At 65.2% G+C, this 109,893-nt stretch carries 116 protein-coding genes and 1 tRNA gene (2 of these 117 only partly in view); 58 read left to right on the forward strand and 59 right to left on the reverse strand.

Annotated features, from left to right (window positions below; genetic code table 11):
- The 5 genes from ACSS7Z_RS00280 to ectA all read right to left on the reverse strand — a co-directional run.
- A protein-coding gene (locus ACSS7Z_RS00280) for a 3-deoxy-7-phosphoheptulonate synthase (protein ID WP_438252413.1) crosses the window boundary here: on the reverse strand, window positions 1-358 show its beginning. The gene continues 719 nt to the left of window position 1, outside the view; the window shows 358 of its 1,077 coding nt (coding positions 1-358); the start codon lies at window positions 356-358; its stop codon lies beyond the left edge, outside the window.
- 295 nt (window positions 359-653) lie between these two features.
- Window positions 654-1,550 (reverse strand): ectoine hydroxylase, encoded by an 897-nt coding sequence (thpD, locus tag ACSS7Z_RS00285; RefSeq protein ID WP_438252414.1) that lies wholly within the window; start codon window positions 1,548-1,550, stop codon window positions 654-656.
- 132 nt (window positions 1,551-1,682) lie between these two features.
- Window positions 1,683-2,075 (reverse strand): ectoine synthase, encoded by a 393-nt coding sequence (locus ACSS7Z_RS00290; protein WP_438252415.1) that lies wholly within the window; start codon window positions 2,073-2,075, stop codon window positions 1,683-1,685.
- Window positions 2,072-3,388, reverse strand: coding sequence for a diaminobutyrate--2-oxoglutarate transaminase (gene ectB, locus ACSS7Z_RS00295; protein ID WP_438252416.1), 1,317 nt, complete (start codon window positions 3,386-3,388; stop codon window positions 2,072-2,074). Before ectB ends, ACSS7Z_RS00290 begins: the two co-directional genes overlap by 4 nt.
- A 74-nt stretch (window positions 3,389-3,462) precedes the next feature.
- The gene (gene ectA / locus ACSS7Z_RS00300; protein WP_438252417.1) at window positions 3,463-3,963 is read right to left on the reverse strand and encodes a diaminobutyrate acetyltransferase; all 501 of its coding nucleotides are present in this window, start codon (window positions 3,961-3,963) and stop codon (window positions 3,463-3,465) included.
- A 256-nt stretch (window positions 3,964-4,219) separates the two neighbouring features.
- Between ectA and ACSS7Z_RS00305 the strand changes: the two genes are divergently transcribed.
- From ACSS7Z_RS00305 to ACSS7Z_RS00350, 10 genes are all read left to right on the forward strand, one after another.
- Window positions 4,220-5,356, forward strand: a complete 1,137-nt coding sequence (locus tag ACSS7Z_RS00305; protein ID WP_438252418.1) for an aminotransferase class V-fold PLP-dependent enzyme — start codon at window positions 4,220-4,222, stop codon at window positions 5,354-5,356.
- 168 nt (window positions 5,357-5,524) lie between these two features.
- Entirely contained in the window at window positions 5,525-6,283 is a 759-nt protein-coding gene (locus ACSS7Z_RS00310; protein WP_438252419.1) for an SDR family oxidoreductase, read from the forward strand.
- Window positions 6,284-6,328: 45 nt separating this feature from the next.
- On the forward strand, window positions 6,329-6,922 hold the full coding sequence (locus ACSS7Z_RS00315; RefSeq protein ID WP_438252420.1) for a TetR/AcrR family transcriptional regulator: 594 nt from the start codon (window positions 6,329-6,331) through the stop codon (window positions 6,920-6,922).
- On the forward strand, window positions 6,906-7,913 hold the full coding sequence (locus ACSS7Z_RS00320) for an NADPH:quinone oxidoreductase family protein (protein ID WP_438252421.1): 1,008 nt from the start codon (window positions 6,906-6,908) through the stop codon (window positions 7,911-7,913). The genes ACSS7Z_RS00315 and ACSS7Z_RS00320 overlap by 17 nt, the downstream gene beginning before the upstream one ends.
- A complete protein-coding gene (locus ACSS7Z_RS00325; RefSeq protein WP_438252422.1) occupies window positions 7,910-8,644 on the forward strand; it encodes a glucose 1-dehydrogenase in 735 nt (244 codons plus the stop codon). The genes ACSS7Z_RS00320 and ACSS7Z_RS00325 overlap by 4 nt, the downstream gene beginning before the upstream one ends.
- Before the next feature lie 102 nt (window positions 8,645-8,746).
- On the forward strand, window positions 8,747-9,508 hold the full coding sequence (locus tag ACSS7Z_RS00330) for an ABC transporter ATP-binding protein (protein WP_438252423.1): 762 nt from the start codon (window positions 8,747-8,749) through the stop codon (window positions 9,506-9,508).
- Window positions 9,505-10,224, forward strand: a complete 720-nt coding sequence (locus ACSS7Z_RS00335) for an ABC transporter ATP-binding protein (protein ID WP_438252424.1) — start codon at window positions 9,505-9,507, stop codon at window positions 10,222-10,224. The genes ACSS7Z_RS00330 and ACSS7Z_RS00335 overlap by 4 nt, the downstream gene beginning before the upstream one ends.
- Complete coding sequence (locus ACSS7Z_RS00340; protein WP_438252425.1) at window positions 10,224-11,102, forward strand: branched-chain amino acid ABC transporter permease; 879 nt, start codon at window positions 10,224-10,226, stop codon at window positions 11,100-11,102. The genes ACSS7Z_RS00335 and ACSS7Z_RS00340 overlap by 1 nt, the downstream gene beginning before the upstream one ends.
- Window positions 11,099-12,136: a branched-chain amino acid ABC transporter permease gene (locus tag ACSS7Z_RS00345; RefSeq protein ID WP_438252426.1), complete on the forward strand. Its 1,038-nt coding sequence runs from the start codon at window positions 11,099-11,101 to the stop codon at window positions 12,134-12,136. The genes ACSS7Z_RS00340 and ACSS7Z_RS00345 overlap by 4 nt, the downstream gene beginning before the upstream one ends.
- Window positions 12,137-12,143: 7 nt before the next feature.
- Window positions 12,144-13,430, forward strand: coding sequence for an ABC transporter substrate-binding protein (locus ACSS7Z_RS00350; RefSeq protein WP_438252427.1), 1,287 nt, complete (start codon window positions 12,144-12,146; stop codon window positions 13,428-13,430).
- Window positions 13,431-13,504: 74 nt separating this feature from the next.
- Here the strand turns inward: ACSS7Z_RS00350 and ACSS7Z_RS00355 are convergent, their stop codons facing one another.
- Entirely contained in the window at window positions 13,505-14,485 is a 981-nt protein-coding gene (locus ACSS7Z_RS00355; protein WP_438252428.1) for an SMP-30/gluconolactonase/LRE family protein, read from the reverse strand.
- A 151-nt stretch (window positions 14,486-14,636) separates the two neighbouring features.
- Here ACSS7Z_RS00355 and ACSS7Z_RS00360 point away from each other — a divergent pair, with 151 nt between their 5' ends.
- Window positions 14,637-15,545 (forward strand): helix-turn-helix transcriptional regulator, encoded by a 909-nt coding sequence (locus tag ACSS7Z_RS00360; protein ID WP_438252429.1) that lies wholly within the window; start codon window positions 14,637-14,639, stop codon window positions 15,543-15,545.
- Here the strand turns inward: ACSS7Z_RS00360 and ACSS7Z_RS00365 are convergent.
- The 5 genes from ACSS7Z_RS00365 to ACSS7Z_RS00385 form a co-directional block, all read right to left on the reverse strand.
- Window positions 15,511-17,085: an AMP-binding protein gene (locus tag ACSS7Z_RS00365; protein ID WP_438252430.1), complete on the reverse strand. Its 1,575-nt coding sequence runs from the start codon at window positions 17,083-17,085 to the stop codon at window positions 15,511-15,513. The two genes, ACSS7Z_RS00360 and ACSS7Z_RS00365, sit on opposite strands and share 35 nt — an antisense overlap.
- A gap of 40 nt (window positions 17,086-17,125) precedes the next feature.
- Window positions 17,126-18,340: an acyl-CoA dehydrogenase family protein gene (locus ACSS7Z_RS00370; RefSeq protein WP_438252431.1), complete on the reverse strand. Its 1,215-nt coding sequence runs from the start codon at window positions 18,338-18,340 to the stop codon at window positions 17,126-17,128.
- Window positions 18,340-19,374: a phosphotransferase family protein gene (locus ACSS7Z_RS00375; protein ID WP_438252432.1), complete on the reverse strand. Its 1,035-nt coding sequence runs from the start codon at window positions 19,372-19,374 to the stop codon at window positions 18,340-18,342. Before ACSS7Z_RS00375 ends, ACSS7Z_RS00370 begins: the two co-directional genes overlap by 1 nt.
- Before the next feature lie 97 nt (window positions 19,375-19,471).
- Window positions 19,472-19,873, reverse strand: coding sequence for an acyl-CoA thioesterase (locus tag ACSS7Z_RS00380; RefSeq protein WP_438252433.1), 402 nt, complete (start codon window positions 19,871-19,873; stop codon window positions 19,472-19,474).
- A 45-nt stretch (window positions 19,874-19,918) separates the two neighbouring features.
- Window positions 19,919-20,587, reverse strand: a complete 669-nt coding sequence (locus ACSS7Z_RS00385) for a QsdR family transcriptional regulator (RefSeq protein WP_438252434.1) — start codon at window positions 20,585-20,587, stop codon at window positions 19,919-19,921.
- Window positions 20,588-20,699: 112 nt separating this feature from the next.
- Between ACSS7Z_RS00385 and ACSS7Z_RS00390 the strand changes: the two genes are divergently transcribed.
- Entirely contained in the window at window positions 20,700-21,926 is a 1,227-nt protein-coding gene (locus ACSS7Z_RS00390; protein WP_438252435.1) for an acyl-CoA dehydrogenase family protein, read from the forward strand.
- A 25-nt stretch (window positions 21,927-21,951) separates the two neighbouring features.
- The gene (locus ACSS7Z_RS00395; RefSeq protein WP_438252436.1) at window positions 21,952-23,175 is read left to right on the forward strand and encodes an acetyl-CoA C-acetyltransferase; all 1,224 of its coding nucleotides are present in this window, start codon (window positions 21,952-21,954) and stop codon (window positions 23,173-23,175) included.
- A gap of 71 nt (window positions 23,176-23,246) precedes the next feature.
- Here the strand turns inward: ACSS7Z_RS00395 and ACSS7Z_RS00400 are convergent, their stop codons facing one another.
- Genes ACSS7Z_RS00400 through ACSS7Z_RS00410 form a run of 3 tightly spaced genes read right to left on the reverse strand, consistent with a single transcriptional unit; the run spans window position 23,247 to window position 25,578 of the window.
- Window positions 23,247-23,702 carry a MaoC family dehydratase gene (locus tag ACSS7Z_RS00400; protein WP_438252437.1) on the reverse strand — a complete coding sequence of 152 codons (456 nt, stop codon included), beginning with the start codon at window positions 23,700-23,702 and terminating at the stop codon, window positions 23,247-23,249.
- Window positions 23,699-24,448 carry an SDR family oxidoreductase gene (locus ACSS7Z_RS00405; RefSeq protein WP_438252438.1) on the reverse strand — a complete coding sequence of 250 codons (750 nt, stop codon included), beginning with the start codon at window positions 24,446-24,448 and terminating at the stop codon, window positions 23,699-23,701. The genes ACSS7Z_RS00400 and ACSS7Z_RS00405 overlap by 4 nt, the downstream gene beginning before the upstream one ends.
- A gap of 23 nt (window positions 24,449-24,471) precedes the next feature.
- Window positions 24,472-25,578 carry a zinc-binding dehydrogenase gene (locus ACSS7Z_RS00410; protein WP_438252439.1) on the reverse strand — a complete coding sequence of 369 codons (1,107 nt, stop codon included), beginning with the start codon at window positions 25,576-25,578 and terminating at the stop codon, window positions 24,472-24,474.
- 111 nt (window positions 25,579-25,689) lie between these two features.
- On the opposite strand from ACSS7Z_RS00410, the gene ACSS7Z_RS00415 reads away from it, so the two are divergent.
- Window positions 25,690-26,112, forward strand: coding sequence for an NUDIX hydrolase (locus ACSS7Z_RS00415; RefSeq protein ID WP_438252440.1), 423 nt, complete (start codon window positions 25,690-25,692; stop codon window positions 26,110-26,112).
- 25 nt (window positions 26,113-26,137) lie between these two features.
- Here the strand turns inward: ACSS7Z_RS00415 and ACSS7Z_RS00420 are convergent, their stop codons facing one another.
- Window positions 26,138-26,599 (reverse strand): aminoacyl-tRNA deacylase, encoded by a 462-nt coding sequence (locus ACSS7Z_RS00420; protein ID WP_438253052.1) that lies wholly within the window; start codon window positions 26,597-26,599, stop codon window positions 26,138-26,140.
- A 29-nt stretch (window positions 26,600-26,628) separates the two neighbouring features.
- Window positions 26,629-27,123 carry a DNA helicase gene (locus ACSS7Z_RS00425; RefSeq protein WP_438252441.1) on the reverse strand — a complete coding sequence of 165 codons (495 nt, stop codon included), beginning with the start codon at window positions 27,121-27,123 and terminating at the stop codon, window positions 26,629-26,631.
- A 156-nt stretch (window positions 27,124-27,279) separates the two neighbouring features.
- Here ACSS7Z_RS00425 and ACSS7Z_RS00430 point away from each other — a divergent pair, with 156 nt between their 5' ends.
- Both ACSS7Z_RS00430 and ACSS7Z_RS00435 read left to right on the forward strand, forming a co-directional pair.
- A complete protein-coding gene (locus tag ACSS7Z_RS00430) occupies window positions 27,280-27,837 on the forward strand; it encodes a peptidylprolyl isomerase (protein WP_438252442.1) in 558 nt (185 codons plus the stop codon).
- Between the two features lie 25 nt (window positions 27,838-27,862).
- Window positions 27,863-28,750, forward strand: coding sequence for a rhomboid family intramembrane serine protease (locus ACSS7Z_RS00435; RefSeq protein ID WP_438252443.1), 888 nt, complete (start codon window positions 27,863-27,865; stop codon window positions 28,748-28,750).
- Between the two features lie 156 nt (window positions 28,751-28,906).
- Here the strand turns inward: ACSS7Z_RS00435 and ACSS7Z_RS00440 are convergent, their stop codons facing one another.
- The gene (locus tag ACSS7Z_RS00440; RefSeq protein ID WP_438252444.1) at window positions 28,907-29,146 is read right to left on the reverse strand and encodes a cell division protein CrgA; all 240 of its coding nucleotides are present in this window, start codon (window positions 29,144-29,146) and stop codon (window positions 28,907-28,909) included.
- A gap of 78 nt (window positions 29,147-29,224) precedes the next feature.
- Here ACSS7Z_RS00440 and ACSS7Z_RS00445 point away from each other — a divergent pair, with 78 nt between their 5' ends.
- The 3 genes from ACSS7Z_RS00445 to ACSS7Z_RS00455 are packed head-to-tail and all read left to right on the forward strand — an operon-like array spanning window position 29,225 to window position 30,847.
- Window positions 29,225-30,022, forward strand: a complete 798-nt coding sequence (locus ACSS7Z_RS00445; protein ID WP_438252445.1) for a class E sortase — start codon at window positions 29,225-29,227, stop codon at window positions 30,020-30,022.
- Between the two features lie 10 nt (window positions 30,023-30,032).
- Complete coding sequence (locus ACSS7Z_RS00450; protein WP_438252446.1) at window positions 30,033-30,188, forward strand: hypothetical protein; 156 nt, start codon at window positions 30,033-30,035, stop codon at window positions 30,186-30,188.
- Complete coding sequence (locus tag ACSS7Z_RS00455) at window positions 30,185-30,847, forward strand: anthranilate synthase component II (RefSeq protein WP_438252447.1); 663 nt, start codon at window positions 30,185-30,187, stop codon at window positions 30,845-30,847. Before ACSS7Z_RS00450 ends, ACSS7Z_RS00455 begins: the two co-directional genes overlap by 4 nt.
- On the opposite strand, the gene pknB is transcribed toward ACSS7Z_RS00455, so the two are convergent.
- Genes pknB through ACSS7Z_RS00490 form a run of 7 tightly spaced genes read right to left on the reverse strand, consistent with a single transcriptional unit; the run spans window position 30,835 to window position 39,763 of the window.
- Complete coding sequence (pknB, locus tag ACSS7Z_RS00460) at window positions 30,835-32,547, reverse strand: Stk1 family PASTA domain-containing Ser/Thr kinase (protein ID WP_438252448.1); 1,713 nt, start codon at window positions 32,545-32,547, stop codon at window positions 30,835-30,837. The genes ACSS7Z_RS00455 and pknB overlap by 13 nt on opposite strands.
- Before the next feature lie 46 nt (window positions 32,548-32,593).
- Window positions 32,594-34,381, reverse strand: coding sequence for a protein kinase domain-containing protein (locus tag ACSS7Z_RS00465; protein ID WP_438252449.1), 1,788 nt, complete (start codon window positions 34,379-34,381; stop codon window positions 32,594-32,596).
- On the reverse strand, window positions 34,378-35,832 hold the full coding sequence (locus ACSS7Z_RS00470; RefSeq protein WP_438252450.1) for a peptidoglycan D,D-transpeptidase FtsI family protein: 1,455 nt from the start codon (window positions 35,830-35,832) through the stop codon (window positions 34,378-34,380). Before ACSS7Z_RS00470 ends, ACSS7Z_RS00465 begins: the two co-directional genes overlap by 4 nt.
- Window positions 35,832-37,217: an FtsW/RodA/SpoVE family cell cycle protein gene (locus ACSS7Z_RS00475; protein WP_438252451.1), complete on the reverse strand. Its 1,386-nt coding sequence runs from the start codon at window positions 37,215-37,217 to the stop codon at window positions 35,832-35,834. Before ACSS7Z_RS00475 ends, ACSS7Z_RS00470 begins: the two co-directional genes overlap by 1 nt.
- Window positions 37,214-38,539, reverse strand: coding sequence for a PP2C family protein-serine/threonine phosphatase (locus tag ACSS7Z_RS00480; protein WP_438252453.1), 1,326 nt, complete (start codon window positions 38,537-38,539; stop codon window positions 37,214-37,216). The genes ACSS7Z_RS00475 and ACSS7Z_RS00480 overlap by 4 nt, the downstream gene beginning before the upstream one ends.
- Before the next feature lie 7 nt (window positions 38,540-38,546).
- Window positions 38,547-39,065, reverse strand: a complete 519-nt coding sequence (locus ACSS7Z_RS00485; RefSeq protein ID WP_438253053.1) for an FHA domain-containing protein FhaB/FipA — start codon at window positions 39,063-39,065, stop codon at window positions 38,547-38,549.
- Window positions 39,066-39,070: 5 nt separating this feature from the next.
- Window positions 39,071-39,763, reverse strand: a complete 693-nt coding sequence (locus tag ACSS7Z_RS00490) for an FHA domain-containing protein (protein WP_438252454.1) — start codon at window positions 39,761-39,763, stop codon at window positions 39,071-39,073.
- Between the two features lie 258 nt (window positions 39,764-40,021).
- On the opposite strand from ACSS7Z_RS00490, the gene ACSS7Z_RS00495 reads away from it, so the two are divergent.
- Window positions 40,022-40,104: transfer RNA gene (locus ACSS7Z_RS00495), tRNA-Leu, on the forward strand.
- A 101-nt stretch (window positions 40,105-40,205) separates the two neighbouring features.
- On the opposite strand, the gene ACSS7Z_RS00500 is transcribed toward ACSS7Z_RS00495, so the two are convergent.
- The 3 genes from ACSS7Z_RS00500 to ACSS7Z_RS00510 all read right to left on the reverse strand — a co-directional run bounded on the left by ACSS7Z_RS00500 (window position 40,206) and on the right by ACSS7Z_RS00510 (window position 42,262).
- The gene (locus ACSS7Z_RS00500) at window positions 40,206-40,931 is read right to left on the reverse strand and encodes a DUF1345 domain-containing protein (RefSeq protein ID WP_438252455.1); all 726 of its coding nucleotides are present in this window, start codon (window positions 40,929-40,931) and stop codon (window positions 40,206-40,208) included.
- A gap of 126 nt (window positions 40,932-41,057) precedes the next feature.
- Window positions 41,058-42,020, reverse strand: a complete 963-nt coding sequence (locus ACSS7Z_RS00505; protein WP_438252456.1) for an SRPBCC family protein — start codon at window positions 42,018-42,020, stop codon at window positions 41,058-41,060.
- On the reverse strand, window positions 42,017-42,262 hold the full coding sequence (locus ACSS7Z_RS00510; protein WP_438252457.1) for a hypothetical protein: 246 nt from the start codon (window positions 42,260-42,262) through the stop codon (window positions 42,017-42,019). The genes ACSS7Z_RS00505 and ACSS7Z_RS00510 overlap by 4 nt, the downstream gene beginning before the upstream one ends.
- 144 nt (window positions 42,263-42,406) lie before the next feature.
- On the opposite strand from ACSS7Z_RS00510, the gene rarD reads away from it, so the two are divergent.
- Window positions 42,407-43,288 carry an EamA family transporter RarD gene (rarD, locus tag ACSS7Z_RS00515; RefSeq protein WP_438252458.1) on the forward strand — a complete coding sequence of 294 codons (882 nt, stop codon included), beginning with the start codon at window positions 42,407-42,409 and terminating at the stop codon, window positions 43,286-43,288.
- Window positions 43,289-43,295: 7 nt separating this feature from the next.
- Here rarD and ACSS7Z_RS00520 read toward each other — a convergent pair whose 3' ends face one another.
- The 3 genes from ACSS7Z_RS00520 to ACSS7Z_RS00530 are packed head-to-tail and all read right to left on the reverse strand — an operon-like array spanning window position 43,296 to window position 45,836.
- The gene (locus ACSS7Z_RS00520; RefSeq protein ID WP_438252459.1) at window positions 43,296-43,988 is read right to left on the reverse strand and encodes an aspartate/glutamate racemase family protein; all 693 of its coding nucleotides are present in this window, start codon (window positions 43,986-43,988) and stop codon (window positions 43,296-43,298) included.
- A 16-nt stretch (window positions 43,989-44,004) separates the two neighbouring features.
- Window positions 44,005-44,610 carry a response regulator gene (locus tag ACSS7Z_RS00525; RefSeq protein WP_438252460.1) on the reverse strand — a complete coding sequence of 202 codons (606 nt, stop codon included), beginning with the start codon at window positions 44,608-44,610 and terminating at the stop codon, window positions 44,005-44,007.
- Entirely contained in the window at window positions 44,607-45,836 is a 1,230-nt protein-coding gene (locus ACSS7Z_RS00530; protein ID WP_438252461.1) for a sensor histidine kinase, read from the reverse strand. Before ACSS7Z_RS00530 ends, ACSS7Z_RS00525 begins: the two co-directional genes overlap by 4 nt.
- A gap of 145 nt (window positions 45,837-45,981) precedes the next feature.
- Between ACSS7Z_RS00530 and ACSS7Z_RS00535 the strand changes: the two genes are divergently transcribed.
- A complete protein-coding gene (locus tag ACSS7Z_RS00535; RefSeq protein ID WP_438252462.1) occupies window positions 45,982-46,536 on the forward strand; it encodes a small multidrug efflux protein in 555 nt (184 codons plus the stop codon).
- Here the strand turns inward: ACSS7Z_RS00535 and ACSS7Z_RS00540 are convergent.
- The 3 genes from ACSS7Z_RS00540 to ACSS7Z_RS00550 form a co-directional block, all read right to left on the reverse strand.
- A complete protein-coding gene (locus ACSS7Z_RS00540) occupies window positions 46,533-47,000 on the reverse strand; it encodes a glutamate-cysteine ligase family protein (RefSeq protein ID WP_438252463.1) in 468 nt (155 codons plus the stop codon). The two genes, ACSS7Z_RS00535 and ACSS7Z_RS00540, sit on opposite strands and share 4 nt — an antisense overlap.
- Window positions 47,001-47,192: 192 nt before the next feature.
- Window positions 47,193-47,366, reverse strand: coding sequence for a CsbD family protein (locus ACSS7Z_RS00545; RefSeq protein WP_438252464.1), 174 nt, complete (start codon window positions 47,364-47,366; stop codon window positions 47,193-47,195).
- A 134-nt stretch (window positions 47,367-47,500) separates the two neighbouring features.
- Window positions 47,501-48,139, reverse strand: coding sequence for an HD domain-containing protein (locus tag ACSS7Z_RS00550; protein ID WP_438252465.1), 639 nt, complete (start codon window positions 48,137-48,139; stop codon window positions 47,501-47,503).
- 112 nt (window positions 48,140-48,251) lie between these two features.
- Between ACSS7Z_RS00550 and ACSS7Z_RS00555 the strand changes: the two genes are divergently transcribed.
- Together ACSS7Z_RS00555 and ACSS7Z_RS00560 are read left to right on the forward strand one after the other, a co-directional pair.
- Window positions 48,252-49,211, forward strand: a complete 960-nt coding sequence (locus tag ACSS7Z_RS00555) for a GlxA family transcriptional regulator (protein WP_438252466.1) — start codon at window positions 48,252-48,254, stop codon at window positions 49,209-49,211.
- 667 nt (window positions 49,212-49,878) lie between these two features.
- A complete protein-coding gene (locus ACSS7Z_RS00560; RefSeq protein WP_033105552.1) occupies window positions 49,879-50,085 on the forward strand; it encodes a cold-shock protein in 207 nt (68 codons plus the stop codon).
- A 75-nt stretch (window positions 50,086-50,160) separates the two neighbouring features.
- On the opposite strand, the gene ACSS7Z_RS00565 is transcribed toward ACSS7Z_RS00560, so the two are convergent.
- The 3 genes from ACSS7Z_RS00565 to ACSS7Z_RS00575 all read right to left on the reverse strand — a co-directional run bounded on the left by ACSS7Z_RS00565 (window position 50,161) and on the right by ACSS7Z_RS00575 (window position 52,954).
- On the reverse strand, window positions 50,161-50,838 hold the full coding sequence (locus ACSS7Z_RS00565; RefSeq protein WP_438252467.1) for an HAD hydrolase-like protein: 678 nt from the start codon (window positions 50,836-50,838) through the stop codon (window positions 50,161-50,163).
- Window positions 50,839-50,998: 160 nt separating this feature from the next.
- The gene (gene nucS / locus ACSS7Z_RS00570; protein WP_438252468.1) at window positions 50,999-51,694 is read right to left on the reverse strand and encodes an endonuclease NucS; all 696 of its coding nucleotides are present in this window, start codon (window positions 51,692-51,694) and stop codon (window positions 50,999-51,001) included.
- 9 nt (window positions 51,695-51,703) lie between these two features.
- Window positions 51,704-52,954, reverse strand: a complete 1,251-nt coding sequence (locus tag ACSS7Z_RS00575; RefSeq protein WP_438252469.1) for an MFS transporter — start codon at window positions 52,952-52,954, stop codon at window positions 51,704-51,706.
- A 58-nt stretch (window positions 52,955-53,012) separates the two neighbouring features.
- Between ACSS7Z_RS00575 and ACSS7Z_RS00580 the strand changes: the two genes are divergently transcribed.
- The 16 genes from ACSS7Z_RS00580 to ACSS7Z_RS00655 all read left to right on the forward strand — a co-directional run bounded on the left by ACSS7Z_RS00580 (window position 53,013) and on the right by ACSS7Z_RS00655 (window position 70,169).
- Entirely contained in the window at window positions 53,013-54,083 is a 1,071-nt protein-coding gene (locus ACSS7Z_RS00580; protein ID WP_438252470.1) for a LacI family DNA-binding transcriptional regulator, read from the forward strand.
- Between the two features lie 189 nt (window positions 54,084-54,272).
- A complete protein-coding gene (locus ACSS7Z_RS00585; RefSeq protein ID WP_438252471.1) occupies window positions 54,273-55,292 on the forward strand; it encodes an ABC transporter ATP-binding protein in 1,020 nt (339 codons plus the stop codon).
- Between the two features lie 79 nt (window positions 55,293-55,371).
- A complete protein-coding gene (locus ACSS7Z_RS00590; RefSeq protein ID WP_438252472.1) occupies window positions 55,372-56,235 on the forward strand; it encodes a carbohydrate ABC transporter permease in 864 nt (287 codons plus the stop codon).
- Complete coding sequence (locus tag ACSS7Z_RS00595) at window positions 56,232-57,137, forward strand: carbohydrate ABC transporter permease (protein WP_438252473.1); 906 nt, start codon at window positions 56,232-56,234, stop codon at window positions 57,135-57,137. The genes ACSS7Z_RS00590 and ACSS7Z_RS00595 overlap by 4 nt, the downstream gene beginning before the upstream one ends.
- 78 nt (window positions 57,138-57,215) lie before the next feature.
- On the forward strand, window positions 57,216-58,502 hold the full coding sequence (locus ACSS7Z_RS00600; RefSeq protein ID WP_438252474.1) for an ABC transporter substrate-binding protein: 1,287 nt from the start codon (window positions 57,216-57,218) through the stop codon (window positions 58,500-58,502).
- A 67-nt stretch (window positions 58,503-58,569) separates the two neighbouring features.
- On the forward strand, window positions 58,570-59,310 hold the full coding sequence (locus ACSS7Z_RS00605) for a glycerophosphodiester phosphodiesterase (RefSeq protein WP_438252475.1): 741 nt from the start codon (window positions 58,570-58,572) through the stop codon (window positions 59,308-59,310).
- Window positions 59,307-60,395, forward strand: coding sequence for a galactitol-1-phosphate 5-dehydrogenase (locus tag ACSS7Z_RS00610; protein ID WP_438252476.1), 1,089 nt, complete (start codon window positions 59,307-59,309; stop codon window positions 60,393-60,395). Before ACSS7Z_RS00605 ends, ACSS7Z_RS00610 begins: the two co-directional genes overlap by 4 nt.
- 4 nt (window positions 60,396-60,399) lie before the next feature.
- Window positions 60,400-61,185, forward strand: a complete 786-nt coding sequence (locus tag ACSS7Z_RS00615) for a DeoR/GlpR family DNA-binding transcription regulator (RefSeq protein WP_438252477.1) — start codon at window positions 60,400-60,402, stop codon at window positions 61,183-61,185.
- A gap of 166 nt (window positions 61,186-61,351) precedes the next feature.
- On the forward strand, window positions 61,352-64,297 hold the full coding sequence (locus tag ACSS7Z_RS00620; RefSeq protein ID WP_438252478.1) for a Na+/H+ antiporter subunit A: 2,946 nt from the start codon (window positions 61,352-61,354) through the stop codon (window positions 64,295-64,297).
- Entirely contained in the window at window positions 64,297-64,860 is a 564-nt protein-coding gene (locus ACSS7Z_RS00625) for a Na(+)/H(+) antiporter subunit C (RefSeq protein WP_438252480.1), read from the forward strand. The genes ACSS7Z_RS00620 and ACSS7Z_RS00625 overlap by 1 nt, the downstream gene beginning before the upstream one ends.
- Window positions 64,857-66,416: a Na+/H+ antiporter subunit D gene (locus ACSS7Z_RS00630; protein WP_438252481.1), complete on the forward strand. Its 1,560-nt coding sequence runs from the start codon at window positions 64,857-64,859 to the stop codon at window positions 66,414-66,416. Before ACSS7Z_RS00625 ends, ACSS7Z_RS00630 begins: the two co-directional genes overlap by 4 nt.
- Window positions 66,413-66,985, forward strand: a complete 573-nt coding sequence (locus ACSS7Z_RS00635; protein ID WP_438252482.1) for a Na+/H+ antiporter subunit E — start codon at window positions 66,413-66,415, stop codon at window positions 66,983-66,985. The genes ACSS7Z_RS00630 and ACSS7Z_RS00635 overlap by 4 nt, the downstream gene beginning before the upstream one ends.
- Window positions 66,982-67,251: an MrpF/PhaF family protein gene (locus ACSS7Z_RS00640; protein WP_438252483.1), complete on the forward strand. Its 270-nt coding sequence runs from the start codon at window positions 66,982-66,984 to the stop codon at window positions 67,249-67,251. Before ACSS7Z_RS00635 ends, ACSS7Z_RS00640 begins: the two co-directional genes overlap by 4 nt.
- A complete protein-coding gene (mnhG, locus tag ACSS7Z_RS00645; protein WP_438252484.1) occupies window positions 67,248-67,637 on the forward strand; it encodes a monovalent cation/H(+) antiporter subunit G in 390 nt (129 codons plus the stop codon). The genes ACSS7Z_RS00640 and mnhG overlap by 4 nt, the downstream gene beginning before the upstream one ends.
- A gap of 233 nt (window positions 67,638-67,870) precedes the next feature.
- Entirely contained in the window at window positions 67,871-68,740 is an 870-nt protein-coding gene (locus ACSS7Z_RS00650; RefSeq protein WP_438252485.1) for a putative endonuclease domain-containing protein, read from the forward strand.
- Between the two features lie 106 nt (window positions 68,741-68,846).
- Window positions 68,847-70,169, forward strand: a complete 1,323-nt coding sequence (locus tag ACSS7Z_RS00655; protein ID WP_438252486.1) for an MFS transporter — start codon at window positions 68,847-68,849, stop codon at window positions 70,167-70,169.
- Between the two features lie 125 nt (window positions 70,170-70,294).
- Here the strand turns inward: ACSS7Z_RS00655 and ACSS7Z_RS00660 are convergent, their stop codons facing one another.
- From ACSS7Z_RS00660 to ACSS7Z_RS00680, 5 genes are read right to left on the reverse strand one after another with little or no spacing between them, the layout of a single operon-like run.
- Entirely contained in the window at window positions 70,295-71,059 is a 765-nt protein-coding gene (locus ACSS7Z_RS00660) for an alpha/beta fold hydrolase (RefSeq protein ID WP_438252488.1), read from the reverse strand.
- A 17-nt stretch (window positions 71,060-71,076) separates the two neighbouring features.
- The gene (gene ehuA / locus ACSS7Z_RS00665; protein WP_438253054.1) at window positions 71,077-71,859 is read right to left on the reverse strand and encodes an ectoine/hydroxyectoine ABC transporter ATP-binding protein EhuA; all 783 of its coding nucleotides are present in this window, start codon (window positions 71,857-71,859) and stop codon (window positions 71,077-71,079) included.
- 16 nt (window positions 71,860-71,875) lie between these two features.
- Window positions 71,876-72,532 (reverse strand): ectoine/hydroxyectoine ABC transporter permease subunit EhuD, encoded by a 657-nt coding sequence (gene ehuD / locus ACSS7Z_RS00670; RefSeq protein WP_438252489.1) that lies wholly within the window; start codon window positions 72,530-72,532, stop codon window positions 71,876-71,878.
- Window positions 72,529-73,263 (reverse strand): ectoine/hydroxyectoine ABC transporter permease subunit EhuC, encoded by a 735-nt coding sequence (gene ehuC, locus ACSS7Z_RS00675; protein WP_438252490.1) that lies wholly within the window; start codon window positions 73,261-73,263, stop codon window positions 72,529-72,531. The genes ehuD and ehuC overlap by 4 nt, the downstream gene beginning before the upstream one ends.
- Window positions 73,264-73,282: 19 nt before the next feature.
- Complete coding sequence (locus tag ACSS7Z_RS00680) at window positions 73,283-74,191, reverse strand: transporter substrate-binding domain-containing protein (protein WP_438252491.1); 909 nt, start codon at window positions 74,189-74,191, stop codon at window positions 73,283-73,285.
- Between the two features lie 237 nt (window positions 74,192-74,428).
- On the opposite strand from ACSS7Z_RS00680, the gene ACSS7Z_RS00685 reads away from it, so the two are divergent.
- Window positions 74,429-75,190, forward strand: a complete 762-nt coding sequence (locus ACSS7Z_RS00685; protein ID WP_438252492.1) for a GntR family transcriptional regulator — start codon at window positions 74,429-74,431, stop codon at window positions 75,188-75,190.
- Between the two features lie 3 nt (window positions 75,191-75,193).
- Here ACSS7Z_RS00685 and ACSS7Z_RS00690 read toward each other — a convergent pair whose 3' ends face one another.
- The 3 genes from ACSS7Z_RS00690 to ACSS7Z_RS00700 form a co-directional block, all read right to left on the reverse strand.
- On the reverse strand, window positions 75,194-77,839 hold the full coding sequence (locus ACSS7Z_RS00690) for a penicillin acylase family protein (RefSeq protein ID WP_438252493.1): 2,646 nt from the start codon (window positions 77,837-77,839) through the stop codon (window positions 75,194-75,196).
- Window positions 77,840-78,079: 240 nt separating this feature from the next.
- Window positions 78,080-79,510: an argininosuccinate synthase gene (gene argG, locus ACSS7Z_RS00695; protein WP_438252494.1), complete on the reverse strand. Its 1,431-nt coding sequence runs from the start codon at window positions 79,508-79,510 to the stop codon at window positions 78,080-78,082.
- Window positions 79,511-79,705: 195 nt separating this feature from the next.
- Window positions 79,706-79,870 carry a PIN domain-containing protein gene (locus tag ACSS7Z_RS00700; RefSeq protein WP_438252495.1) on the reverse strand — a complete coding sequence of 55 codons (165 nt, stop codon included), beginning with the start codon at window positions 79,868-79,870 and terminating at the stop codon, window positions 79,706-79,708.
- Between the two features lie 176 nt (window positions 79,871-80,046).
- On the opposite strand from ACSS7Z_RS00700, the gene ACSS7Z_RS00705 reads away from it, so the two are divergent.
- Window positions 80,047-80,259 (forward strand): hypothetical protein, encoded by a 213-nt coding sequence (locus ACSS7Z_RS00705; RefSeq protein ID WP_438252496.1) that lies wholly within the window; start codon window positions 80,047-80,049, stop codon window positions 80,257-80,259.
- A 113-nt stretch (window positions 80,260-80,372) separates the two neighbouring features.
- Here ACSS7Z_RS00705 and ACSS7Z_RS00710 read toward each other — a convergent pair whose 3' ends face one another.
- On the reverse strand, window positions 80,373-81,986 hold the full coding sequence (locus ACSS7Z_RS00710) for a monocarboxylic acid transporter (protein ID WP_438252497.1): 1,614 nt from the start codon (window positions 81,984-81,986) through the stop codon (window positions 80,373-80,375).
- Window positions 81,986-82,360, reverse strand: a complete 375-nt coding sequence (locus ACSS7Z_RS00715; protein ID WP_438252498.1) for a DUF485 domain-containing protein — start codon at window positions 82,358-82,360, stop codon at window positions 81,986-81,988. Before ACSS7Z_RS00715 ends, ACSS7Z_RS00710 begins: the two co-directional genes overlap by 1 nt.
- Before the next feature lie 202 nt (window positions 82,361-82,562).
- On the opposite strand from ACSS7Z_RS00715, the gene ACSS7Z_RS00720 reads away from it, so the two are divergent.
- Genes ACSS7Z_RS00720 through ACSS7Z_RS00735 form a run of 4 tightly spaced genes read left to right on the forward strand, consistent with a single transcriptional unit; the run spans window position 82,563 to window position 86,426 of the window.
- Window positions 82,563-83,774 (forward strand): sensor histidine kinase, encoded by a 1,212-nt coding sequence (locus ACSS7Z_RS00720; protein ID WP_438252499.1) that lies wholly within the window; start codon window positions 82,563-82,565, stop codon window positions 83,772-83,774.
- On the forward strand, window positions 83,771-84,517 hold the full coding sequence (locus ACSS7Z_RS00725; RefSeq protein ID WP_438252500.1) for a LytR/AlgR family response regulator transcription factor: 747 nt from the start codon (window positions 83,771-83,773) through the stop codon (window positions 84,515-84,517). The genes ACSS7Z_RS00720 and ACSS7Z_RS00725 overlap by 4 nt, the downstream gene beginning before the upstream one ends.
- Window positions 84,514-84,963 (forward strand): DUF485 domain-containing protein, encoded by a 450-nt coding sequence (locus ACSS7Z_RS00730; RefSeq protein WP_438252501.1) that lies wholly within the window; start codon window positions 84,514-84,516, stop codon window positions 84,961-84,963. Before ACSS7Z_RS00725 ends, ACSS7Z_RS00730 begins: the two co-directional genes overlap by 4 nt.
- Complete coding sequence (locus ACSS7Z_RS00735) at window positions 84,960-86,426, forward strand: sodium/solute symporter (RefSeq protein WP_438252502.1); 1,467 nt, start codon at window positions 84,960-84,962, stop codon at window positions 86,424-86,426. The genes ACSS7Z_RS00730 and ACSS7Z_RS00735 overlap by 4 nt, the downstream gene beginning before the upstream one ends.
- 31 nt (window positions 86,427-86,457) lie before the next feature.
- Here ACSS7Z_RS00735 and ACSS7Z_RS00740 read toward each other — a convergent pair whose 3' ends face one another.
- From ACSS7Z_RS00740 to ACSS7Z_RS00775, 8 genes are all read right to left on the reverse strand, one after another.
- Window positions 86,458-87,561 (reverse strand): hypothetical protein, encoded by a 1,104-nt coding sequence (locus ACSS7Z_RS00740; protein WP_438252503.1) that lies wholly within the window; start codon window positions 87,559-87,561, stop codon window positions 86,458-86,460.
- Entirely contained in the window at window positions 87,555-88,310 is a 756-nt protein-coding gene (locus ACSS7Z_RS00745) for a hypothetical protein (RefSeq protein WP_438252504.1), read from the reverse strand. Before ACSS7Z_RS00745 ends, ACSS7Z_RS00740 begins: the two co-directional genes overlap by 7 nt.
- On the reverse strand, window positions 88,307-89,308 hold the full coding sequence (locus ACSS7Z_RS00750; protein ID WP_438252505.1) for a vWA domain-containing protein: 1,002 nt from the start codon (window positions 89,306-89,308) through the stop codon (window positions 88,307-88,309). The genes ACSS7Z_RS00745 and ACSS7Z_RS00750 overlap by 4 nt, the downstream gene beginning before the upstream one ends.
- Window positions 89,305-90,291, reverse strand: coding sequence for a vWA domain-containing protein (locus tag ACSS7Z_RS00755; protein ID WP_438252506.1), 987 nt, complete (start codon window positions 90,289-90,291; stop codon window positions 89,305-89,307). The genes ACSS7Z_RS00750 and ACSS7Z_RS00755 overlap by 4 nt, the downstream gene beginning before the upstream one ends.
- Window positions 90,282-90,773: a hypothetical protein gene (locus ACSS7Z_RS00760; RefSeq protein WP_438252507.1), complete on the reverse strand. Its 492-nt coding sequence runs from the start codon at window positions 90,771-90,773 to the stop codon at window positions 90,282-90,284. Before ACSS7Z_RS00760 ends, ACSS7Z_RS00755 begins: the two co-directional genes overlap by 10 nt.
- The gene (locus ACSS7Z_RS00765; RefSeq protein ID WP_438252508.1) at window positions 90,760-91,677 is read right to left on the reverse strand and encodes a DUF58 domain-containing protein; all 918 of its coding nucleotides are present in this window, start codon (window positions 91,675-91,677) and stop codon (window positions 90,760-90,762) included. Before ACSS7Z_RS00765 ends, ACSS7Z_RS00760 begins: the two co-directional genes overlap by 14 nt.
- 6 nt (window positions 91,678-91,683) lie before the next feature.
- A complete protein-coding gene (locus ACSS7Z_RS00770) occupies window positions 91,684-92,649 on the reverse strand; it encodes an AAA family ATPase (RefSeq protein WP_438253055.1) in 966 nt (321 codons plus the stop codon).
- 293 nt (window positions 92,650-92,942) lie between these two features.
- Window positions 92,943-93,668, reverse strand: a complete 726-nt coding sequence (locus tag ACSS7Z_RS00775) for a Pr6Pr family membrane protein (RefSeq protein ID WP_438252509.1) — start codon at window positions 93,666-93,668, stop codon at window positions 92,943-92,945.
- A 244-nt stretch (window positions 93,669-93,912) separates the two neighbouring features.
- Here ACSS7Z_RS00775 and ACSS7Z_RS00780 point away from each other — a divergent pair, with 244 nt between their 5' ends.
- The 8 genes from ACSS7Z_RS00780 (at window position 93,913) to ACSS7Z_RS00815 (ending at window position 102,126) form a co-directional block, all read left to right on the forward strand.
- Window positions 93,913-95,199, forward strand: a complete 1,287-nt coding sequence (locus ACSS7Z_RS00780; protein WP_438252510.1) for an adenylosuccinate synthase — start codon at window positions 93,913-93,915, stop codon at window positions 95,197-95,199.
- Between the two features lie 218 nt (window positions 95,200-95,417).
- Window positions 95,418-96,701 carry a lactonase family protein gene (locus ACSS7Z_RS00785; RefSeq protein ID WP_438252511.1) on the forward strand — a complete coding sequence of 428 codons (1,284 nt, stop codon included), beginning with the start codon at window positions 95,418-95,420 and terminating at the stop codon, window positions 96,699-96,701.
- 221 nt (window positions 96,702-96,922) lie between these two features.
- Window positions 96,923-98,347, forward strand: coding sequence for a dihydrolipoyl dehydrogenase family protein (locus ACSS7Z_RS00790; RefSeq protein WP_438252512.1), 1,425 nt, complete (start codon window positions 96,923-96,925; stop codon window positions 98,345-98,347).
- 147 nt (window positions 98,348-98,494) lie between these two features.
- Window positions 98,495-99,334, forward strand: a complete 840-nt coding sequence (locus tag ACSS7Z_RS00795) for an ABC transporter ATP-binding protein (protein ID WP_438252513.1) — start codon at window positions 98,495-98,497, stop codon at window positions 99,332-99,334.
- 1 nt (window position 99,335) lies between these two features.
- Window positions 99,336-100,019: an ABC transporter permease gene (locus ACSS7Z_RS00800; protein ID WP_438253056.1), complete on the forward strand. Its 684-nt coding sequence runs from the start codon at window positions 99,336-99,338 to the stop codon at window positions 100,017-100,019.
- Entirely contained in the window at window positions 100,016-100,741 is a 726-nt protein-coding gene (locus tag ACSS7Z_RS00805; RefSeq protein ID WP_438252514.1) for an ABC transporter permease, read from the forward strand. Before ACSS7Z_RS00800 ends, ACSS7Z_RS00805 begins: the two co-directional genes overlap by 4 nt.
- Before the next feature lie 32 nt (window positions 100,742-100,773).
- Window positions 100,774-101,700, forward strand: coding sequence for an ABC transporter substrate-binding protein (locus ACSS7Z_RS00810; protein WP_438252516.1), 927 nt, complete (start codon window positions 100,774-100,776; stop codon window positions 101,698-101,700).
- 42 nt (window positions 101,701-101,742) lie between these two features.
- The gene (locus tag ACSS7Z_RS00815) at window positions 101,743-102,126 is read left to right on the forward strand and encodes a DUF5997 family protein (protein WP_438252517.1); all 384 of its coding nucleotides are present in this window, start codon (window positions 101,743-101,745) and stop codon (window positions 102,124-102,126) included.
- Window positions 102,127-102,132: 6 nt separating this feature from the next.
- On the opposite strand, the gene ACSS7Z_RS00820 is transcribed toward ACSS7Z_RS00815, so the two are convergent.
- Window positions 102,133-103,413 carry an AI-2E family transporter gene (locus ACSS7Z_RS00820; protein WP_438252518.1) on the reverse strand — a complete coding sequence of 427 codons (1,281 nt, stop codon included), beginning with the start codon at window positions 103,411-103,413 and terminating at the stop codon, window positions 102,133-102,135.
- Window positions 103,414-103,473: 60 nt separating this feature from the next.
- Here ACSS7Z_RS00820 and ACSS7Z_RS00825 point away from each other — a divergent pair, with 60 nt between their 5' ends.
- Window positions 103,474-103,773 (forward strand): chorismate mutase, encoded by a 300-nt coding sequence (locus tag ACSS7Z_RS00825; RefSeq protein WP_438252519.1) that lies wholly within the window; start codon window positions 103,474-103,476, stop codon window positions 103,771-103,773.
- 35 nt (window positions 103,774-103,808) lie between these two features.
- Here ACSS7Z_RS00825 and ACSS7Z_RS00830 read toward each other — a convergent pair whose 3' ends face one another.
- Genes ACSS7Z_RS00830 through ACSS7Z_RS00845 form a run of 4 tightly spaced genes read right to left on the reverse strand, consistent with a single transcriptional unit; the run spans window position 103,809 to window position 107,631 of the window.
- A complete protein-coding gene (locus tag ACSS7Z_RS00830) occupies window positions 103,809-104,402 on the reverse strand; it encodes a short chain dehydrogenase (protein ID WP_438252520.1) in 594 nt (197 codons plus the stop codon).
- Window positions 104,403-104,447: 45 nt separating this feature from the next.
- Window positions 104,448-105,368 carry a carbohydrate ABC transporter permease gene (locus ACSS7Z_RS00835; protein ID WP_438252521.1) on the reverse strand — a complete coding sequence of 307 codons (921 nt, stop codon included), beginning with the start codon at window positions 105,366-105,368 and terminating at the stop codon, window positions 104,448-104,450.
- Between the two features lie 2 nt (window positions 105,369-105,370).
- Complete coding sequence (locus tag ACSS7Z_RS00840) at window positions 105,371-106,345, reverse strand: carbohydrate ABC transporter permease (RefSeq protein WP_438252522.1); 975 nt, start codon at window positions 106,343-106,345, stop codon at window positions 105,371-105,373.
- A 32-nt stretch (window positions 106,346-106,377) separates the two neighbouring features.
- The gene (locus ACSS7Z_RS00845; protein ID WP_438252523.1) at window positions 106,378-107,631 is read right to left on the reverse strand and encodes an extracellular solute-binding protein; all 1,254 of its coding nucleotides are present in this window, start codon (window positions 107,629-107,631) and stop codon (window positions 106,378-106,380) included.
- A gap of 253 nt (window positions 107,632-107,884) precedes the next feature.
- On the opposite strand from ACSS7Z_RS00845, the gene ACSS7Z_RS00850 reads away from it, so the two are divergent.
- The 3 genes in view from ACSS7Z_RS00850 to ACSS7Z_RS00860 are tightly spaced (each overlapping or abutting the next) and all read left to right on the forward strand, a layout consistent with a single transcriptional unit that may run on beyond the window.
- Window positions 107,885-108,793: an SIS domain-containing protein gene (locus tag ACSS7Z_RS00850; RefSeq protein ID WP_438252524.1), complete on the forward strand. Its 909-nt coding sequence runs from the start codon at window positions 107,885-107,887 to the stop codon at window positions 108,791-108,793.
- Window positions 108,790-109,740 carry an ROK family protein gene (locus ACSS7Z_RS00855; protein WP_438252525.1) on the forward strand — a complete coding sequence of 317 codons (951 nt, stop codon included), beginning with the start codon at window positions 108,790-108,792 and terminating at the stop codon, window positions 109,738-109,740. The genes ACSS7Z_RS00850 and ACSS7Z_RS00855 overlap by 4 nt, the downstream gene beginning before the upstream one ends.
- A protein-coding gene (locus ACSS7Z_RS00860; protein WP_438252526.1) for a 1-phosphofructokinase family hexose kinase crosses the window boundary here: on the forward strand, window positions 109,737-109,893 show its 5' portion. 776 nt of this gene lie beyond the right edge of the window; only the first 157 of its 933 coding nucleotides appear in the window; it begins with the start codon at window positions 109,737-109,739; its stop codon lies beyond the right edge, outside the window. Before ACSS7Z_RS00855 ends, ACSS7Z_RS00860 begins: the two co-directional genes overlap by 4 nt.

A 109,893-nucleotide genomic window follows, 5' to 3' on the forward strand; every position in this document is an offset into this window, starting at 1 on the left:
CGTCGAGGTGCGGATCATTGATGAGGCCCTTCCACCCGACCGTGGTGCGGGGCTTCTCGAAGTACGTCCGCATGATGATCAGCAGGTCATCGCGGTGCTGCTCGGCCTCGCGCAGCAGTCGACCGGCGTACTCGAGTCCGGCTGCGGGATCGTGGATCGAGCACGGCCCGACCACGACGATCAGACGGTCATCCTCGCCCGCCATGATCGCGCGCACTTCGTCGCGGGTGCGAGCGACGAGCGATGCGCGCTCATCGCCCACCGGCAGTTCGGCGGCGATGTCACCGGGCGTCGGCAGCGTGGTGAACTGCGCGACATGCAGATCGGCGGTGGTGTCGGTGGTGACGGTGGCGTTCATGTTCCTGGGTCCTATCCTGTGTAGGCGGACCCGGATGCAGAGCCCGCCGAAACGGCGAAAGCCAGAGCAAATGCTCTGGCTTGTCGGCTCTGAAGGTGTCGGTGCGCGCTAGATCGGCGCCGGCCCCTCCAGAGCCGACTCGAAATACGCATACCAACGGGTTGTCATGCCCACGACCTTACCCCATCCCGGAGAGTTCCCGGACCGGATCCCAGACGTTCCGGGCATCCACGGCGTGTCATTCGGTCAACACGCCGAGCGGATGCCCGACCGTCTGGGATCCGGCACACCAGGCTCAGCGCAGCGGTGTGAAGTCGCGGTTGGCGATGTGCTCGGGGCGCGGCGACTTCGCAGCGTACGGCTCGACCAGCGCGTTGTCGACGCTGTTGAACACCATGAACACGTTCGATCGCGGATACGGGGTGATGTTGTTCCCCGACCCGTGCATGATGTTCGAGTCGAACCACAGGGCAGATCCTGCGGCGCCGGTGAACTGATCGATGCCGTACTTCTCGGCCATCGCGGTGATCGCCGCATGGCTGGGCACGCCTGCCTCCTGCGCCTGCAGCGACTGCTCGTGGTTGTTGTCCGGGGTCTCGCCCACCGCCGGCACGAATGTGCGGTGCGAGCCCGGCATCACCATGAGCCCGCCGTTGTACGGGTAGTTGTCGGTCAGTGCGATCGACAGGCTCACCGATCGCGGAACCGGCATGCCATCCTCGGCGTGCCAGGTCTCGAAGTCGGAGTGCCAATAGAACCCGGTGCCAGTGAAGCTCGGCATGTAGTTGATCCGCGTTTGGTGCAGATACACCTCAGATCCCACGATCTGCCGGGCACGGTCCAGCACCTGCGGATTGCGCGCGAGGTCGTCGAGGACCGAACTGAGCTTCTCGACCTCGAACACCGAGCGCACAGTACCCGTGGTCCGCTCCGTGATCTTCCGCGGATCATTCTGCAGCGCCGGGTCCGCCGCGAGGCGATCGAGCTCGCTCGAGTACAGGGCGACGTCATCAGCCGTGATGAAGTCGTCGAGAATGGTGAATCCGCGCTTCTCGTGCGCTTCCAGCTCTGCTGCCGAGAAGGGGCCGTCGTTGACCGAGCCCCACACTGCGGGCTGGGTCCTTTCGATGAAGTCACTGGGGGATGTCAACCGAGTCGGGAACAGATCCTCAGCGGTCGTCGGGGCTGTCATGCGTCGTTCTCCTGTCTCTTCTATGGATGTGGGACGGGCCGAATCCCAGACGGTCGGACAGCCCTGCGGCGTGTCGATCGGATGACACGCCGCAGAGCGCCGGGGGCGTCTGGGATTCGGCCCGCACCCGGGTCACACCTCTTCGGTGACCAGTGGGTACACGCCGTTCTCGTCGTGGGTCTCGCGACCGGTGATCGGCGGGTTGAACACACACACGGTGCGCATCTGCGTGCGCGGACGCACCTCGTGCTTGTCGTGGTTGTTCAGCAGATACAGCGACCCCGGCGCGAGCTGGTGCGTCTCACCGGTGGCGAGGTCGGTGATCTCTCCCTCGCCCTCCACGATGAACACCGCCTCGATGTGGTTCGCGTACCAGAACTGGTTTACGGTTCCGGCGTAAAGCGTGGTCTCGTGCACCGAGAAGCCCACGCCCTCTTTCGCCAGAACGATGCGCTTGCTGCGCCAGTTCTCGCTCTTGATGTCGGCGTCGGTGTCGGTGATCTCGTCGATGGTTCGGACGATCATGCGTGTGTGTGCTCCTTGCTCTGGACATTCAGGTCGGTCTCGGTCGCGGCATCCGGATCGGGCTCGCCCAGTACGACACGGATGCACTCATCGATGATGTCGAGGCCCCGGTCGAGCTCGGCGTCCGTGATCGTCAACGCCGGGAGGATCTTCATGACCTCGCCCTCGGGACCAGAGGTCTCCATGAGCAGGCCCCGCGCGAACGCCTCCTGGCACACGGCATCCGCCAGTTCGCCCGAGGGGAACTGCAGCCCGCGAGCAAGCCCCCGCCCCTTGGCAACGAGTTCGTGCTGCGGGTACTGCGCGACGAACATGTTGAAGCGACCCTCGACGCGCACGCCCTTGGTCACGGTCGAATCGCGCAGCGTGTTGTCTGACCAGTAGCGGCGAATCGCCTCCGCACCGGTGATGAACGCCGGGCTGATCCCACGGAAGGTGCCGTTGTGCTCGCCGGGCGCCCAGACGTCGAGCTCCGGCTTGATCAGGGTCAGCGCCATCGGGATGCCGTATCCGGAGATCGACTTCGACAGGCACACGATGTCGGGCACGATGCCGGCCTCTTCGAAGCTGAAGAACTCGCCGGTACGGCCGCAGCCCATCTGGATGTCGTCGACGATGAGCAGGATTTCGTGCTGCTTGCACAGCGCCGCGAGCTGACGAAGCCAATCGGCACGCGCGGCGTTGATGCCACCCTCGCCCTGAACGGTCTCGACGATCACGGCGGCGGGGGTGTTCAGCCCACTGCCGGAGTCTTCGAGCAGGCGCTCGAAGTAGAAGAAGTCCGGGTAGTCGCCGTCGAAGTAGTCGTCGTACGGCATGGGGGTCGCGTGCACGAGCGGTACACCGGCGCCGCCGCGCTTGAGCGAGTTTCCGGTGACCGAGAGGGCACCGAGCGTCATGCCATGGAAGGCATTGGTGAAGTTCACGACCGATTCGCGGCCGGTCACCTTGCGGGCGAGTTTCAGGGCGGCTTCGACAGCGTTCGCGCCGCCGGGGCCAGGGAAGACGACCTTGTAGTCGAGCTCACGCGGCTTCAGGATGACGTCGTTGAAGGCTTCGAGGAAGTCACGGCGTGCGCTCGTGAACATGTCGAGTGAGTGCACGACGCGGTCATCGGCCAGGTAGTCGATGAGGACCTTCTTCAACTCCGGGTTGTTGTGACCGTAGTTCAGCGCGCCAGCGCCCGAGAAGAAGTCCAGGTATTCCGTGCCGGACTCGTCGTACATCGTGCTGCCAACGGCGCGGTCGAACACGACGGGCCATGAGCGCGAGTAGCTGCGGACTTCGGATTCCAGCTGGGTAAAAATATTCATTTTGTGGTTGTTCTCCTCCTGGTTGTTGTCGTGCGGGGAGTGCACGCCGCCCGGGGTCGGGCGGATGGCGACGACTACACCGGCGGACCGAGTTCGTATAGCCGTTCAGGTTCATGGTGCGCAGCATCCGGTTCATCGACGCTCAGATGCGCGCTTTCGAAAAGCGGGGTGACGACGACCGGAGCATCTCCCCAGCGACGAGCGAGACTGCGGAATGTCTGCTGGGATGCGACATTGTCATCGGTGATCGTGGTCTGCAGTGTGCGCACGCGCGGATGCACACTGTCGTCGTGCAGGAGGTCATCGAGCATCCGCCCGGCTAGGCCCAGACCGCGGAAGTTCTCGTCGACGGCGACCTGCCAGATGAACAGGCAGGAGGGGTCAGCGGGACGGCGGTAGCCGATGACGAACCCGGCCGGATGCCCGTCGACCAGCGCGATACGGCAGGTGGCCGCGAAGTCTCTGGCGTACAGGACGTAGGCGTAGGACGAGTTCAGATCGAGCGTCTGCGAGTCGCGGGCGATGCGCCAGAGGTCGATTCCCTCATCGATGCGCGGTGGACGAATCAGGCTCACCCCACTCGACCTCGCATCGTTATGCGCGGCCGGTGCTGACGTGCTCGGCTCGGGGGAGCCGGGGGAAGTCAGAGCGTGTCACCATCCCAAATCGGGGCGTGCATCGCGTGAGAATTCATATCCATAGGGGGTTGTGATCGGTGCTGCGAACAGCGTCGGTCTGTCTTCCACAGTGTCATGCTCATCCGCTGACCTCAAATCGTTTCTCCGGATCGGGGATCTGCCGCGCGGCCTCCGCCTGTGGAATGCTGGGCGCATGACCTCGCATCTGCCGCACGAAGATATCGACCCGGATGGCCTGCTCGAGTACTCGGTGGTGTTCACCGATCGCTCGCTCAATCACATGTCGGCGCGGTTCGTCGACGTGATGCAGCAGACCCTGCAGATCTTGCAGCAGGCGTACAACGCGCACACTGCGGCGATCGTCCCGGGCGGAGGGACCTACGCGATGGAGGCGGTGGCGCGCCAGCTCGCCACGGGGCGACGCACCCTGGTCGTCCGCAATGGGCTGTTCTCGTTCCGTTGGTCGCAGATTCTGGATGCTGGTGGCATCAGCGACGACGTCACCGTGCTGTCCGCGCGTCCGGATTCGGACGACGTGCAGGCCGCCTGGGCGCCGGCGCCAATCGATGAGGTCGTCGCGGCGATCCGTTCGCGCCAGCCCGAGGTGGTTTTCGCCCCGCACGTCGAGACGGCAGCGGGCATGATCCTTCCCGATGAGTACGTGCGCGCTCTGGCCGATGCCACCCATGAGGTCGGCGGCCTGCTGGTGCTCGATTGCATCGCATCGGGTGCGATGTGGGTCGACATGCAGGCGCTCGGTGTCGACGTGCTGCTCAGCGCGCCGCAGAAGGGGTGGAGCGGTTCGCCGTGCGCGGGCTTCGTCATGCTCAGTGAGGCTGGTCGGGATGCTGTGACCAGCCGTCCCTCGACCAGCTTCGCGATCGATCTCGCCAAGTGGCTGTTCATCGCCGACGAGTATCGTGCCGGACGTGCGGCGTACCACGCGACCATGCCGACGGACCCGCTCACCCATAACCTCGCCGCCATGCTCGAGACCCGTGAACGCGGATTCGAGACACTGCGTGCGGCGCAGATCGAGCTGGGCGCGCGGGTGCGTGCGCTGCTGGCCGAGCGCGGATTCCCCTCGGTGGCGGCATCCGGTTTCGATGCCCCCGGTGTCGTCGTCGTGCACACCGCTGACCCCGCGCTGAAGTCCGGCGCCGTGTTCCGTGAGCAGGGCTTGCAGATCGCTGCCGGGGTGCCGTTGCACTGCGAGGAACCGGCCGGATTCTCCACCTTCCGCCTCGGCCTGTTCGGCCTGGACAAGCTCTCCGACGTCGACGGGACTGTCGCTCGTCTGCAGGCGGCACTGGACCGGATCGGCGGCTGAGCGTCTCCGCGGGCTGAGCGCGCGCCGCGCCGGGCGGGTGTCGCATATGGTCGCTTCGCGCCGGTCGAAGCGGCCATATGCGACACCTCGGGACGCGGGTCGCACGAGCACACATGCTACAGTTGCTCAAACCGACTGGACGGTATGTAGATTGCGCAAGGAGGCGCCATGTCCGCAGCACAGTTCGACGCCCGCGCACGCTTCAACAACACCGTGTCGCTCATCACCGGAGCCAGCCGGGGCATCGGCTTCGCAATTGCTCAGCGCATCGTCGCCGAGGGCGGCTCAGTCGTCATCACCGGCCGTAAGCAGGAGGCGCTGGGCGCTGCCGTCGCAGAGCTCGGACCCGCGGCATCCGCTGTCGCCGGTCGCGCCGACGATGCTGATCACCGTGCCGCGGTATTCGCGCACATCGCAGCCCAGCATGGCCGACTCGACCATCTCGTGAACAACACCGGCATCAATCCCGTCTACGGGCCTATCGTCGACGTCGATGCAGACGCCGCACGCAAGATCCTCGAGGTCAACGTGGTCGCTGCACTCGACTGGACGCGTGCCGCGCTCGCCGCCGGCCTCAGCCGCAGCATCGTGAACGTGGCCTCGGTGGCGGGCCTGAGCGCGAGCCCGGGCATCGCCTTCTACGGCATCTCCAAGGCGGCGCTCATCAACCTCACGACGCAGCTTGCGTACGAGCTTGCCCCGGGCATCCGCGTCAATGCGGTCGCCCCGGGCGTGATCAAGACGGCGTTCGCGCGGGCTCTGTATGAAGGACGCGAGGGCGAGGTCGCCGCCGGCTACCCGCTCGCACGACTGGGTGAGCCGGATGATGTGGCGGGCCCCGTCGCCTTCCTGCTCTCTGATGATGCCGCGTGGATGACCGGACAGACCGTGTCGATCGATGGCGGGGCAAGCATCCGCCCGCTGTGACGCGCGAATGCGACGGCCGATCATGATTCACGGAAAGATGAGGGTATGAAGGATTCACACGTCGCAGAGAATGTCACGCGCGCTGCCGTCGAGTTGTTCGCCACTCGCGGGTACGCGAACACGAGCGTTCAGCAGATCGTCGAGGCCGCGGGCGTCACCAAGGGTGCGATGTACCACTACTTCGAATCGAAGGATGATCTGCTCTTCGGTATCTACGATGCGCTGCTGACGCTGCAGAGGGCGCACCTCGATGAGATCATCGCGCGCGGTGGGGCCACAGACGAGGTCCTGCGGGCAGCGTGCGTCGACGTGCTGGAGACCTCGATCGATCACATCGCCGAGGGGGCTGTGTTCTTCCGCAGCATGAACATGCTCTCGGCGCCCAGACAGCAGGATGTCACGCGCCGACGCCGCGGATACCACGACGAGTTCGCCGCTCTCATCGGGAGCGGACAGCGTGAGGGCATCTTCCGTGACGACATTCCGGTCGCCTTGCTCGTCGCGCACTTCTTCAGCGACGTGCACTATCTGTCGCATTGGTATTCACCCGAGGGACCGGAAGGCAAGACGCTCATTGCCGAGCAGCTCACCGACCTGTTTCTCACCAGCCTGAGGAGAACGGATGCTGTCCCCCACTGAAGTTCCGCAGTCCATGCGCGCCTGGCAGGTCACCAGTCTCGGTGAACCCGCAGAAGCGCTGACACAGCAGAGTGTGCCAACACCCGTGCCCGCCGAAGGCGAGGTGCTCATCCGGGTCGCGGCAGTCGCAGCGAACTTCCCGGATGTGCTGCTTGCTCGCGGTGAGTACCAGGTGAAGCCGGAGCTGCCCTTCATTCCCGGGGTGGAGTGCAGCGGGACAGTGATTGGCGTGGGCACTGGCGTCTCCACGCACGCGGTGGGCGACAGGGTCGTCGCGGGGAAGATCGGCGTTCTCGCCGAATACGCGGCAGTGGATGCGGCATCCGTGCACGCTATTCCGGAGAGCTTTGACTTCAACGCCGCGTCGGGTCTGAACATCGCCTATCAAACGGCATGGTTCGCACTGCACCGGCGGGCGAAGCTGCAAGCGGGCGAGTGGCTGCTTGTGCATGCCGCGGCGGGTGGAGTCGGGGCTGCCACCGTGCAGCTCGGCGTAGCGGCGGGTGCCAGAGTCATCGGCGTCGTCGGCTCCGAGGCGAAAGCCGAAGTCGCGCGGGCGGCGGGCGCAGAGCACGTCATCCTGCGCGGCGACGACATCGTCGCCGAAGTGAAGCGCATCACCGGCGGGCACGGCGCCGACGTCGTGTTCGATCCGGTGGGTGGTGCCGCGTTCACCGCATCCACCCGTGCCGTCGCCTTCGAGGGCCGGATCGTCGTGATCGGGTTCGCGAGTGGCGAGATTCCCCAGCTCACCGTGAGTCACGCCCTGGTGAAGAACTACGCCGTGCTCGGGCTGTACTGGGGTCTGTATCAGGAGCGTCTGCCGCATCTGGTCGACGAGGCGCATGACGAGCTGATCCGGCTGTTCGAGGCGGGGAAGATCGCGCCGGTGATCGACAGTGTGGTGGCGTTCGACGAAGCGCCGGCGGCGATCACCAAGCTCGCGACCGGCACGACCGTGGGCCGCGTGGTCATTCAGATCGCATCATGAACGAGCTCGATGGCCGGGTGGCGCTGGTCACCGGTGGTGCGCGCGGCATCGGAGAGGCGTACGTCCGTGCGCTGCACGCCGCGGGCGGTCGGGTCGTGATCGCGGACATCCTCGAGGATGCCGGACGGGCTCTTGCCGCCGAGTTGGGTGATCGCGCGTTGTTCGTCTCCTTGGATGTCACCGATGAGGTGCAATGGACGGCCGCGGTGGATGCTGCGGTGCAGGCCTTCGGCGCCGTCGACGTTCTGGTGAACAACGCGGGCATCGCGAACGCTGCGCCGATTGAGCACCTCAGCACCGAGAAATGGAACGCCGTGATCGCGGTCAACCTCACCGGTACTTTCTTCGGCTGCCGCGCGGTGGTGCCAGCCATGAAGAAGCAGGGCAAAGGATCGATCATCAACATCTCCTCGGTCGAGGGGATGCGCGGCAGTGCAGGTTTACATGGCTACACGGCGGCGAAGTTCGGGGTGCGCGGGCTCGCGGCATCTCTCGCGGTCGAGTTGGGGCCGTTCGGGATCCGGGTCAACTCGGTGCATCCGGGGTTCATCATCACGTCGATGACGACCAGGATCGACCCGGCGCATCTCGACATCCCGCTCGGGCGCCCCGGCGAGCCGGAAGACCTGGCGGGCACCATCGTGTTCCTCGCGAGCGATGCGTCGTCGTTCACCAGCGGCGCGGAGTTCGTCGTCGACGGCGGCATGATCGCCGGCATCCCGCACCGCTGAACCCGTCGCAAAACCCGTCGCTAAACCCTTCTGCAACATTCACATACCGCCCGGTCGGTTTCTAAGGTACAGTGGTCGAACCAGCGACACGAAGAGGTGCCGATGAATACCCATACCCTGCAGTCCAAGCAGGAACCCGCCCGACTCGAGGTGAGCCATCTCACCGTGACGTTCGGCGGCCTGACCGCCGTCGACGATGTCTCGTTTGACGTGCGCCCCGGCGAGATCGTTGCGCTGATCGGCCCGAACGGCGCCGGAAAGACAACGGTGTTCAACGCGATCTGCGCACTGGTCAGCACTCGCGGCGAAGTCACCATCGATGGTCGCCCCGCCCCTCGCCGGACCGCACGCCTGACGGCACGGGGGCTCGCGCGCACCCTGCAGGGCCTCGGTCTGTTCGGCAGCCTGACCGTGCGCGAGAACATTCGCATCCCGGTGGTGGGGGAGCGGGATGCCGAGACCGCTGTCACAGCGCAACTCGAAGCTCACAACCTCACTGCCCTGGCTGATCGCCCGGTCGCCGCCCTCGCATACCCCGACCGTAAGCGGGTCGCGCTCGCCAGAGCACTCGTGGCCTCCCCCTCGCTGCTGCTGCTCGACGAACCGGCCGGCGGTCTCGGAGTCGAAGACATCGATGCTCTCGCCCAGGTGATCCGCGGCGTCGCAGATACCGGGTGCGCTGTTTTGCTGGTCGAGCATCATGTCGACTTCGTAATGGGCATCGCCGACCGCATCGTGGTGCTGGACTTCGGGCGCGTGATCGCCCAGGGTGCCCCCGATCAGGTACGCAACGATCCCCGGGTCGAAGAGGCCTATCTCGGCGTCAAAGCGGAAGACGCTTCGCCCGAGGAGCTGTCGGCATGACTGGCGCCGCTCTCACCATCACCGACCTCACCGTCGGATACGGCGGTGCCCCGGTGCTGCACGAGGTCAGCATCGACCTCCGCCCCGGTGAGGTTGTCGCGCTCCTCGGCGCCAACGGCGCCGGCAAGACGACGCTGCTGCGCACACTCGCAGGCCTCGTGCCTGCAGCATCCGGTTCTATCGCACTCGACGGCACCGATCTCGGCAGGCTCCGCACCGAAGACCGCGCCCGGCGCGGCCTCGCCCTCGTTCCGGAAGGCCAGAGCGTGGTCGCCGAGCTGACCGTCGAGGAGAATCTGCGCCTGGGCGCTCTGTGGCGCCACCGCCCAGCCGCGCGCGAGCGCGCTATCGCCGGCATCCTCGAACTGTTCGAGCCGCTTGCCCGCCGGCGCAGCGCCGACGGCCATCAGCTCTCCGGAGGGGAGCGGCAGATGCTCGCCCTGGGCCGTGCGCTCATCTCCGAGCCGCGCGTGCTCGTCCTCGACGAGCCGTCGCTGGGACTGGCGCCACTGGTCGTCGCTCAGCTGATGGCCACCCTCCGCGACGCGGCAGAGCAGCGCGGAATCACCGTGCTCCTCGCCGAACAGAACGTCACCAGCGCCCTGTCGATCGCCGACCGTGGCGTGGTTCTTGATCTCGGTCGCCTGGTGGCCGATGCTCCGGCATCCGAGCTTGCCGGCGACGCCGCCGTACGACACGCCTACCTGGGGTTCTGATGGATCGTCTCGCCTTCCTGCTTGCCACCGGCCTCGCCCGCGGCGCGATCTTCGCGCTGTTTGCGCTGTCGCTCGTGCTGATCTGGCGCGCCGCGCGCATCATCAACTTCGCGCAGGGTGCGATGGCCCTGGTCGCGGCCTACGTCGCCTTCGCGGTCAGCGGCCTCACCGGCAACTACTTCGCTGGTCTCGGCGCAGGACTCATCGCCGGAGCGGTGGTGGGTCTGGTGGTGGAACGCGGGGTCATGCGCTTCGCGCCGCACGCCAATCCCCTCACCGGCGTCATCATCGCGATCGGCCTCGTCATGGTGCTGCAATCGCTGCTCGGCATCCTGTTCGGCCCGCAGTATCGGCCGATGACCGCGCCGTTCGACGATGCACCGATCATTGTCGGCGGCGTGCCCCTGCTCTCTCCGAACGACATCTTCATTCTTGTCGTCGCGTTCGCGGTGATGGCTGCTCTCGCCCTCCTGTTCACCCGCACATCACTCGGCCTGCAGTTGCGCGCCGCGGCATTCTCCCCCGAGGTGTCGCGCGTGCTGGGTGTGCGAGTGAACAGGATGGTGACGATCGGATGGATGCTCTCCAGCGCTGTCGCAGCGCTGGCCGCCATCCTGCTGGTGCCCACCGAACTCGGCCTCAACCCGCACTCCACCGACATGCTCTTCGTCTACGCGTTCGCCGTCGCCGTGGTGGGTGGTCTGGACTCCCCCGTCGGCGCAATGCTCGGCGGACTGATCGTCGGTGTTCTGATGACACTCGTCACCGGATACCTCGGCGCCACCGTCGCACCGATCGGCGTGCTCCTGCTGCTCGTCGTGGTGCTCCTGCTCAAGCCCGGCGGAGTGTTCTCCCTACGAGAGGCGCGCAGCGCATGAACCGCATCCTGCCCGCACTGCGCGGTACACGTCGCACGATCGTATTCGGTGTGATCCTCACCATCCTCGCGATCGGCGCCACTTTCCTGCTCGATCCCTATCGCAACTTCCAGCTCGCTACCATCGCGGCATCGTTCTGCACGGTCGCCGGCCTCACGCTGCTGGTCGGGCAGAGCGGCCAGCTCTCGCTCGGACACGCGGCCCTGATGGCCACCGGCGGCTATGGGTATGCCCTCACGGCGAATGCGCTGACGGAAGCCGGCATCGATGGCGTGGTGCGTTTTCTGGTGTCGTTCCTCGTCGCGATTGTGGCGGCAGGGATCCTCGGCCTGCTGCTCGGGCTTGCTGCCGCACGTCTGCGCGGACCGTATCTTGCCGGAGTGACGCTCGCGCTCGTGATCGCGGTCCCCGCCGTCACCGCCGTGTTCTCTGGAGTCTTCCGAGGAGATCAGGGACTGCAGATCGCCTATGACGGCGTTCCCGAGGCGCTGCGCACGATCATCGCGCTCGAACAGTGGCAGGCCTGGGTTGCCATCATCGTGGCAGGAATCGTGGTGACCGTGCTGGCCGTGCTGCGCGGCGGTGCCCTCGGACTACGGATGCGCTCCGTTCGCGACGATGAGACCGCAGCCCGACTCAACGGCGTCGCCGCAGCGCAGGTCAAGGTCACCGCGTTCGTGGTGAGTGCAGTGGCGGCCGGGGCAGGCGGTGCGGTGCTCTGCTTCATCACGCAGTCGGTGAGCCCCGGCGCATACACGCTCGCGTTCTCGCTGCTACTGCTGGTCGCCGCGGTGCTCGGCGGCCTCGGCAGCATCGGAGGCGCCGCGATCGGTTCTGCTCTCATTGTCATGCTGCCCTGGGTCATCGGCACCGGAACGGCAGCGCTTCCGTTGCCGGCAGAGGTCGCCCAGCGACTTGCGGGCAACCTGCCGCTGCTCGTGTTCGGCGCCCTTCTGATCATCACGATGATTGCCCGCCCGGGCGGCCTCGCCAGTCTTCGCATCCGATCTGCAATTCCCTACCCACAGAAATAGGTGAACCATGTCACAGCACTCCCCGCTCCGGCGGATCGCGACACTCGTGACGGCATCCGCCGTCGCGATCGCGCTCGCCGGCTGCAGCACTCCCGCCCCCGCTGACGATCCTGCCGTTGCCGTTCCGGGTGTCACGGACGACACTGTCACGATCGGCACGCACACACCGCTGACCGGTCCGGCAGCTGCCGGCTATTCATCGATCTCGGCCGCAGCGACCGCATATTTCGCTTACCTGAACGAGCAGGGCGGCGTGCACGGCCGACAGATCGAGTACATCGTCAAGGACGACGGCTACAACCCCGCCACCACCCAGACGGTGGTTCGAGAACTCGTCCAGGAGGATGAGGTCTTCGCGATCGTGAACGGCCTCGGCACCGCACCGCACATGGCCGTGCTCGACTTCCTCAATCAGAACGAGGTACCCGACCTGTTCGTCGCGTCCGGTTCTACGAACTGGAATCAGCCGGAGAAGTACCCGTTCACCTTCGGGTTCAACGCCGACTACATCGTCGAGTCCGCCGCGCTCGCGCAATACGCCACTGACGAGTACCCCGACAAGAAGGTCTGCCTGCTCGGGCAGGACGACGACTTCGGAGACGAGATGATCGAGGGCGCTGAGCTCGTTCTCGGCGAGGGCGGCCTCACCCACATCGAGCGCTACTCGACGTCGAACCAGGATGTCACCGCGCAGGTCGGTGCCCTGAAAGCGGCCGGGTGCGAGATCAACATCCTCGGCACGATCAATGGGTTCACGGCCCTGGCGGTGGGCACAGCCGCGCAGCTCGGGTGGTTCCCGCAGTGGTTCTCGTCGTCGTCCGGCGCCGACTATCCGACTCTGATCGGCTACCTCGGTGAGGACGTCGGCCCGAAGGTGCTGCAGGGGTTCGTGGGGACGAACTACCTGCCGGCCCTGGACGGTGACAGTGACTGGGTCACGCTGTTCCAGAAGGTCAACGACGAGTACAACGCCGGCGCACCGTTCGACGGAAACACGATCTACGGCATGAGCGTGGCGTATCTGTTCGCCGAGGCGCTGGCCGCAGCGGGCGAGAACCCGACCCGCGAGGCGCTGGTGGATGCTGTTCGCTCCGGTGACCTCGCCGGTAACGGCATCCTGCCGCTGTCGTTCAGCGAAGACAACCATGCGGCGTACCTGGGTGTTGGTATCAGCCTGGTCGACCAGGGTGTGCAGGACTACGCTGGCGCGACCTACATGGTCGAGGGTGGCACCGTCACGTCGGTCGAACCGGCGCCGGTGGCGCTCACGGCTGAGGGCGTGCCCGGATCCTGACCTGTCACACACGAAAGGAGTGGCTCGGATCCTGAGATCCGAGCCACTCCTCGTCCTCTGCGTACCGGAGGCGACTACGGCTGAAGAATTGCGGTCAACAGGTTCGGGTTGTCCTGAGTGACATAGGCGGCGCTGGGCACGTAGATCGTGCCTTCCTGCACGAGCACCGACGTCGGGTTGCTGAGACCGTCGTGCTCAGTCAGCACCGTTGTGCGTTCGCCGTCGTGCACGAGGACGACCTCGCTGCTCGGGTCGAGCGTCGCGACGATCTGGTCTTCGCGTCCGGTGAAGGCGAAGTCGTCGATGCCGACAAGGTCGTCGGCGGCGACGCTGATCTCGCCCGCAGTCCCGTCAGCTGTGATGTCGATCTGCAGAATGGTTCCGGCATCCAGGTTTGAGACGTAGACGTCACCGCCGTGCAGCTGCACTCCGTTCGCACCGAGGAACCCGTCCTGGGCGAGAGCGGCGTCATCTGACCAGGTCGACACCTCACCGTCGAGCGTGATGCTGTAGACCGCCGAGAGCACCGAGTCGGCCGCAAGGAACTGATCATGTTCCTCGTCATAGGCGAGGCCGTTCGGAAGGCCTGTGGCGGGCAGCGTTGCGATCAGATCGAACTCCCCGTCCCCGTCGAGCTCCCACAGTCCGGTGGTATCTGCTTCGCCGGTCGCATACAGCGCGAAGTACGAGCCGTCGACGTAGGCGAGGCCGGTTGCCAGCGGGAAACCGAGCACCGGGGTGGCGGTGCCTCCCGCGGCGGGGGCGGGCAGCGTACCCAGAATGTCGATGTCTCCGGCGGCGGAGATTTCTGCGATCTGACGGCTGGCCGCGAAGGTGACAGCAACGCCGTCGCCGGCGGCAGAGACGATGTTCTCCGGCAGCTGCCCGGCGGTGAGGTCGAAGGACGCAACGATGGTGGCATCGGTCGCGCTCGAGAAGAGTGCCGCGGGTGTCGCCTCGCTCGACGCTGCGGGTGCAGAGCAGGCGCTGAGGGCGAGAGCGGCCCCGACGGTGAGCAGGCCGAGGCTGACAGTGGCGAATCGGGTAGTGAACATGAGCGTGTACCTCTTTGGTTGGTGTGTTGGCGTTGGTGCGGGGGATGCCCGGATTCCACTGTGCGGTCGCCTGATCGGGGGCGCCAGCCCGCCGTGTGGGTATCCCCGAGAGGGATACCCCGCCGCCACTTGCCCCGGGCACAATGGGGAGATGGCGGAGAAAAATGAGCTGGGCATGTTCCTGCGTGCAAGCCGTGCGAGGATCACGCCGGAGCAAGCGGGCTTGACCCGGTACGGCGACAATCGCCGCGTGGCGGGACTGCGCCGCGAAGAGCTCGCGATGCTGGCAGGCGTCAGTTCTTCGTACTACACGCGCCTCGAGCAGGGGCAGGCAGGCGGACCATCCGCGCAAGTGCTCAACTCCCTTGCCGCCGCACTGCTGCTCAACGATGATGAGCGTGCGCACCTGCACACCCTGGCCAGCCACAACGACGGGACGCTGCGGATGCGCGCCGTGCGCACAGCGGAATCAGCCGATCCGGCGTTGCTCGAACTCATCGATTCGATGCCAGACATCCCGGCGATGGTGCTCGGGCGACGCAGCGAGGTTCTCGCGTGGAATCACGTCGGCCATGCGCTGCTGACCCCGCATCTCAGCTTCGATGCCCCACAGCATCCGCACTCGCGTCCTGTGCTGGCCGAGTTGGTTTTCCTCGACTCCGCGCTGAAGGCACTCTATGTGGATTGGACGGCGAAGAGTCGTGCCGTCGTCGGCGACCTCCGCCTGGCCGTGGGCCAATACCCGGACGACACCGGATTGGCATCGCTGATCGGGATGCTGTCGATGAAGAGCCCCGAGTTCGCTCGACTCTGGGCAGATAATCGCGTGCAGGCCCGCAGCACCGCCGTCTACGAACTGCGCCATCCGCTGGTGGGCGCGCTCACGGTCACGAAGCAGTCGCTGCAGTCGCCGGGCAACTATTCGCAGGTGCTCGTGACGCACACCGCCCCAGCCGGTTCGACATCGCGGGAGGGGCTGTCGCTCCTGCACCATGTCGTTCCGGGTGCGCTCGCCCCGAGTGAACTCAGCGCGAGTACTCCTCCACCAGCTCGCGCTTGAGAACCTTGCCGCTGCTGCCCAGAGGCAGTTCGGTCACCAGATGCACGACGCGCGGATACTTGTATGCGGCGATGTGTTCACGGACGAAGGCGATCAGCTCATTGGCATCCACTGACGCACCCTCGCGGGCGACGACAGCGGCGTGCACCTCTTGACCCTTGACGTCGTCGGCGATACCGAAGACAGCCGAGACGGCGACGTCAGGATGCCGGGCGAGCACCGCCTCCACCTCGGTGGGGTACACGTTGTAGCCGGAGCGGACAATCATGTCCTTCTTGCGGTCGACGATGGTCAGAACGCCGTCGATGTAGGTGCCGAGGTCGCCGGTGCGGAACCAGCCGTCCACCACCGCCCCTGCCGATGCGTCGGGCCTGCCCAGATACCCCTTGAAAAGGTTGTGGCCGCGTACGACCACCTCTCCCAGCGCGTCCGTGTCATCGATCAGGACGACGCGCTCATCGATCTCGGGGTCGGCGATCGCGACATCGACACCCCACATCGCGCGCCCGACGGTTCCGGGGCGGATGGGCGTTCCCAGCGGGTTTGATGACACCGTCGGTGCGGTCTCAGTCAGGCCATAACCCTCGTGAACTTCGGCCGCATAGGCGCTGTGGAATGCTTCCAGCACGGCGACCGGCAGAGCTGCGCCTCCGGAGACGGCATACCGCAACGGCGGCCGATCGGGTGAGCGTCGTGCTGCCTCCAGCATCCCGACATACATGGTCGGAACGGCGGTGAACACCGTCGCCTGTTGCGCCACCATCAGCGCGAGAGCCTCATCCGGATCGAAGCGCGGCAGCAGGATGACGGATGCCCCGACGCGGAAGGCCATGTTCATCACCGCGGTCTGACCGAAGGTGTGAAACAGCGGCAGGCCGCCGAACACGACGTCATCGGCTCGGAGGTCGAAGGCATCGATCAGGGTGCAGTGCACCTGTTCGATGATCGACAGGTGGCTGCCGACCGCCCCCTTCGGGGTGCCGGTGGTGCCGCTTGTGTACAGAATCGTTGCGGGATCGAGCGCACTGGTCGCCTCGTGACGGACGATGGGGGTGGATTCTGCCGCCTCGACTTCCAGGCGCGGCAGCGCCACCCCGGCATCTGTGGGCAGAAGCACCGTCACCAGCGGCACGCCGACTTGCTGCGCGGCCGGAACGGCTTCAGCCAGCAGAGGTGCTGCGGCCACGAGCAGGTCGGCCTCGGCATCCCGCAGCACATAGGAGATCTCCTCTGACTTGAACAGCAGATGCACCGGCACGGCGATCGCGCCCAGCGACAGTACCGCGTAGTAGACGCGGGCGAAGTCGGGCACGTTCGGGATCAGCATCGCCACCCGGTCGCCCCGACCGATGCCCCGATCACGCAGCGCCCCGGCATAGGCGCGGGTCTGATCCCACAGCTCGCGATAGGTGGTCATGGTGCCGGCGAAGAGCACTGCGGGCCGATCGGCATGACGCACGGCGGATTCGGCGAGGATAGTGGCAACCGACAGCGTCGGGAAGCCGGCGCCATCGATCGCGGGGTCAGGGCTGTGGGTCATCATGTCTCCTTTGACGTGGATGCTGTCGAGCGCGAGTGGGTCAGCGGCGCAGTTGCGCGCGCCCGAGGCTGGCAAGGTGCACTTCGTCGGGGCCGTCGGCGATGCGCAGCGAGCGGATACCGGCGTAGAGCTCGGCCAGAGGGGTGTCACCGGACACACCAGCACCGCCGTGCACCTGAATGGCACGGTCGATGATGGTCTGCACGGCACGGGGAACGGCGATCTTGATCGATTGGATCTCGGTCATCGCCTCGCGATTGCCGACGGTATCCATGAGCCACGCGGTCTTCAGCACCAGCAGTCGCAGCGCTTCCAACTGGATGCGTGCCTCGGCTGCCCATTCCCGGATGACGCCCTGTTCGGCGAGCGGCCTGCCGAATGCGTGTCGCGCGTTGGCGCGTGCAGTCATCAAGGACAGCGCCCGCTCACCCATGCCGATGGCACGCATGCAGTGGTGGATGCGCCCGGGTCCGAGTCGTGCCTGCGCAATGGCGAAGCCGTCGCCCTCAGCGGCAATCAGGTTCGATGCCGGCACGCGCACCTCGTCGAACACCACCTCGGCGTGGCCGCCGTGATCCCGATCGTCGTAACCGAAGACGGTGAGAGGGCGCACGATCCGCACACCCGGCGTCTCGCGCGGCACGAGGATCATCGACTGCTGCCGGTGACGAGCCGCATCCGGATCGGTCTTGCCCATCACGATGAAGATCGCGGCATCCGGATTCATCGCGCCAGTCGACCACCATTTGCGGCCCGTGATGACGTAGTCGTCACCATCACGGCGGATGCGGGTACCGATGTTGGTCGCATCGCTGGATGCGGCATCCGGCTCCGTCATGCAGAATGCACTGCGGATCTCGGCGTTCAGCAGCGGCGTCAGCCAGCGCTGCTTCTGCTCGGGGGTGCCGAAGTCGTTCAGCACCTCCATGTTCCCGGTGTCGGGCGCCGCACAGTTGAAGGCGACGGGTGCCAGGCGCGGACTCCACCCGGTGAGCTCGGCCACGGCGGCGTACTGCAGGTTCGTCAATCCAGCAGCCCCGGTCTCGGCAGCATCCCCGGGCAGGAATAGATTCCACAGGCCGCGCTCGCGCGCCTTCTGCTGGAGTTCGCGCACGATGGGCCGGAACGACCAGTCATCCGGGGTGGCGGCCAGCTGCTCGTCGAGGATGGCCTCCGCAGGGAGCACCTCCTCATCGAGGAAAGTGCGCACCTGCGCTGTGATCGTCGTGGTTCGTGCGTCCGGAGCGAAATCCATCAGTGCACCTGCAGTCCTTTCTCGGCCAGTGGCTCAACGAGCCCGCCGATACTGTCGAATCCTTCGCCGACGGTGGATCCGGTGCGAAAGCGGTAGTGGATGCCCTCGAGGATGACGGCCAGCTTGTAGGCGGCGAATGCGCGGTACCAGGCGAGATCGGGGAGGGTGGTTCCGGCGTGGGCGGCGTAGACGTCGGCGAGTTCGTCGAAGCCGGGGTAGCCGGCATCCGGGTCCACGGCACTGGCGACGGCGGCTTCCGCGCCCGGCAGCTGGGCGATGTCCCAGTACAGGGCGAAGATGCCGAGGTCCACGAGGGGGTCGCCGAGCGTTGCCATCTCCCAGTCGAGGATCGCGGAGATATGGGGCGCGGTGACCGGACCGTCTACCAGCGCGTTGTCGAGACGATAGTCGCCGTGCACGATGCCGGTGCGTGTGGTTTCGGGCATGCCATCGGCGAGCGAGGCCTGGAGCCGATCGAGGTGGGGGGTCGCGCGGGATCGGGATGCCTCGAGCTGGCGCCGCCAGGTGGACAGCTGACGTTTGAGGTAACCGTCCGGTCGGCCGAAATCGGCGAGACCGACCGAGCCGGGGTCGACGGCGTGCAGGTCGGCGAGGTGCTCGGCGAGCTCGATGCTCAGTGATCGCAGGGCCGCTGGGGCGTACTCGGCGTTCTGCGCGGGCGAGACCAGCACCTGTCCCGGTGCGCGCTCCATGAGGAAGAACGGGGTGCCGGTGATGGTGCCGGTGGTGTCGTCGACCAGGTCGATGGCGACCGGAACGGGGATCGGGGTCGCAGACAGCGCGGAGATGACGCGGTGCTCACGGCCCATGTCGTGCGCGCTGGAGAGCACGTGCCCGAGTGGTGGACGGCGCAGGATCAGCGCAACAGCACCGCCGTCGATGGCGTAGGTGAGGTTGCTGCGCCCGCCGGCGATGACGGATGCGCGCAGTGCGGCCGACGTGGCGAGTTCAGGGTGCGTCTGTGCCAACCAGGCGGTCAGCGCCGTCACGTCGAGACCGGGAACCTCAGGCATCTGCGCCACCCTCCTGCGACTCTGCGATGAGCCGTCGTGGTCAGCATACCGGATGGTCGGTTTGTGTGCGAGCGATTCCGATACGGATGCGCGCCGCTCAGCGCAGCTGCGTGTCGATCGCCTGCCGGATGGATGCCGGGACGGGTGTGGGTCGGCGGGTGGCGGCATCCACGAACACGTGCACGAAACGACCCGTTGCGATCTGCTCGTCATCGCGGAGGATGCCGAGGCTCCAGGTGATGCTCGTCGTTCCCAGCCGTTCGATCCCGATGCCCACCGACAGTGCTTCGGGGAACGATGCCGGGGCGTGGAACTCGCAGGATGATGCTGCGCACAGGGCGATCGCGTCGCCCTGCGGGTCCAGGGCACCCTCCCGGATCATCCAGGTGTTGATGACCGTGTCCATCGCCAGGTAGTAGACGGTGTTGTTGAGGTGACCGTACTGGTCGTTGTCACTCCAGCGGGTCGCGAACGGCTCATGCACGCGGTATTCAGACATGCGAATCCTCCTCGATTCGGTCAGCAGGCTCGGTCAGCAGGCTCGTCAGTCGTCGACGCGCAGCAGCAGCCGGAACGCGGTGCGTGCGCGTGCGGCGCTGGGGGGATCGCCAGAGATCAGATCCGCGTAGGTGAATGACTCCGACATCCGCACCAGTAGGTAGGCGAGGCCGGCCGGGTCGATCGCGCCGCCGAGAGGCTCGTCGCCGAGTTCGCGATGCACCAGCCATTCGACGGTCGCCACATAGCGCCGCTGGATCGGACTTTCTTTGGTGGTCAGTAGGCGCAGCGCACGCGCTGGCTCTCGTCGCAGGAATCGGCGGAAGTACTCGGCGGTGATCAGATCATCCACGAAGTGCGTGAGGATGCCCGCGATGCGATCTCCGCCGCTGAGATCAGCGGTCGCATGATCAGCCTGTGCGAGTGTGGGCGTCGCGAGTGACCAGAGCACCTCGCCCAGCAGCGCGTCACGATTGCCGACCCAACGGAACAGTGACGTTCGCTCGATTCCGAGGGATGCGGCCAAACCGCCCATGTCGATGCGTTCTCCGGTGATGAAAATCTCGCGGGCGCGGTCGAAGGCGCGGCGGGCATCGGCGTGGGTGTTCAGGCGCTCGGAGAGCCAGGAGGGCGCTGCCGTGAGTCCGGCATCAGCGATCGAGGCCACGGTAATGGTGGATGCAGGGGTGATGGCGGGCGCGGCCGTGCGGGTCATGCGAGCACTCTACCCGGGTCGAGTCGTCTGTTTGCAACGTTTCTGAATTTGTAGTGCAACGTTTTGAATAATGATGCATACTCGATTCTGATCACTGACGATCGGAGCCCCCATGACGACCACCCTGACCGCAACCACCTCCGCGGCGACGACAGATCCTGCGCCCGCGGATCTTCTCGACGTCGATTTCTACGACTTCCAGACCCGACTGACCGACACCGAGCAGCACGCACTGCGTGGAATCCGGGCGTTTCTCGATACCGAGGTCCGCCCATTCGCCGATGAGCACTGGGAGCGTGCGGAGAGTCCGCGCCACCTCGTGCCGCAGATCGCCGAGCTCGGCCTCTACGGCAACGCCTTCCCCGAGACGCAGCAGTTCGACAACAGCGCAGTCTTCCGCGGTTGGGTGGCGATGGAGATCTCTCGCGCCGACCCCTCGACGGCCACCTTCATCGGCGTGCACTCGGGACTCGCGATGACCGCCATCGCGGTGGGCGGATCCGATGAGCAGAAAGCGGAATGGCTGCCCATTCTCGCCGCCGGTGAGCAGGTCGCAGCGTTCGGTCTCACCGAACCCGGACACGGATCCGACACCGCGAAAGGGTTGGAGACCACGGCTGAGCGCCGCGGACAGGAGTGGGTGCTCAACGGTGTCAAGCGCTGGATCGGTAACGGCGCCTTCGCCGATCTCGTCGTCATCTGGGCGCGTGATGTCGCCGACGACCAGGTGAAGGGCTTCCTCGTGCGCACCCCGACCGCCGGATTCACCGGCACGAAGATCGAACGCAAGCAGTCGCTGCGGGCGGTGGAGAACGCGGATATCGTGCTGGAGAACGTCGTGGTTGCAGAGAGCGACCGCCTGCAGCGCATCGACAGCTTCCGCGACCTCGCCGTTGTGCTTCGGCTTACCCGGGCAGATGTCGCGTGGCAGGCACTCGGCGTCGCCGTCGGTGCCTACGAAGGCGCCCTGGCCTATGCGAAACAGCGGATGCAGTTCGGCAAACCGATCGCGTCGTTCCAGCTCGTGCAGCAGAAGCTCGCCGACTCGCTCGCCGACATCACGGCATCCATCGCCCTGTGCATGCGCGTCTCTCAACTGCAGGATGAGGGCGAGCAGCGCGATCATCACTCGGCAATGGCGAAGGCATTCGTGACCAAGCGGATGCGCGAGGTCGTGGCCCGCAGCCGCGAGATCTGCGGCGGAAACGGCATCCAGCTCGACTACGGTGTCGCGCGCTACTTCGCCGACGCCGAAGCCGTGTACACCTTCGAGGGCACCTATGACATGAACTCCCTCATCGTCGGACGTGCCATCACCGGCATCCCCGCATTCGTCTGATCCGCCACGAAACCAGGAGAATCTCATGACCGAGGCATACATCGTCGCCACTGCCCGCTCACCGATCGGCCGCGCGGGCAAGGGCTCACTGACCTCACTTCGTGGTGACGACCTCGCCGCGAATATGGTGCAGGCAGCACTCGACCAGGTACCGGGCCTGGACCCGGCGCGCATCGATGACCTGATGCTCGGCACGGGCCAGCCGGCTGGCGAGCAGGGGTTCAACATCGCGCGCATCGTCTCGGTGCTGCTCGGGCTCGACACGGTTGCGGGCACCACCGTGAACCGGTACTGCTCGTCTTCACTGCAGACCACCCGGATGGCGTTCCATGCGATCAAGGCCGGCGAGGGAGACATCTTCGTGTCCGCGGGTGTGGAGATGGTCAGTCGCTACGGCCAGGGGATGGCAGACGTGTCACCGGGGCAGGTGATTCAGAATCCGGTATTCGATGAAGCCGTCGCGCTCTCCACGGCGCGTTCGGGGGGCGCCGCTGCCGCATGGACCGACCCGCGGGCGGCCGGACGGCTCCCCGATCCGTATATCGCGATGGGGCAGACCGCGGAGAACGTTGCGCAGATCCACGGGATCACCCGCGAGGAGCAGGATGCATTCGCCGCACGGTCGCAGCAGCGGGCCGAAGCGGCGATCGCCTCTGGTTTCTGGGCGCGTGACATCACCCCAGTGAGCCTCGCGGACGGCACGGTGGTGTCGGCTGATGATGGGCCCCGCCCCGGGGTCACAGCGGAGTCGCTCGCCGGATTGCAGCCGGTCTTCCGTCCGGACGGCACCGTGACGGCCGGCAACTGCTGCCCACTCAACGATGGGGCAGCGGCCGTGGTGATCGTGTCGGGACGGGTGGTGGAGGAGCTGGGGCTTCAACCACTGGCACGGATCGTCTCGACCGGGGTGAGCGGGCTGTCGCCGGAGACCATGGGGCTGGGGCCCGTGGAATCTTCGCGGCGCGCGCTCTCCCGGGCGGGGCTCGACATCGCCGACATCGACCTCGTGGAGATCAATGAGGCCTTCGCCTCGCAGGTGATCGCCTCGGCACGCGAGTTGAGCATCGACGAGGAACGGCTGAACGTGCATGGCGGCGCGATCGCGGTCGGTCACCCCTTCGGGATGACGGGCGCGCGCATCACGTCGACGCTCATCAATGGGCTGGCCGCTACCGGCGGACGCTATGGCCTGGAAACCATGTGCGTCGGCGGCGGGCAGGGCATGGCGATGGTGCTCGAGCGCGTCTGACGCGGCACGCCACACAGCGACAGACGAGGCGCGACCCGCTGGGGGTCGCGCCTCGTCTGTTCGTGTGCCGACTACGCCGGAATGAACAGGGCGATGGTCTCGGCGACCAGCGCCGGGCGCTCGGACCCCTCGATTTCGATCGTGGTGCGGGCACTCACCCGCCAGCCCTGCGCCCCGCCATCCGCCGCGGTGATCTCGGTCATCGCGCGCACGCGTGAATCGGCGGTCACCGGCTGCAGAAATCGCACCTTGTCGAGTCCGTAGTTCACGACCATGGATGCTCCGCTGACCTGGAGCAGGCCATCAGTCAGGCGCGGCAGCAGCGAGAGGGTGAGATAGCCGTGCGCGATCGTTGCGCCGAAAGGACCGGATGCTGCACGCTCGGCGTCCAGGTGAATCCACTGCCAGTCCTCCGTGGCATCGGCGAACGCCTGGATGCGCTCCTGGTCAATGGTGAACCAGTCGCCGGTTGCGCTGCGGCCGACCATATCGGCGAGTGCGGACGGGTGATCTGCGACGATGCTCATGCGGTCGGCCCGCCTGCCACATAGAGCACCTGACCCGACACGAAGCTTGCCTCTTCGGAACAGAAGAACGCCGCGGCGGCCGCGATGTCGTCGGGGGCTCCTGCCCTGCCCACCGGAACCTCTTTGGCCATGTGCTCGACGAACTCGTCGAATCCCACGCCCATCCGCTCGGCGGTTGCACGCGTCATATCGGTGACGATGAATCCGGGAGCTATCGCGTTGGCGGTGACTCCGTAGCGGCCCAGTTCGATCGCGAGGGTCTTGGTGAGCCCCTGCATCCCGGCTTTGGCTGCGGAGTAGTTCGCCTGCCCGCGGTTGCCGAGCGCCGAGGTGCTCGACAGGTTGACGATCCGACCCCAGCTGGCGTCGACCTGATGCTTCTGCACCGCCCGGCTCATCAGGAACGCGCCGCGCAGATGCACCGACAGCACGAGATCCCAATCATCCTCGGTCATCTTGAACAGCAGATTGTCACGGATGATGCCGGCATTGTTCACCAGGATCGTCGGGGCTCCGAGTTCGGCGGCGATGCGGTCGACGGCGGCGGCGACGGCAGCAGCATCGGAGACGTCTGCGCCGACGGCGAGGGCCTGTCCGCCAGCATCAGTGATGGCCTGCACGGTGTCGGCGCAGGCGGCTTCGTCCAGATCGAGCACGGCGACGGCGCATCCGTCGGCGGCCAGACGGATGGCGGTGGCAGCGCCGATACCGCGCGCGGCTCCGGTCACGATGGCAGTGCGAGTCATAAAGTGTCCTCTCAGTGGGTGATTCAGAAGGTGAGCAGTTGGCGCAGCTGGGTGCCGGAGGCCAGGAGATCCATCGCCTCCGGCAGGTCGTCGAGGGTGATTCTCGATGAGATCAGTCGTTCCAGCGGCAATGCCCCCGTGCGCCAGAGGTCGACATAGCGGGGAATGTCGCGTTCCGGAACGGCCGAACCCAGATAGCTGCCGATGATGGTTCGGGCCTGGGCAGTCAGCTGCAGTGGCGAGACGGTGGCGGTGGCGTCGGGCGGGGGCAGGCCGACGGTCACCGTGGTTCCGCCGGGGGCCGTGAGGGCGAGAGCCGTCTCGAAGGCCCGTGCTGACCCTGCCGCTTCGATCACGACGGACGCCTGGTGTCCGGCGGCGATGATTGCGGCCGGCTCAAACGCTGCAGAGGCACCGAGTTCCCGCGCGAGATCGAGTTTGGCGGGCACGGCGTCGACACCGATGACGTCGTGGCCGAGGGCGATGGCAACCAGGAGTGCTGCCATGCCGACTCCCCCGAGCCCGACCACGATCACGCGCTCGCCGGGCGCGGGGCGGGCCGCGTTGATGACCGCGCCGCCGCCGGTGAGCACGGCGCAACCGAGCAGGGCGGCGATTTCGGCGGGGACATCGGACTCGACAGCCACGACGCTCTGGCGGTTGACAACCGCGTGCGTGGCGAAGGCGCTGACGCCGAGATGGTGATGAACGCTCTCGCCGGTGGCTGTTCGATGGAGTCGGATGCCGTCGCCGACCAGCGTGCCGGCGCTGTTCGCCGCCGAGCCGGGGATGCAGGGCAGTCTGCCGTCGGTCTGGCAGTTCTCGCAGGAGCCGCAGCACGGGAGGAACGTCATCACAACACGCGTGCCGATGGCGATGTCAGAGACGCCGGGCCCGAGCTGCTCGACGATGCCCGCCGCTTCGTGTCCGAGCAGCATCGGCATCGGACGAGTGCGGTTGCCGTCGACGACGCTGAGGTCGGAGTGGCAGATGCCGGCCGCTTCGATGCGGACAAGGAGCTCGCCGGCGGCGGGCTGATCCAGCTCCACCGCACCGATCGTGAACGGATTCGACCTCGCGAAGGGCGCTTTCGATCCGGATGTCTCGAGTACGGCTCCACGGATTAGCATCCGGTCTCCTTCGCGCGCGATGCTCCGATGCATCGCGGTCCGATAATCATACCGACTGGGCGGTATGTAATCCAGTCGATCAGATCACGGTGACGCCAGTAGGGTGTGAACATGGATCTGCGGGTCGCAGCATACGCCGTCGTCACCGATGACGACGGGAAGGTGCTGCTGGCGCGCTGGACCGAGGGGCGACGCGTCGCCTGGACGATGCCCGGCGGCGGCCTCGAAGCCGGTGAAGATCCAGAGGATGCCGTGCGCCGCGAGGTGCGCGAAGAAACCGGCTACACCGTGCACGTGCAGGAGCTTCTCGGCGTCCACTCGCGAGTCATCCCCGCGGGCAGGCGCGTGAAGAAGGCTGACGTGCCGCTGCACACCCTGCGCATTGTCTATCGCGCCAAGATCTCCGGCGGAAAACTCCGCTTCGAGGAGAACGGCTCCACCGACATGGCCGGCTGGTTCACGGTTCCCAGCATTGCAGAGCTGCAGCGCGTGAAGCTCGTCGACATCGCTCTGCGCATGGGCGAGGTCCTGTGACGCGGATCCCGGGCGGGGGCGGCGCTCAGGAGCGGGGCTTCTCCGGCTCCGAGATATCGGCGACCGTCGCGCCGTAGGCGGCAATCAGCGCATCCGCATCGACGAACAGGCTGAAGCCGTGTGCTCCCGCGCCCATCGCGACCTGCTGGCCGACGATTGATTCGTCGGCGTAGATCGGCCAGTCGGTGCTGCTGCCGATCGGAACGATCGTGCCGCGCTCGTAGCCGGTTGCCGCCAGAGCGAGCTCCGGCTCGGGCAGACGCAGCTTGTTCACGCCCACCAGGGCGCGCAGTTTCGGCCACGAGATCGATCGTCCGCCCGGTACCAGCGCGAACAGGTAGGTGTCATCCGCGCGCTTGACGACCAGAGTCTTCACGATTCCGGATGGGTCGATCCCCAGCAGGGCCGCCGCTTCATGCAGGCTGTTCGCCGCCGGGCGCTCGCGGATCTCGATGTCGAGCCCGCGAGCAGCCGCGGCATCGCGCACCCGCGAATGCGGGTCAGATGCAGACGGACTCACGCGTCCGGAGCGGAGAGCGGGTCGTCAGCAACCCAGAGCTCATCATCGGCGCGCAGCGCCTGCCAGGCGGCGTAGAGCACACCGGCTGCGGCGGCAGCACCGAGAACGATCGCGATGATCGAGCCGACACCGGGGCCGCTCTTCTTCGGGGCGGGGTGATGCGAGAACGACAGACCCTGACGCTTTGCGTTCGCGACATCCCACGCCGACAGCGCAGTGCCGACGACGCCGCCGACGATCGGGACGACCTTGTCGTCGACGACCTGGCGGCCGAGCTTCAGTCCGCGGTCGACTGTCGGGGCGAAGCGACGGTTGTAGGTGTCCTGCACGACCGGGAGAACCTGCTCGCGGCCGAGGTTGCCGAGCTGACGACTTGCCTCCCGGGCAACGTCTGCAGCGTGGCCGACAAGCACCTGCTGAGACTCCCAGAGTTCATTGGCGTCGTTCTGCAGACGGCGCAGTTCTTTCTTCCGCTTGCGGGTGAGGCTCACGATGCTCTCCTGTCCATTGGCGTATGGGTTCCCCATCTTGCCAGACGAGTCTGTATTGCGGGCTGGAATTTCCGACCCTTGTCAACTCTTACTCTCCACGCTAACGTCATCGTCCGCCACGAGCGAAGTCATATGAAGCTCTGCGAGAATGGATGCATGGCTCAGCACTCTCACGTTGCAACTCTGCACACCAACCACGGCGACATCGTCATCAACCTCTTCGGTGACCACGCACCCAAGACCGTCAAGAACTTCGTCGGTCTCTCCGACGGAACTCAGGACTGGACGCACCCCGCCACCGGCAAGCCCGGCGAGGGCGCCCTGTACAAGGACGTCATCTTCCACCGCATCATCCCGAACTTCATGATCCAGGGCGGCGACCCGCTCGGTCAGGGTGTGGGTGGCCCCGGCTACAACTTCGACGACGAGATCAATATGGAGCTCAACTTCAACGAGCCCTACATCCTCGCCATGGCCAACGCCGGCCAGCGTCGTAACGCCATCACCGGCAAGGCCGAGGGCACCAACGGCTCGCAGTTCTTCATCACCACCGACCCGACGCCGTGGCTGCAGGGCAAGCACACGATCTTCGGCGAGGTCGCCGATGACGCTTCCAAGAAGGTCGTCGACGCGATCGCCGCGGTGCAGACCGGTGCCGGTGACCGCCCGATCGAGGATGTCGTCCTGCAGTCGGTCGACATCGCCGCCGTCTGATCCACGTCAGTACTGGCCGATCCGGATGACTACGCCTGAGTTCACCAGCAATCGCGAGAACTACTGTTATCGCCATCCGGATCGGCAGAGCTTCGTGCTCTGTCAGCGGTGCATGCGCACCGTCTGTCATGAATGCCAGACCCAGGCGCCGGTCGGCGTCATCTGCCCGGAGTGCATGAAGGCCGAGCGCAAGGGCCGCACCCCGGCGCAGAAGCGTGCGCAGCGTCAGTGGGGCAGCCGTCGCAGCAGCACGATCACGGCCGTGCAGTCCGGCAAACCGATGATGACCTACGCCATCATCGCTGTCACGGGCTTCGTCGGCTTGCTGCAACTGGTGCCGGGCCTGAATGTCACCGCGTGGCTGCAGTTCTGGATCGGTTATCTGCTGCCAGAACTCTCCGGCGCCCCGTTCCAGCCATGGCGCCTGCTGACCGCTGCACTCGTCCACAGCGGCATCTGGCACATCGGCCTCAACATGCTTGCGCTGTGGATGATCGGCCGGAGCCTGGAGCCCATGCTCGGTCGCTGGCGCTTTCTCGCGCTCTACGTGCTGGGCGCGATCGGCGGCTCGGTCGCCGTCGGGCTCATCGCCCCGGGCACCGTCACCGTCGGGGCATCCGGCGCGGTGTTCGCGCTGTTCGGCGCGCTGCTGGTGATCGGGCTCCATCTGGGTGCGAACATGACCGGCCTGTTCGTGCTACTGGGCATCAACCTGGTGATCGGATTCGTTCCCGGTTTCAACATCGCCTGGCAGGCGCACCTCGGCGGCGCTGTCGTCGGCGCGCTGGTCGGCCTCATCGTGCTGCGCACCCGCAAGCGTTCGCAGCGGCGCTGGCAGATCCTGCTGCTGATCGCCGTGGCCCTGGTGCTGCTGGCGCTCGTGTTCCTCGTCGCTCCGCTGATTCTGACTTAACAGCCCAGTTCAGGAGTTGTTAACAGGGTTGTCCACCCCTGTGAATAACAACCGTGTAATTCTCCCCAGGTGTGGATAACTCTGGGGATAACTCTGGGCGACATGCACGAAGGGCCCCCGCACCGCGGAGGCCCTTCGAAGAATCTGGATGCGGCGTCAGCGCCAGCGGGTGGTCATGAGGAAGCCGATCATGGCGATGCCGAGGCCGATGGCCAGGTTCCAGGAGTCGATACCCGGAATCGGGAACTGCATCCCCGAGATGTAGAAGACGAGGATCCACGCGAGGCCCAGCAGCATGAAGCCCAGCATCACCGGTTTGAACCATGCGGCGTTCGGGGCTTGTTCGCCCTCCGCGCGCTCGACGACGGGTTCTTCATTCTTGCGGTCACGTGCCATGGGGTCATTCTACCCATCACAGGCCGATCCATTCTCTTCTCGGGTTCACGTTCATCACCGAGAGATAAGATCACCCCTATGACTGCCTCCGCCGTGCCGCTGACCCGGCGTGATCACCGACGGCGCAGTCGTGCACCACAGGCCACCTTCACCAGCGTTCTCGGCGAACTGCTGCTGACAGCCGGCGTGCTGGTTCTGCTGTTCGTCGCCTGGCAAATGTGGATCGGCGACATCATCATCAGCGCTCAGAGCAACAGCGAGGGCCAAGCGGTCACCCAGGAGTGGGAACAGCTTCCTCCGCCCGAGCCTCCGCCGGTCATCGAAGACGAGACCACCGGTCAGACCTGGTACGAGCCGCCGCTGATGGAGCATCCGGAAAGCGGCGAATACCTCGCGCAGATGCGCATCCCGCGGTTCGGCGACGACTACAACGTGCAGATCGCGGGCGGGACCAGCCGTTCCGTCACCCTCGACAACGGCTGGATCGGCGTCTACAACCAGTCGGTCATGCCCGGTCAGGTCGGCAACTTCTCCGTCGCCGGCCACCGCACGACGTGGGGCTTCCCGCTCAACCGCATGGACAAGCTGAAGCTGGACGACGCGATCGTCGTCGAAACGCAGGAGGGCTGGTACACGTACCGCTTCCGCACGCTCCAGTACGTCCAGCCCGATCAGGTCGACGTGCTCCTGGATGTACCGCAGGTACCCGGGGCCGTCACGGGTGAGCGCTATCTGACGCTGACCGCGTGCTCGCCGCTGTACTCGCTCGCCGAGCGGATCGTCGGCTACGCGGTTTTCGAAGGTTTCCAGCCCCGCGCCGAGGGCGCCCCGGAATCCATGGCATCCGTCGACGAAGTCGCGACCCCGTCGTGGTGAGGAGAATCTGATGTACGCAGCAATCTGGCGCATCCTGCCCGGCCCGTGGTGGCTGCGGGTGCTGATCCTGCTCATCGCGGTAGCCGCAATCCTGTACGGGCTGTTCTTCTACGTGTTCCCCTGGGTGAGCCCGCTCATCACCCCGGGTGAGGTCGACCTGGAGTGAGCGTGCGGGTGCTCGTCGTCGACAACCACGACAGCTTCGTGCACACCCTCGTCGGCTACCTGCACCAGCTCGGTGCCGAGACCGAGATGATCGAGGCGGATGCCGAGAGCGCAGCAGGCTTCGCGCGTCTTCTGCCCCGTTTCGATGCGGTGATGCTCTCGCCCGGTCCCGGTCGACCCGAGGATGCCGGCGCCTCCGTAGCCGTTGTGCAGATCGCTGCGGCCGCGAGGACTCCGCTTCTGGGCGTGTGCCTCGGGCATCAGGCGATCGGCGTCGCCTTCGGCACCGCGGTCACCGAGGCCGCGGAGCTCATGCACGGCATGGTCTCTGAGGTCCGCCATGACGGATCCGCCCTGTTCGACGGCATCCCCTCGCCCTTCGATGCCGGGCGCTACCACTCCCTCGCTCTCGCGGCGGACGATCTCGCACCAGAACTGGTCGTCACAGCGCGGACGCGATCAGGCACGGTGATGGCGCTGGCCCACCGCGAATTGCCAATCCGCGGGGTGCAGTTCCACCCGGAGAGCGTGCTCACCCAGCACGGCTACCGGCTGTTGGCCAACTGGCTTGCTGAGGTTGCGATCGCCGCCGGTTCGGCATTCGATGCCGAGCAGGCGTCAGTCGGGCTGAGCGCCCTGCCTGCCCGTCACTCGCAGTAGCGCAGCTCAACCTCTGAGTGCACCGGCACATCGCCCGGCGCCAAAGACATCGTCAGCACCGTATTGGGCGCCTCGCCCTTGTCAGCGTTGCACTCGCCGACAGCTGTCGGCAGCGGCGTGAGTCCCTGAGCTTCGAGCGCCTTTGTGGCGCCGTCGATGGTGTAACCGGTCAGATCCGCCAGCGCGATTCGGCCGCTGGCGACCACAAGATTCACGATCGTTCCCGGGGCGACCTCATCACCCTCCTGCACGTTCTGCGTCTCGAGCACGGTTTCGGCGGCACTGTCGGCATCGTTGCTGGGAATCACATTGCCCAGTTGCAGACCCGCGGCCTCGAGAGCTGCGGAGGCCGCCTGCTGCGACAGTCCGACCAGCGGCGGCACGAGCACCGTCTCCGCACCGGCAGAGACATACAGCGTGATCGTCTGGCCCACCTCGACCGTCTGTTCGGCGGCGGGGTCGGTGCGCACCACATTCCCCTCGGTGATCTCGGAACTCTGCTCGGACACGCTCGTCCACAGCAGATCGAGGTCTTCGAGGTCGTCCTGTGCGCGCTGAGCGGAGACATCGACCAGATCGGGCACGATGCGCGACGAAGAGGGAATCTGCTCGCCCCGCGGCATCAGCAGAACCCACAGCAGCACCGAGACCAGCAGTACCGCAAGCAGAGCGACACCGGCCCAGATCCAGACCACCGGCGGCCCGGACTGCGTGCGCGCCATCGTCGTGTCGGTGCTGAGCTGACGCAGCGAACGGGCAGTCTCCTGCGCCTGACGCGGCGACGGTCCGTACAACTCGCTGGTCAGCGCGCCCAGCTGCTTCTTGGTGGGCGCCTTGCCGGCTACCGCGCTGTCGAGCGCAGCGCGGAAGCTCGCAGCATCCGGATAGCGCTGATAGGGATCCTTGGCCAGCGCACGAAGAACAATCGGATCGAGCGCGCCGGGTGCGTCTTCATTGACCTCGGTGGGCGGCACCGGCGTCTCACTGACGTGCTGGTAGGCGACCGCCACCGGTGATTCGCCGCGGAACGGCTGACGACCCGTCAGCAGCTCGTAGAGCACGATGCCGGTCGAATACAGGTCGGCGCGGGCATCCACCGGCTCGCCCTTGGCTTGCTCCGGTGAAAAATATGCGGCCGTCCCGATGATCTGAGTCGTCTCCGCAACGGTCGACGACGAGTCTGAGACCGCGCGCGCAATCCCGAAGTCCATCACCTTGACCTGGCCCTTGTCGGTGACCATCACGTTGCCGGGCTTGATGTCGCGGTGCACGACGCCGGCGCGGTGCGAGTAGTCCAGGGCTTCAAGAATGCCGTCGATGTAGCGGAGGGCATCCTCGGTGGAAACCGGCCCCTCGGCGATGATGTCCTTCAGCTGCCGACCCTGCACGAGCTCCATGACGATGTACGGCTCACTGCCGGGAGCGCCGGCGGAGATGACACCGTCACCGGCAGAGGTCGGATCGCCTGCGTCGAAAACGCGAACGATCGACGGATGCGACATGCGAGATGCCGACTGCGCCTCTAAGCGGAACCGGGTGCGAAAAGCAGTGTCACGAGCGAGATCCGGGTCAAGAATCTTGATCGCGACCTCGCGACCGAGCGTGATGTCATAGCCGCGGTAGACCTTTGCCATCCCGCCATGGCCGATGAGCTCGTCCACGCGGTAGCGCTCGGCAATGATGCGTGGCTCTGTGGACACTGAAGACTCCCCCTGGGCTGGTGACCTCGATTGCCTAAGGTTACCCTCAGTTGGTCTTGGCGCCGTTTCCGTTCGACTGGTTCTTATCTCCGGCGCCGCCCTCTTCCGGACCGGTGGTCGGTGTCGGGTCCGGCTCCGGCTGGGCGACCGTTACCGAGAGGTCATTCGAGTTCGGAGACGTGCGCGGTTCGCCGCCGCCGCTGCAGATGCCGGCGTACGAGACGATCATCCGCTCTGCATCCTCGGCGACGAGCACCTGCACGCTGCGGACGTCCGCCCCGAACGAGGGTCCCGATCCGTCGGCGAATGTCGCCCCCTGCAGGTTCAGGGTGTATCCGGCCACGGTTGTGCCGCTGGGGCACGAGAACCCGGCGCCCCAGGTGATGGTCACGGTCGAGCCCGCTTCGACTTCACTCGGGTTGCCGTTGATCATCGGAACATCGCTGGGCGCCGTCAGCGGGGTGCGGCCGCTGTAATGGGTGAGGGTGATCGTCTGGTCGACTGCCACGTTGCCGCCCGGGGCGACCTCGTAGACCTTGTTGACGTCTTCATCGGTGCTGGCCGGGTCGCCGGGCACGCAGCTGAAGAGGGTGAACCCGTTCTCGCTGAGTTTCGCGGTCGCCTCATCACAGCTCAGCCCGGTCAGCCCGAGGGAGTCGACGTTGACGCGCGTCGGTGTCGGCGTCGGAGTGGGCGTGCTCGGTTCGGGCTTCGGGGTCTGTGGCGTGGAAGACGAGGGTGCCGGTCCCGGCGTCTCACCCTGATCCATGAGCGCGAAGACGGTGCCGCCGAGCACGATCACCAGCAGCGTGATGAGCGCGATGAGCGGCCAGGTCCAGGGACTGCGCTTCTTCTTCGGGCGCACCTCGTCGTCGCCGCCTGCGGGCAGTTGGGCGGTGGTCGCGAGGATGCGCGTGGCACCGTCATCGCCCGTGGCCGTGAGCATGCGGGTGGCGTCGTCTGCCGCGACGCCGCCGGAGGCGATCGCCGGAACAGCGATCGCTGCCGAGTTCAGGTCGCCGCGGCGCAAAGCCTGCGCCGCACGGGCGACCGTCGCCGAGGAGGAAGGCCGATCTGCCGGCTTCTTCGCGATCATCGCCATGACCAGGTTCTGCACGGGAATCGGCACGGTCGGCGGCAGCGGCGGAGGCTGCTCGTTGATCTGCGCCATCGCGATCGCGACCTGCGATTCGCCCGTAAACGGACGCTTGCCGGCCAAACACTCGTACGCGACGATGCCCAGCGAGTAGGTGTCCGTCGCCGGCGACGCCGGGTGGCCGGAGGCCTGCTCGGGAGAGAGGTACTGCACGGTGCCCATGACCTGCCCGGTGGCGGTCAGCGGTACCTGATCGGCGATTCGGGCGATGCCGAAGTCGGTGATCTTGACGCGCCCATCCGGGGTGATCAGCAGGTTTCCCGGCTTGATGTCACGGTGCACGAGACCGGCTGCGTGCGCTGCCTGCAGAGCGGATGCCGTCTGGGCGACGATGTCGAGTGTCTTATCGGCGCTCAGTGCCCCGTCGCGCTCGAGAATTGTCGAAAGCGCTTCACCGGGGACGAGTTCCATGACGAGGAAGGCACTGCCTTTCTCCTCGCCGTAGTCGAACACGCTCGCGATGCCCTCATGGTTGACGAGTGCGGCGTGCCGGGCCTCGGCGCGGAAGCGCTCGAGGAAGCCCGGATCCCCCATGTACTCGTCCTTGAGGATCTTGATGGCGACGGTCCGTCCGATGACGTGATCTGTCGCTTCCCAGACCTCGCCCATCCCACCGATCGCAATACGCGACTGGAGCTCGTATCGACCACCGAACGACACACCCTGCGTCGGCCTCATTTGTAAAGCACCGCCTCAATGACCTTCTTCGCGATCGGGGCGGCGAGCGTGTCGCCGGTTCCCGATTGTCCCATTCCGCCGCCGTTTTCGACGACGACCGCCACAGCGATCTGCGGATCGTTCGCCGGTGCAAAACCGGTGAACCACAGTGTGTACGGATCGTCTGGATCGTGTTCGGCCGTCCCCGTCTTACCGGCGACGTCGATCCCGTCTATTCTTGCACCCGTTGCGGCGCCGTTTGTGACGCTGGCCACCATGGAATCGGTCACATCCTTGGCAACGTCAGCATCTACGGCCCGGCCGAACTCGGTGTTCTCGTACTCACGGACCACCGATAGGTCGTTGCCGATCACGGCATCCACGAGACGAGGGTTCATCACCACGCCATCGTTGGCGAGGCCGGCGGAGATCATGGCGACCTGCAGCGGCGTCGCGGTGACCGCTCTCTGCCCGAAACCGGTCAGGCCCGTCTGATCGGCGCTGAGGCCACGCGGGTAGCTCGACACCGCTGATGCGAGGGGAGTTTCAAAACTCTGGTTGAACCCGAACTTCTCGGCCGTCTCGAAAATCGCGGCGTTGCCGATCTCGATTGCGAGCTGCGCCATCGGAATGTTGCAGCTGAGGCGGAGCGCCTCGGCGATTGTCACCGTCGCGCCGGGTCCGCAGGTGCCGTTCCACGCGTTGTGCACCTGGGTCGACGTTCCCGGCAGTGTGTAGCTCGCCGGGTTCGGCAGCGTCGACTGCGGGGTCCACTCGCCCGTCTCGTATGCGGCAGCGGCCACCAGCACCTTGAACGTGGACCCTGGTGGGTTGAGTTCGCCGATCGCACGGTTGATGAGCGGGTTCGGCTTCTGGGCATCCAGAGCGTCATAGGCCGCTTCGGCCTGACCGGCACTGTGCACGGCGAGCTGATTCGCGTCGAACCCGGGGCTGGAGACCATCGCGAGGATGCGGCCCGTCGCTGGCTCGATCGCGATGACGGCGCCCTGCAGGTCGCCGAGTGCTTCGAACGCTGCCTGCTGAGCCGGGGCATCCAGAGTCAGCTCGACGCTGAATCCGCGCTGCGGTTGGCCGGAGACGATGCGTTCGATCTCGGCGAAGAAGGCGCCTGCGCCGGTACCGGACAGATCCGCGTTCAGCGCGTTCTCGATGCCCGTGGATGACTGCAATGCCGGGTTGAAGAACCCGGTGACACTGGACCACATCGCAGAGTCGGCATACATGCGTTGGTAGCGGTACTCGTCCTCAGACGGCACCGAATAGGCGATCGGCGTACCGTCGGCGATGATCGACCCGCGCTGGATTTCGTAGCTGTCCAGCAGGGCGCGACGGTTGCCTTCGGCGCTCGCCAGGTTGTCGGCCTCGACGACCTGGATCCAGCTGGTCGCCGCGAACAGCGCGAGGAACATGAACAGCATCACGATGCTGAGGCGTCGGAGTTCTTTCGTCATCAGCCGATCACCACCCGGGGTTGGCGGCGAACGCCGTCGGAGATGCGCAGCAGCAGCGCGACGATGAGCCAGTTCGCGACCAGCGACGATCCACCGGCGGCAAGGAAGGGCGTGGTGAGACCGGTCAGCGGGATGACCCGGGTGACGCCGCCGACCATGATGAACACCTGCAGCGCGATCGTGAACGACAGGCCGATCGAGAGCAGCTTGCCGAAGTCATCTTGACCTGCGATACCAATGCGCACCCCGCGGCTGACGAACACCATGTACAGGCAGAGGATCGCGAACAGGCCGATGAGACCGAGTTCCTCACCGAGGCTGGGGATGATGTAGTCGCTCTCGGCGAGCGGTGTGATGTCGGGGCGCCCCTGGCCGAGGCCGGTGCCGATGAGTCCGCCGTGTGCGAGTCCGAAGATGCCCTGCACGAGCTGGTAGCTCCCGCCCTGTGCAGCGATGACATCGGGGTTGAAAGCATCCAGCCAGTTGGTGAAGCGCCCCTGAACGTAGCTGAGGATTTGCGTCGCCGCCAGCACCCCGGCGACGACCATCGTGAGGCCGATCAGCACCCAGCTGGTCTTGCCGGTGGCGACGTAGAGCATGGCGATGAACAGGCCGAAGATGAGCATTCCGGTGCCGAGGTCGCGCTGCACGACGATGATGCCGAGTGAGATCACCCAGACGACGATGACCGGTCCGAGCTCCCGCATCCGCGGCCAGGTCATCCCGAGGAAGGACTTGCCGACCGAGGTGAGGCTCTCCCTGGTCCGAACGAGGTAGCCGGCGAAGAAGATCGCCAGGCAGATCTTGGCGATCTCACCGGGCTGGAACGACACGACGCCGCCGATGGACACCCAGACATCGGCGCCGGCATCCGTGCGTCCGAGTCCGGGGATGAACGGCAACAGGAGCAGGACGATGCCGGCTAGGCCGAACAGGTAGGTGTACCGGAACAGGACGCGGTAATTGCGCAGCAAGATGACGACGGCGATGGCGCCGATCAGAGAGATCGCCGTCCAGGCCAGCTGCCGCGTCGAGAACGCGTCCCAGCCGGTATAGCCCTCGGCGATGTCGAGGCGGTAAATCATCGCGATGCCGAGACCGGTGAGGAGGGTCGCGATCGGTAGGACGAAAGGATCGGCATCGGATGCCACGAACCGCAGCACGAAGTGCAGGGCGAAGGCGAGAACCGCCAGGCCCCCGCCGATGAACAGGATGAACGGGTCGATGAGTCCGAGCGCGCCCAGCTGAACCAGCGTGAGTGCTGCACCGCTGATCGCGCAGGCGAACAGCAGCAGCCAGAACTCGCGGTTGCGCTGGGTCTGCGGCATCCGGATCCGCTTCAGGGCTTTGATGACCGCGGTGTCGGCGGCGACGTCGGCGCTCATCCGGCATCCTCCCCGTCAGTCGTGGGTGCGGGCGCAGGCGTGGTCGGTTCCGGGGTGGGTGTGGGGCTGGGCAGGAGCGGTTCGCCGACGACGGCTTCAGCGCCGGCGCGTAGCCGGTCGACGATCGCCATCGCATCGGCGAGCGAGCGTGCGTTGATCGTGCGCTCGACGGAGGCGCGCTGATACGGCGGCAGATCGGCGAGCAGGATGTGGGTGTCTTCGAGCTCGGTAGACAGCGAGATCGGGCCAATGCTCTGCTGCACCCCCTGGAAGATCACCACGCTGTCTTCGTCGGCGCCGATGAAGTAACGGGTCTGCGTCCAGTTGTAGGCGAGGATGCCTGCCCCGGTGAGAGCAAGCAGGAAGACGATGAGCCCGGCGATCCAGCCGATCCGTCGGCGCTTCGCGCGTCGGCGGTCTTCTTCGATGAGCTCCTCGAGGTAATCGTCGTCCGGTTCGAAGTGCGAGGGCTCGTTCGCGGCCTGGCGCACCGGGTGCAGCCAGTTCGTGCGGGCGGCGCGAGCGGCCGGGATGAAAACACCGGAGGGAGTGGCTGCTGCTCCGACGATGGTGGCAGGGCCGGAGGAGAGCGGGTGCGCACCGCCGACTTCGACGAGGACGATGGTGACGTTGTCGGGTGCGCCGCCGTCGAGGGCCTGTTTGAGCAGGTTGTCGGCGGTGCGGCCGGGGGGAAGGCCCAGGCGCATGGCCTTGAGGATGTGTACTTCGTCGACGACGCCGGAGAGTCCGTCGGAGCACAGCAGCCAGCGATCGCCCGGTAGCGTCGGCATGACGAAGAGGTCGAGCTCTGGATCGTGGTCCATATCGCTGAGCACGCGCATTAGCACGGAGCGCCGCGGGTGGTAGCGGGCCTCTTCGGGGGTGATGCGACCGGAGTCAACGAGCCGCTGCACGAAGGTGTGATCTGCGGTGATCTGGGTCAGCGCATCGTCGCGGTAGAGGTAGATGCGTGAGTCACCGATGTGGCCGATGACGGCGTGATCGTCGACCATGATGATCGCGCTGACGGTGGTGCCGAGGCCGGCGAGTTCCGGGCGCTCTTTGGCCGCACGGATGAGGTCGCCTGCCGCCGTGGTGACAGCGGCCTGCAGGGATGCTTGCGCGTCATCGGTGCTCTCATAGGCCCGGTCGAGGCGTTCGAGGTGCTGGATCGCGATCGTGGATGCGACGTCACCGCCGGCGTGGCCGCCCATGCCATCGGCGACGGCGAAGAGGTTGTCGCCGGAGAAGCCGGAGTCTTGGTTGTTGGAGCGGATCTTCCCGGTATGGGAGATCGCGGCACTCGAGCCTTCGAACACCATGTCCGCGTCAGGCTCGCAGCTCGAACGTCGTGGCGCCCACCTTGATGGCGTCGCCGATGCTGATGGGTGCCGGAGCTCCGCTCACACGCGCTCCGGCGAGGAAGGTGCCGTTCGTGGAGTCGAGGTCCTGGATGATCCAGGTTTCGCCGCGCAGCAGCAGGCGCGCGTGATGGCTGGAGGTGTAGTCGTCGCGGATGACGAGGCCGGATTCGCTGGAGCGGCCGATCGTCATCGGCTGCGTGCCCAGGGGAAGCTCGAGCCCGGCTTTGGGACCGGAGGTGATGACGAGCTTGGACACGGTGCTGGTGGTGGCAGCACCGCTGGTGCGCGGCGTCGACTGCGGTCGCGGTGCGGCCGGGGCAGGCACAGAGGCCGGGGCGGGGCCAGCGGGTGCTACTTCGGCGGGAAGCTTTCGCACCTTCACGCCGAACAGGTCGGCGCGCAGCGAGTAGACGACTCCGAGCACGAAGAACCACAGCAGCACGAGGAAGCCGATGCGCAGCAGCAGGAGGACCAACGGACTCAGTTCGCTCATCGATTCACTCCCGACGTGCGATCCATGGTTACGGGGACGATTCTGAAGACGAGGTCGGTGCGACCGATCGTGAGCGTGGTGTCGGTGGGCAGCGGCGCTTCGCGCACCTTGGTGCCGTTGACCTTCGTGCCGTTCGTGGAACCGAGGTCGCGCATCATGGCGCGTTCACCATCCCACAGGATTTCGACGTGCTTGCGGCTGGATCCGGCATCCGAAATGGTGATGTCGGCGTCGCTGCCTCGTCCGATGACGGTGCGGGCGCGGGTGAGGGAATGACGTTGGCCTTCGACGTCGATGACGCCCTGCCAGCTGACGCGGCCCTCGACGGTTCCGGAGTTGACGCGCACGGTGCCGGTGGCGACTTTTTCGTCTTCTTCGAGTGCGATCGAGACGGGGCCGGCGAAGCTGTAGCCCTGTGACTTCGCGTGGGTGTTAAGCAGAGCGTGCAATTCGTCGGTGAGTGCTCCGCCGAGCGCGTGCATCCGGTCGAAGTCGTCGGCGCTCAGGCGCACGACGTAGCTGTTGGGGGCGATGATGCGGTCGCGGCTGACGACGGCGGCCTTGATGTCAGCTTCACGGCGGATGGCCGAGGCGATCTCGACCGGTTGGATGCCGCTGCGGAAGGTCTTGGCGAATGCGCCGTTTACGGCGCGCTCAAGACCTTTCTCAAAGCTGTCAAGTAGTCCCACTGGGCTCCTCTGGCATGGCTGACCGGTAGACACATCGTAGCCAGGTGAGCTGGATGTGTGCCCGCGGGGGGCGTCGCGGCCGCGAAAAACACTTTCCAGCACGAGACAGGGCGTGACAGGGCGTGGCAGCACGTTTCTCATGTAGCAGGGTGTTTCTCGCGGTCTGACGGGCGGATGCTGGTGGCCGCCGCTATGGTTCGGAGCAGAGGAAATCGCGTGATATTGTTGTGAAGTTGAGTTCTTCGGAGCAAGACGCTCGCGCGAGTGGCGGAATGGTAGACGCGCTGGCTTCAGGTGCCAGTGTCCTTATGGACGTGGGGGTTCAAGTCCCCCCTCGCGCACGCGAATGAAATACGACTGGCTCGGTTCCTTTTAGGAGCCGGGCCTTTTCGTTTCTGGATGCCGGGGCCGCGTGCCTGGTTCGTTGAGATACGTCGAACAGCTAGGACAGTATCCGGCTGAAGAGGTCACCCTTGGAGATCACGTTCATCGACAGCGCGATGATGAGCGCATTGAAGAAGAACGCGAGCGTGGTGTGCCAAATGACGGTCCAGCGCATCCGAGAGCTCATGACCTGCACATCTGACGTGCCGAAGGTTGTCGCGTTCGTGAATGAGAAGTAGACGAAGTCGCTGAGGCGGGGCTTAGCGGTACCGGGAAACATCAGGGGCGGCTCGGGTGCACGGTGGTAGCGCGAGTAGTAGATGCGCGCGAAGCCCCAGTTGAAGATTGCCCAGGAGAGCAGCATCGTCCAGATCGCACTGATCTCGACAATCGGATCGACCACTTCCTGACCGATGTTGACGATCAGCGCGGTTGCTTCGCGTAAACCGAGCGCGCTCGCGCCGAAGGTGAGAAGTGTAGAAAGCAGCCGGGTCAATGGGTGCATGATGAGCTTGCGTGTTGCGGGCGGCTCTGCGCGATCTGACCGTACGAGTACGTTCAGCCCGATGATGGTGACCACCAGGTACAGCGTCGCCAGGGCGCACCACAACAACACGACGAAGACGTCGAGGTCCCCATCCGTCGACAAGGACAGGTCGATACCGATGTACACGAGAGTCAGTTGCACGAGGAGACCGAAGATCTCTCCGGCGATACTGAGGCTCGACAAGAACCGAGCGCGGCGCGTTGTCAACGGCGAGGAAAGTTTCGAGACAGCGCGCATGTCGCTCATCCTATGGCGACGACTCTCAGATCCAGCCGCGCTCCTCGGCCACCAGCACTGCCTGTCGAGCTCGCGCCCGGTGAGGAGGCTTCGTTCGTCACTGAGCGCATCGGCGGCGCCCGTTGATCATCGAAACACCCGGCTGATGGCGCCGCCGGTCTGAAACAGCTGCAGCCACACGAAGAAGCGCTGCAGCGGGCTCAGCAAGAATCCGACGATGCGGCGCCAGCCGCCGCGGCGCTGCCAGGATGACGTGAGAGTCACCTGCGTGCCGCCTGCTGCGGGCGAGAGTTCAATCCACACTGTGCGGAGATTGGGGTGCGCGGCGTCGGGAAACACGAACGACCAGACCACTGAGGTCGGCTCCAGCGCCTCGGCCCGCGTGACTCGCCGCCGCCGAAACGGCTCCTTTACCTTGGCGGGCTTGCCATCGGGGTACTCGGTGCGTGAGCGGACGATCCAGGAGTCGGCGGTCTCGACCTCGACGGTTCCGGCCTGCGGTTCCCACTCCGGCATCCGCTCAGCATCCGACACGAGTTCCCAGACATCAGCGATAGCGGCAGGGACGAAAACCTCGAATCTTCCTTGTACGGTGCTCTTCGAGGAAGTCGGATGCTGCGGAATCCGTTCGGCATCATCGAGCCGTTCAGTCACGGCGGCGGGTGTCGTCCCGACTCGTTCGAGGATTCCGGTGATCAGCCCGCTCGGCTCGGTCAGCAGTTCGCGCAGAATCGCCGCAGCATCTCCGGCGCGCCGACCGTCACCCGCGCGGGTCATGACCCCCAGCGCTCGCTCGCTCCATTCGTAGCCCTCGGTCTCGTGGAACGTGATGCGACCCGGTTCGTTCTGCTCGATCGAGACGCCGAGTGACTGCAGCTGAGCGGCGTGCTGCTGTCGGGCGGCGTCTCGCGCGGCATCCAACGTGATCCCCAGCCCGCGCAGCACCTGACCGGCCTTCTGCTCACTGAGCAGCAGTGCGAACAGAAGGTGTTCGAGATCTGCTTCGCGGCGACCCTCACGGGACGCCTCTTCCATGGCGGTCGCACTCAGTGTCTGCATGGTCGCGGCGGCGGTCAGAAAGCGGCTCATGAGGTTCTCCTCGGGACGGGGATGGTCGGGTCGATGCGCTTGGCGTGCTTCTTGTGCACCGCTTGCCTGCTCACCCCGAGGGCGTCGGCGACCTCCTGCCAGCTCAGGCCCGACCGCAGCGCGGCCTCCACCTGCTTGAGCTCGAGAACATCGGCGAGAACGCGCAATGATGACACCGCGCGAAGGCCTGCCCGGGGATCGCTGAGATCGGCGGCGATGTCCGCGATTGTCGTGGATTCCATAGTGTCAACCTATGTTGCTTAGATGGGCCCTGTCAACTCAGGTTGCTACATCTCGGGCGACTAGATTTGCAGTACCCCTCCCCTGATCTCACGGAGTCCCTCATTTCGCGTTCCGCACTTTCCCAGACCGCTGGACGCGGGGTCGTGGCATCACTTCTGGCATCCGTTCTTTTCGGTGTGATCAGCGTGCTGGGCGGCCATCTCGACGGTTTCGCGCCCGAGGAGACGACGGCCTGGCGTGTGCTGTTCGTCCTCATTTCACTCCTCGCGGTGAATGCATCAGCCCGGGCGCGCGGCATGCTGAAAGCAGTCACGAAGCGCATCACGCGCAGCCCGAAGCTGCTGCTGATCGTTCTCGTCAACAGCGCCATCATGTGGGTGCAGTTGTGGGTGTTCATGTGGGGGCCCGCCAACGGGCATGCGCAGGACATTGCCTTCGGATACTTCCTGCTGCCCCTGGTGATGGTCGTGGTCGGACGCGTGTTCTTCCACGACCGGTTGAGCCGGATGCAGTGGTGCGCGGTGGCGGCCGCCGGGGTGGGCGTGCTCGTGCAGCTGCTGATCGCCGGCGGCGTGAACTGGCCGGCCATGATCATCGCCGGCCTCTATCCGATCTACTTCGCCCTCCGCCGCTGGACAGGGCTCGATTCGATGCAGGTCTTCCTGATCGAGATCATCGTGCTCAGCGTGCCCGCAGTTGTCGTGATCGTCGTCTCCTACGCATCCGACCTCTCGCGCAGCATCCCGGATACTTGGCCGTCGCTGCTGCTGATGGCAGCGCTGAGCGGAGTCGCGATGACCTGCTACATCCTCGCCTCACGCCTGCTGCCGCTGTCCCTGTTCGGCCTGCTGTCCTACCTCGAACCGGTGCTGCTACTCGGCGCGGCGCTTCTGCTGGGTGAGACATTCACGACGAACGATGCGTTCGTGTACATCCCCATCGTCATCGCCCTCGTGCTGCTCGGCATCAGCGGACGCCATCGCCGCGGCCGCTCGCGCCGACACATCGAAGAGCCGCCGCTGTAACGCGGCGTCAGCCACCCAATGCGGCGGTGAGCGCGGCGTCGACGTGTAGCGAGGTCGTGGGATAGACCGGCACTGCCGCATCGTCGGGGCCGATGAGCAGCTCGATCTCTGTACAGCCCAAAATGATCCCCTCGGCACCGCGATCGACGAGATCTTCCATGACGCGCTGGTAGCGCTGCCGGGATTCCTCCCGGACGACGCCGTGCACGAGTTCGTCGTAGATCACGTCGTGCACTACCCGTCGCCCTGCTGCGTCCGGGACGATCGTGCGGATGCCGTGAGCACCGAGTCGATCCGCGTAGAACGGCCGCTCCATGGTGAAAGCCGTGCCCAGCAACCCGACGGTTCGCACACCGGAGGGGCGGATCGCCTCGGCCGTGACGTCGACGATGTGCAGGAACGGGATGCTGACGGCATCCTGTATCTGTTCTGCCACGAGATGCATGGTGTTGGTGCACAGCACCAGCAACTCGGCTCCCGCGTCTTCGAGGGCCCGGGCGCGCCCGGCGAGCAGTTGTGCGGCGGCATCCCAGTCGCCTCGCGCCTGCATCGCCTCGATCTCCGCGAAGTCCAGCGAATCCAGCAGAATTCGGGCGGAATGGTGCCCGCCCAGACGATCCCTGACGCGCTCGTTCGCGAGGCGATACCACTCCAGCGACGATTCCCAGCTCATCCCGCCGAGCACACCGATCATCTTCATGGCATTACCTTTCGAGTCAGATCCAGCCGCGCTCTTCGGCCATCAGCACTGCCTGCTGCCGAGTGGCTACATGCAGCTTCGCGAGCATGGTCGAGATGTGATTGCGTACGGTGCCGGGCGCAAGCATCAGCGTGCGGGCGATCTGACTCGTCGTCTCGCCGCGTCGCCCCGCTCTGAGCACGTCGAGCTCGCGATCGGTCAGGGGACTGCGTTCATCGCTCAGCGCGTCGGCTGCCACCTCGGGATCGACATAGCGGGCGCCGGCGGCGACCCGGCGAATGACCTCGGCGACCTCGTCGGCTCCGCGAGACTTCGGCAAAAAGCCGGCGACTCCGGATGCCAGCGCTCGCCGCAGCACGCCGGGTCGGGCATGACGCGTCACCACCACACAGCGCGTTGCCGGCAGAGTGCGGCGCAGCCGTTCGGCGACCTCGACACCGTCCAGTCCTGGCATATCCAGATCGAGCAGGCAGATATCGGGCTGCAGCTTCGCAGCCATGACGACCGCCTGCTCACCATCAGCGCACTCGGCGACTACGTCGATATCGTCTTCCAAGCGCAGCAGTGCCGCCAGCGCCGAGCGGATCATCGCCTCGTCATCCGCGATCAGAACCCGGATCATCGCTTCTCCCCTGCTGTCGTCTCGCCGGGAACCAGAACCACGATCGAGAACTCGTGCTTGCCGCGATGCACCTGTGCTGAACCACCGACTTCGGCGACACGACGACTGATACCTTCCAGCCCCGATCCGTCGCTGCTGGGGGTCGTATCGGATGCGGAATCGTTCGCGATCTCGTAGCGCCACCGAGGCCCGTCGCGCGTCAACGACAGATGCGCCCACTTGCCGCCGCCGTGCCGGAGGGCATTGGTCGTCGTCTCGCGGATGATCGGTCCGAGAACGGATGCCGGTGCGTGATCGGAGTCCGGATCCACCTCGGCGTCGGCGGTCGTGCCCGCAGCCCGCAACAGATCCACGGCATTGGCGATCTCATCGCGTAGCGGAACACCGCGAAAGCGCATGGCCAGATCGCGCGTGCCCTGTCGTGCTTCAGCGACGCTGGCACGTGCGAGCCGGATCTGATCGAGCGCAGCATCCGGATCCTTCTCCAAAAGGCGCTCGGAAAGCTCGAGCTGCAAAGCGATCACCTGCAGATGATGCCCCTGCAAATCATGCACGTCCGTCGCCACCCGCAGGCGTTCCTGGGTGGCACCGAGCCTCGACTCTGCGGCTCGAGCCCGGTCGAGCGTGGCGAGCACGTCCCACCACCACAGCGACGTCACCGTCATGGCGGGCAGCAGAATCGAGAAGAAGCCGAGCATCCACCAGTTCCGCGCCGTTGCCTCGTCTGCGGTGTCGGTCATGCGCAGGTCGACGAACATCGCACCCGTCATCAGTGCCATCGCAACGATCACGAGCCGCAGGCGTACACCGCGTGGCCAATTCAGCAGCATCAGTGCCTGCACCAGGGGGAGCGCTCCGATAATCCACAGTCCGCTGGCGAGCCCTGCTCCGACGCCGACCGCAGCTGACACGGCGAGAGGCACGATGATTCCTCGCCACCCGGCAACGGCACCAGCGGTATCGTCGCGGTGCCGATACTGCAGCAGTAGTGCGACACAGCTCGCACACCAGAGCAGGCCACCGACGCCGACTATCGCCAGGGCGGCAGGCGTGGCGTCGGTGCTGGACTGGACGCCGAACCAGATCAGCACGACCATGAACTGGAATACCATCAGGGCAGAAACCGTGTACCACCAGGTGGCGGAGATGCTCCGGGCGATGCGATGCGGCCCGGCCGTGGCCGTGGCCGAAAGACCCTCCGATTCGGCGGGTGACATACTGCTCATGCTCCCAGCCTATGGCCGTGACAATTGTCACCCGTCCACGTGCAAACCACCCGGACAGAGGTGACAGACAGACACTTATCGCCAGGGGCCAAACGCGATGAGATTGTCTTACACCGACATCCGGTGCACAACGACAGGAGCCGCCATGAACCTCATCGAGACTTTCCAGAACCTGGTCGCCCAGGTGCCCGAGCTGGTGCAGCCGCTCATCGTCGCGCTCGCCGGAGCAATCCCCTTCATCGAGGGCGAAGGCGCAGTCTCGATCGGCATCCTCGGTGGGATCAACCCGGTTGTCGCCGCGATCGCCGCCATCGCCGGAAACTTCGCCTGCGTCGCGATCCTGGTTCTCGTCAGCTCTAGCGCACGGACCGCAGTCGTCAACCGAAAGCGCGCCCGGGTGCTCGCCAGCGGGAACGCCGCTGACGCCGGTGTGGAAGAGATCGTGGATGCTGCGGTCGAAGACGAGAGCGCACGCAAGGCAGCGCGCCGCCAGAAGTTCCAGGGTGCACTCGAGCGCTACGGCGTTCCCGGCGTGAGCCTGCTCGGCCCGCTGCTGCTGCCCACACAGTTCACCGCGACCATGCTTGCCGCCATCGGTATCGGCAAGGTCCGCATCCTCATCTGGCAGGCCGTCGCCATCATCGGCTGGACGACCATCCTCGCCGTGCTCATCAGCGGTGTTGTCTCCGCGGTCGCCTAAGCGTTCCACTCCCCCGGCACCCCTGTCCCGGGCATCCCTGTCATCGTCTCGCCGGCCTCCGTCTCGCCGGGCAGCGCCACCGCGCAGCCCAGCGAACGCAGGCCGGCGATTCCGTTCTCGGCGTAGGCGGTGCGCTGGCGCTGCGCTCCGTTCCCGGAGCGCACAACGCGGTCAAGATGTTCCTGCACGAACGCGAGATCACCGCTTTCTTCCAATGCCGGTGTGATCGTGCGCAGCAACAGTGCGGCGAGGTCGCGAGCGGATGCCAGGGCGTCGGTCTCCGGATCGATGAGTGTGGCATCCAGACCATCACGCGAGGCGGCCCACAGCGAGGCCTGGATCGAATCGGTGCCCTGCGCGCGCGGATCACTGCCGATTGCGACCGCAGCGTGGCGGTGAGCGAAGGCGTGCAGGCCCTCCCGGAACGCGCGCAATTCTCGCCCGGCGTCCGCGAGCGTTGACACGGGGGATGTGGCGACCTCGATCTGTGAGGTGAGAACTCCTTCATCACCTCGCCGGAGCCGCTGGGCAAAGCCGTGCGTGCGGCGCTGCCCAGCGGAACGGGAACGAGGGTGTCCTCGTCGAGGAGCATGAACTCCTCCTCGATACCGAAACGCGTCATGCGATGGTTCCGGATTCAGTCGGTGCCGACGCCGTCAGTTCTTGAAGGCGTCCTTGACATCGTCGCCAGCCTTCTTCAGGTCGGCCTTGGCCTGATCGGCCTTACCCTCGGCTTCGAGCTTCTCGTTGTCGGTGAGCTTGCCGGCGGCTTCCTTCATGTGGCCGGCCATGTCTTCTGCGGCGTGCTTGGCCTTGTCTCCAATACCCATTGATCCGTTCCTTTCGTCGGGGATCTGTACAACCGACTCTCACACCGACGCGAAATTGTGGCGACGGGGTTGACGGGATGGATGCGGGCGACTAAAAGCCATGGGGCCTCAGTGTGACGGGCAGAGAAACACGGTCACTCAGTCCACGGGTTGTTTCGGATGATCTCGACGAAGTCAGTGCGTTCGTAGTCGGGCATGAAATGTGCCAGCACATCAGCGTTCACGTTGCCGAAAGTGCTGTCGGGGCGGTGAAGGTTTCCCTGTGTGAACGCCGCAAGAATCTGATTCTTGAAGTCCGGACGGGGATGGGCCTGAGTTACTTCAACACGGTGTGCTTCGCTGACGGAGTGGTACCAAATGCCCAGCACGTCGGTTTCGACTCCTGCGGTGAGAAGCGAGATCTCCGGTGCCATGAATTCGGGAACGCCGGGCGTGGTGTGGAGGGCAACGGCTGTCCACACGGATGCGGCACTTTCTTCGTCCACACCGCGATCGGTGAGGAAATCGCGGGCCGCATTTGCCCCGTCAACCTCGAACCGCAGTTGCGATGACGAGTACGCATCGGTGAGGCCGAGGTCATGGAACATCGCTCCGGCGTAGAGGAGTTCGAGATCGACGTCAAGACCGCGCTGCTCCCCCATGAGCGCGCCGAAAAGGAACACGCGGCGGGAATGGTGAAACAGCAGGTCGTTCTCGTGCTCGCGCACATAGTCGGTGATGTCACGCACAAGCGCCGTGTCGGGAATCTGGATGCCGGCGATGGTTTCGGTCATGGTGTGGCTCCTGGTCGTCAGTCTTGCCGAGTCTGACCAGTCTCGAACATATGCCCCGAGAGTGTGAGTGTCTGAATTGACAACTACCCCTCGAATATGGACATAGTGGGATATGTCCACTCGCGAGGTTGTATTTCTCATCTTCGACGGGGTGAAGCACCTCGATATCGCTGGCCCCGCAGAGGTGTTCACGGAGGCATCACGATTCGGAGCCGACTACCGACTTCGTTATGTCTCGGCCACAGGTGCGTCTGCACGAACGTCGATCGGGTCAACGTTTGCGGCAGACAGCGCCGCATCAGAGGTGAGCCGAGCCGACATCGTCGTGATCCCTGGTGGTGACGCGGTTCCGACGGAACCCATTCCGCCTGGTGTGCTGTCTGCCACCAGGCATATTGTCCGCGTCAGCGCTCGGGTTGCCTCGGTGTGCACGGGCACTTTTCTGCTCGCCGCGACGGGAGCGCTGGCCGGGAAGCGGGCGACGACGCATTGGGCGCATGCCGATCTTCTCGCTCGCATCTACCCGACGATCGAAGTCGATCCTGATGCGATATTCGTGCGTGATGGTGCCCTCTTCACCTCTGCGGGTGTCACGTCAGGAATCGACCTCGCTCTCGCTCTGATCGAGTCCGATCATGGCGTAGACCTGGCCCGCGATGTGGCTCGTCATCTGGTCGTGTACATGCAGCGTCCCGGCGGCCAGTCGCAGTACTCGGCGATGCTTGCTCACTCTCGCAGCAGTCAGGAGAACGTGCGGCGAGTCGTCGATAACGTCACGGCACATCCGGACGCCGCGCATGGACTCGATGAACTCGCGCGCATCGCGGGGGTGAGTGCGCGACATCTGGCACGCCTATTCCGTACAGAACTGGATATGACGCCGACAGAGTTCGTGGAACAGACGCGCCTGGAACACGCAAAGGGGCTTCTGCTGAGCGGAGAGTCTGTGGCTACCACTGCTCGGCGGACGGGATTTCACAACCCGGAAACGATGCGGCGACTGTTCGTCGCGCACACGGGGGTTCCGCCCAGCCAGTATCAGCAGCGCTTCGCCACCACCGGCCGCAGTTAGTCGACCTCAGCGCCCCGCGCTCGCTCCGGGGAAGCGGGCAGTCTCCACGTTTGAGCGATGTTCGACGGCGCCGACTTCACGCTGCTCGCCGGGGAGGGGCGAGGCGCCGGATCTAGATCCGTGCTGTGCGTCCCACCCCTTCCCGAACCTGCGATCCCTGCGGGATCAGTTCCCCACCTTCGCTGGACTCGCATTGCCGAGAACCTCGTCGACGAGTCGCACATCCTCCCCTACTGTGAAGGTGCATGCGCACGGGGTCTGATCGTCACCGTCATCCCCAGTTGACGGTTTGGTTCGTCCCCACACCCGAACGATCAACGCATGCGATGAGGTTCTCTCGAGCAGTTCAGTCCCCAATGGGCTGCTCGAGAGAACCGTTCTGGGAAAATCTTCCCACGTTTTTGGCGATTTGTCCCCCAAATGGGGGACAAGAGTGAGTTTTTCCCGCTAGGGTGTTTCTGACGCACCCCTCCGGTCGTCTTTGGCCCTCATCGCTCCCCCCGCGATGAGGGCCGTTTATTTTCGGTTCCGGAGCCTGTGCGCAAGTCCGCTCATGCAACATTTGGATTACCATCCGGGCCGAGCTATTCCCCTCGGGTCCTGCGCAGATAATGTGGGCAACGTCGGGGCACCCTGCGTCGACGACATTCCAGAAGAACGGCAGTACATGAGTACCCAAGGCACGGTTAAGTGGTTCAACTCGGAGAAGGGCTTCGGCTTTATCTCCCCCGATGACGGCGGCGCTGACGTCTTCGCGCACTACTCCGCCATTGAAGCAAGCGGCTACCGCTCACTCGACGAGAACCAGCGCGTCGAGTTCGAGGTGGCGCAGGGCCCCAAGGGCCTGCAGGCCGAGAACATCCGCCCCATCTGAGGGCCGAGCACAACACTCCCCGATCGAGCGCGCCACCAGCGTGGCTCGACGGGGAGTGTTGTGCTTTCTCGGGTGTTAGAGGCTCTCGTGCAGAAGCAGTGGCTGCAAAGCGGCCGGGTCGGCGGCGCGGAATGCTGCGGGATCACCTTCGACTGAGTCGCCGAAGCCCCATTCGGAGAAGATGACGGGTATGCCGAACTCGGCTGCGCCCTCGACATCGTGGTGCCGGTCGCCGATGAGTACCGGCTTCGAGGTGTCGGCGCCGGCTTCCTGCAGTCGCTCCAGAGCCCAGCGGATGACGTCGGCCTTGCCGTCGTTGCGGCCCACAGTGCCGCTTCGCGCACCGGAGATCGCGGTGAACAGGTCGCTCAGGTTGTAATGGTCAAGGATCGCTCGCACCTGGTTCTCGGGTTTCGTGCTCGCCGTGGCCTGCGGGATGCCGGCGGCCGCGACCGCGCGAATCACGTCGGGGATGCCCGGGTAGATATCGACGGATGCCGCGTACCCGTCGCGTGCGGCCAGCTCGCGGTAGCGGACGAGCGCGTCATCTGCCTGGTCCGGGGTGAGCCCGGCGAGGTTCTGGAACGATTCGTACAGCGGCGGACCGACCCAGCGGGGCATCGCGGCTGAATCGGGTGCTGCGACGCCGAAGGATGCGAGCACCTCGAGAAGTCGAGGAAAGATACCGGGCGTGGCGTCTGCGATGGTGCCGTCGACGTCCCAGAGCACGCAGGAATAGGGGGAGAGGGGCATGCTCCCAGCCTAGAGCCGGGCCGTCGGCCGCCCGCCCACCCGGTGCTGGGTGCCCACTCGCTCGGTGCACAACTCCTGAAGAATCGGCCGGATCGGCGCAGAACACCCCCTGATGCCCGCTACCCGGCGTGTTTTTCAGGAGTTATGAACGGCGACGAGGTCAGAACAGGCGCGGAACGCCCGAGTCGATGCCCTTCATCTCGTCATAATCGAGGACGAGGCAGCGGATGCCACGGTCTTCAGCGAGCACCCGAGCCTGCGGCTTGATCTCCTGCGCCGCGAAGACGCCGGTGATAGGAGCCAGGTGCGGATCGCGCCCGAGGAGCTCGAGATAACGCGTGAGCTGCTCGACGCCGTCGATGTCCCCGCGGCGCTTGATCTCGACCGCGATGGCAGCGCCGTCGGCATCCCGGACCATCAGATCCACCGGACCGATCGCCGTCGGATACTCGCGCCGCACCAGCGTTGCGCCCTCGCTGACAAGTTCGACCTGCTCGGCGAGCAGACGCTGCAGGTCGGCCTCCACGCCGTCCTTCTGCAGACCGGGATCGATACCGAGCTCATGCGCCGAGTCGTGCAGCACCTCGTAGATCTGCACGCGTAGCGCATCGCCGGTCTTCTTGTGGGTGACGCGCCACACCTCGAGCACGCCGGCGCTGCCCTCAGCCTCGGTCGGATCTTCGGTGGCGAGGGTGCACGGCGGGCTCATCCAGTTCAGCGGTTTGTAGCTGCCGCCGTCGGAGTGCACCAGCAGACTCCCGTCCCCCTTGTGCACGAGCAGTCGTGTGGCGAGGGGGAGGTGGGCGTTGAGCCGCCCGGTGTAATCCACGGAGCAGCGAGCAATGACGAGACGCACTCGACGAGCCTAACTGCCGTTGGACGTATTGCGCGCTGCGGCGCCCGCCTTCGCGTTCAGCGCGAGCGGTTTCGCGGCCCCGGAGAACAGTCCGGATGCCACGACCAGCGCGACCAGGATGAACAACGTGTTCAGCAGGCCGATGTGCTCGCTGATCAGGCCCAGAATCGGGGGACCGCCGAGGAACGCGACGTAGCCGATCGTCGCTGCTGCGCTCACTCGCGCAGCAGCCTTCGCCGGGTCATCGGCAGCAGCCGACATGCCCAGGGGGAACCCGAGCGAGGCGCCGACACCCCACAGCGCGGCTCCCACGAAGACGAGGGGGAGGGATGGGGCCAGGATGAACAGCAGGATGCCGGCGGCTGCGGCGACAGCGAGAACTCGCAGCACGAGCACGCGTCCGAATCTGTCCACCAGGGGACCGCCGAAGATCCGCACTGCCGTCATGCACACCGAGAAGACGGTCAGTGCCGCGGCCCCGATCGCCGTGCCCCCGCCGTGGTCTTCGGCAGCGCCGAGCGCGAGCCAGTCATTCGCCCCGCCCTCAGCGAAGGACATACCGAGCATGACGACGCCGAGGGCGTAGGTGCGAGGTTCGCGCCACGCCGACAGAGCCAGGTGCATGCGTTCACGCCAGTGCGGCTTGTCGCCGGGTTCGGCCGGATCGAGTCCGGCGTCGCGGTTGGGCACATTGGCGAAACACGCGAACGCGCCAATGAAGATGATCGCGGCGACCACGAGTGCGTGCGTGGCGACGTCGAGGTGCCAGGCGGTCGCTATCCAGCCGAGACCGGCGCCGATGACGGTGCCGAAACTGAAGAATGCGTGGAACAGCGGCAGGATCGTCTTGCCCGCCTCCTGCTCGATGGCGGTGGCTTCGACGTTCATCATGATGTCGAGGCATCCGTTGCCGAACCCGAACAGCGCGAGACCGATGGTGACGAGCGGGAATGACGCGAACACGGTCGTGCCGACGCCGATCAAGACGAGACCGAGCGCGAGCATGATCATCATCGCCAGCATCCCGCGCCGCGCGCCGATGCGTGCCATCACGGCGGGCCCGGTCGAGATGCCGAGGATCGAGGCCACGCCCATGCCGAGCAGGAGCAGGCCGATCTGCGCGTTGTCGACGCCGAGCGCGGACTTGATGTCCGGCACACGCGAGGCCCAGGTCGCGATCGACGTGCCGCTGGCGAGGAAGATCGCGAAGATCGCGTTGCGCCAGCGAACGTACTGCGAACGGGTGAGAGCAAAGTCCATGAAAAGAGCGTATCGAATCGATTCGATCGATGGGAGCATTTCGAGATATCCTCGATGCATGACCGCCGATGCCGCCGCACGACGCGCAACGCTTGCCGATGTCGCTCGCCGCGCTGAAGTCTCCACGTCGACCGCGTCGGTCGTGTTCAGCGGCAAGACCAAGGTTTCGGATGCCACCCGCGAGCGTGTGCTCGCCGCAGCGGCGGCTCTCGGTTATGCCGGCCCCGACCCGCGAGCGGCGTCGCTGCGCATGGGGCGCAGCGGAATCGTCGCCGTCGTTCTCGAGGGCCAGTTGCGGGCGGCGTTCCTTGATCCGGTCACGATTCCGATGATGGATGGCCTCACCGATGCGCTCGCGTCGCTGGGCGCGGGTCTGCTTCTGCTGCGCGACGAGGTTGATGGCGCCCACGCGCCCGCGCTGACGACCGCGCCGGTGGATGCTGTCGTGCTGATCGGATGCTCGGGGCGAACGCGGGAATCGCTGGAGGTCGTTCGAAGCCGCGGGCTTCCGGTTGTCGTCATCGAGGGCGACGCCGGGGAGGGAGTGCCGCAAATCACTCTGGACAACCGCGAGGCCGCAGCCGAAATAGCCCGCCATGTGCACGGTCTCGGGCACAAGCGCGTCGTCGCCGTCACCCTGCCGCTGAACAGCACAGCCGCCCGCGGACCGATCAGTGACGACCAGTGGAATGACGCCACTGTCGAGGTCAGCATCGACCGCTTCGACGGCATCCGTGATGTCTATCCCGATGTGCCGGCGTTCGCGGCTGCCGGCAGCTCGATCGACGAGGGTGTGATTGCCGGGCGTGCGCTGCTGGCTGATCCGGCGTCGCGTCCCACGGCGGTGCTGGCGCAAAGCGATCTGCTGGCTGCCGGCGTCATCCGTGCGGCCGAAGAGCTCGGCCTGCGCGTTCCGGAAGATGTGAGCGTGGCCGGTTTCGACGGTATCCGCGTCGACGGCATCGGCGAGCATGTGCTCACGACCATGGTGCAGCCCGCGTTTGAGAAGGGGCGCGCAGCGGGAGAGCAGATCGCCCGGATGCTGCGCGACGAGCCGTCGTCATCGTTGCACTTCACGTGCCGCTTCCGCGCGGGCACGACGACGGGGGTGCCCGCTCGAGTTTCGTAACGTTTCGTTTTCGGGTCTCCCAGGTGCTCTGTTCGTGGATTCGAAACTAAACGCAACATGAAAATACAACTTCATAAGTAAACGCAAGATGACGTCTCAGCCAATCTCGCTCAAACGAAGCATCTTTGGGCCGGATCGACAGGTATCTCTAGAGAGGTACAGGTCAGCAATCTGGGTGGAGGACGCCGCGTGGGATCGATCGAGTTTCGAAGGATTACGAAGAGTTTCGGTGACAACACGGTCATCGATGACCTGAATCTGAAAATCGAAGATGGCTCGTTCACGGTTCTCGTAGGTCCGTCCGGGTGCGGCAAGACCACGCTTCTGCGGATGATCGCAGGACTCGAGACTCAGACCTCTGGACAGTTGCTGATCGACGGGCGGGACGCGACGCACACTCGCCCAGGTGAGCGGGACATCGCGATGGTCTTCCAGAACTACGCGATCTATCCGACCATGACCGTTCGCGGCAACATTGAATTCGGCTTGAAGAACAACAAAGTCGGACGCGCTGAACGCCGCGAGCTTGTTGAAAGCATCAGCGAGACCGTCGGTCTCGCGGACTACCTCGAACGCCGCCCGAGCACACTTTCCGGCGGTCAGCGGCAGCGGGTAGCGCTCGCCCGCGCGATGGTCAAAAAGCCTGGTGTCTTCCTCATGGATGAGCCGCTGTCGAACCTGGATGCCAAGCTCCGATTCCAGATGCGCGTGGAGCTCATCGAGCTGCACAAACTTCTCGGCACCACGTTTGTCTACGTCACGCACGATCAGGGTGAGGCCATGTCTATGGCAGACACGATCGTGTTGATGGACGCGGGGGCGGTGCAACAGCAGGCCGCACCTGAGGAGATGTACCGGCATCCGGCGAATGTCTTCACCGCGCAGTTCATGGGGATCCCGCCGATGAACGTCGCCGACGCCGATTCCGACGGCATCCGCATCGGCTTCCGGCCCGAGGATGCCCTGCTTTCCTACGGCCCCGTGACTGGGGAATTCTCGACGCGGGGCACCATCGTGACACGCGAGATGCTCGGTTCAGAGACGGTCTACCAGGTGCGCACGCAGAACCAAGTCTTCATGGTCAAGTCGACTGATTCGAGTCTTGACGTCGACCGAGAGGTGAACCTCGCAGTGGCCGCCGCGAACCTGGTGCGGTTCGGCACGGACGGCATCCGGATCGAATCCAATGCGGCGAGGATCCATGCCTGAGAACGTGGTGAGGGAAAAAACCGCGCACCGGGAGCAGACGAACCGGAGAGTGCCGAAGCGGATCAGGAGTTCGAGGACAGTGGGCTCACGCCTGCGGCCATATCTCATGGTCGCGCCGGTGCTCGTCGGAGTCGGCTTGTTCGTCTTGTACCCCATCATCTACCTGGGCCTTCTCAGCGTGCAGGACTACAACCTGCTCAACCCGGCGATGAATGAGTTCATCGGGTTCGATAATTACCTGGAGATATTCTCGCGCGGCGATTTCTACGTCGCGTTGGGTAACACCCTGATTTACACCCTGGGCACAGTCACGCTGACTCTGGCCTTCGCGATCATCTGTGCGCTGTTCCTGAAGAAGCACGGCGCGTTCAACTCCTTCGTGCAGGCGGGTATCTTTACTCCCCACATCATCTCGATCGTGTCGATCTCTCTGGTCTGGCTGCTGATGATGGAGCCGAGCTTCGGGCTGATCAACACCGTGCTCAAGTCGCTCGGGTTGCCGCCCTCGATGTGGCTTCAGAGTTCGGAAACCTCGATGCTCTCGATCATCATCGTCTCTGTCTGGCACAGCACCGGGTACTTCACGCTCATCGTGCTCGCCGCGTTGCACTCCATCCCCGCCTCGATCTACGAAGCGGCCGCACTCGACAACGCCGGTGTGTTCCGAGTCTTCTTCCGCATCACGCTGCCGATGCTGTCTCCGCAGCTGTTCTTCATGCTGATCATTTCAACCATTGGCGCATTGAAGGTCTTCGACACCGTGAACATCATGACCGGAGGCGGTCCGAACAACTCCACGACGACGCTCGCCTACTACATCTTCCAAAACCGCTCGAGCAACATCGGCTATGCCTCGGCATCCGGCATTGTTCTCATGCTCCTCGTGGCGGTGTTCACCGTGGTCTACTTCCGCGTTCTCTCGAAGAAGGTGCATTACCAATGAGCATCGACATCAAAGAACCTGTTCTCGTCGCGCAGCCGGCGGAGCCCGAACGCGACGTCATCCTTCCCCCGCGCAAGCCGGTCCTGGCGGCTGTCGGGCGTGTGCTCGCCGTAATCCTCAAGATCCTTCTTCTGTTGAGTTTCATCGGACCTTTCCTCTGGATGCTGTCGACTTCGCTGCAGACAACAGATGAGACCATGCGGTTCCCCTTGACGCTGATTCCCGAGGTGCCGCAGTTCAGCAACTATGTCGATGCGATGACCGCTGGCCCCTTCTTGACGTACTTCCGCAACTCGGTTGTGGTCACCGGCAGCATCATCGTGTTGCAGTTGGCGCTCATGATCCCGGCGGCATATTCTTTCGCCCTGTACGAATTCCGGTTCAAGAAGATCCTGTTCGGCGTGGTCCTGTTGGCGTTCATGATCCCGGGCCAGGTGACCTTCATCCCGGTATATCTGATGATGGCTGACTGGGGCCTGATCCAGACCCTGATACCGCAGATCGTGCCGGCGATGACCAACGCATTCGGCGTCTTCCTGCTTCGTCAGTACTTCATGCAGGTGCCCAAGGAGATCATCGAGGCTGCGCGTCTGGACAACGCCAGCGAATGGCGGATCATGTTCCGCATCATGGTCCCGATGTCGATCCCCGCGTTGGCAACCGTCGTGCTGTTCAGTTTCGTCTCCCATTGGAACGACTACTTCTGGCCTCTGGTGATGACCGACTCGGCAGATGTGCGGCCGTTGCCGATCGGTATCGCGATGCTGCGCCAGACCGAGGGCATCAGCCAGTGGAACGTGATTATGGCCGGAAACGTCATCCTCGTCGTGCCGATTCTGATCATCTACTTCTTCGCGGCGAAGCACATCATCCGTGCCTTCGCATACTCCGGGATCAAATGATCGTCCCCCTGAACCATTCCTTTCCCTGAAACATCCCTGTTCCGCGCGCTTGCGCACATCACGAAAGTTAGGAAATCCATGAAGATCTCGAAGGCGGTACGCACAGGCCTTGGCCTCGTGGCTGTGGCCTCGTTGGTTTCGCTCGTCGGTTGCTCGAGCAGCGGCGGCAATGACGGTGAGTCGTCCTCGGACGGCCCTGTCACGATCCAATTTTGGCACTCGATGGGCGGCGCGAACGGTGAGAGCCTTGATCGCGTCGTCGAAACGTACAACGAGTCGCAGGACGATGTCGATGTCGTCGCCACATTCCAGGGCGGCTACGGTGAGGCGCTCACCAAGTTGCAGCAGGCGATTCCCGCAGGAACCGCGCCGGACATCTCAATGCTCGAGCGTGCGTTCGTGCCGCTTCTGGCGGAGTCCAAGGTGCTCGCCGATATCAATCCGTACCTCGAATCGTCCGGCATGTCGGAAGACGATTTCGTCGAGGGACTGATGGGCAACGTCACCTTCGACGGCGCGTTGAATGCCATCCCGTTCAACCGCTCGAGCCCGATGCTGCATGTCAACAAGACGGCGCTCGACGAGGCCGGGCTTGAGATTCCGACGACATGGGAGGAGCTCGAGACGGTCGCCAACGCGCTCGTGGTGAAGGAGGGCGAAGAGGTCTCCCGATACGGCGTCACGATGAACTATGAAAGCTGGTGGCCGATCTCGCTCATCGTTCAGCAGGGTGGTGGCTTCTTCAACGAGGACGCTACTGACCTCGGCTTCGATGAAGAGGGAGTGGAGGCATTCGACTTCATCAAGGGCATGCAGGAGACCGACGCACTGTATTACCCGCCGACGACCGATTCCGGAACGGTGGTGTCGCAGATGTTCCTGAGCGACCGAGTCGCGATGGTGATCAACTCCAGTGGCAGCATCGGCGGCTATATCGAGGGTGCCGATTTCGACTACCAGACAGCATTCCTCCCCGAGGGTGAGCGTGCAGCGGCACCCACCGGAGGCGCGAATCTCATCATGCTCGAGGCGTCTGAGAAGAAGGATGCCGCATGGACGTTCCTCGAATGGCTGGTGACGGACCCAGAGGGTGGCGCTCAGTTCATCATGGACACCGGCTATGTTCCCTTCACGCCTGCGATGGCGGAGTCCGATGCGTTCCAGGAGCTGTTCGAGGCTGAGCCGCAGCGTGAGGTGGCGTACGAGCAGCTCGACAACTCGATCGACACCAACAACAGTGCGCACTTCGCTGAGGTCGACGCAGAGTTCCTCAGCACGATCCAGGCGATCATGTACGACGACGCCGATATCGAGGGGTCGCTGGCCGAGTTCCGTCAGCGCGCACAGGCGATCCTGGCCGACTGAGCAGTCTACGAAGACGGCCCGGGTGGGCGTGAGCCCGCCCACCCGGGCCCGGATGAACGGAAGAGCAATGAAGATCAGAGGCATCGCCCACCGCGGATATTCGGGCAAGCACCCCGAGAACACACTCACCGCGCTGAGGGCAGCGGTGGACTTGAACTACAGCCACGTCGAGTTCGACGTGCAGCTGACACGCGATGGCATCCCCGTCTTGATGCACGACTACACGGTCGACAGGATCGCCGGTCGCCCGGGGGCAGGTGCCGTAGCTGATCTGACGCTGGCCGAGCTGCAGTCATTTGAGCTTGCCGGGGGTGAGCGTGTGGCGACGCTGGAGGACGCGCTCAACCTCGTCCATGGCAGGATCACCGCGATGGTGGAGATCAAGCAGGCAGGCCACCTGTATCCCAGGCTTGAGCAGAAGACCCTCGAGTTGCTGCACTCGACAGGGGTAGCCGATGACTGCATCGTCATCAGCTTCGATCACTTCGCCATTCAGCGACTGCGACGCCTCGACGATGACATCCCGCTCGGGCTGACCAGCAGCTGCGCTATGCCATATGTCTTTGACTTCATGGACGAGACGCGGTGCGAGTTGCTGGGCGTGCCCGTGCGAATGCTGACACCGGAGTACGCCCGGATGATCTCTGATCGCGGACACATCGTGGGCCCGTGGGTGGTCAACTCGATCTCGGACATGGAGCTCATTGCTGCTTCCTATCCCGACACGCTGATCACGACCGATGAGCTGGAGCGTTGGTCTGAGTTCTATCTGTCTCATCCGGAGCTGCACCGCGAGGGAACGGTATGACTGCCGTCGGTGCCAACCAGCCGATGATGACTGCAGCTGTGCTGCACGGTCCGAACGACCTGCGCGTCGAGCAGATTCCGCGACCAGCTCCCGGCCCCGGCGAGGTACTGGTCCGCGTCATGGTCAGCGGAATCTGCGGATCCGACCTGCCGCGCGTGCTCGCAGGCGGCGCGCACTTCTATCCACTCGTGCTCGGCCACGAGTTCTCGGGAATCGTGGCCGAGCGCGGCGCTGGCGTATCGACAGCTGTTGGCACTCGCGTGGCGGGTGCGCCGCTGCTGCCGTGTCGGGACTGCGAGCACTGCGAACGCGGTCACTTCAGCCAGTGCGGCCAGTACTCCTTTCTCGGATCGCGCATCAATGGTGCGTGGGCGCAATACGTCGTCGTACCGGAGACCAACGTGCTGCCAATCGCGGACAGCATTTCGTTCGAGTCGGCTGCGATGATCGAGCCGTCCTCCGTCGCGCGCCACGCCTTCTCGCTGGCCGAATATGCCGGTGGCGGTCGTGTCGCGGTCGTCGGGGCGGGCAACATCGGGGTCATGGCGATTCAATGGGCGCGCATTCTCGGTGCCGAGCAGATAACCGCGTTCGATGTTGACGACTTACGGTTGAAGACGGCAACACAACTGGGCGCGCATCTGGTCGTGCGGCCCGATCAAGAGAGCGATCTCTGGTTGGATGCCACGGAGGGCCAGGGCTTCGATCTTGTGATCGAATCGTCCGGCGTTGCGGAGACATTCGCCCAGACTCTGCAACTGGTCGCGAAGAAGGGGCAGATCGCCTTTGTCGGCACGCCGACCCGAGCGGTCTCCTTCGAACCAAGCGTGTTCGAGCTCCTCAATCGCAAAGAGGCGAAGATCGTCGGCTCGTGGATGTCGTACAGCGACCCGTTCCCGGGACTGGAATGGACCGAGACCATAAGCGAGCTCGAAAGTGGACGGTTGGTGTGCGAAGACTTCGTCGCGGCACGTATACCGCTGAACGACGCAGATCAGGCCTTCGATCTTTTTCGCGCTGATGAACCCGTTCGTGGGAAAGTGCTGTTGTGCGATGCAGGGTACTTGGCGACCGGGAGAGGGTGATCGGATGATGGTCAAAGAGGAACGTCGTCGCTATCTAGCGATCGAACGGCGGGAGCTGATCCTGGATCTGCTCCGCGAGCACCGAAGCGTTGAGGTGTCGGCTCTCTCAGAGGAGCTCGGTGTCTCTGAGGTCACAGTTCGCAAGGACCTCGAGAAGCTTGAGATCGAGCGGCTCATCGTGCGCAGCCATGGCGGGGCCGTTCTCAGCGCCGGACTTCTCATCGAACCCTCGTTCGTGGAGAAGGATGATCAGCTGGCCGAAGAGAAGGCAGCGATCGCCGCCGAGGCCGCATCCTTGGTCGGTGACGATTCCATCGTCGCGCTCGCGACCGGCACGACCGTCGGTCGGCTGCCAGCGATGCTGGCGGGCCGTGGAGGTCTGCGAGTGGTCACTAACGCCGTCAACGTCGCAACAGCCTTCCTTCCTCATGGTGTGGATGTCTTCCTCACCGGAGGAACGATCCGCCCTCGCACCTTTGGTCTTATCGGCGAGGTGGCGGAGCGCTCGTTGGATGGTGTGATGTGCGATTTCGCGTTCATCGGCACGAACGGCATCAGCTTGGAGAGCGGGCTCACGACCCCGAACATGGACGAGGCTCGTGTTGTACGCGCCATGATGAACAGCGCGCGCCGCGTGGTTCTGCTCGCAGACCACAGCAAGTTCCCGCACACCGCGTTCTACCGCATCACGCCGGCAGAGCGTGTGCACATGATCATCACGGACGCCGGAGCACCCGTTGACGAGGTCGAGCGGTTGCGCGCGGCTGGGATCGAGGTACGCGTCGTCTGAACAGGAGAACGACACCTCGCCTGTTCGTGATGACGGTCGACGGACGCTGGTCCCGGTGGAAAGTCCGAAGCCCATTTGGGGATGGCGTGACTGCGCGCCGGGTAAACTGTGAAAAACCCCTGCCCGCCAGTGCCGCAAGGCCGACGAGCCCTTTGAGGAGCCGCGAATGCTAGTGCTCCTCGCTGTGTTCCTTCTCGGGGCTCTCATCCTTCCCGCGTTGGTGCGCTGGCTCGGAGCACGGGCTTTCGCCATTGCCGCTCTTATTCCCGCTGCGGCATTTGTCCAGGCACTGGTCATGACACCGCAGGTTCTGGCCGCAGATCCAACCCCGTTCGAGTCGGTCGAGTGGATCCCGCAGCTCGGGCTCAACCTCTCGATGCACATGGATGTGCTCGGCTGGGTGCTCACGCTGATCGTCACCGGCGTCGGGGCACTCGTGCTGCTGTACTGCCGCTGGTACTTCTTCGACGACACCGTCGATGTCGGTCAGTTCGCGGGAGTCCTGCTCGGCTTCGCGGGGGCGATGTACGGCCTGGTTCTTACTGATGACCTGGTGATCCTCGTGATGTTCTGGGAAGTCACCAGCATCCTCTCCTATCTGCTCATCGGTCACTATCGCCGCCGTGCAGCCAGCCGACGTGCGGCCCTGCAGGCGCTGCTGGTGACGACCCTCGGCGGCCTGGTGATGTTCGTCGGCGTCGTGCTGCTGGTCGTTGACACCGGCACGTCGAGCATCATCGAGATCCTCGAGCTCGCGCCAACCGGACCAATCATCAATGCCGCGATCGTGATGCTGCTGGTCGGTGCGCTGAGCAAGTCGGCGATCTTCCCGTTCCACTTCTGGCTTCCCGGCGCCATGGCTGCCCCGACCCCGGTCAGCGCCTATCTGCACGCCGCGGCGATGGTGAAAGCCGGCATCTACCTGATCGCCCGGTTCGCGCCGATCTTCGCGCTGTCTGACGCCTGGCGACCGATCGTCATATCGCTCGGCGTCTTCACGATGCTCATCGGCGGGGTGCAGGCGCTGCGTGAAACCGACCTCAAGCGCATTCTTGCCTTCGGCACGGTGAGCCAGCTCGGCTTCTTCACCGTCGTCGTCGGTTATGGCACGCAAGCGGCGGCACTGGCTGGACTGGCACTGGTCATCGGCCACGCCCTGTTCAAGTCGGCGTTGTTCCTCATCGTCGGTGTCATCGACCGTCAGCTGTCCACTCGAGACATCACCGAGCTCTCCGGCGTCGGCAGGCAGGCTCCGGTGATGACGACGGCCGCGTTCATCTCGGTCGCGTCGATGGCCGGCATCGCGCCGACGATCGGGTTCGTCGCCAAGGAATCGGCGCTGACCGCGTTGCTCGACGACGCGGTGGGCGGATCACCGTGGGGACTCGTCGCACTGATCGGCGTGATTCTGGGATCTATGCTCACTGCGGCATATGGCGCACGCTTCCTGTGGGGCGCGTTCTGGAAGAAGCGCGATGACCGTGGCGAGCGGATGCCGGACACCGTCTGGCCCGACCCGCCGGTGGGCTTCCTCTCGGCCCCCATCATCCTCGCCGGCCTCACGGTCGCCGCAGGCATCGGCGCTCCGGCCGTGGACGTCGCGCTGCACGGTTATGCGGTCACGGCGAGCCCGGGTCTGGATGCTGCCGGCCAGGCCGTCGAAGGCCCGGGGCATCTCGCCCTCTGGCACGGCTTCGAGCCGGCACTCGGTATCTCTGTTGCGTCGATACTGCTCGGTGTCGGGATCTTCCTGCTCACTCGCCGAACCGGCTGGGACCGCCGGCCCCGCGTGCTGAAGTTCACCGCTGCGGACGTGTATGCACTTGTCATGCGCGGCATCGACCGACTCTCGGTCATCACCACCAGTCTCACCCAGCGTGGCTCGCTGCCCGTGTACGTCGGCACGATCTTCGTGGTCTTCGTCGCGGCGGAAACCACTGCGCTGCTCGCCACCGACCTCGATCGGGTGAACCTCTCTGCGTGGCACACGCCGACGCAGCTTGCAGTCGCCCCGATCATGGCGATCGCCGCAGTGGTCGCTGTGCAGGCACGCAAGCGTTACACCGGAGTGGTGCTGGTCTCGGTGACCGGCCTCGGCATGGTCGCGCTGTTCGCGACCAGCGGGGCGCCCGACCTCGCCCTCACTCAGATTCTCGTCGAGACCGTCACCCTGGTCACGTTCGCCCTGGTGCTGCGTCGTCTGCCGTCGCGCATGGGGGAGCACAACGCCTCGGTCTCTCGCATCCCGCGCGCTGTGCTGGCGATCGGCGTCGGCGTCACGATGGCGTTCGTCGCTGTCGTGGCCACTCAAGCGCGCATCGCCCCGCCGATCTCGCTCAGCTTCCCCGAACTCGCATACGAGTTCGGACACGGTATGAACGTCGTCAACGTCGCACTCGTCGACCTCCGCGGCTGGGACACCATGGGCGAACTGTCGGTTCTCGTGCTGGCCGCGACGGGCGTGGCATCCCTCGTGTTCGTCACCCATCGCGCCGACATGCTCTCGCAGCGTCCGTCCCTGCCCCGTCGCGTCAAGCGGAAGGTGCGCATCGCGCCACTGGTGGAAACGACCGACGGCATCCGCTTCCAGACCGCCGAGAACCGCAGCAACCCGCGCGCCTGGCTCGTCGGGGGGCAGCAGATGAAGCCCGAGGATCGTTCGATTCTGCTCGAGGTGATCGTCCGCATTCTGTTCCACACCATCATCGTCGTTTCGATCTACCTGCTGTTCGCCGGCCACAACGGCCCGGGCGGCGGTTTCGCCGGTGGCCTGGTCGCCGGCATGGCCCTGGTGATGCGCTACATCGCCGGCGGACGGTGGGAATTGGGCGCGGCTGCACCCGCGGATGCCGGACGCCTGCTGGGTGCTGGATTGATCCTGGCCGTCGGCACCGCCATCATGCCGCTGTTCTTCGGACTCTCGCCGTTGACCAGCACGTTCTGGGAGTGGGAGATTCCGCTGATCGGACACATGGAGTTCGTCACCTCGACGATCTTCGACGTCGGCGTATACCTGGTCGTAATCGGTCTCGTGCTCGATGTGCTGCGCAGTCTCGGCGCTGAAGTCGATAAGCAGGCGCAGGAGATGCGCGTACGGGGGGTGAGTCGCTGATGGATGTCTCGCTCACTCTGATCCTCGTGATGGCCGTGCTGTTCGCAGCCGGCGTGTACGCCATGCTCGAGCGCAGCCTGACCCGCGTGTTGATCGGCTTCCTGCTGCTGGGCAACGCCACCAACCTGCTGCTGCTGATCGTGATGGGCGTCCCCGGAAACGCACCGTTCTACGGCGAGACCGATGTCACCGACCCGTTGCCGCAGGCGCTGACGCTGACGGCCATCGTGATCACCTTCGCCGTCTCGGCATTCCTGCTGGCGCTCATCTACCGTTCCTGGCAGCTGGGTCAGGCCGACACTGTTGAAGACGACGAGGCCGATATCGCCCTGCGCCAGCGCACGGATGAAGACGAAGACGTCATGGATGACGAAGACGACACCAGCGACGATGACGCCACCACCGACTTCGTGGACGTGCGCACCGCCCCCATCACCGTGCTGAACATGCGTGATCATCCCTCGATTCAGGATGACGCGCCGATAGACAGGCTCTACTCAGAGCCTTCGCGGCCGGACGCTTCGACAGACGCAACGACCGAGGGGGAGGAAGACCGCACATGACCGCGCTGGTTCCCCTTCTCGTCGCCCTGCCGCTGTTGGGTGCGGCGATCACCCTCGTCTTCGGTCGTAGCCCGCGACTGCAGGTGTTCGTCACTGTCGCCAGCCTCGTCGCGGTCGCGATCATCGCCGCCATGCTGCTGATCGCCGTCGACGGCGGAACACCGCTCGCGGTTTCGGTCGGCGGTTGGCCGGTGCCCTTCGGCATCGTGCTCTACGTGGACCGGCTGGCCGCGCTGCTCGTGCTGATCTCGAGCGTCGTGCTGCTCGCAGTGCTCTTCTTCTCGATCGGCCAGGGTGCCGCAGACGGGTCGGATGAGACGCCGATCTCGATCTTCAACCCCTCCTACCTCATCCTCGCTGCGGGTATCTTCAACGCCTTCATCGCCGGTGACCTGTTCAACCTCTACGTCGGGTTCGAAATCCTGCTGGTGGCGTCGTATGTGCTGATCACGCTCGGCGGCACCGAGTCGCGCATCCGCACGGGCGCGGTCTACATCGTCGTCTCATTGGTGTCATCGATCCTGTTTCTCGCCGCGATCGCCGCGATCTACGGGGCACTGGGCACGGTCAACATGGCGCAGATCGCCGAGCGCATGGGCGAGTTGCCGCAGGAGACGCAGCTGGTGCTGCACCTGATGCTGCTGGTCGCCTTCGGCATCAAGGCCGCGATCTTCCCGGTGTCGTTCTGGCTGCCAGACTCCTATCCGACCGCGCCTGCACCGGTCACGGCCGTCTTCGCCGGGCTGCTCACCAAGGTCGGTGTCTACGCACTGATCCGTACCGAGACGCAACTGTTCGCCGAAAACAGCATCAATACGCTCCTGCTGATCGTCGCGATGGCGACAATGGTGATCGGCGTGCTCGGTGCGGTGGCGCAGGCGGAACTCAAACGAATTCTCTCGTTCACGCTGGTCAGTCACGTGGGCTACATGATCTTCGGCCTGGCGATCGCCACCCCCGCCGCGATCGGCGCGACGGTGTACTACATCGTGCACCATATCGTCGTGCAGACGACCCTGTTCCTGGCGGTCGGGCTCATTGAACGAAGAGCGGGCAGCACATCGATTCTGCGTGTGAACGGACTGCTGAAGATTGCGCCGCTGCTGGCGGTGCTGTACTTCATCCCCGCAATCAACCTGGGCGGGTTGCCGCCGTTCTCCGGTTTCATCGGAAAGTTCGCGCTGTTCGATGCCGCGGCGTCCGTGGGCACACCACTGATGATGGTGCTGATCTTCAGCGGCATCATCACCTCGCTGCTCACCCTCTACGCTCTGATGCGCGCGTGGAATCTCGCCTTCTGGCGCGAAGAAGCGGACTCGACCGAGACCGATGCTGACCGCCGCATCTCCTACCTCGACAACGCACCCGCAGCCGACGAGCAGCAGGAACGCCGCCACATCCCGCGGATCATGACCGTTGCCACCGCGGGAATGGTCGGCGTCACCCTGATGCTGACCATCTTCGCCGGGCCCCTCTATGCGCTGTGCGATCGCATCGGCGCCTCGCTGCTGCAGCCGGTGAACCTCATTCAGCTCGAACAGGAGGTCGAGTCGTGAGCCCGCAGACACCGCGCAGCCTCGCGCGCGACCTGTGGGCGCAGCTGCCGTTCCTGGCGTGGCTCATCCTGTTGTGGATGCTGTTGTGGAGCCAGTTCACGGTACTGTCCTTCCTCACCGGATTCATCGTCGCGGTCTTCGTCACCCGCGTCTTTCGCCTCCCGACCATCGAACTGTCCGGACGCATCAACCTCTGGTACGCGTCCCTGTTCGTCGTGCAGTTCCTGTGGGCCGTGGTTGCCGGCGCCGTCTCGGTCACGGTTCAGGTGTTCGATTTCCGACGCCAACCGGGTGTGGCGATCATCGCGGTGCCGCTGAAGTATGCGGATGACCTGATCATGACGCACGTCTCGGTCACCTCGTCGCTCATCCCCGGATCCCTCGTGGTCGAAACCGATCGGCATCGCCGCATCCTCTATCTGCACATCATCGGGGTGCGCAACCTGGCTGAAGCGCACGCCACGCGCGACGGCATCCTGCAGTGGGAGAAGCGGATCGTGCGTGCGCTGGGCAGTCCGGCGCAGTATCGTGCGCTGAAAGAGGACGAACGCACCGGAGGTGGACGATGAGCATCCTGATGATATTGATCCTCGTCGTGTTCGGCCTTGCCGCAATCCTGACGGTGGTTCGGATCATCCGTGGCCCGTCGATTCTTGACCGTGCCGTGGCATCCGATGTGCTGCTGACCGAGGTGATGTGCGTATTGGGCGCCGAGATGGCGATCAATGGGCACACCCGCAGCATCCCGGTGATGCTGATCATCGCCGCGGTCGGCGTTTTCGGATCGATCTCCGTTGCCCGCTATGTCGCGCGAAGGGACAACACGACGACATGAACGTGCTCGGTTTTGTGATTCCGGATGCCGTCATTGATGTGGCGGTGCTCGTGCTCATCCTGCTCGGAGCGCTGCTGTGCCTGTCTGCCGCGGTCGGGCTGCTGCACTTCCGCGACGTGCCCTCTCGGCTGCATGCGGCCACCAAGCCCCAGGTGCTCGGGGTCATCTTGATCTGCCTGGCCGTCGCCGTGTCGCAGCGCTCGATCGGCGGCATTCTGCTGGGAATCGCTCTTGTCGCGCCGATCGTGCTGATGCAGTTCGCCACGGCGCCGCTTTCGGCGCACATTGTCGGACGCCAGGCATATCGCAACGGCACCGCCGAGGAACGCCGCCTGGTCGTGGACGAACTGGCCGAATCGAAGCAGACGCCGCCCGCCGCGGGGTAGTTGGCGGGCTGGTGTGGGTGTGCCGGTGCGTCGCTGCGCCCCTTTTCCCGCGCACAACTCCTGAGAAACATGGCCTCAGTGCCCTGAAACGCACGGTTTCGCGCGCACAGCGGTGATTCTTCAGGAGTTATGCGCGCGGCGACTCCTTCTGCACAATCGGCCGATGGCCGAAGTGGCACCGAAAGCCTGTGGATAACCCGCCCGCGCGGCGCGCCGCACGCCATCGTGTCGTTATGAAGACGGTGAGACAGAAGTACTTCGAGGCATATCGGCCGGTCATCTCCACGCGCGCGGAACTTCACGCGGCGGGGATGACCGGCAATGACATCACAGCAGCAGTCCGTTACAAGCACCTGCTGCGCCTGCGGCGCAACCACTACGCCCGGCCAGATCTCTCTGCCGACGTGGCCGAGGCCGTGCGCATCGGCGGTCGGATCTCGTGCCTCTCGCTGCTGCAGATGATCGGCATCTTCGTGCTGGAAGTGTCCGGACTGCACGTCCATGTGCCGCCGCTGATGTCGCGCATCCGCACGAAGAAGAGTAAATCGACGCGATTGCACTGGGGGCGCTGGTCTGAGGACGCCTGTCAGAAACACGTGGTTCCGTTCCACGACGCTGTGCGACAGGCGATCCGCTGCCAGACGCCCCGCGCAGCACTGGCAACGCTCGACAGCATCGTTCATCACGGGCTGATGACGTACGAGCAGCTCGTCGAGCTCTTCGCCGACTTGCCCGATCGGTTCAGGGCGCTTCTTCCGCTCGTGGATGCCTCCGCGGCCTCCGGCCCCGAAACCTTCATGCGGCTCATACTGCGCTCCCTGGGAGTGACTTACGAAACTCAGGTTCTGTTACCGGGTGTGGGCTACGTCGACTTCATCGTGGACGGCTGGCTCATCATCGAGTGCGACAGCAAGGAGTTCCACGAGGGCTGGGAGAAGCAGGTCGAGGATCGAGACAGAGACATCGCCGCTGCCCAGCTCGGCGATGTCACCGTTCGGCCCCTCGCCGGCGACGTTCTCTGGCACTCCACGAACGTGCGCCGACAGTTGGCGGACATCATCGCTGCGCTCGGGCCGAAGTTCATCAATCCGCGTCGCGCATAACTCCTGAGAAGTACCGGCATCTGGCCCGAAAAACAGCCGCCACGCCCGAGCATCCACCGTTTCTCAGGAGTTGTGCACGGGATCGGCGGCCATGCGAGGATGGCATGTGCATTCAGCAGGAAGCCCCCTCGTCCGCCTCGGCGCATGGGTGCGTACGAGCCTGGAAGATCCCGTGCTCCGCGCCCTCGTCACAGCAACCGCGGTCTCGCGGATCGGGCGCGGGGTGTTCTTCGCCATCACCGTGTTGTTCTTCACGCAGATCATTGGACTCAGCGGCACAGAGGCCGCCATCGTGCTCGCGGTTGCAAGCGCCTGCGGTGTTCTCGCCTCGCTGCTCGGCGGGTGGTTGGCCGACCGGTGGAGCGCCCGGCGACTGACGTTCGCGTTTGAACTTCTCGGCGCGATCTTCTTGATCGGCTACGCCTTCGTCGGCGATTTCGTCAGTGCGCTCGTCATCGCGTGTGTCGGCAACTTCTTCGACACGCTCGGTCACTCTTCGCGTTCGGCGATCATTGCGCGCGGCTTCTCACCGGACAAGCGCGTGAACGCCAGGGCGGTGCTGCGCACGATCACCAACCTTTCCATCGCCCTCGGTGCCGGTATAGCGGCCATCGCTCTCGCAATCGGCACGGCCGTGGCGTATCGGAGCGTTATCGTCGCCGCCGGCGTTCTCGGAGTGCTCGGGGCAATGGCGCTGCTTCGCCTGCCTGCGCACGTGGACGCACCTGCGCGCGGCGCCGTCGAGCCGGTGCACACCGAGACCGGCTCAATCGACACGGCAGCGTCGGAGCAGAGCGCACGTGAATCGCGTCACGACTGGAACCGGCGTTCGCCCTGGCGCGACCGGCGCTATCTCCTGCTCACCTTGCTCTCAGCGATGTTCGGGATGCAGTTCGGGGTGGCGGAAGTGGGGATGCCGCTGTGGATCACGACGGCAACCAATGCCCCCGAGGTGACCGTGGCCATCCTCCTGATCGTGAACACCACGCTGGTGGTGATCTTCCAGGTGCCGATGTCTCGCGGCACGCACGACATCCGTACCGCGGGGCGCGTCACCATGATCGCCGGGTGGCTGATGGCGGCTGCGTGTATCGTCTACGCACTGTCGGCCGGTCTTCCCGCCTGGTTCGCGATCGTGGTGCTCATCATCGCCGCGGTCACGCACACGTTCGCCGAAGTGCTATCCCAGGCCGGTGCATGGGGGCTCAGCTTCGAGCTGGCAGATTCGAAGCGAGCGGGCGCTTACCAGGGCGTCTTCGGTATGGGTTTCTCCCTCTCGGCCCTGGCCTCGCCGATCCTGGTCAATGCAACGGCAATCGAGCTCGGAATCGTCGGATGGATCATTCTCGCGGTGATCTTCCTGGGCGCGGCGCTCGGAATTGCCGCGATCGCACGCCGCGCAGCGGCACCCGGCGTGCATAACTCCTGAGAAACAGGCCAGGTTGGGGTCGCTGGGCCCCTGCACCACGAATCTCGGTAATTCTTCAGGAGTTGTGCGCGGACACCCAGCCGCAGCCGCAGCCCCAGCCCCAGCCCCAGCACCCCCACCCCACCTCAGAGCGAGCGGGCAAACTCCGTGATGATCTCGGCGGCGAGTTCGGCGTCGCTGATGAGCGTGCCGTGGCCGTGGTCGGGGATCTCCCGCAGCTCCGCCCGTCCGGGCACGAGCCGGGTGATCTCGGTGCACCACGACACCGGAGCCAGCGGGTCATGCGCGCCGCGCACCACCAGCACCGGGCACTTCACTTTCGCGTACGCCTTCTCCGGCTCGTGCACCACCGTCGCGCGGATCTTCCTGACCAGGTGCGGCCCGCCGCGCAGGTACTCGCGTGCTCCGCGCCACAGCACGATGGGTCGCTCGCCGATAAGGTCTCGCAGCAGGTACGTCGCCTGCTCCCACACGCTGCGTGCCGCGCTGTTCACCGTCGGCCCGGCCAGTACCAGCCCGTCGAGGAGGTCGGGATGCCGCGCTGCCAGTTCGGCCCCGATCTGACTGCCCATCGAATGGCCGATGACGACGGCATCCGAAACTCCGGCACTGCGCAGATAAGCCGCGATCAGATCGGCATGGCGCGCCATAGTCAGCGTCCGTGACGGCTCCGGGGCCTCCCCGAAGCCCGGCAGGTCGAGCGCGATGATGCGTCCGGGCAGGCGCTCGATGAAGTCGAGGTAGACGCTGCGCCCCATGCCGATGCCGTGGATGAGCACATACGGTCGCGCACCGGTGCCGAAGTCTTCGGCGATGAGTGTTGCTCCGCCATGGTCGAACTCGACGACCGATGCAGCGATACCTTCAGGGGCGAGGAGACGTTCTGGCACGTCTTGACCCTAACGCCTCAGAGCACCGCGGATAGGAAGTCCCTGGTGCGCTGCTCCTGCGGGTCGCTGAACATCTGCTCGGGCGCGCCCTCTTCGACGATTCGTCCACTGTCGAACATCAGCACCCTGTTGGACACATCGCGCGCGAACTGCATCTCGTGCGTCACGATCAGCATGGTCACATCGGTGTCGCGGGCGACATCACGCAGGATGTTCAGCACCTCCCCGACCACTTCGGGGTCGAGGGCACTGGTGACCTCGTCGAGCAGCAGAATCTCCGGTTCCATCGCCAGCGCGCGCGCAATGGCGACGCGCTGCTGCTGCCCGCCGGACAGCTGCGTGGGATGCGCGTTCTCCTTGTCGGGCAGCCCGACCTTCTCCAGCAGCGCGCGTCCGCGTTTGATGGCCTCCCGCTTGGAGAGTCCGAGCACGTGCACGGGTGCCTCGATGATGTTCTCGATCACGGTCATGTTCGGGAACAGGTTGAACTGCTGGAAGACCATGCCGATGCGCTTGCGCATCTCGTTTTTGTGCTTTTCCTTCAGTTCGACGCGCTTGCCGTCCTTCTCGTAGTGCGTGAGAGGGCTGCCGTCGATGAGGACGTAACCCGCGTTCGCCTCCTCCAGCGTCATCACCAGGCGCAGGATGGTCGTCTTACCCGAACCACTCGGTCCGATCAGGGTCACCCGATCCCCGCGGCGCACGGTGAAGTCCAGGTCGTGCAGCACGACGTGGTCGCCGAATCGCTTCTCCACCCTGTTGAACTGGATCGCCGGCACATCGCCGTCGTCCAGTGTGATCGCGCCGGTGTGGGCGTCAAGCGGTGGTGTATTCAAGACGTTTCTCCAATCGCCTGGCGAGCACCGAGCTCAGAAGGCTCGCCACCAGGTAGATGAGTCCGGCGAGGATGATCGCCTCGGCGTAGCGGAAGTTCTGGCCGCCGTACAGCTGTGCCTGGCGGACGAGTTCGGTCACGGTGATGACCATCAGGAACGGGGTGTCCTTGAACATCGAGATCACGTAGTTGCTGAGCGCCGGCAGAGTCGCGCGCAGCGCCTGCGGAATGATCACAGCCATCCAGGTGCGACCGGGCGACATCGACAATGCTGTGGTCGCCTCCCACTGGCCCGGCGGCACCGCGTCGATGCCGGCTCGGTAGACCTCGGCCATATAGGTGGCGTAGTGGATGCCGATAATGATTGTTCCGAGTACGAGCGGAGGCACGCTCGTGAACACGTAATAGGCGAACAGCAGCTGCACGACGAGCGGCGTCATGCGGATGAAGTTCATCAGCAGGGTGATCACGGCAGCCACCGGTCGCGGCGCGGTGCGGCGACCGAGTGCGATGATCAGGCCGAGCATGGCGGCAATGATGCTGCCGATGATCGTCACGACCAGCGTGACGGTGAAGAATTTGAGCAGTAGCTCGGGGAGCACCGCAGACGCGTGCTCCCAGCTCCAGAAATCGTTCATCCGAACTGGCCCGCCCCCTTGGCATCCGGGATCGGCGTCTTCATGATCGCATCCGACCACTTGCCGCCGTATCCGAGGCGATGTTTCGCGCGCGTCTCCAGTGCATTCATGGCGAGCGTGAGCACGTAGGCGATTGCGAAGTACACGAGAAGACCGAGCGTGTAGGCGAAGAAGACGTCAGTCTGTACGCGGAGTCGATTCAGCTCGGCGGTGAAATCGACGATCGTGATCAAGTACACGACGGCGGTTCCCTTCAGCAGCTGGATCAGCAGGTTGTTCAGTGAGGGAAGCATCAGCGCCCACGCCTGGGGGAAGATCACGCGCCACATCCGGTGGGTGCGCGACAAGCTCAATGCCGTCGTCGCCTCCCACTGGCCGGCAGGGACGGAGTTGATCGATCCGCGCACGACCTCGGCACCGTAGGCGCCGTAGTTCAAACCCAGGGCCAGGATGCCAGTGAAGACAGCGGGCAGCTCAAGGTTGAACGGGGGGAGAGGCAGCACGAAGAAGAAGAAGAACAGCTGCACCAGCAACGAGGTTCCGCGGAACAGCTCGATGACGGTGCGGGCGATGCCCCGCAGGAAGATGTTCTCGAACCGTGCCAGCAGGCCGAAGCCAATGGCGACGATGATGGCCAGGAGGGCACCGCCCGCAGTCAGCTGCAGGGTGATGATGACCCCATCAACGAGATAGGGCAGCGCCCTCCAGAGCGCTTCGAAGTTCTCAGTCACGTCAGTGGATGCTGGCGCCTCAGCCGAGTTCGCCCGAGCACAGCTGCTCGGTGGTCAGGTCAGCCGGGGGCAGGTTCTCGGCGGTGAATCCGAAGGGCTCGACCAGGTCAAGGTAGGTCGCCTCGTCGGCGGTGATCTTCGCGAGCTCCGCGTTGTATGCCTCGAGCAGCTCGGTGTCCTCCTGGCGGAACACGGTGGCACCGGCACCGATCTGCTCGACGCCGTCGATCTCCTGCACGAATGCGCCGGTGGTCTCGACGTCATCCATGTCTTCGGTCATCCAGTTCATCGACACGGCGGTCAGAGCGAAAGCATCCGCACGTCCCGACTGCACGATCTCGATACCGGCAGTCGCGCTGTCGACCGTCACGGTGCCTGCGATGCCGAGGTCCGCGGCGTAGCCCTCTTCGATCGCGCCGGACTGCACGGCGAGCGTGACGTCGCCGGCTGCGGCGATCGAGTCGAGGTCGCTCAGGCCCTTCGGATTGCCAGCGGGCACGACGAGCGTGGTCGTGTACATGATCTCGGGATCGCTGAACGCGGCCTCGGCGCAGCGGTCGGGGAGGATCGACATACCGGCGCTGACGACATCCCAGCGGCCCGCGGCGAGACCGGGGATGAGCGAGTTCCAGTCGACCTCTTCGATCTTGATGTCGTCGATGCCGAGGTTTCCGAAGATCTCCTTGTGCATCGCGATGGTGGCGCCGGTCGGCTCGCCATCCTCGACCCACGAGTAGGGCTGCTCGGACGCGATCGCGAGGGTGATCGTGCCCTCTTCCTGCGCCTTCTCAAGCGTGGTCATGGTTTCGCTGCCACCGCCGTCGCCGGAAGTTCCGCCGCCATCCGAGGCGCATCCGGCCAGAAGGCCGACGGTCAGGGTTCCGATGGCAGCTGTGGCGATGCCGAGTCGCGTCATTCGCTTGGTCATGATTTCCTCGCGTTCCGTATGAAATGTCGTAGGTCGGCGGGCTGCATAGCCGCCGTAACCGTGCCCCAGACTATGGAATCTGTCGAGCGATGTACAGTCAGAACCGCAGATTGTCTACAGATATACAAAACCGTGATCTTGCGGCAGACTGGAAAACCTTGCGTCGGCTTCGTTTCTGGGCGCTGAGGATCGACAATGAGATGTTCGCGGTTTGCGCGACGGCTGGAAGGGATGCACATGGCCTCACACACCCCTCGCGCGGTATCGCCGATCTCCATGGTCCGGGTGGCTCGTCCATCGACCGTCGACCTCATCACCGCAGAGTTGCGCAAGGCCATATTCACGGGCGCTCTGCCGGTGGGCAGCCCGATCGGCGAGGTCGAGATGTCATCGCAGCTCGGCGTCAGCCGCAGCCCCCTGCGGGAGTCGACACAGCGCCTGGTGCAGGAGGGATTGCTGACAGCATCCCCCGGGCGCGGCATGCGGGTCAGCGTTATCGGGCCCGAGCACGTCGCCGACGTCTATGACGCGCGTCTGGCGATCGAAGCGCAGGCGGCGCGGCTCATCATCCGATCGAAGTCAGCCTCGGCTGTGGATGCCCTGGAGAAGGCCTATGCGGACCTCGTCGAGATCAGCGAGGGTACGGATGCTCGCGCTATCGGCGACGCTGACATCGAGTTTCACCGGTTGCTCGTCGACTCGGCCGGGAGCAGGCGGCTGTCGCACTACATGGCGACTCTCGCAATCGAGACACGCATCGCCAGCCTGAGCGATCCGAACGGGTACACCGTCCGTCGGTCGGTTTCGGCCACGTACCGGGAACTGCTCGATGCGCTCGCCGCAGGCGATGCGGCAGCCGCCTTCGCTGCGCTGGAGCGTCAGTTCACCGAAGCGGTCAAGCGTCTCACCGGAAAAGACGACGACGTCGACACCGTCGAGACCCCGGCCGATGAGGAGCCACCCGCTTTCGGGCCGATCGAGTTCGTCGAAGAGGTCTGAACCTCAGCCCTTCGGCGTCAGCACCAGCGTGTTGACGGTCGCCTCGTCGACGGCATCCGGAGTGAACGCCCACGGCGTCTGGACGCCGGCGGCCCAGTCCTCGGTCTGATCGACATAGTTCGGGTGGAAGGCGTGACCGGATGCCCCGCTGAGATGATTCCACGTCGAGTCGTCGAAGTTGGCCAGATCGATCACCATGCGCATCGACGGGACGGTCGTCGTGGCGTAGGACTCGCCGAGCTCCCAGCCGGTGGCATTGACAACGGATGCTCCGCCGCCGACCGGGTAAGGGCCACGGTTGAAGAGCATCTCGATCGGTGCGATTCCGGAGGATCCGAGGGTGTCGCTGGTGAGTGTGATGGCGTGCAGGCCACCCCAGTTCCACCGTGCGGTGGCCTCGCCCTGCAGCGAGACCAGCTCGTCGTAGGCTTGCTCGGCTGACAGCGCCAGCATCTCGTCCATGCTCGCGACGTCGATCTGCTCGTTCGTCCAGAGGGGGTCAAAGGGGTCATCGAGCATCCCGCCGACGACGAGGAACAGTCGCGCCTGGCTGTCGTGCGGCAGCGGCTCTGCACGATTGGCGAACAGGTTCATCACGAGGTTCTTCCACAGCACGTTGGCGTACGCAGCGCCGGGCGACGTGGGATTGTTCTGGGCGTCCCAGGTGCGCAGCAGCGCGACGGCCTCTTGCGGGCCGGCGCCGTCGACTTCGACCTCGCCCATCGCGGTGGCCAGCTTCTTGCCGATCCACATCTCGTTGTCGTTCTGGATGTCGCGCATGTCCTGTGCGGTGAGGGGGGCGAGGGCCGCACGGCGCTCGATCATGTGGGCGATGCGCTCGGCGCGGTAGCCGTAGTCCCAGTCGCGCGAGAGGAAGTAGTCGTAGTCGTCGGTGACGATGGCGTTGTTCGCGGTGACGATGAACCCGGAACTGGGGTTGTACGAGACCGGAAGCTCTTCGAAGGGGATGAAACCCGTCCAGTCGTAGGCGCTGTCCCAGCCCGGCTGCGGAAGCCATCCGTCACCGGCGCCACGGATGGGCAGGCGCCCGGGTGCCTGGTAGCCGATGTTGCCTTCGATGTCGGCGTAGATGAGGTTCTGTGCGGGAACATCGAACAGGGATGCTGCGCGCCGGAAGTCGTCGAAGTTCTGAGAGGTGTTCAGGGCGAAGATCGCGGACGCGGTTTTTCCGGGTTCGAGTGCGGTCCAGCGCAGACTCACCGCGACGTCGCCCGCGGGAATCTCCGGAGCACCGTCGAGGGGGAGGACAGTGCCGCCGGTTCCGACCACCGGGGTCTCTGCGATCGCGGTGAAATCGTCGACGAGCCCGGAGATGATCGGCCCGTGCACGGTGGAGCGGATGGTGAGATCGATGTCGTCGCCGCCGGCGACCTTGATGGTCTCCTCGCGGACGTCCATCGGCACAAGTGCGCCATCGCGCCAGTACTGATCGCCATCGACCTTCTCGATGTAGAGATCGGCGACGTCAGTGGTGAGGTTCGTGAAGCCCCAGGCGACCTGGCTGTTGTGGCCGATGACGACGCCGGGGAGGCCGGAGAACGAGAATCCGCCGACGTCGAACGGGCACTCGGCGCTGACGGTCGAGCAGCGCAGCTGTACCTGGTGCCAGACGCTCGGGAGGGCAGCGCCGAGATGCGGGTCGTTGGCGAGGAGGGGCATCCCACTCTCGGTGAGTTCGCCAGAAACGACCCAGGAGTTCGAGCCGATGCCTTCGCCCACGTCGCCGATCAGCAGACTCGCGGCTTCGATGACGCTGTCGGCTTCGGCCCACTCGACGGTGGTGATCGCGGTCTGGATATCGGCGTCGTCGTCTGTGGTGACGGAAGCGGGGGCTGCGCCCGTGCCGTCCTCCAGCGGCTCAACGGTCGAGATCGTCGGGACGATGACGGGGTTCTTATCGAAGGGATACGCCGGATAGAGCTTCTCCAGCAGCGCCTGGCTGTCGGCGGCGGCGGTGTCGTCGCCAGCATCCGCCACGAGCAGCGCACGCTGAGTCTCGTCCTCGATGTTGGTGCGCAAGTCCCAGGCCATCGCCTTGAGCCAGGCGACGGAATCTGCCGGCTCCCATGGCTCGACCTCGTAATCGGGGTTCTGTATTCCGAGAACGGCATATTCGAGCGAGAGGTCTGCGCCGTCATGCGAGGCGAGGTAGGCGTTCACGCCCTCGGCGTAGGCGTCGTAGTAGCCCCGCGTCGTCTCATCGAGCGCTTCGACCTCTTGCTCGGCGGTATCGCGCCAGCCGAGCGTGCGCAGGAACATGTCAGTGCCGGCCTGCGATTCACCGAACATCTCGGCGACGCGGCCGCTGGTCACGTGACGGCGGAAGTCCATCTCGAAGAAACGGTCTTGGGCGTGCACGAATCCCTGTGCGTAGAACAGGTCGTGCGAGGAGTCGGCGGTGATGGTGGGGATGCCAAGCTCATCACGCTGCACGCTGACGGCTGTTTCCAGTCCGTCGACCTCGATCTCACCGGACGCCTGCGGGAACGAGCGCTGGATCGTCCACACGACGACGAAGGCGATGATCACCACGATCACGATAAGGGCTGCGACGACGCCGAACGCGATCCGCCCGATCTTCGCAGCGGGGAAGCGCGGCGCGTCGGGTTCCGGATATTCAGTCGTCATCGAGAGCTCTTTCGGGTAGGAGGGTGGGACTCGGTCTCACCGACCCCCGGAGTACGTTTCGGGACGCACTCTGTGATCCTATCCGGGGAAGGACTCCTCGTCAGGTTTGCGCGCGGATGTGCGTGTGCACCTGCGTCCGCGCCGGCACATTTGCAGGGCCGAAGCACGGACGCAGGGCGAAACGCCGACGGATGCCCCTGCAGGTGTGATCTCTCCCTGCAGGTGTGTCCGCGAACAGGGTCAGTCGGTGCCGGAATCGAAGGCTGCGCCCTCGGATGCCGAGTCGACAGCGTCCGAGAGAGCGTCGTGTGTTCCGCCGGAGCCGGAGATCTCGGATGCCTCGCCCGCAGTGACGCGTCCGACGAGCTCGCCCGTGGCGCCGCCGACAAGGCCGAGGCCCGCGTACTGCTCGAGGCGCGAGCGCGAGTCGGCGATGTCGAGGTTACGCATGGTGAGCTGGCCGATGCGGTCGACCGGACCGAAGGCTGCGTCGCCGACGCGCTCCATCGACAGCTTCTCGGGTCCGTAGGAGAGGTTCGGGCTGGTGGTGTCGAGGATCGTCCAGTCGTCGCCGCGGCGGAGGCGGATCGTGACGGTGCCGGAGATGGTCAGACCCACCCAGCGCTGGATTGACTCACGCAGCATGAGCGACTGCGGCTCGAGCCAGCGGCCCTCGTACATCAGGCGACCGAGGCGTCGGCCCTGCTCGTGGTACGTCGCGAGGGTGTCTTCGTTCAGGATGCCGTTGACCAGGCGCTCGTACGCGATGAACAGCAGCGCCATGCCGGGGGCTTCGTAAATGCCACGCGACTTCGCTTCGATGATGCGGTTCTCGATCTGGTCGCTCATGCCGAGGCCGTGGCGTCCCCCGATGGCGTTCGCCTCGAGGACGAGCGCGACGGGGTCGGCGTACTCAACACCGTTGAGCGCGACGGGGCGGCCGCCGTCGAACGTGACCGTGACATCTTCGGTCTCGATCTCGACGGAGGGATCCCAGAACTTCACGCCCATGATCGGGTCGACCGTCTCGAGTGAGACGTTCAGGTGCTCGAGGGTCTTCGCTTCGTGCGTCGCACCCCAGATGTTGGCGTCGGTCGAGTACGCCTTCTCAGCGGCGTCACGGTAGGGGAAGCCGTGTTCGACGAGCCACTCGCTCATCTCCTGACGCCCACCGAGCTCGGTGACGAAATCGGCATCGAGCCAGGGCTTGTAGATGCGCAGGCGCGGGTTGGCCAGCAGGCCGTAGCGGTAGAACCGCTCGATGTCGTTGCCCTTGTAGGTGGAGCCGTCGCCCCAGATGTCGACGCCGTCTTCTTTCATGGCGCGCACGAGCATGGTGCCGGTGACAGCGCGGCCCAGGGGTGTGGTGTTGAAGTAGGTCTTGCCGCCGGAGCGGATGTGGAACGCGCCGCACTGCATTGCGACGAAGCCCTCTTCGACCAGCGCGGTCTTCGCATCGACGATCCTGGCGATCTCGGCACCGTACTCGAGCGCACGGCCGGGGATCGACTCGATGTCGGTCTCGTCTGGCTGACCGAGGTCGCCGGTGTACGTGCAGGGGATCGCGCCCTTGTCGCGCATCCATGCGACGGCGACGGAGGTGTCAAGGCCTCCGGAGAAGGCGATGCCGACGCGCTCGCCGACGGGAAGTGACTGCAGGACCTTAGACATGGTCTCCATTCTATCCAGCGGGTGGGTATGCCCCGGCCGGAGCGTCGTCAGCCCGGCCGCGGCATCCGCTCGTGTCCCAAATCCCAGACGCCCCGCGGCGTATGCGGCGTGTCGGATGCTGGACACGCCGCTGCCGACCCGATCCATCCGGGATCCGGCACGCCCTCTCGGCGCAGCCATGTCCGGTGGGCCAGATCAGATGATGTCGAAGTCGATTCCGAGTGCCTGGTACGTCGGCAGGGCGCGCCGGTCACAGGAAAGCAGGCGGATGCCGGATTCCCGTGCGGCCAGTGCCACGAATCCGTCATAGACCGCTCCGCCAGCGATTCCCGCGGCTGCGAGGAGTGAGACTGCCTCCATGGCGATTCTGGGTTCAAGAGCGACGGAACCAGGGAAAGTTCGCTCGATGATCTGTACGACTCGATCGGGGCTGATTCGCGCGGTGCCTGGCATCTCGTCAGCACGGAGTAGGTCTCGAACAGGGCATGGCCGGACAGCCCGAGTATCAATCCCTGAGTTGTCCCGCTAACGGCTTCGTGGGCGCAATCGCCACGATCGCGGGCTTCGCGCTGGCGGATGCTCTCGGCCCTGAGTTCCGCGCTGGGGCCAGCGGCTTCGCCGCCGGAGCGCTGCTCGTCATGCTCGTTGACTCGATGGTGCCAGACACCCAGTCCAAGGCGAAGGAGCTGACAGGCCTGGCAACGGTGCTCGGCTTTGCGCTCGCCGCGGGCCTGTCACTGGGCGCATAGAGAACCAGCCTGGTCTTTGACCTGTGAGAAGAAGGTGGGGCGGATGCCGCAGCATCCGCCCCACCTTCTTCATCCAACTCGGCACAGAGAGAGATTTTTATGCCGGCGTCGTCTCAGTGCTGAGTCGCCTTCTCGGCACCTACGCCGGTGAGCGAACGCACCTCCATCTCGGACTGCTTGGCGGGGTCTTCCTTGCTCTTGTCAAGGACCGTGCCGAGCCAGCCGAGGAAGAAGGCCAGCGGAATCGAGACGATTCCCGGGTTCGAGAGCGGGAAGATCGCGAAGTTGATGTCTTCCGTCTTCAGCATCGATGTCATGGAACCTGAGACGACCGGCGAGAAGATGATGAGGATGATCGCCGATGCGAGGCCACCGTACATGCTCCAGAGTGCGCCCTTGGTCGTGAAGCGCTTCCAGAACAGCGAGTAAACGATCGTCGGCAGGTTCGCCGATGCCGCCACTGCGAAGGCGAGGGCCACGAGGAAGGCGATGTTCTGCCCGTTCGCGCCGATACCGCCGATGATTGCCACGATGCCGATGATGACCACCGTGCGACGAGCGACCTTCATTTCGGAACCGGGAGCCGGCTTGCCCTTCTTTACGACGCTCGCGTAGATGTCGTGTGCGAACGACGCCGCCGCCGTGATGGTGAGTCCGGCGACGACCGCGAGGATCGTCGCGAAGGCGATTGCCGAGATGAGGCCGAGGAGCAACGGTCCGCCGAGCTCGAACGCGAGCAGCGGGGCCGCCGAGTTCGGGCCACCGGGGGCAGCCGCGATGACGTCGGCTCCGACGAGAGCAGCCGCACCATAACCGAGCACGAGCGTGAACAGGTAGAAGGTGCCGATCAGCCAGATCGCCCACACGACAGACTTGCGGGCTTCCTTCGCCGTAGGCACGGTGTAGAAGCGCATGAGCACGTGCGGCAGGGCCGCGGTGCCGAGCACCAGCGCAAGCGCCAGCGAAAGGAAGTCGAGCTGCGTGGCACCCGAGACGCCGTACTTCACGCCGGGGTTCAGGATCTCGACGTTGCCGGCTGCGGCTACCGCGTTATCGAGCAGCGTCGAGAAGTTGAAGCCATTGATCGCGAGCACCCACACCGTCATCACTGCGGCACCCGCGATGAGCAGCACCGCCTTGATGATCTGCACCCACGTGGTGCCCTTCATGCCGCCGATGAGCACATAGAGGATCATGAGCGCGCCGACGACGGTGATGACGATGGCCTGGCCGAGCTGGTCGCCGATGCCGAGCAGCAGCGAGACAAGCCCGCCAGCACCGGCCATTTGCGCGAGCAGGTAAAAGAAGCACACGACGAGTGTCGTGGTAGCGGCAGCGATGCGCACGGGCTTCTGCTTCAGGCGGAAGCTCAGCACGTCGGCCATCGTGAATTTTCCGGTGTTGCGCAGCAGTTCGGCGACGAGCAGGAGCGCCACGAGCCAGGCGACGAGGAAGCCGATCGAATAGAGGAACCCGTCGTAGCCGTTCATCGCGATCGCGCCGACGATGCCGAGGAAGGATGCTGCAGACAGATAGTCACCGGCGATGGCCGAGCCGTTCTGGCCGCCCGTGAACGATCGACCGGCTGCGTAGTAATCGGCGGCGGTCTTGTTGTTGCGGCTCGCACGGAACACGATGACCATCGTGATCGCGACGAACACGCCGAAGATGGAGATGTTCAGCCAGGGCTCGCCGGGCGAGGAGCCGGCGGTTTCGAAATGCAACATCAGTGGGTCGCCTCCTTGTCGGCGAATGTCTCGTCGGCTTCAATCTCTTCACGGATGTTCGCTGCGATGGGGTCGAGCTCTTTGTTGGCGTAGCGCACGTACCAGGTGGTCACGGCAAACGTGGTCACCACCTGCGCAAGGCCCATCAGGATCGCGATGTTGACGCTGCCGAATACGGGTGTCGACATGAAGTCGTGCGCGTAACTGGCCAGCAGCACATAGGCGAAATACCAGATCAAGCAGGCGAGGAGCACGGGAAAGACGAACTTTCGATGCTTCGAACGCAGTCGTTGGAACTCTTCGGACTTCTGCACCGCGGGGTAGTCGACGGGGGGCGCCGTCTCGTTCTCCGCGCTCAAGGCATCGTTGCCCATGGCGTCTCCTTCGGGGGTCATGGCGGGCGGGTCCCGGCCGCTGCGTGGTGCAGTCGGGCAACTATCGCGCGACTCGACACCGGCATGGGGCGCGCGCCGTTCGTCGTCGTTGAACGGCGGTCATGGTGCGACGAACGGCAGGAGGACGCCGACGAACGAATGATGAGTGGACGACGAGCGATGAGCGGTTACGCTGTCGTGCATGCCGGAGTCGATGCTTGCCGCTGCCGCGCTCGGTGCGCTGGCCGGTGCGCTCGCAGTCGGGCTCGTGCTGTTGTTGCGTCGTATCGTCGGCACCTCGAAAGACCTCGGCACCGAAGCTGAGCAGGCGACTTACCAGACGCTGCATCTGGCATCGCGGGCGGCGGAGCATCTGCGCGGGGGCATTGACGAGACTGACGCGGCCTTGGCGGTCAAGCACCTTCGCGCTCTGCTCGGGTGCGAGAGCCTCGCGATCGCCGACCGCTCCGGCATTATCGCCATTGATGGAGACGAGGCCATCCGTCCTGTCGCTGAACGCCTTGGCGCTGCAGCATCCGCGGGGAATCGATTGCAGGTGCAGCGACGTATTCGCATTGCCGCCGGAGAGATGGATGCTGTCGCTGCACCCATCCGCGGAAGCACCGGTCCGCTCGGGGCGATCGTTGCCTTCTCTTCGCCTGTGCGCGCGGGTCTTGTACGGGCCACAGGGGAGGTAGCCGCGTGGGTCGCGGCACAGGTGGAGCTCGGCGAACTTGATGCCTCGCGTGCGGCGCTCGCCGAGGCGGAGGTGCGGGGGCTGCGCGCGCAGATCAGCCCACACTTCATCTACAACTCTCTGAACGCGATCGCGTCGTTCATTAACACCGACCCCACACAGGCACGCGAGCTCGTGTTGGAGTTCGCTGATTTCACTCGCTACTCGTTCCGACGCCACGGTGATTTCACGACCGTCGCAGAAGAACTGCGATCGATCGACAGCTACCTGCGACTGGAGCGGGCCCGTTTTGGCGAGCGGCTGAAAGTCACCCTGCAAGTTGCACCCGAGGTGCTGCCAACGGTCGTGCCGTTCCTCTCTATTCAACCGCTCGTTGAGAATGCTGTGCGACACGGCCTCGAATCGAAAGAGGGTGGTGGACGCATCACGATCACGGCCGCGGACTCTGGCGCCTTCGCCGACATCAGCGTTGAAGACAACGGCGTCGGCATCGACCCCGAGGTGCTCGCCCTGGTGCTCGCTGGCGGCCCGGCCGACGGTGAGCATGTGGGAGTGCGCAATGTCGACGCGCGCCTGCGCCAGGTATACGGCGACGAGTTCGGCCTCGTGGTCGAGACGAACATCGGTGCCGGTACGCTCGTGCGCATGCGAGTGCCGAAATCGGGGCCGAGGCGTCCCACGGTCCCTGCATCCACCGACGGGAGAGGCGAATCATGATCTCCGTGCTCATCGCCGATGACGAGCAGCCCGCTATTACTGAGCTTGCGTTCCTGCTTGCGCAAGACCCCCGGGTAGGCGTGATCCATCAGGCGTCGTCCGGGTCAGAGGCGATCCGTCTGCTGGCCAGGGAGCCGGTGGATGCGGCATTTCTCGATATTCACATGCCGGGGCTTACGGGCTTCGACCTCGCGCGGGCGCTTGCCCGGTTCGAGCGCAGTCCGGTACTCGTATTCGTTACTGCAGACGAAGAAGGAGCGCTCGAGGCCTTTGACCTCGCTGCGGTCGACTACTTACTCAAGCCCGTTCGTACCGAGCGGCTGCACCGTTCGATCGGTCGTATTGTTGAGGCGTTGAAGGTGGGTCAGGCGCGACAGATGAGCGACGAAGCATCCGCCGCGCCTGAAATGATTGCGGTCACTCTCGGCAGTACGACCCGGATGATTCGACTCGACGACGTGCGATATGTGCAGGCGCAGGGCGACTATGCCCGGCTGCACACGGAGGAAGCGAGCTATCTCGTGCGAGTGCCGATGGGGGATCTTGAGCGGCAATGGGCGGATGCTGGTTTCGCGCGGGTGCACCGTTCCTATCTCGTGTCACTGCCGCATCTCAGCCGGATTCGGCTGGGGGGCGACCGGCCGAGTGTCACTATCGGACAAGCCGAACTGCCGGTGAGTCGGCGGCTGCTGCCGGCGCTACGCTCCCGACTCGACCAGGCAGTCATCCGCCCGCGGCAATGAACGATATGACAGGGTCCGGTGAGGGCGATGTGCCAGAGTCTGGTGAGGGCGACGGATCGCCTGAGCAACCCGCGAGCATGCCCGCACGCGTGCGCGTCACGGCTCCCAGTACCGGTGTGGCCGGAGCAACCACTCGCCCGTTACCGCACCTGGGTCTTCTCGGGCCCACCAGCGATATTGCGGGTGTCTACGTACGCTCACTCATCCGCTCGCAACTGCGACTCGCGGTCGTCTTCGCCGTAGGATTCGTGGTCGCCACGACGCTCTTCGTGCTCGCAATCGTGCTGGTGCCTGGCCTTGATTCGAGCTATCTCTTCGGTGTTCCGGTGTCATGGCTGCTGCTCGGCGTCGGCATCTACCCCCTGACGCTCACTGTCGCAGGTCTCTACGTGCGCGTCGCGTCGCGCAACGAGGCACGCTACCGCTCACTGACGGAGCCGGAGTGAACTCTTTCATCGGCTACGCGGCGATCGCCGCCGTCGCCCTCACCTCGACACTCATCGCTTTTTTTGGTCTGCGGATCTCGCGCACGACGAGCGACTTCTACGTCGCTTCGCGCACGGTGCGGCCGTGGTGGAATGCTTCGGCCATCGGCGGCGAGTATCTCTCTGCGGCCTCGTTCCTCGGCATCGCCGGGCTCATCCTGTTGCAGGGTTCTGACGGCCTGTGGTTTCCGATCGGCTATACGGGCGGCTACCTCATGCTCTTGTTCTTCGTCGCAGCTCCGCTGCGACGGTCAGGTGCGTACACGATCTCCGACTTCACTGAGGCGCGCCTCGAATCGAGGTGGGCGCGACGCGTCACCTCGACGCTGGTGATCGTTATCGGGTGGTTCTACATCGTGCCGCAGTTACAGGGAGCGGCGCTCACGGTGCGCATCACGACGGGACTGCCGTCATGGGCCGGTTCGGTCGCGGTTGCCGTACTGGTCGCCGTCATCGTCGCGGCGGGCGGCATGCGCTCGATCACTTTCGTCCAGGCTTTTCAGTTCTGGCTGAAGCTGACAGCGCTCGCCGTGCCGGTCGTCGTACTTCTGCTCGTGCTCGGTGGCGGCGACCCGCCCGCACAGCTCACGCCGGCCGAGGCATTTCCACCGGCTGTCGGTCCCGGTGACCTTGATATCTACCGCACCGTGTCACTCATGGTCGCGCTGCTGCTGGGCACTCTCGGTCTGCCCCACGTGCTTGTGCGCTTCTACACGAATCCCGATGGTGTTGCAGCCCGACGTACGACCGTCATCGTGCTCGCCCTGCTGTCGGTGTTCTACCTCTTCCCCACCGCATTCGGGCTGCTCGGGCGGGCATTCGCGCCGGATCTGGCTCTTTCGGGCGAGGCTGATGCCCTCGTGCTTTTACTGCCCGGCCGTCTCATTCCAGGCCTCGTCGGCGACCTGCTCACGGCGCTGGTCATCGCCGGCGCGTTCGCTGCCTTCCTCTCAACGTCGTCAGGCCTCGTCGTCTCGCTCGCGGGTGTGATCAGCCAAGACCTGCTCGGCGGTAGTGTGCGCGGTTTCCGCATCGCGGCGATCGCATCGTCACTCATCCCGCTTCTTGTTGCGCTCGCGACCGATTCCGCGGGCCTCGCTGGCAGCGTTGGGCTCGTCTTCGCGTTTACGGCATCAACGCTGTGCCCCATGCTGATTCTCGGAATATGGTGGCGCGGTCTGACTGCTCGTGGCGCAGTCTCGGGAATGCTTACGGGGGCGTCGCTCTCTGGCATCGCCATCCTCGGGGGTCCGTTGCTGTCGTCGGTGGTCCCTGCCCTGGCCCCGTTTCTCGAGCAGCCAGCGGCCTGGACCGTGCCGATCTCCGTGATCGTGATGGTGTTCGTCTCTCGCGGTGACCGTCGCGGCGTGCCGCGCGACACCGACGCGTTCCTCACCCGCCTGCACGTGCCAGAGTCCAGATGACGCTGCTCGGGCCTCGCAGGAGGCGACCGGCTCAGTACCCCGGGTACTCCTGCATCCGCTCCTGGAACTCTGCCTGATCGGCCTCGCTGAGCAGCTCCGGTGCCAGGAAGTAGATCTGCAGACCCTCCAGCGGCTCGCCGGTTCGGTCGTGCTGCGCCTGGCGCTCGCCGAGGAACTCGCCCGTGCGGTCGTTGGAGAGGTCGTACGTCACCGCGTAGAACCGCATCGGGTCGGGGTAGTTGTCGGTGTACGCCTCCCAGGTGTGCTGGGTGTACGGGTCGGTGCTGCCGTAGAAGCGCTCCAGGATCGTGTCATCCAACCCGGATGCCGGATCGTTGAACGAGTACAGGTCGTACATGCCGTAGTCGGTGAGCACCTCTTCGATGACGGCCAGGACCATGAGTTTCTGCTCGTAGTCCTGAATGGGCTCCTTCGTCATCCACGACGCCGAGGTGTACTGCACCAGCATCGACTCGCCGCCGTAACCGTTGCGCTCCGGCCGCAGCACCTCGTCGCCCGCCTGGGTCCAGGTGTAGCCATACCGCGCTGTCAGCCGCTCACGGACTTCAGCCAGCGCCTCATTACTGAGGCGCTGCACCTGCTCCAGAGACATCTGACCGAGGACCGTGTTCGCCGATGTGCCCTTGATTCCCGGAAAAGCCTCTGCGTGCTTCTGATCCGCGGTCTTCTCGCCCTGATAGCTGCCCGATGCTGACGTCTGCACAGCGCTCATCGCTCCGACCGTCGCCACATTCAGCAGCAGGGTGATGACCAGGGCGGATGCCCCGAGCATCCGACCTCGTGGTGAAGCCAGCGCCGCGATCACGACCCCGACCACGACCAGTTGCAGCGTCAGCAGCGTGACGCCGTAGAGCAGGTCGGTGCCACCGGAGAGCAGGGTGGCCAACAGAATCAGTGCGAACAGGACCGCCGATCCCAGCGCCGACCAACCGATCGCATTTGCCGGTTGCCGCTCCGCTCGGGTTGCCGCTGTCGAACTGACGATCGGCGAGGGCGGCGTGCCGTACGGGGCCACTCCATCGGTGCGACGAGCGCCGTGATAGCCACCGGGCGGCGGCACAGGGGGAGCGCCGGCAGCATCGGAAACGTAGCGGGCGCGCTGCGGCTCTACCATGGCTTGTCCGTCCCGCCGCCGGGGGCATCCTGCTCGCCCTGCTGATTCTGTTCGCGCTCCTCGGCGCCCTGCTCGAGCTTCTCCTGAAGCTCGTCGAGCTTGTCCTGATCGGGCTGCTGCGGCTGGTCCTCCTCGCCGCCCTCGTCGCCCTGGCCTTCCGGCGGCGGCTGCTGGCTCTGCTGCTGCTTCTCCTGCAGACGATCACCCAACTCGTCGAGCGAGTCCTGCATACTGCGATCCGGATCAGGCGACTGCCGATCGGCCTCGTCGCTGTTGCACTCCTTCGGAGTCTCCGCCGTGATCAGCAGCGCTTGACCGTACAGATCGGTCGCACCGATCCCGTCACCGTCGTCGAGGGCGGCGTCCCCTTGCCGTTCGATGACGAGCGCGAGGTTCACTCGGATGGCGCACACCTCGAGTCCGTTCGCCAGCGGCAGTGCCTCCTCGAACTTCACGCGTGCACGATCGAGCTCGTCAGCGCCGGCCAGAGCGGTGCCCACGTTGTAGGGGGCTTTGTACGGCTCGAACCAGTTGAGAAACTCCTGTCCCTCGGCCGCCGCCTGCGCACCCGCATAGTCCGCGACGACGTAGGAGGTGACGGCCTGGTGCGCGAAGGCGTACATGCTCAGCAGCTTGCCTACGAACAGCAGCGCCGCCAGCGTCAGTGGCAGAGTGCCGATCATCACCCAGCGCCGCACGGTGCGACGGCGGCGATTCGACGCGATCAGAGCGGCCGCTTCGGAGGTCATCGGGCGCCTCCTCTCATCGCCAGCCCGCGCATCTGCGCAATGAGCATGGTCGCTCGTGCCAGTTCCACGCCCAGCAGCGCGACGAGCACGAGAGCGAAGATCCAGTAGAGCTCGATCACATTGCCGACTGACCCGGCATCCGAATATGTCGTGGTCGTCGTCGGCGCTTCCGGGAGGTCGATCGCGGTGTCTGCCGTGCGCAACTGGTAGCTCACGCCGAGTTCACCGGCGATGGTCTGCAGGTTTGCGTCGTCGATCACTGACAGGGCAGGCGCGCCCAGATACTCGATGTAGTCGCCGCCGAGTCCGGTGACGTCTCCGGTTGTGATCTTCATCGGCCCACCTTGGCTGGTGCCGTATCCGAGCACCGCACCCGTATCGACATACTGCGCGCTACCCGCGAATGACTCCGGTTCGCTCGTGGCCGTCTGCTCGCCGTCGCCGAGGTAGAACACCATGCGCGAGCGATCGGATGCCGACTCCGCCGCCGCCGCGAGCGTTTCGCGCAGCATCCCGCTGGCAATGCCGATCGAACTGCCGCGTGATTGCGATGTGACTTCCGGATGCAGGATCTCCAGCGACGACATCAGCGCGGTGGTGTCGGTCGTCAGCGGAAGACGCAGTTCGGATGTCGCATCGAACGTGATCAGCGCGAAGCGCGCCCCGGGGTACTCGTCGACGATGGACTGCACATCGGCACGGACGCCCTCCAGCCGCTGCTCGGTGCCGTTCCAGTCCTCGGCGACGATGCTCGCGGTGGTGTCGACGACGATCACGATATCGGTCTGCGTGGCGAGAGTCTGGGTCGTGCCGCCGGGGATGCCTGGACGCAGCAGCATCGCAAAACAGGCGAGCAGCAGCACCAGTCGCAGTGCCCAGAGCCAGCGCGGCGTCTTGCCGACGGGCCGGGGTGCGACCAGCATCCAGATCACCAGGAACACCACCGGTGCGAACAGCAGCACCAGCAGGAAGACGTTGAGGACGGGTTGAAAGATCACAGTCTGACCCTCCACAGCAGCACGACGAATCCGAGCCCGGCGACCAGCAGCACCGCGATCCACAGGTTCGGTGTGTCCGTCCACACCACCTGCGCCTGCCCGCGCAGCTGCGTGGCATCCTGCTCCTGAACGTCCCGGATGACGTCTGCGACCGTTGTGGTGTCGCGCAGCCCGTAGGTCTGGCCGCCGGTCACCTCGGTCGCAGCGATCAGCTCGTCACTGATCTGCGTGTTCACACCCTGCACCGGGTTCAGTGCGAAGACGCGCACGCCGACGGATGCGGCATAGGCGGCTGCTTCTTCGAGGCTGACGATGGATGCTCCGGCGACCTCATTGTCGGTGGCCAGAATGATCGACCGGCTGCGCTCGTCATCGAGATGATCGAAGCGCATGGCGCACGAGGCCAGGCCGTCGCCGATGAGGGAGGCGCCGGGGCCGTTGAGGGTGCCGACCCAGTGCTCGGGGATCTCCTCCATGTAGTCGAAGCTCGACCGGATGCTCTCCAGGTGCGTGCGGATGAAGTCGTAATCGTCGGTCAGCGGAAACACCTGCACCGGAGAGGAGTTGAAGATGGTGAGTCCGATGCGCTCGCCCTCGAGCCCGCTGAGCAGTTCCTCGAAAACGGCGAGCACCTCGACGTCGACATCGCTCATCGAGCCGGAGACATCCAGGCAGAGCATGATGTCACGACTGGTGTTGACGGGCTGGATCGTCTCGGATGACATCGGACGCGCGGCGACGACCCCGCCGACGGAAGCAGCAATGACACCCAGTGCGAGCACGCCGACGAGGGCCGCCGTGCGCCGACGCACAGCCTGCTGGAATGACCCCAGTTCTCGCAGCCGCTCCGCGCGGGCGATGGGTGCACTGGGGGCGCTGTTGTGGCGCGCGCTGCGGCGCAGGCCCAGGATCAGGCCGATCGCGATCGCTGTCAGGATGATGGCGGCGGCGATGAGGAGCATCCACCAGTTCGCTAGTGCCACGACGCCACCACCCTGCGTGCGGCTTCCACACCGGCGATCGGGTCGATGGCCGGATCGCGGCGGAAGATGCTTGGGTAGTAGTACCGGTTGATCGCGTCGATGAGTTCGGGCTGGACACCGAGCTTCCTGAGATCCTCGAGCGCGAGGACCGGGGCTTCCAGGCCGCTGTACTCATTGACGAACGTGCGCACCACCCGGCTGAGTTCGAGGTTTGCCCTCCGAGCCGATAGCGATCCGGCCCGGTAGTCCGCCTCGATCTGACCGATGCGGACGTCATATTCCATTCGGAGCATATTGAGCGCTTCGCCCGTGAGGGGTATGCGCTGCTGCTGCTGATCCAGGGTGACGAGGTCACGCCGCGGGCGGGTGAGGAGGATCAGCACCCATGCCGCCAGGCACAGCAGCGCCAACACGGCCAGAGCCAGCAGCAACCATCCCCAGCCGTACTGGGTGGGTGGATAGAGCTCGTCAGGAGCGGACATGCGCCCTCCGATTCAGCATGCGCAGCAGTTGCGCGACCGCGTCATCCTGAGTGTCGAGGGTGGCATGGCTGATTTCGAGCCGATCGAGGAGCCGGGTGCGGTGCTCGGCGGCCGCGAGCGTTTGCGCCTGCAGCTCGTCCAGCACCTCATGGTCGCCGTGCACGAAGTCGGGAACGCTCCAGCGGGTGTCCACATCGCGTCGTCGACGGCCACCCCGCGCGCGGCCGTCCCGTTCCCTGAGCCTGTCGAGGGGAAGCACCGGGTCGGCATCGTTCAGCGTGACCCACAGCACGTCATGCTGCGCGCGGAGTCGGCGCAGCATCCGCTCGGTTCCATCTGTGACCGGAGCATCGTCCGTGATCACGACCACGATGCAGCGGCGCGCGATCGTGCGGGCGACGAACGAGAGCAGCGCATCACGGTCGCTGGGCGCGGCGGCGCTTGAAACCGCGTCATCGATCGTGCGGAGGGCGTGCTCGAGGGCGCCCTCGCTACGCCCGGGAGCGAGACGCCGGATGCGAGCACTGTCGCCATGCACGACGGTGAAGTCGTCGCCGTGGCGCAGCGCCAGGATCCCGAGGGCTCCCATCGCGAGAATTGCGAGGTCTTTCTTCGGTCGCTCATCGTGGGCGAGTGCTGTCATCCCGCGCCCGGTGTCGACGACGAACAGCACGGTGTGCATGCGGTTGGCGCGGTGGCGTTTGACCAGGGGAGTGCCGAGCCGAGCCGTCGCACGCCAGTCGATGTCGCGCACCTGATCGCCGTACTCGTACGCGCGCAGGTCTTCGAAGTCGAGGCTGCGCCCGTGCAGCAGCGATGCGTAGGCGCCATCGAGCGCGTGCATCGACTTCTGCGATGAGTGGATGAAGAGCTTGCTCTTCACCTGGGTGATCAGACTGGCCATGGCGGACTACGGCGTCGGCACTGCGCCGAAGATCTGGTCGATGATCTCTTCACTGCGGATGCCCTCAGCATCCGCTTCGAACGTCAATAGCACCCGGTGGCGCAGCACGACATGGCGGAGGGTGCGGATGTCCTCGGGGATGACATGAGTGCGGCCGCCCAGCAGCGCGAGCGCGCGGGACGCCTGCAGAAACGCGATACTCGCCCGGGGGCTGGCACCGTACTTGATGTAGCGGGCGCGATCCTCGCCGATGTAGGGGCCGGGGTTACGGGTGACATACGCGATCGAGACGATGTAGTTGCGGATCGCGTCATCCACATAGATGCGGGATGCCACGTCCTGCAGCATCCGTACGTCGTCCAGGGAAACGGCGCTGGCGACGTGCCGTTCCGGGTCGAGCACGCCCGAATCGATGCGTCCGAGGATCTCGAACTCGTCGGCGGGGCTCGGGTAGTCGACGATCTCCTTCAGCAGGAACCGGTCCATCTGCGCCTCGGGCAGCTCATAGGTGCCCTCCTGCTCGATGGGGTTCTGCGTGGCGATGACGAGGAAGGGCTTCGGCAGGTGGTGCACCTCTCCGCCGATGGTGGTCTGGTGCTCCTGCATCGCCTCGAGCATCGCGGACTGCGTCTTGGCGCTGGAGCGGTTGATCTCGTCGAGCAGCACGAAGTTCGCGTGCACCGGACCCAGGACCGTGAGGAACGAGCTGTTCGCCGCGTCATAGATCTGGTTGCCGGTGATGTCGCTGGGCAGGAGATCGGGCGTGCACTGGATGCGCTTGAAGCTGGCCTTGATCGTGTCGGCCAGGGTGGACGCGGCGGTGGTCTTCGCCAGGCCGGGCACGGATTCGAGCAGGATGTGGCCGCCGGCGATGAGAGAGACCAGCAGGCTGGTGCGCAGCCGCTCCTGACCGACCATCTTCGCCGAGTACGCGTCGGAGATCACCCGCAGGACCTCGCTCGCGCGCGCCATCTCCGCGTCGCTGGGTCCTGCCTCGGCCGCTGAACCGTTCCCTGAGCTTGGCGAAGGGGCGGAGCCCATCCCTGCACCCGTCGGCACCGATGTGATCGGCGCTGCAGCCGGTGGCGGCGGCGGGGGCGGAGCCGACGAGCCGCTGTTCGAAGCGAAGGGGGGCTGGGTCATCTGGGTCTCCTCAGTTGCATCCGGGAGACGCGCGGCTTCTGTCCCCCGTTGAAAAGGGTAACCCGTGCGCCCTGCTGCTGCTCCGGTCGCACTTCGTGCTGCTCTAACGCGCTTTTAGCGACCTAAAGTGCGACCGGAGCGGCGGGCACGACCGCAACACCGTCGGGAGCGCCGCGCCGGCGGCCGACCCACACCACGAACGCGGCGACCGAGACGATCGCAAGGGCGATGCCGACGATGTAGCCGGCCACGCCGAGGTATCCACCCTGCAGATGCGGGTCGAGGAACGGATACGGGTACCACCACGGATCTCCGCTCGCCGGGGCGATGATGAGGTTCGCGCGGATGAGCGTGTACCCCGCCCACACGACGGGGAAGATGGCCGCCACGGCCACGGTGCTCCACGGCAGCAGCCGACGCTTCGGCGCGAACAGCACATCGGCCAGTAGGAAAAGCGGGAACACGACGTGCAGCACCTCATTCGACCACGGCACGGTCATGCCCTGGGGGAGCTCGACATTTCGCAGCAGAGTGTTGTAGACGATGCCGGTGACGATCATGTACGTGCTCACGCAGGTCAGCAGCACGGCCAGTCCGCGCGGTTCGACTCGGCGGTCACGCCCCCTTGTCAGAGTCCAGACCGCGAGGATCACCAGGACGATGGCGCCGAGAAGGTTCGACAGGACCGTGAAGAAGCTGAGGAAGTTCGTGACAACGGTCGGGATGTGCGATCCCCATTCCGTCGGGGCAGCGCGGCTGTTGGCGACCGTCAAAGAGAGCTGGGCGATGATGGCGGCGAGAGTGAGCCCCGCGGCGCCGAATCGTACGTATGGCCACCAGCGAGTCATTGTTCCTCCGCGCAAACTGTAACCTCCGGTCGCACTTCGTGTCGCTATTACTCCGGAATAGCAGCGTCAACTGCGACCGGAGTGGGGCAGGTAATGCGACCGGAGCGGGGCAGGTAGCAGCGGCGCGAGCGTCAACGGACGGCACGCACAGCCCGTTCGCTAAGATAGAAGAGCCCGAATCGGGCCAGCTCATCTGCCGGTGCAAGCCCGGCGAAAGCACAGGCAAAACCCAGGGGGTTCACCCATGCCAGGAATTGTGATCGTCGGAGTCCAGTGGGGCGACGAGGGCAAGGGAAAGGCTACCGATCTGCTCGGTGACCGCACCGACTGGGTGGTGAAGTTCAACGGCGGCAACAACGCCGGGCACACCGTCGTCATCGGTGACGAGAAGTATGCGCTGCATCTGCTGCCCAGTGGCATCCTGTCTCCTGGCGTCACGCCGGTGATCGGAAACGGCGTCGTCGTCGACCCCGAGGTGCTTTTCCAGGAACTCGACGCGCTGTCCGAGCGCGGCATCGATGTGTCCAAGCTCAAGCTGAGCGCCAACGCGCACATCATCACGCAGTACCACCGCACCCTCGACAAGGTCACCGAGCGTTTTCTCGGCAAGCGTCAGATCGGCACCACCGGCCGCGGCATCGGCCCGGCGTACGCCGACAAGATCAACCGTGTCGGCATCCGTGTGCAAGACCTGTTCGACGAGAGCATCCTGCGCCAGAAGGTGGAGGGCTCCCTCGAGCAGAAGAACCACCTGCTGGTGAAGATCTTCAACCGCCGTGCGGTCACGGTCGACGAGATCGTCGAAGAGCTGCTGTCGTACGCCGAGCGGCTGCGCCCCATGGTCGCCGACACCGGTCACCTCATCGCCGAAGCGCTCGAGCGCGGGGAAGTCGTCGTGTTCGAGGGCGGCCAGGCCACCATGCTCGACATCGACCACGGCACCTACCCGTTCGTGACGTCGTCCACGGCGACAGCTGCGGGCGCGGCAGCCGGATCCGGCGTCGGACCGGGATCCCTGGACCGCATCGTGGGCATCGTCAAGGCGTACACGACGCGCGTAGGCTCCGGGCCTTTCCCGACCGAGCTCTTCGACGAGACCGGTGAATGGCTCCGTCAGACCGGCGCCGAGTTCGGCGTGACCACCGGTCGTGATCGCCGCGTCGGTTGGTATGACGCCCCGATCACCCGCTACGCCACTCGCATCAACGGGATCACCGACCTCGTGCTCACCAAGCTCGACATCCTCACCGGGCTCGAGCAGATTCCGGTGTGCGTCGCCTACGACGTCGATGGTGAGCGCTTCGACGATGTGCCGGTGAACCAGTCGGCCTTCCATCACGCGAAGCCGATCTACGAGAACTTCCCCGGGTGGACCGAGGACATCTCGAAGGCCCGCACTTTCGAGGATCTGCCGAAGAACGCCCAGGACTACGTGCTCGCGCTCGAGAAGATGAGCAAGACGCGTATTTCGGTGATCGGCGTGGGCCCTGCTCGCGATCAGGTGATCGTCCGCCACGACCTCGTGGACTGACAGGCACCGGTCGCGCTGTGGGCGGAGCCTGCTCGCGCTGTGCGGGCCGCGCCCAGCAGGCGGGGTGTCCGGTATGGTCGCCGAATCGCGGCGGATGCGGCAATTCGTGACACCTCCCGGATCGAGCACTTCGGCGAGGTGTCAGGTATGGTCGCTGAGCCAGGTCGGATGCGGCACTCCGCGACACCTCCCTAGATGCCGCACATGAGGAGACGCGCATGACGCAGTTCTGGGTCGGCGGCTACGGCGCCGACATGGGTGGGGATGCCACGGGCATCGGCCTGCTCGAAGGGGATGAGGGGCGCGAGCCCACCACCCTCGCCTACCGCGGTGCCGTCGCAGATGCCGCGTCGCCATCGTGGCTGGCCCGGCATCCCTCGCACGACGTCATCTACGCAGCGCTCGAAGGCGCAGGTCACGTGCGCGCGTACCGGCGCTCGGGCGAGCGCACTCTCACGCCGATCGGTCGTTTTGTCGAGGCGGGCGCCGCCGTCTGCCACCTTGCCGTGGCCCCGAATGGTGCGTATCTGATCGCCAGTTGCTATGGCGATGGGCGGGTCGTGCGCATCGGGTTGGATGCTGCCGGCGGACTGCTCGCACCATCGATCTCGGATGCTGCAACCGACCCCTATTCGCCGGACTCCCCGGATGCCGGGGACTTCACCGGCGGCGTGCAGCTGACCGAGCAACTGGCGCTGTTCCGGCAGTTCGAGGCGGATGCTGCCGCCGAGGCCACCGCGGAAAGTGACCTGCTGTCGGCAGCCATGGCGTCGGCCGGGTTCGCGGAGCCAGCGTGGGAAGCTGCCGGACGTGCGGCCGAAGCGGCCGAAGCGGCCGAAGCGGCCGAAGCGGCCGAAGCGGCCGAATCCGTCGCGGAGCCGGAGCCGGCGGCATCCACCCGCACCTCGCACGCGCACGCTGCCGCTTTCCTCGCCGACGGCCGGATCGCGACGACCGACCTCGGGTTCGACCTCGTCCGCATCTGGCGGGTTTCGACGACCTCGGGAGCGCTGCTGCTCGATCACGAGATTGTGCTGCCGTTCGGGGTCGGCCCGCGGCACATGGTCGTGCATCCGAGCGGACACCTGCACGTGGTGACGGAGTACTCCGGCGAGGTCTTCACGCTCGCCGCAGGAGCTGATGGCCGCTGGGGCATCGTCTCGGCGACTCCGGTGAGCCCGGCCGTGCAGGTCGGCGTCGACTTCGCGGCTGAACTCTCGCGCTCCCGGGACGGCGCGACCCTCTACGCCGGAGTGCGCGGCAGCAACACGATCGCCGCGTTGCGGGTGCGCGGTGCGGGCGAGATCGTCGAGCCGTTCGCGCTCGCCGAATCCGGGGTCGACTGGCCGCGGCACCACCTGGTCCACGACGGCGCCCTCCTGGTCGCCGGGCAGAGGTCGAACGACATCAGTGTCCTCGACCTCGACGAGCGCACGGGTGCGCCCCGCAGCATCCGGCACCGCGCCCAGGCGCCCGCGCCCACCTGCATCCTGCTCGCCTGACCCCCTGACTCGCCCCAGCCCGCCAGCCCTCCCGGCCCGCCGGCCGGCCCGCCCGCCTGGCCGTTGCATCCGTCGGAGGGTGTTACGAACGTCGGAGGAATCGGCCGAAAAGGTCCTGCAACTGCAACACCCTCCGCTATACGTCACACGCGAGTCCGGAACAAGCCCGGTGACAACACGTTGCACCTCGGTAAAACTGGCATCCGAGGGAAGGTGCGGAGATGACGACAGACGAATACGACCTGATCGTGCTGGGCGGAGGGCCGGTCGGTGAGAACGTCGCCGACCGAGTGGTGCAGGCGGGCCTTACCTCGATCATCGTCGAGAGTGAGCTCGTCGGAGGCGAATGCTCGTACTGGGCGTGCATGCCGTCGAAGGCTCTGCTGCGCTCGGCACAGGCGCTGCGCGCGGCTCAGAATGTCGCCGGCTCCGCACAGGCCGTGACCGGGAGGCTCGACGTGCGAGCAGTCCTCGCCCGGCGTGACTCATTCGCCGCGAACTGGTCGGACGACGGTCAGGTACGGTGGCTCGAGTCAGTAGGCATCGACCTCGCCCGCGGCCATGGCCGACTCTCCGGCGAGCGTGAGGTCACCGTGACCGCCGATGACGGATCGACTCGCGTTTTGAGGGCACGTCACGCGGTGGCGATCAGCACCGGAACGGATGCCTCGATCGCCCCGATAGATGGACTGGTGGATGCTGCGCCCTGGACGAGCCGCGAAGCGACGAGCGCGCAGGAGATCCCGGCATCCCTCGCCATCATCGGCGGCGGAGTCGTCGCAGTGGAGATGGCCACGGCGTACGCCTCGCTCGGCGCGCACGTGACGGTGATCGCACGGGGCGAGCTCCTCGCCAGCATGGAGCCGTTCGCTGGTGAGCTGGTAGGAGCAGGGCTGTCTGACCTCGGCGTGGATGTGCGCATCCACACCGAGACTGCTCGGGTCAGCCGCACCGAGGGCACTGTCACGATCGCGCTGGGTGACGGTTCCGAGATCACTGCTGATGAGGTGCTCGCCGCGACCGGCCGCAGCCCGCGCAGTGGCGACATCGGACTCGAGAGTGTCGAGCTCGAACCGGGCACCTACATCAAAACCGATGACTCGCTCCGGGTGCCGGGGAGCGACTGGCTGTACGCCGTCGGAGATGTCAACGGGCGCGCGCTGATGACCCACCAGGGAAAGTATCAGGCGCGCGCAGCGGGAGATGCGATCGCCGCCCGCGCGCAGGGCGAAAGCGTTGACGATGCCGCCTGGGGCCGTCATGTCGCCACCGCCGACCACGCCGCAGTGCCGCAGGTCGTCTTCGGCGAACCGGAGGTCGCCTCGGTCGGACTCACGGCGAAAGCCGCGGAGGATGCCGGATGCTCCACCCGCGTGATCGATCAGGATCTCGGGGCAGTGGCGGGGGCGTCATTGCGGGAGGACGGCTACGCCGGCAGAGCGCGGATGGTCGTCGACACGGAGCGCGACGTCATCCTCGGCGCCACATTCGTCGGCCCGGACGTTGCTGACCTGCTGCACGCCGCCACGATCGCCGTCGTCGGGGAGGTACCGATAAAGCGGCTGTGGCACGCCGTTGCGGCATACCCGACGGTGAGCGAGGTCTGGCTGCGCTTGCTCGAGGGCTACGGACGGGAATCGGCGTGAGGGCGATCCGATCACGCTTCCGCTTCGAATATCTAGGGAGTCCCCGCATGTCTGACGCATCCCGTACGCTCGAACCCAAATCCGAGGAGGCAAGACGATGAACGTTGTCCTTGCAGGAACAGTGGTCGCAGAGGTCGACGAAAGCGCATGATCGAGTTCCGCTCGGTGTCCAAGAGATTCCCCGACGGCACGCTCGCCGTCGAGGACTTCAGTCTGGTGCTCCCCTCGCGAAAGACGACAGTGCTCGTCGGATCATCCGGATCCGGCAAGACCACGCTGCTGCGCATGATCAACCGCATGGTCGAGCCCACCGGCGGTGACGTCGAGATCGATGGTGAGAGCGTGCTCGGCGGTGATCCGGTGGCACTGCGCCGCCGCATCGGTTACGTCATGCAGAACTCTGGGCTCATGCCGCACTTCACGGTCATTGACAACGTTGCCACGGTGCTGCGGTTGACCGGCACCTCGAAGAAGGAAGCGCACGAACGCGCCCGTACGCTTCTCGACACGGTCGGGCTCGATCGTGCTCTCGCCGATCGGTACCCGAGTCAGCTCTCGGGCGGCCAGCAGCAGCGCGTCGGGGTGGCACGCGGTCTTGCGGCCGACCCGAACATTCTGCTGATGGATGAGCCCTTCGGGGCCGTCGACCCGATCGTGCGCACCGATCTGCAGCAGGAGCTCATCCGCCTCCAGCGGGAACTCGACAAGACCGTGGTCTTCGTGACTCACGACATCGACGAGGCGTTCCTGCTCGGCGATCAGGTCGTCATCCTCGACAAGAGCGCCCGCATCGTGCAGGTCGGCAGCCCCAGCGAGATCATCGAGAATCCGGTCGACGATTTCGTCTCGGCATTCATCGGCATCGAACGTGGTCGGCGCGCGCTGCGCATCAAGCAGACCCCGCGGGGGAGGGTCGTCGTCGACTCCGAGGGGCGCACTCAGGGAGCGCTGCTGGATGACACGGCCGGAGCTGAGAGCGGCGCATGACATGAACTGGGTCCTCGACAATCTCGGGCTGATCTTCGAGCTCAGCCTGGTGCACCTCCGGCAGAGCGCTATCCCGATAGTGCTCGGATTCTTGCTGTCATTGCCGTTGGGCTGGATCGCCTGGCGCTACCAGCTCGTGCGCGGCCCGCTGATCGTGCTGACCGGTTTGCTCTACACGATTCCATCGCTGGCCCTGTTGATTCTGTTGCCCGCGGTGGGCGGCTACTCGGCGATCAGCGAGACGAATCTCATCGTTGCGCTGACGATCTATGCGATCGCGATCCTCGTGCGGGCTGTCGCCGATGGTCTCGATTCAGTGGATGCCGCGGTTCGTCAGGCTGCGACGGCGATGGGCTACGGGGGCGCTCGCCGGTTCTGGATGGTCGACCTTCCGCTCGCTGGGCCCGTGATCCTCGCGGGTCTCCGCGTCGCCGCGGTCAGTACGATCTCGCTTGCCACGGTCGGCATCCTCATCGGCGTCACCAACCTCGGATACCTCTTCACGAACGGTCTGCAGCGTCGGATCGTCGCCGAGGTGCTCGCCGGTGTCGTTGCTGTGGTGCTCATCGCCCTGCTCATTGATCTTCTGCTGATGCTGGCCGGCCGCGTGATCATGCCGTGGGCGCGGGCCACCAGCGTCTCGAAGACGCGGCGTCCACGCGTCGTTGCAGGGGCGGCCGCATGAATCTCTTCGCCGAAGCCTTTGCCTGGCTGTTCTCTCCCGAGCGGCTGGAAGGACAGTACGCTCTGCCCACGCTGCTGGGGCAGCACCTGTTCTACACCGCGATCTCCGTCCTCGTCGCGGCGGTGATCGCTGTTCCCCTGGGCTGGCTCATCGGGCACACCGGGCGCGGACGCGAATTCGCCGTCGCGGTCGCAGGCGCGGCCCGCGCCCTTCCCTCTTTCGGACTGATGATCCTGCTCGTGCTGCTGCTCGGGGTGCTGCGCATTCCGGAGGCCGCGGTCATCACCTTCGTCCTCCTGGCGATTCCGTCGCTCCTGGCCGGTGCATACACGGGCTTCGAAGCCATCGACCGAAGAGTGATCGATGCGGCCAGGGCGATGGGCATGACCGAATGGCAGATCTTCCGGAAGGTGGAGGTGCCACTGGGGCTGCCGTTGCTTGTCGGCGGCATCCGCTCGGCGCTGCTTCAGGTGATCGCGACCGTCACGATCGCCGCCTACGTCAACCTCGGCGGACTCGGTTGGCCGATCATTCAGGGCATCCCGCTTCGTCGTTTCGATCAGGTTCTCGGCGGCGCGATCCTGGTCGCGCTGCTCGCTCTCATCGTCGACCTGCTGATGGCGGTCGCGCAGCGCGCCGCCGTGCCGTCTGGGGTGCGCGCGCAGCAGCCCGGTCGTCGTCGAATTCGTCCAGGCAGAAGCACCGCATACGTCCCCGCCTGAGAACTCCAGACTCCCCACCAGAGAGGAACATCATGTTCACTGCAAGAAAGTCACGACTCGCTCTCGTCGGCGGCATCGCCGTCTCTGCCGCACTCGTGCTCGCCGGATGCGCGAGCAGCAACCCGCTGGACACGCCGACCGACTCCGACTCAACAGGTGCGGACTCGGGCTCAGACACGATCGTGATCGGCTCCCAGGCGTACTACTCCAACGAGATCATCGCCGAGATCTACGCTCAGGCGCTGGAGAACGCCGGCTTCGAGGTGGACAGGCAGTTCAACGTCGGGCAGCGCGACGCGTATATCCCCGAGCTCGAATCCGGCGCGATCGATCTCTTCCCGGAGTACACCGGCAACCTGCTCGAGTTCTACGGCGATGCCGGCGACGCGACGAGCTCCGAGGATGTCTATGCGGCACTCCAGGAGGTGCTCCCCGAGGGGCTCGCCGCCCTGGATTACGCCGAGGCGAGCGACCAGGACACCTACACCGTGACGAAGGAGTTCGCCGAGGCGAACGACCTCACCACGATCGCCGACCTCGCGAACGTCAGCGAGCAGGTCACGATCGGTGCGGCACCCGAGTTCGAGCAGCGGCCCTACGGTCCGGCCGGTGCCAAGGAGCTCTACGGCGTTGACCTCGCCTTTTCCGCCACTGGTGACACGACCCTGGAGGCGCTGCTGGCGGGTGAGATCCAGGTCGCCGACATCTACACCGCAGCTCCGGCATTCCAGACCGAGGAGATCGTCGCGCTCGAGGACCCCGACAGCCTGATCCTGGCATCCAATGTCGTCCCCATCGCCTCCACCGACGTGGCCGACGAGATTGCCGATGTCATCAATGCGGTTAGTGCGGCACTGACGGCCGACGACCTCGTCGCGCTCGGTGTGCAGAGCACGGTCGACCAGCTCTCGCCTGAGGAGATCGCGAAGCAGTGGCTGACGGACAATGGCCTGATCTGATTCTGTGAGCGGTGGGTCCGGGCGAACTGGGACAATGGATGCATGCCCGGACCTCACCGCACGCTCTCCAAGCGCGACCTCGCTCAGCGACTCGACATCTCCCTGGAGATGGTTTCCCGGCACGGGCTCAATGACGGACTGAGCGAGGCGGAGCTCACCGCGCTCGAGCAGGACCCGCCAGCCTGGCTGGTTCAGTCCCGCGCCAACCGCAGGAAGGGTGCACGCCCGGTCTGGGCCACGCTGACCTGCGTCGTCTGCGGCTACACCGAGACGGTCCGGCCGAAGAAGTGGTGGCCGGAATTCACCTATCTCAGCTGCCGCACTCATGCGCCGGCGGAGCTACCCGCCTTGGCATCAGACCAGCACCGCACCGAGATCGAGGGCGTCGGCGGCCGCTTTATCGGCATCGTCGACGTCACCGTCTGAGGTTGCTCAGACCCGCGAATCCTGGCGCGGAACCCACACCTTCTTGATGATGATCAGGATGGATGCCGTGACCGGCACGGCCACGAGCGCTCCGAGGAGCCCGAGCAGTGTGCCGCCGACCAGCGCGCCGATGACGACAAGCGAGCCGGGGATGGAGATTGCCCGGTTCATCACCTTCGGGGTGAGGACGTACGACTCCACCTGCATGTAGATCAGGTAGATCACCCCGAACACGAGGGCCATGAGCGGGTCGGTGAACAGTGCGATTCCGGTGCCGATCACCCAGAACATGAGGGAACCCACGAGCGGGATGAGGGTGATCAGGAACGCGACCACCGCCAGCAGCAGGGGGAACGGGAGCGACATCGCGGTGTACAGCACGAGAACGAGCATCGCGTTGATGAACGCCAGTGTGACCATTCCCATCACGTAGCCGCCGACAGAGTCGGTGATCTGCGTCGAGATGATGTCGGTGTTGTGGCGGTCGCGAGCCGGCACCAGGCGAAGCAGGGCCACCTTGATGACGGGAAGCGTCGCAACGAAGTAGATCACGAGCACGAGCACGATCACGACACCGGAGATGCCGGTGGCGATCGCGCCGCCGACCTGTAGTGCGCCGCCGCCGATCGTGGCGATGTTGCCGGGGTCTACGAGGAACTTCTGGATATCCGAAACGAGGTCTTGAAACTGGCCGCCGAACTGATTCTCCAGCGTGGAGTAGACGTCGGTTGCCATAAAGTCCTTGATGAGCGACGGAACGCTCTTCACGAACGCCGCGACCTGCGCGACGACGACCGGAATGATGGTCCAGAGCACGAGCGCCAGCAGCGCGATGAGGGTGAACAGCACGACGACGACGCTCCAGCCTCGACTGAGACCGCGTCGCTCGAAGAACCGCACGGCCGGGTCGAGGCCGAGAGCTGCGAACAGCGCTAGGGCGATATAGATGATGACCGTCGACAGGTTCGACAGTGCGAGGCCGAGCATGAACGCAGCGAGTCCGCCCAGGGTCACCATGAACCCGAAGATGAATGGCCGATCGATGCGCGTCCACGAGAACCGATTCGAAGGCTCCGGGTCGATGACTGGTTTCGGTTCGATCTCGATGGTGTGATCGGGTTCTGGGGCGTGCTTCGGCTTCTTGCGCGACTTCGCGGCTTTTGGCTCTGCGACTTTTGCGCGGCTCTTGGGGGCTGCTTCGGTCCGCGACTTTGCGGTGTTCTCGGGTGCCGGCGCGCCGTCCGGTGCAGCGTGATCGTCGGAAGCCGAGGGCTGATCGATGCTCATGCGCCAACTCTATTGTGCTCGCGCGCGATATCGTCTTAACCGCCGACGATGAGGAGACACATGACCGACGCCGATGACGCCCGGGCAGACCTGCTGCGCCTGCGAGGAAGTATCGACAACATCGATGCCGCCCTCATCTACATGCTCGCCGAGCGATTCCGCGCCACTCAGCAGGTCGGCATCCTCAAGGCAGAACATGCGATGCCGGCATCCGATCCTGGCCGCGAAGAACAGCAGGTGGCGCGCCTGCGCGCGCTCGCCGAGCAGGCGCACCTGGACCCGGAGTTCGCGGAGAAGTGGTTCAACTTCGTCGTCGCCGAGGTCATCCGCCACCACACCGAGGCAGCCGAGGGCCGCTGACCCCCGGCGCTGAGCCTCCGGCATCGGCCCCGGTCTCAGACCTTCAGCACCTGCCCGCTGCCGATTCCCTCAACGGCCAGCGTGTAGGCGCGGCCGACCTCGTCATCCGTCACCGGTCGGTGGCCAGCGAACAGGGCGTGTGAGCCAGGGGAGTTCTCTAGAACGTCCGGCGAGACGACATTGAGCCGGATGCCGCGCGGTGCTTCGGCAGCAGCGGTGATGACGAACGACTCCACCGCGCCGTTGGCGGCGGCTCCGGCAGCACCGGTGGCGATCGGCTCCCGGGCGAGTACTCCGGTGGTCAGCGTGATCGATCCGCCGTCGCGCACATGCTCGAACGCGACGCCCACTAGTGCGATCTGCGGCAGCGCCTTCGATACGAACGCGGCGAGGTAATCGTCTCGATTCAGTTCGGTGACGTGCTTGAACGGCACTTTACCCGCGGCGACGATGACGGCATCCACTGTTCCGGTCTGCGTGAACAGGGCGCGCACGGACTCCGGGTCGGTGATGTCCACCGGCCATTCGCCTGTGCGCGATGCGCGCAGAACCTCGTGTCCGCGATCCGACAGCGTGTCGGCGACGACCTTTCCGATATGTCCGGATGCTCCGATGACGATGATCCTCATGGTGCCGATCGTAGCCCCCGGCGCTTCGACAGGCTCAGCGGCCGCCTACTTCACACTCCCCGCCGTCAGTCCGCCGACGAGACGCTTCTCGATCATCATGAACAGGATGATCACCGGCAGGATCGCCACGATCGAGACACCGAACACGTACTGCCAGCTGGTCTCGTACTGACCGACGAACTTCGTCAGAGCCACCGACAGCGGCTGGTTCTTATCCGTCGACAGGATCACCAGCGATGCGGCGAACTCGTTCCAGCAGGCGACGAAGGTGAACACGATCGCGGTTACGATTCCCGGCCACACCAGGGGCAGGTTGATCTTGAACAGCACGGTCAGGCGTCCAGCGCCGTCGATCTGGGCCGCCTCATCGATCTCTTTCGGGATGCCGGCGAAGAAGGAGTGCATGATCCACACCGCGAACGACAGGTTGAAGGCGGCGTTGATGAAGATCATCGCAGCCCACGTATCGCCCATGCCGAGCGTCGTGAACTGCCGGAACAGGCCCGAGGTGAGAACGGCGGGCTGCAGCATCTGCGTGACGATCACGAGGAACAGGAACACCATGCGCCCCGGGAAGCGGAATCGCGCTGTGTAATACGCAGCCGGCATCGCGACCAGCAGCACGAGTAGCGTGGCGAAGACAGCGATGATGATGGTCGAGATGAGGTTGTACGGCAGCGGCGTCTCCGGGGTCGACCACATGTTGATGTAGTTCTCCCAGTGCCATTCCACCGGGAAGTACGTCGGATCGACCGAGCGGATCTGCGACTTCGTCTTGACCGAGCCGAAGAACATGATCAGGTACGGCAGTACGAAGATGCCGAGTATGAGGGCGCCGGCGACCATCCGCAGGATGACCCGCGGCAGTGACACCTGGTCGGCTGTGTAGCGACGACGGCGACCGATGGATGCTGCGGCGCGGCCGCCGCCTGAGGTCGTGATGACCCGGGTCTCGGTGACAGTCATCCTCAGACCTCCTTCATAGGCTTGACGATCTTCACGTACGCCGCGACGATCACGATCACGATGAGGAACGCCACCACCGACAGGGCACTGGCGACGTCGACCTTCTTTTGCAGTTCGATGTATTTGAAGATCATCGTCATGACGGTGTCTGCGTCATATCCGGGTATCGACCCGGTCATCACTTTCAGGATCGGCAGCGAGTTGAACACGTTGATGATGTTGATCAGCACGGCGACACTGAGTGCACCGCGTAACTGCGGGAAAATGATCGACCAGTAGGTGCGCACGGGACCTGCGCCATCCATCTTGGCGGCTTCCAGCGCATCGCCGGGAACGCTCTGGAGTCCTGCGAGAAGGGTGTAGGTCGTGAACGGCAGTGACACGAAGATCGCGATCACGATCGACCAAGCGAACGCTGTCGCCGGGTTTCTGGTCCACCCGTAACCCTCCGGGGTGTCGACAAACCCGATGTCGACGAGGAACTTGTTGATCACACCGAAGTACGGCTCGAGACCGTAGTAGAACACCATGGTCGTCATCACGACGGATGCCGCCCACGGGATGATGACCGCGAGCCGAACGAGCTGGCGGCCGGGGAAGGCCTTGTTGAGGATCTGCGCGAGACCGAGCGAGAGCACGACGGTGATCGCGACCACCGAGACCACCCAGATGATCGTGCGGCCCATGATCGGCCAGAACGCCGGGAACGAGAACACGGCGGCGTAGTTGTCGAAGCCGACCGAGCCCTTGTCGAGTCCCGATAGTGAGATGTCCCGTGTGGAGTTGAAGAACATCACGCCGGCGGGGAAGAACACCACGCCGACGATGAGGATCAGCGCCGGCGCCAGCCACGGCAGTGCCAGCCATAGCTCGCGCCCTCCGGGGCGCTTCTGCTGCACAGCATCCGCGGCCTCGGGGGCGTGGGGGCGGTCGGCGACCGCCCCCACGGGGTTCGAGGATTTCGTCATTTGGTTCATGGATCTATCCCGAACCCCTTCGCTCCCGGGCGTCAGCCCGCGTCGACCTGCGCCTGGATCTCTGCCAGCACGTCAGCGGCCGGCTTGGTCTGCAGCTGACCGAACAGCGCCTTGAACGCACCATCCGTTGCGGACCACTTCGCGTTCGTGGACGGGTAGAACTGCGCATCCGGCAGTACCTCGAGGAACGGCGCGAGCGCCTCTTCACCGGAGAGCTGCTCAGAACCCGACTTCGTCACCGGCAAGAAGCCCTCGGCCTGCACCCACGGCACGTAGACGTCTGCTGAGTAGAAGTAGTCGAAGAACGCCGTGATCGCCTCGGCCTTGTCGCCGTCGTTCTGGAACGCCATCAGCTGGTCGGCGACGCCGAGTGTGAAGGGCGAGCCATCCTGGGTGGGGATCGGCACGATGGAGTAGTTCAGCTCGGGGTTGCTCTCGGCGATCTGGCCGACCGTCGGCGGAAGACCCACCTGCATGCCGATCTTGCCCTGGATGAAGATGTCCATCAGGGGCGAGCGCTGCGTGGAACCAGGGTCAGCCTGGGTGGCACCGGCGTCGATCATCTTCTTGATCTGCTCGGCACCGGGCAGGTTCTCCGGGGTGTCGATCGTGATCTCCGACTCGTCGCCGAAGGATCCGCCGCCGCCCCACAGCCAGACGGCGGCCTCAGCCTGGGCCTCTTCCGAACCGAGCGGCATGCCGTAGCCGGCGATGCCACCCCCGAGGCCGGAGACCTTGGTTGCAGCATCCAGGAGTGAATCCCAGTCAGTGGGCGCCTCGGCTCCGGCCTGTTCGAGCAGATCGTTGTTCACGAAGAGCGCGCGAGCGGATGCGATGAACGGCAGCGCGTACGTCGTGCCCTCGAGCTGCTCGTTCTTGATGAACGACTCCTGGAAGTCGGCGAACGTGTCGGGGCTGGTGACCTCTTCGACGTCGTAGAGCAGGCCGTCGGCTGCGAAGCCGGCGAAGGGCCCGCCGTTGTAGATGTCCGGAGCCTCGCCGCCCTGAACCTTAGTGGCGACGACGCTTTCGAGGTTGTCCCAGGACTGCACCTCGAGGTTGACGGTGATGCCGTCGTTCTCCGCTTCGAACCCCTCGATGACGTCTTCCCAGAGGCCCTTGGTGTTGTCGGAGTAGCTGGGCACGAGCAGGTCGATCGTGGTGGAGCCGGCTTCGCCGCCGTCCCCTCCACCGCCGGTGTCGGAGCCGCCGAACCCGCAGGATGCAAGCGCCAGAGTCGCGGTGGCTGTGATGGCTACAGCGCCCAATCGCACAGACTTCTTCATGTCTTTCCTCACTGTGTGGGTGCGCCGCCGCAAGGAGAGGAAACTCCACGCGACGGTGCGTGATGTGAGTGCGCAACTTCGCGCACGGGGTCTTTCATCTGGACTGGGTAGGAACACTACCCCTATTTGTGAAGTGTGTGAACAAAAATACTCAACTTCGTCATTGAATCGTGTCCATGACGTTATATGATTGAATCGCTCACTAAAGAACCATAAGTCTTCATTCACCGTACGTCTAGAACGGAATCGAAATATGACCGACCAGACATCCGCACCCGGCGCGCACATGCGCGCAGAGCTTCTTTCGCAGCCGACGACCTGGGCGCGCGCGGCAGATATGCGCGATGAGCAGAAGGTGCTTCCGGCCGCAGGCAAGCGCGTCGCCGTCATCGGCTGCGGCACCTCGTGGTTCATGGCGCAGTCCTACGCGGCGCTGCGTGAAACCGCCGGTCAGGGCATCACCGATGCGTACGCGGCATCCGAAGTCTTCCTCGATCGCGACTATGACGCTGTCGTCGCGCTCACCCGCTCCGGCACCACCAGCGAGGTGCTCGAGATCACCGAGCAGATCTCCGGCAAGATCCCGGTCATCGGCGTGATCGGCGACCCGACCTCACCGCTGGCAAGCATGGTCGACGGCGCTGTGCTGCTGCCGTTCGCCGACGAGCAGTCCGTCGTGCAGACGCGCTTCGCAACGACCGCGCTGACCCTGATGCGCGCATCCCTCGGGCTGCACGACGACGTCGCGCGCTCGATTGCGGATGCTGAGGCCGTGCTGGCATCCACCGACGACCCCGAGCTGGCAACCGCTGAGCAGTACACCTTCCTGGGCCGCAACTGGACGATCGGCCTGGCGCACGAGGCTGCGCTGAAGATGCGCGAGTCCTCGCAGTCGTGGACCGAGTCGTACCCGTCGATGGACTACCGCCATGGTCCGATCGCGATCGCCGCCCCCGGACGCATCACGTGGCAGTTCGGCGTCGCGCCGGAGGGTCTTGCCGGCCAGGTCGAGGCCACCGGCGGACGTTTCGTGCAGCACGATGTCGATCCGCTGGCTGACCTGGTGCGCCTGCACCGTGTGGCGCTGGAGCGTTCGGTCGGCAAGGGACTTGACCCGGATATGCCGCGAAACCTCAGCCGATCCGTCATTCTGGACGCGTGAGCACTTCTTCCTCTTCCCGGGGTCTGGGCGCGAGCATCGGCGCGGGGGCGCCGGTGCTCGCGTTCGACGTCGGCGGCACCGACATCAAATCGGCCCTGTTCGACGCGAACGGCGAAGCGCTGAGCCTGCGTCGCACACCGACGCCGGCGCGCGGAGCTGATCCAGCGCCGGCTCTCGTGGAAGAACTTGCACGCCTGGCGGATGAACTGCGGGCGGAGCATCCCACCGTCATTGCAGAAGCGGTCGGCTTCGTCGTGCCCGGCATCGTCGATACGGATGCCGGAATCGGTGTCTACGCGAGCAACCTCGGCTGGCACGACGCGCCACTGCGCAGCATCGCCACCGAACGCTTCGGCCTGCCGGTCGCGTTCGATCACGATGTGCGCTCGGCAGCGAAGGCCGAACATGAGCTCGGCGGTGCGCGCGCGCACGACGACGTCGTGGTCCTCATCATCGGCACCGGGATCGCCGGGGCCGTGCTCGTCGGCGGCATCCCGTACACCGCGGGCGGCTACGCCGGTGAGATCGGGCATTCCCCGATCGCTGACGGGCCGGAATGCGCCTGCGGAGCACGCGGATGCCTGGAGGCCATCGCATCCGCCGGCGCTATCGCGCGCCGCTACGCTGCCGCCACTGGGACGACGCCGGACGGGGCGAAGGACGTCATCGCCCGCGCCGCCGCCGGAGACGAAGTCGCTGCCCGCGTCTGGAACGAGGCGCTGGACGCGTTGGCCCTCGCCCTGGCGCAATTGACCGCGATGTTCGCCCCCGAAGCGGTCGTGATCGGTGGCGGGCTCTCGCGCGCGGGTGGCGCGCTCTTCGACGAACTGCGTGCGCGTCTGACCGCGCGGCTCAGTTTCCATCGGATGCCCGCGCTCATCCCCGCAGAACTTGAGGGCAACGCAGGAATCCTCGGTGCCGCGCTGCGAGCCAGAGAGCTGACATGATCCTTACCGTGACCCCCAACCCCGCCGTCGATATGACCTGGGAGATCGACCGCATCGAGGCCGGCGGCACCCATCGGGCGGATGCCGGTGCTGTGCGTGCCGGTGGCAAGGGACTCAACGTCGCCCGTGTCGCGCATGCCGAAGGGCACGCGG

The sequence above is a fragment of the Microbacterium wangyouchuni genome (assembly GCF_051546305.1).
GTDB lineage: Bacteria > Actinomycetota > Actinomycetes > Actinomycetales > Microbacteriaceae > Microbacterium.

Bases quoted from the DNA above. Each gene is read 5' to 3' on its own strand.
- thpD (WP_438252414.1), bottom strand. From the start codon at position 1,550: ATGACAGCCCCGACGACCGCTGAGGATCTGTTCCCGACTCGGTTGACA.
- ACSS7Z_RS00290 (WP_438252415.1), bottom strand. From the start codon at position 2,075: ATGATCGTCCGAACCATCGACGAGATCACCGACACCGACGCCGACATC.
- ectB (WP_438252416.1), bottom strand. From the start codon at position 3,388: ATGAATATTTTTACCCAGCTGGAATCCGAAGTCCGCAGCTACTCGCGC.
- ACSS7Z_RS00305 (WP_438252418.1), top strand. From the start codon at position 4,220: ATGACCTCGCATCTGCCGCACGAAGATATCGACCCGGATGGCCTGCTC.
- ACSS7Z_RS00310 (WP_438252419.1), top strand. From the start codon at position 5,525: ATGTCCGCAGCACAGTTCGACGCCCGCGCACGCTTCAACAACACCGTG.
- ACSS7Z_RS00315 (WP_438252420.1), top strand. From the start codon at position 6,329: ATGAAGGATTCACACGTCGCAGAGAATGTCACGCGCGCTGCCGTCGAG.
- ACSS7Z_RS00320 (WP_438252421.1), top strand. From the start codon at position 6,906: ATGCTGTCCCCCACTGAAGTTCCGCAGTCCATGCGCGCCTGGCAGGTC.
- ACSS7Z_RS00325 (WP_438252422.1), top strand. From the start codon at position 7,910: ATGAACGAGCTCGATGGCCGGGTGGCGCTGGTCACCGGTGGTGCGCGC.
- ACSS7Z_RS00330 (WP_438252423.1), top strand. From the start codon at position 8,747: ATGAATACCCATACCCTGCAGTCCAAGCAGGAACCCGCCCGACTCGAG.
- ACSS7Z_RS00335 (WP_438252424.1), top strand. From the start codon at position 9,505: ATGACTGGCGCCGCTCTCACCATCACCGACCTCACCGTCGGATACGGC.
- ACSS7Z_RS00340 (WP_438252425.1), top strand. From the start codon at position 10,224: ATGGATCGTCTCGCCTTCCTGCTTGCCACCGGCCTCGCCCGCGGCGCG.
- ACSS7Z_RS00345 (WP_438252426.1), top strand. From the start codon at position 11,099: ATGAACCGCATCCTGCCCGCACTGCGCGGTACACGTCGCACGATCGTA.
- ACSS7Z_RS00350 (WP_438252427.1), top strand. From the start codon at position 12,144: ATGTCACAGCACTCCCCGCTCCGGCGGATCGCGACACTCGTGACGGCA.
- ACSS7Z_RS00355 (WP_438252428.1), bottom strand. From the start codon at position 14,485: ATGTTCACTACCCGATTCGCCACTGTCAGCCTCGGCCTGCTCACCGTC.
- ACSS7Z_RS00360 (WP_438252429.1), top strand. From the start codon at position 14,637: ATGGCGGAGAAAAATGAGCTGGGCATGTTCCTGCGTGCAAGCCGTGCG.
- ACSS7Z_RS00365 (WP_438252430.1), bottom strand. From the start codon at position 17,085: ATGACCCACAGCCCTGACCCCGCGATCGATGGCGCCGGCTTCCCGACG.
- ACSS7Z_RS00370 (WP_438252431.1), bottom strand. From the start codon at position 18,340: ATGGATTTCGCTCCGGACGCACGAACCACGACGATCACAGCGCAGGTG.
- ACSS7Z_RS00375 (WP_438252432.1), bottom strand. From the start codon at position 19,374: ATGCCTGAGGTTCCCGGTCTCGACGTGACGGCGCTGACCGCCTGGTTG.
- ACSS7Z_RS00380 (WP_438252433.1), bottom strand. From the start codon at position 19,873: ATGTCTGAATACCGCGTGCATGAGCCGTTCGCGACCCGCTGGAGTGAC.
- ACSS7Z_RS00385 (WP_438252434.1), bottom strand. From the start codon at position 20,587: ATGACCCGCACGGCCGCGCCCGCCATCACCCCTGCATCCACCATTACC.
- ACSS7Z_RS00390 (WP_438252435.1), top strand. From the start codon at position 20,700: ATGACGACCACCCTGACCGCAACCACCTCCGCGGCGACGACAGATCCT.
- ACSS7Z_RS00395 (WP_438252436.1), top strand. From the start codon at position 21,952: ATGACCGAGGCATACATCGTCGCCACTGCCCGCTCACCGATCGGCCGC.
- ACSS7Z_RS00400 (WP_438252437.1), bottom strand. From the start codon at position 23,702: ATGAGCATCGTCGCAGATCACCCGTCCGCACTCGCCGATATGGTCGGC.
- ACSS7Z_RS00405 (WP_438252438.1), bottom strand. From the start codon at position 24,448: ATGACTCGCACTGCCATCGTGACCGGAGCCGCGCGCGGTATCGGCGCT.
- ACSS7Z_RS00410 (WP_438252439.1), bottom strand. From the start codon at position 25,578: ATGCTAATCCGTGGAGCCGTACTCGAGACATCCGGATCGAAAGCGCCC.
- ACSS7Z_RS00415 (WP_438252440.1), top strand. From the start codon at position 25,690: ATGGATCTGCGGGTCGCAGCATACGCCGTCGTCACCGATGACGACGGG.
- ACSS7Z_RS00430 (WP_438252442.1), top strand. From the start codon at position 27,280: ATGGCTCAGCACTCTCACGTTGCAACTCTGCACACCAACCACGGCGAC.
- ACSS7Z_RS00435 (WP_438252443.1), top strand. From the start codon at position 27,863: ATGACTACGCCTGAGTTCACCAGCAATCGCGAGAACTACTGTTATCGC.
- ACSS7Z_RS00440 (WP_438252444.1), bottom strand. From the start codon at position 29,146: ATGGCACGTGACCGCAAGAATGAAGAACCCGTCGTCGAGCGCGCGGAG.
- ACSS7Z_RS00445 (WP_438252445.1), top strand. From the start codon at position 29,225: ATGACTGCCTCCGCCGTGCCGCTGACCCGGCGTGATCACCGACGGCGC.
- ACSS7Z_RS00450 (WP_438252446.1), top strand. From the start codon at position 30,033: ATGTACGCAGCAATCTGGCGCATCCTGCCCGGCCCGTGGTGGCTGCGG.
- ACSS7Z_RS00465 (WP_438252449.1), bottom strand. From the start codon at position 34,381: ATGAGGCCGACGCAGGGTGTGTCGTTCGGTGGTCGATACGAGCTCCAG.
- ACSS7Z_RS00470 (WP_438252450.1), bottom strand. From the start codon at position 35,832: ATGACGAAAGAACTCCGACGCCTCAGCATCGTGATGCTGTTCATGTTC.
- ACSS7Z_RS00475 (WP_438252451.1), bottom strand. From the start codon at position 37,217: ATGAGCGCCGACGTCGCCGCCGACACCGCGGTCATCAAAGCCCTGAAG.
- ACSS7Z_RS00480 (WP_438252453.1), bottom strand. From the start codon at position 38,539: ATGGTGTTCGAAGGCTCGAGTGCCGCGATCTCCCATACCGGGAAGATC.
- ACSS7Z_RS00500 (WP_438252455.1), bottom strand. From the start codon at position 40,931: ATGCGCGCTGTCTCGAAACTTTCCTCGCCGTTGACAACGCGCCGCGCT.
- ACSS7Z_RS00505 (WP_438252456.1), bottom strand. From the start codon at position 42,020: ATGAGCCGCTTTCTGACCGCCGCCGCGACCATGCAGACACTGAGTGCG.
- ACSS7Z_RS00510 (WP_438252457.1), bottom strand. From the start codon at position 42,262: ATGGAATCCACGACAATCGCGGACATCGCCGCCGATCTCAGCGATCCC.
- ACSS7Z_RS00520 (WP_438252459.1), bottom strand. From the start codon at position 43,988: ATGAAGATGATCGGTGTGCTCGGCGGGATGAGCTGGGAATCGTCGCTG.
- ACSS7Z_RS00525 (WP_438252460.1), bottom strand. From the start codon at position 44,610: ATGATCCGGGTTCTGATCGCGGATGACGAGGCGATGATCCGCTCGGCG.
- ACSS7Z_RS00530 (WP_438252461.1), bottom strand. From the start codon at position 45,836: ATGAGCAGTATGTCACCCGCCGAATCGGAGGGTCTTTCGGCCACGGCC.
- ACSS7Z_RS00535 (WP_438252462.1), top strand. From the start codon at position 45,982: ATGAACCTCATCGAGACTTTCCAGAACCTGGTCGCCCAGGTGCCCGAG.
- ACSS7Z_RS00545 (WP_438252464.1), bottom strand. From the start codon at position 47,366: ATGGGTATTGGAGACAAGGCCAAGCACGCCGCAGAAGACATGGCCGGC.
- ACSS7Z_RS00550 (WP_438252465.1), bottom strand. From the start codon at position 48,139: ATGACCGAAACCATCGCCGGCATCCAGATTCCCGACACGGCGCTTGTG.
- ACSS7Z_RS00555 (WP_438252466.1), top strand. From the start codon at position 48,252: ATGTCCACTCGCGAGGTTGTATTTCTCATCTTCGACGGGGTGAAGCAC.
- ACSS7Z_RS00560 (WP_033105552.1), top strand. From the start codon at position 49,879: ATGAGTACCCAAGGCACGGTTAAGTGGTTCAACTCGGAGAAGGGCTTC.
- ACSS7Z_RS00565 (WP_438252467.1), bottom strand. From the start codon at position 50,838: ATGCCCCTCTCCCCCTATTCCTGCGTGCTCTGGGACGTCGACGGCACC.
- ACSS7Z_RS00575 (WP_438252469.1), bottom strand. From the start codon at position 52,954: ATGGACTTTGCTCTCACCCGTTCGCAGTACGTTCGCTGGCGCAACGCG.
- ACSS7Z_RS00580 (WP_438252470.1), top strand. From the start codon at position 53,013: ATGACCGCCGATGCCGCCGCACGACGCGCAACGCTTGCCGATGTCGCT.
- ACSS7Z_RS00595 (WP_438252473.1), top strand. From the start codon at position 56,232: ATGAGCATCGACATCAAAGAACCTGTTCTCGTCGCGCAGCCGGCGGAG.
- ACSS7Z_RS00600 (WP_438252474.1), top strand. From the start codon at position 57,216: ATGAAGATCTCGAAGGCGGTACGCACAGGCCTTGGCCTCGTGGCTGTG.
- ACSS7Z_RS00605 (WP_438252475.1), top strand. From the start codon at position 58,570: ATGAAGATCAGAGGCATCGCCCACCGCGGATATTCGGGCAAGCACCCC.
- ACSS7Z_RS00610 (WP_438252476.1), top strand. From the start codon at position 59,307: ATGACTGCCGTCGGTGCCAACCAGCCGATGATGACTGCAGCTGTGCTG.
- ACSS7Z_RS00615 (WP_438252477.1), top strand. From the start codon at position 60,400: ATGATGGTCAAAGAGGAACGTCGTCGCTATCTAGCGATCGAACGGCGG.
- ACSS7Z_RS00620 (WP_438252478.1), top strand. From the start codon at position 61,352: ATGCTAGTGCTCCTCGCTGTGTTCCTTCTCGGGGCTCTCATCCTTCCC.
- ACSS7Z_RS00625 (WP_438252480.1), top strand. From the start codon at position 64,297: ATGGATGTCTCGCTCACTCTGATCCTCGTGATGGCCGTGCTGTTCGCA.
- ACSS7Z_RS00630 (WP_438252481.1), top strand. From the start codon at position 64,857: ATGACCGCGCTGGTTCCCCTTCTCGTCGCCCTGCCGCTGTTGGGTGCG.
- ACSS7Z_RS00640 (WP_438252483.1), top strand. From the start codon at position 66,982: ATGAGCATCCTGATGATATTGATCCTCGTCGTGTTCGGCCTTGCCGCA.
- mnhG (WP_438252484.1), top strand. From the start codon at position 67,248: ATGAACGTGCTCGGTTTTGTGATTCCGGATGCCGTCATTGATGTGGCG.
- ACSS7Z_RS00650 (WP_438252485.1), top strand. From the start codon at position 67,871: ATGAAGACGGTGAGACAGAAGTACTTCGAGGCATATCGGCCGGTCATC.
- ehuD (WP_438252489.1), bottom strand. From the start codon at position 72,532: ATGAACGATTTCTGGAGCTGGGAGCACGCGTCTGCGGTGCTCCCCGAG.
- ACSS7Z_RS00680 (WP_438252491.1), bottom strand. From the start codon at position 74,191: ATGACCAAGCGAATGACGCGACTCGGCATCGCCACAGCTGCCATCGGA.
- ACSS7Z_RS00685 (WP_438252492.1), top strand. From the start codon at position 74,429: ATGGCCTCACACACCCCTCGCGCGGTATCGCCGATCTCCATGGTCCGG.
- ACSS7Z_RS00690 (WP_438252493.1), bottom strand. From the start codon at position 77,839: ATGACGACTGAATATCCGGAACCCGACGCGCCGCGCTTCCCCGCTGCG.
- argG (WP_438252494.1), bottom strand. From the start codon at position 79,510: ATGTCTAAGGTCCTGCAGTCACTTCCCGTCGGCGAGCGCGTCGGCATC.
- ACSS7Z_RS00700 (WP_438252495.1), bottom strand. From the start codon at position 79,870: ATGGAGGCAGTCTCACTCCTCGCAGCCGCGGGAATCGCTGGCGGAGCG.
- ACSS7Z_RS00710 (WP_438252497.1), bottom strand. From the start codon at position 81,986: ATGTTGCATTTCGAAACCGCCGGCTCCTCGCCCGGCGAGCCCTGGCTG.
- ACSS7Z_RS00715 (WP_438252498.1), bottom strand. From the start codon at position 82,360: ATGGGCAACGATGCCTTGAGCGCGGAGAACGAGACGGCGCCCCCCGTC.
- ACSS7Z_RS00720 (WP_438252499.1), top strand. From the start codon at position 82,563: ATGCCGGAGTCGATGCTTGCCGCTGCCGCGCTCGGTGCGCTGGCCGGT.
- ACSS7Z_RS00725 (WP_438252500.1), top strand. From the start codon at position 83,771: ATGATCTCCGTGCTCATCGCCGATGACGAGCAGCCCGCTATTACTGAG.
- ACSS7Z_RS00730 (WP_438252501.1), top strand. From the start codon at position 84,514: ATGAACGATATGACAGGGTCCGGTGAGGGCGATGTGCCAGAGTCTGGT.
- ACSS7Z_RS00740 (WP_438252503.1), bottom strand. From the start codon at position 87,561: ATGGTAGAGCCGCAGCGCGCCCGCTACGTTTCCGATGCTGCCGGCGCT.
- ACSS7Z_RS00745 (WP_438252504.1), bottom strand. From the start codon at position 88,310: ATGACCTCCGAAGCGGCCGCTCTGATCGCGTCGAATCGCCGCCGTCGC.
- ACSS7Z_RS00760 (WP_438252507.1), bottom strand. From the start codon at position 90,773: ATGTCCGCTCCTGACGAGCTCTATCCACCCACCCAGTACGGCTGGGGA.
- ACSS7Z_RS00765 (WP_438252508.1), bottom strand. From the start codon at position 91,677: ATGGCCAGTCTGATCACCCAGGTGAAGAGCAAGCTCTTCATCCACTCA.
- ACSS7Z_RS00770 (WP_438253055.1), bottom strand. From the start codon at position 92,649: ATGGCGCGCGCGAGCGAGGTCCTGCGGGTGATCTCCGACGCGTACTCG.
- ACSS7Z_RS00775 (WP_438252509.1), bottom strand. From the start codon at position 93,668: ATGACTCGCTGGTGGCCATACGTACGATTCGGCGCCGCGGGGCTCACT.
- ACSS7Z_RS00780 (WP_438252510.1), top strand. From the start codon at position 93,913: ATGCCAGGAATTGTGATCGTCGGAGTCCAGTGGGGCGACGAGGGCAAG.
- ACSS7Z_RS00785 (WP_438252511.1), top strand. From the start codon at position 95,418: ATGACGCAGTTCTGGGTCGGCGGCTACGGCGCCGACATGGGTGGGGAT.
- ACSS7Z_RS00790 (WP_438252512.1), top strand. From the start codon at position 96,923: ATGACGACAGACGAATACGACCTGATCGTGCTGGGCGGAGGGCCGGTC.
- ACSS7Z_RS00795 (WP_438252513.1), top strand. From the start codon at position 98,495: ATGATCGAGTTCCGCTCGGTGTCCAAGAGATTCCCCGACGGCACGCTC.
- ACSS7Z_RS00800 (WP_438253056.1), top strand. From the start codon at position 99,336: ATGAACTGGGTCCTCGACAATCTCGGGCTGATCTTCGAGCTCAGCCTG.
- ACSS7Z_RS00805 (WP_438252514.1), top strand. From the start codon at position 100,016: ATGAATCTCTTCGCCGAAGCCTTTGCCTGGCTGTTCTCTCCCGAGCGG.
- ACSS7Z_RS00810 (WP_438252516.1), top strand. From the start codon at position 100,774: ATGTTCACTGCAAGAAAGTCACGACTCGCTCTCGTCGGCGGCATCGCC.
- ACSS7Z_RS00815 (WP_438252517.1), top strand. From the start codon at position 101,743: ATGCCCGGACCTCACCGCACGCTCTCCAAGCGCGACCTCGCTCAGCGA.
- ACSS7Z_RS00820 (WP_438252518.1), bottom strand. From the start codon at position 103,413: ATGAGCATCGATCAGCCCTCGGCTTCCGACGATCACGCTGCACCGGAC.
- ACSS7Z_RS00825 (WP_438252519.1), top strand. From the start codon at position 103,474: ATGACCGACGCCGATGACGCCCGGGCAGACCTGCTGCGCCTGCGAGGA.
- ACSS7Z_RS00830 (WP_438252520.1), bottom strand. From the start codon at position 104,402: ATGAGGATCATCGTCATCGGAGCATCCGGACATATCGGAAAGGTCGTC.
- ACSS7Z_RS00835 (WP_438252521.1), bottom strand. From the start codon at position 105,368: ATGACTGTCACCGAGACCCGGGTCATCACGACCTCAGGCGGCGGCCGC.
- ACSS7Z_RS00840 (WP_438252522.1), bottom strand. From the start codon at position 106,345: ATGAACCAAATGACGAAATCCTCGAACCCCGTGGGGGCGGTCGCCGAC.
- ACSS7Z_RS00845 (WP_438252523.1), bottom strand. From the start codon at position 107,631: ATGAAGAAGTCTGTGCGATTGGGCGCTGTAGCCATCACAGCCACCGCG.
- ACSS7Z_RS00850 (WP_438252524.1), top strand. From the start codon at position 107,885: ATGACCGACCAGACATCCGCACCCGGCGCGCACATGCGCGCAGAGCTT.